Below are 113,144 nucleotides of genomic sequence, written 5' to 3'. Positions count from 1 at the left end.
AATCATGCTGCCGTCGCGCCCGAACATATATGGGTAGCTGTCTTTGAGGGGCGCAAAGTTGGCGGTCAGCTGCTGGGCCACTTGGGGGTAGTGCGTCCGCCCGTAGTACTCCGACCACAGCCGGCCGTACATCTGGAAGGCCCACATGCTGTAGTAGTCGAAGGCCGGGGCGTCGTCGTACCAGCCCTCGCCGCGGTAGTGAGTCAGCTGCTTCTGCAGGTATTCTTCCAGCAGCTTCTCGTTCACTTGGTAGCCGCGGCTTTTGTAAAAGCTCAGAATGAAGATGTTGAAGTAGCGCCAGTTCTGGGGCACGGTAGGCCCGTCGCCGTAGCTGAGCATGGTGGCGGCCAGGGCCTCCTTGGTAGCCTTGGGCAACGGGTCCCACAGGATTTCGGGCGCCGCAAACAGCGCCACCGACAGCCCTCCAAACTCCACCAGGTTTTGGCTAGGCCCCCCGTTGGGGGCGCGGGGCGGAATGTACGTGTCGCTCTGCGGATCAACAAGGCGAGCCAGCTGGTGGCGGTAATAGTCGCCCACCTTTATGCCGTTCAGCGTCAGGCCGGGGTCCTCCTTCAATAGGGGTGCGGCCATAAACAAGGTGCGGCAAAGCCCTTCCAGCTTTTCGGTGGGCACCTGGCCCTCGTTGCGGGGGTAGCTCTTGCCCGGCTGCTTCGGAAACTGCATGGGGTCGGAGAGCTGGTGCACGTAGCTGAAGGCTCCGCTCAGCAGATAGCGGGCAGCATCCTGCCAGTGCTGGCGCGTCATGCCGGTGAACGGGCTGAGCTGTCGGTTGGGCTGCTCTACCACAAACGGGGGAAGCTTGGCAGCAGGCGCTTGTACCGAGGTAGTGAATGCCGGCACGGGTACCGCGCTCTGGGCCGACGCGGCCACCGTGCAGCCCAGCCACAGGCCTAGGCCTAGTAGCAACTGCCGCCCCGCCGGGTGGCACCTGCGCAGCGGCGGCTGGGATAACTGCACTGGCGCTAGGCCAGGTAAAATGGGTGGGTTAGAACAGGACATGTGGGAAAGGTTGGGGCCGTGCTTGGTGGGTGGGAGCACCAGGCGCGGCCAGGGCAGCTAAGGGGTGGGGACAGTTTTGCGCCGCGGCTGGTCAAACACGCTCAGGTCCCAGCGGTCGGCCCATTGCAGGCGGGGCTGGTCGCCTTCGAAGGACAACGGCAGCCAGATATAGCCGCCATCGATGGGGTTCTTGGGCGTCCAGCGGTCGGCCATAAAAATGAAGGCGTCTTTTTTACCTGCCACCGGCAGAATATAGGTACTCTGCGAGTGGTAGGTGGAGTCGGCATCGGGCCCGATGGCGGGGTTTTCGAGCTGCCGCCACGGCCCCCAAATGGAGGAAGCCACAAAGGAGCGAGCGGCGTTGGGGGCCCAGCCGGTGCAGCCCGAGGTAATGAGGTAGTACTTGCCCTGGCGCTTACAGATGGCCGGGGCCTCGTTGTGGCCCGCGGGTGCAATGGTGTTCCAACGGCCTGTAAAGCCCTGATAGTCGTCGGTCAACTCGGCCACATGCAGGGTCAGGTTGTCTTCAGAGGAATGAATATGGTAGGCCTTGCCATTGTCATCCACAAACACGGTCATGTCGCGGGCCATCTGTCCCGGCTGCAAGTCGCGCCGAATAAACAAGCCTTGGGCCACAGCCGTGCGCCATTCCGGCGTCCACCATTTCAGGCTGGCCTCATTGGGTGCGGGCTGTTTCCAGGCTTCCTGAAAGCCGGTAGGCCACTGCCCCGCTCCCGGCCGGTAAGAGCGCACGTAGGTAAAGGGCCCGGTAGGCTTCTTGCTCACGGCCACGGCAGTACGGGCAGCATTGTACCCTTTGCCCTTTAGCTCCAGGTGAAACCACATCACGTACTGGCCGGTCTTAGGGTTGAAAACCACTTTGGGCCGCTCAATGATGGCACCTTTCTCAATTTCTGATCCCGAGCCTTCGGCTGCCACCGCCAGGGCAATGCCTTCATCCTGCCAATTATAGAGGTCGGTGGAAGAGTAGCAATGCACCCCTACCTGGGCGCTGTTACCCTTCGGACCCGCAATTTTGTGCTCCCCAAACAGGTAGTAGCGGCCTTTATCATACAGGATGCCCGCCCCATGAGCGTTCAGGTGAGTACCGTGGTTGTCGGGCCACACGGCGCCGGGCTGAAAGCTGGTGCGCTTCTGCGCCGGCGCCGTGCCGGCCAGGGCTAGTAGAGCGCCAAGGAGCAGGATCTTTTTCATGGGCAATGAGCGGCTGGGATGGGTATAACCAGCCTTATCTTAGGGCTTCAGCTCGTTGAGCAAGGAGTGGTTAAGCGTGGTGAGCGTAGCTTGCTCGGGCTTGAGCAGTTCCAGCACGGTGATGTCGTTGCTACCCTTTTTCAGCCATTCGGCGGGCACGTACAGGGTTTGTTGAGGACCAATGGACCAGTACCGGCCCAGGTTGTGGCCATTCACCCACACGCTGCCCTTGCCCCAGGCACGCATATCGAGGTAGGTATCGGCGGGGGTATTTAGGGTGAAGGAAGCTGAGCGCAGCACTGGGCCACCGGCTGCAACCGGGGCTGCCCCCGTTGCTTTGGCTACCACGGGGGCTTGCTCAAACGGCAGGCCGTACATGCGCCAGTTCTTCACTTCTTTGCCCCCCAAGCGCACACTATGGGTAATACCCTTGGTGTTTTGCAGCAGGTACTCCCCAAAGTTTACGCGGCCCATATTTTCCACCAGAATATCAAGCTGCACCGGCCCCGTGGGCAAGGTCAGGCGCAGGCTGTCCTGCTTAAGGCGTCGGTCTAGCGTACCTACCCGCTGCCCATTCACCATAACCACGGCGTAGTCGCGCAGATCGGTGAGCTTCAGCGTTTGGGTGCTTCCGCCGGGTACCGTAGCACGGTAGAGCACGAAGCCGTAGGCCTGTTTCAGGGCCTCGAAGGTGAGCGGAGTAGCATTGGCCACGGGTGCGGGCAGACGGTCGAGCAGGCGGGCCGTGCGCGTGAGCTGGAGCGGGGGCAGCACTGCCGCCGGGCGCGCGGCGGGCACCGCGGGCAGGGGTTGCCCGGCCGGCCGGTACTTGGCAATTACTTCCCTAAAGGCCATGAACTTAGGCGTGGCATTGCCGGCTTCGTCCAGTGGCGCGTCGTAGTCGTAGCTGCTGACCTGGGGCTCGTAGTGCGAGGTATCGCCCTTGTAGTTGGCCCCGTTCATGAAGCCCCGGGTGCTGCCCCCATGAAACATGTACATGTTGATGGACAGGCCAGCTTTCAGCACCGAGTCGAGGCGGGCCGTGTACTGCGCGGCGGGTACAGTGTGGTGAGGTGCTCCCCACCAATCAAACCAGGCCGGGTACCACTCGGCAATGTAAAAGGGGCCCTGCCCGTTATGGTGGGTGCGCACAATTTGCTTGACCTGCTGGGGATTATCTAGGCCATTGACGGCGGGCAGCAGGCCAGGCAGGTAGCCGGCGGCCACGTCGCGGGCGGGGTCGCAGGTATACAGCAGCCCATCGAACCCGGCCTGCTCAAATAGCTGCTTGTTCAGGGTTAGGTACTGCTTGTCGTTGCCGTATGAGCCGTATTCATTTTCCACCTGCACCATCAGAACCGGTCCGCCGTGGTTTACCTGCAGCGGGGCCAGTTGTTTGCCCACGGCCTGAATGTAACGCTGGTAAGCGGCTACGTACTGAGGTTCCTGGCTGCGCACCTTCAGGCCGGGCACATTCTGGAGCCAGTACGGATACCCCCCAAATTCCCACTCGGCGCACACGTAAGGGCTGGGTCGCAAAATCACCCACAAGCCCTCCTCCTGCGCCATCTTCACGAAGGCGGCCACATCATGGTTGCCGCTGAAATCGTACTTACCGGGCTGAGGCTCGTGCGCGTTCCAAAACACATAGGTGCCGATGGTATTCAGCCCCATGGCCTTGGCCATTTTCAGGCGGGCACGCCAAGCTTCGCGCGGAATGCGCGGGTAGTGCAGTTCCCCCGATATCATCTGAAACGGCTTGCCATCGAGCAGGAATTGGGTAGGCCCCAACGCAAAGGTGTGCGTCGCCGGACGGCCTGGCTCCGTCGCCCGCGCTAGGCCACCGCCCAGGCATAGCAACGTCAGCAGCCACCACTTAGAATACTTACTGTTTATCATACGTGCAGCACTTCTCTGTGAAGTATCGGATAGGAGCGTTTGCGTGATAGGCCTAGGCCAGTGGTGGGTATTCTATCAGGTCAACAGTCGGTACCCAACTGGTTCCTCGGCGCCTGTTGGGCTCCACACCGCGCCGGTAAGGTTTCTATCAGCAGGCAAGGCAAAGCTATCCTTTCGGGGGCTCGGGCACGAGGGTTGTTTTCGCTAAGAAAGCGGGGGAAATCGACCAGGCACCACCGAAAGTGCGTAGCGTCGCTGGGGGCACTAGCTGCTCCACCTTGTGGTTGTCCTTGATATCCAATTGCTTGCCATCCGCACGAACACCTACTACTCCACTCCATCCTGTAGACACGCGTAGCACGGCTAGGCCACTTCGCGCCTAGTGGCCGGGAGAGCTTCGAGTGGACCAGCGAACTTTCCTCTTGAGCGGAACAACTAGGTGTGCCCTCCTTGCGCGGCGCTGAGCAGCGCATACTCTCTGGTTATAGTGACCAAATTCAGCTGATGTTTCTGGTGACGTTATTTGGTGAAAACCTACAACTGCCCGGCTTTATTGGCGAGGTTTCACACAATCGATTATCTTAGATTTTATCAGGTCTGAGTCCTACCTTTTCTAGATCGGGGTAGCCTCATCCGCCTGTTTGCTCCCACCCTTTCATCCTGTCTCGCGTGCCGGCACTCTCCCACCTCTCCCAGGCCCTTTTGCTGCTCGCGCTGTGGTTGCCCCAGCTAGCCTGGGCCCAGCGTACCACGCCCAACGACTTCCGCTTTGAGCACCTGACCGTCGACCAGGGTCTTTCCCACAGTGACGCTATGGCCGTGGCCCAAGACCAAGCGGGCTTCATCTGGGTGGGCACCAACCGGGGCCTCGACCGCTACGATGGGTACGGACTAAAGCAGTACTGGCTGCCCGTAAACTCCCGCAATGGCATTTCCGCCAACCGTATTTCCGTGCTGCACGTGGCTCCCACAGGGCGCTTGTGGGTGGGCACGGAGCGGGCCGGCCTGAGCATCTACGATGCCGCCGAAGACCGGCTGCTGAACTTTGACGAGTACCAGGTGCCCGAGCGGTTTCGGCCGTTGATGCGCAACCTAGCGCAGCTCAGCGTAACGGCGCTTACCTCCGACCGGACCGGTCGGCTGTGGGTGGGTACCTCCCGCCAAGGTGTGTTCGTGCTTAGCTTCAATCAGCAGGGGCAGGTAGCCAGTCTGCGCCAGGTGCTGCCCCCACATAATGCCCAGGCTGCAAGCCTTCGGGTTACCAGCCTGGCAGCCGACCCCGAGGGCAAGGTGTGGGTGGGCACCTACAACCGGGGCCTGTGGGTGGTCAGGCCCGAGAGCCCGGCGCTGGCGCTGGAGCCTACCGCGTTGACCGATATTGTGCGGGTGCTTTCCCTGGACCGCCGTGGCGACCTATGGATTGGGACCGACCAGCAGGTATTTTGGGTGAGTGGAGCCAACCGCCGCACAGTCCGCAACCTTACGGCTCATCCCCAGCCCCAAACCTACCCGCAGCTACAATCCGTGCTGCTGGATTCGTTTGGTCGTTTGTGGGTAGGCACCATTTACGGCTTGTATGTGTGGGAGGCCGGGGCTGTAACGGGCACGAGCACCCCGCTGCGCGAGGGCAAGCCTACCCTGCTGCTGCCACAGGACGGCGAGCGGTCCAGCATCAACTCGGAGCGAATCCATCAGCTGTTCGAAGACCGCAACCAGATTCTGTGGCTGTGCGCCTCGGCTGGCGGCCTCAACAAAGTAGACTTGCGGCAGAAGCCCTTCGGCCGGCTGCGCCAGCAGCTAGCGGGCCAGGCAGCCTTGGCCAACAACTACGTAAACACCGTGTTTAAGGAGGAGAGCCGCAACGTTCTCTGGTATGGCACCCGCAACGGCGTAGCGGCCTACGATCTTACTCACGAAACCTACCGCAACTATCTCAACCATGAAACGAGCAGCACGACCCGCGGAGTAGACGTGGCCACTATTTTCCAGAGCAGCAACGGTACGCTGTGGTTTGGCACCCGCGGGTACGGCCTGAAAAGCCTCTCGCGGCGGGGTGGCCGCGAATCACTGGCGACCTACGATCAGCTGCCGAACAAGCTGCGCCTCAGCGACACCGGCATCGAGAGTATTACCGAGGACCGCTACGGTACGCTCTGGGTGGCAACCTTCACGGCCGGTCTCGTTCACCTAAGCCAGGAGGGAAAGTTTCTGGGTGCCTACCAGGTCGGAGACCAAGGCTTGCCTACTAGCAACTTCACTTATTTGCTCTATGACCCGCGTACCGACGTGCTCTGGGCTAGCACGACCGATGCGGGTCTGCTAAAACTGCGCGTTACTGACAGCTCGCTGCAACTGCTGCGGCAGTTTAAGTACACGCCGGGCAACCAGGGCAGCCTAGCCGTGAACTACGTGTGGCCCTTGCTGCTCGATCGGCAGGGCACGCTCTGGATTGGCACCATTGGGGGCGGTCTGCATAGGCTGACCTCAGATGGCCAGGGCCATGAGCGGGTTGAGCGCTACCGCCAGTGGCTGCCCGAAAGCGACGTGGAAAGCCTGCTAGCCGACGACGAAGGTCACCTCTGGATTGGTGGCACGGGCCTCTACCGCTTCACGCCTGCTACCCGCCAACACCTGCGCTACGATGTGGCCGACGGGCTGCAGAGCAATGCCTTTAAGATTGGGGCGGCGGCCCGCGCCCAGGATGGCACCCTGTACTTCGGCGGCATCAATGGCATTAGCTACTTCCAGCCCCATGCCATTCAGCCCAACCCCTACCCGCCCGTGGTACAGATTACTGGCCTACGCCTGGCCAACCAGCCGGTAGCGGTGGGCAAGGAGCTGAATGGGCGGGTAGTCCTCAAACGCCCCCTGTCTCAGCCCCAAACCGTTACCATTAAGGCATCGGAAAATGATTTCTCGGTGGAGTTTGTGGGCCTCAACTACGCCAACCCCCAGAAAAACCGCTACGCCTACCGCCTGGTGGGCTACAACCAACACTGGGTGTACCCCGCCCCCGGCCAGCGCACCGCTTCCTTTACCAACCTGCCTGCGGGCCAATACACCTTCGAGGTGAAGGCCAGCAACGGGGAAGGCGTGTGGTCGAAGAAGGTGGCGACCATGCAGTTTGATGTGCGGGCACCCTGGTACAAAACCTGGTGGGCCTACCTGCTCTACGGCACCGTGGCGCTCGGGGCCATTGCGCTGTACCGCCGCATGGAAATGGCCCAGCAGGCCCTAAAAAACCGGTTGGTGCTAGAGCAATTCCAGGCTGAAAAGGAAAAGGAGCTGACGGATTTAAAGCTGGGCTTCTTCACCAACGTCTCGCATGAGCTGCGCACTCCCCTCACCCTGATTCTGGGGCCCATGGAAGAAATTCTGAGCAGCCCCGGGCCAGTCACTGAGCTGCGCGCCAAGGTTCAGCGCATGGAAAAACAGGCCCGCAAGCTGCTGAACTTGGTAAACGAGCTTCTCGATTTCCGCAAGGTTGAAACTGGCCACGTGCCGCTGCTGGCAGGCCTGCACGATGCCCGGCGCTTCCTGGCGGAAGTGTACACCACTTTCCAGCTTAAAGCGCAGGAGCGGGCCGTGACGTATGTGCTGGATGTGCCGCAGGAGCCCGTCAACCTGTATTTCGACCAGAGCAAGCTAGAAATCATCCTGACCAACCTGCTCGCCAATGCCTTTAAGTACACCCGCAACAAGGGCCGGGTAGAGCTTTCCGCCACTATCATTGGCAACGCGGAGGCAGAGGCCGTGTACAATGAAGGCCAGTTGGCTGGCAACTACCTGAAAATTACAGTAACGGACACGGGCGTGGGCATCAAGCCCCAGGAGCTAGACCATGTCTTCGATCCATATTACCAGGCCTCGCACACCAACACGCTGCGCATGACGGGCACGGGAATTGGCTTGTCGTTGGCGAAGCAGTTTGCGGAGCGCCACGGTGGTACCCTCAGCGTGGCCAGCGCCGTGGGTCGGGGCACCAGCTTTGAGCTGCGCCTGCCGTTTGGCAGCCGGCACCTACGCCCCGAGGACATTCAGTCTTCCGACGCCCCCGCCCCGCTCCTAGACGAAGAACCCCTATTGCTGCCGCAGCTTGAGGCCGAGGCCTCACTGCCCGACACGCCCCCAGGGCTTACGGGGCCGCCTCGCCTGCTGATTGTGGAAGACAACCAGGAGGTATGCCAGTACTTGCAGCAGTTGTTTGCTCCCGAGTACGACGTGCTAACCGCCGACGATGGGCTTGAAGGCTGGGAGAAAGCCCTGGCCCAACTGCCCGACCTGATTGTGAGCGACGTGATGATGCCGCGCAGCGACGGCCTTGAGCTTTGCCAGAAGCTGAAACAGCACCCCAAAACGGCGCATATTCCGGTGCTGCTGCTCACGGCCCGCACCGCCGAAACCCAGCAGCTAGAGGGCTTGGGCATGGGCGCCGACGACTACATGAGCAAGCCATTTACGCCCGCCTTGCTCCAGGCCAAAGCCGCGGCCCTGCTCCGCAACCGTCGCAAGCTCCATGAGTATTACCAACGCCAGATTTTGCTGGAGCCCACAGAAATAGTAGTGGCCGACGCCGACCGCGAGTTTCTGGAAAATGCCATGAGTGTGGTGGAGAAAAACCTCGATAACCCCGACTTTAGCGTGCAAATGCTGGTGCGCGAAGTGGGAATGAGCCAATCCGTGTTCTACCGTCGCATCAAAGGCATTACTGGCCAGACGGCGGTTGAGTTTATTCGGGATGTGCGCATGAAGCGAGCCGCGCAACTGTTGGCCCAGACCACCATGCGCGTTTCGGAAGTGGCGTTTCAGGTGGGCGTGGAAGATGCCAAATACTTCCGCAAAACCTTCCAGAAAATTTTTGGTGTCGCCCCCTCAGAGTACGCCAAGCAGCACCGGCGAAGCCGGGAAGTAGCCTCTTCCGAGAGCTAGGCCACTCGCAAGCGGCCATTATTTATAGGTAGGGCTGCTTCTGCCCTCTACCCACTGGCCTAGCGTACCGGCCGAATCATGCCCCCTTATTCTGCTAATATAGCCCCGGCCATTCCGGCGGCGGCGTGGTAGTATTGCAGCCTCAGTGGCCCTGGTCGCGCCAGGCGGCTGCCGGGTTATAACACTGAATGGCCTTTTGAGCTACTACGCATGCAACGACGCTCCTTTGTGGCCCGGGCGGCCGCCGCGCTATCTTCCTTGGCCCTGCCCACCTGGGCCGGGAACCCCTCTGCCCCAGCAGTGCCCGCTAAAACCAATGAGCGCGAGTATTGGCTTAGTACACTATTGAAGATTGCGGAGCCCGTGCTACAAGCCGCCGCGCGCGGGCAGCTGAAAGCCACCATGCCCGTGGAGGCCGCCCCTGGTCAGCAAAACGGCCGGCGCGCCGTCACCCACCTTGAGGCCCTAGGGCGCACCCTGGCAGGCCTAGCTCCTTGGCTGGAGCTAACCGAGGTGCCCGCCTCCGAGCAAGCCCGGCAGCAGCGCGTGGCCGAGCTTGCCCGCCAGGCCATAGCTCAGGGAGTCAATCCGCAGTCCGCTGATTTCCTCAATTTCACTCAGGGCGGGCAGCCTGTAGTTGATGCCGCCTTTCTGGCTCACGCCCTGCTGCGGGCCCCTACTCAGCTTTGGGGTAAGCTTCCGCCGGTCACCCAACAGCAGTTGGTAGTGGCCCTGGTGAGTACCCGCGTCATCAAGCCGGTGTATAGCAACTGGCTGCTGTTTAGTGGCATTATTGAAGCGGCCCTGCTCAAGTTTACCGGCAGCGGCGACCTGATGCGCCTAGACTATGCCATTAAGGAGCACCTGACCTGGTACAAAGGAGACGGCACCTACGGTGACGGCCCCGACTTTCACTGGGACTACTACAACAGCTACGTAATTCAGCCTATGCTGCTGGATGTGGTGAGCACGCTGGTGGCGGCGGGCAAGGAAAGCCCCGAGCTGCTGGAGAAGCTGCGGGCCCGAGCCCGGCGCTACGCCATGGTGCAGGAGCGTCTGATTGGGCCCGATGGTTCGTTTGCGGCTTTCGGCCGCTCCCTGGCCTACCGTTGCGGGGCATTTCAGCACCTGGCCCAAGTAGCCCTGCAGCAGCAACTTCCGCCAGAGCTGCCGGCGGGGCAGGCGCGCAGTGCCCTGACGGCCGTAATCCGCCGGACTCTGGAGCCCAAAGGCACTTTCGATGCGCAGGGCTGGCTGCAAATTGGCTTGTGCGGCCACCAGCCAGGCATCGGCGAAACCTACATTTCCACGGGCAGCCTCTACCTCTGCACCACGGCATTTCTTCCGCTAGGCCTGCCCGCCACGGCCGCCTTCTGGGCCAGCCCCTCCCAGGAGTGGACGGCCCGCCGAATTTGGTCGGGCCAAGACGTTAAACCCGACCACGCCCTTTAACTTATGAGCGGCGCTGGCCTTTCAGTGCGCTGCGTTGCCGTATTTTCCTTGTCTGCTATGAGCTTATTTCGATTTCTAGCCCTGGGGGCACCCGTTGCCGGGCTTCTTACGGGAGGTACCCCCACCATGCCCGCCCCCACCAAAACGGGCGCAACCATTACCGTGCGCAATACCCTGAACCTAGCCCGTACCGCCGAAACCGTTAGTCTGCCGGTTAGCCGGGTGCGGCAAGTGGCGGGGGCAGGTGGCCTAGGCCAGGTAGTAGTGCGGGATGGCCAGACGGGCGCTCCGCTGGTAAGCCAGTGGCTGGACAGCAATGCGGATGGGCAGCCCGATGAGCTTCTGTTTCAGACTGACATGCCCGCCCGGGGGCAAAAGCAGTTTACCCTGGAGCCGGGGCAACCCGGCCCGGCGCCCACCGACCGCACAACGTTTGCGCGCTTCGTGCCCGAACGCACCGATGACTTTGCCTGGGAAAATGACCGGGTGGCCTTTCGCACCTACGGCCCCGTGGCCCAACAACTAGCCGAAGCAAAAGACCCCAGCGGTACGCTCACCAGCGGCATGGACTGCTGGCTGAAGCGCGTACCTTACCCCATTATAGACAAGTGGTATGGGCGCCACGTGCACGAGAAACCCTTTGCCTACCACACCGACACGGGAGAAGGCTACGACCCTTACCACGTGGGTGGCAGCCGGGGTACGGGTGGCAGCGGCATCCTCGATAACGGGCAGCTTTACGTCTCTAAAAACTTTACTAGCTACAAGATTCTAGCCACCGGCCCCATCCGCACTTTGTTCGAGCTGACCTACGCTCCCTGGCAAGCTAATGGCCGCACCGTCACGGAGACCAAGCGTATTTCCCTCGACCTGGGCAGTAACCTAACTCGCTTTGAAGAGCACATCCGGGCTACTCCGGCGCTGCCAAACTGCACCATTGGCCTAACCCTGCACGAGCAGCAAGGCGAGGTACGAGCCAACCAGCAGGCGGGATGGTTTCGCTACTGGGAAAAGATAGACGACTCTTACCTGGGCACGGCCGTGGTGGTGGAACCCCGCTATATCCGGGACTATCAAGACCACCGCACAACCCAAAAAGACCAAAGCCAACTCTACGTTGTAACCAAACCCACGCAGGATGTTGTAGTGTTTTACGCAGGCTTTGGCTGGCAGAAAAGCGGGCAGTTCGCCTCAGCCGCTGCCTGGGATACGTACCTCGGTGAGTTTGCCCAGCGCTTGGCCGCCCCCCTGGAAGTCCGCTGGAAATAGCTCCCTTTTCTTAATGCCCCTGATTCCGGCCTGCATACCAACTACCAAGCTCCTAGGCCAGTACTAATTACTGGCCTAGCGGACCCGCCGACAATCAGCCGGCCAGCCATTTTCGCAGCTCGGGCGTTCGATGGCTGCTGCTTATGAGCGGCGTTTCGGGCAGGCCGCGCAGGTAGAGGGCCAGCGTATCGTTGAAATAAGGCTCCAGCCGCTCAATTGCCGATAGTGCCACCAGCTCGCTGCGGTTGAGCCGAAAAAACGCCGCGGGGTCCAGGCTGGCTTCTAGTTGAGCCATGGTTTCGGACAAGGGATAGGCGCGGCCCGCGCGGTCGAGGGCGTAGGCCACCCCATTGCGCAGCTGCAGGTACGCCACATCCGCCACATCAAGCAGGTACAGGCCCTGGCGCGACTTGCTCAGGAGCCGTTGTTTGTAGCGCGGCGCGGGCGCAGCAATGGGCACGGCGGCAGTCAGCTGCTGCAAGGCAGCCCCCTGCAGCGTTTGGCGCAGCCGGTCGTACTTCTGCAGGGCGGCCGCAAACTGCGCGTATTGCACGGGTTTCAGCACGTAGCCAATACCATTTTGCTCAAACGCTTGCACGAGGTATTGGTCGTAGGCCGTCACAAAAATCACGGGGCTGCTTACTGGCACCTGCTCAAACAGACGGAACACGTTGCCATCCAGCAGCTCAATGTCGGACAGAATCAGGTCGGGGGCCGGATGAGTGCGCAGAAAGTCTACGGCTTCGGCCACCAGTTGGCATTCGCCCACAATGGTGGCTGCCGGGTAGTAAGTGAGGGCAAACCGGCGCAGCAGATCAAGCGCGGGTTCTTCATCTTCAAGCAACAATAGGCGCATGAGCTGGGGAGCTAAGGGCTGGGGTAAGCGGCAGCGTTACGGCAAAGTACTCGGGGGTTTCCTCAATGCGCACGGGGGCATCGGCCAGCAGGGCCAGCCGGCTGCGTACCCCTTGTAGCCCACTGCCCTCCCCGGTGGCTGCCGTTGGGCGAGGCCGCCGCCCATTGTGCACAGTTAGTGAGGTGGGCGTCACGAGTATCCGCACGCGCAGGGGGTTGGCACGGCTGGCCAGGTTGTGCTTCACGGCATTGGTCAGTAGCTCCTGCAGCACACCGGGTGGCACCACGCGGGTGCGCAGCTCTTGCTCACTGGCCTGCACATCCTGGATGAATTCGTAGGCCACGCCAAAGCGCCTGATCAGCAGAAACTGGTAGTCTTGAGCAAAGGCTAGCTCCTCTGCCACGGGCACTGCTTCGTGCTGCCGGGTGCGCACCAGGTACCGGTACAGGCTGGCCAGGTGGGCCAGGTAGTCTTGAGCGGGTTGGTTTTCGGGCTCAATTAGTGCCGCCAGAATGTTGAGATTGTTGAACAGAAAATGCGGATCAACGTGCTGTTGCAAGGCCAGCAGCTGGGCACGACTCGCGGCTTTTTCAGCCCGCTCCAGGGCCAGCCGGACCTGACTGGCGTGCTGCTGATACAGGAAGGGCAAGTATACGCTGCCCACCAGCAAGTACAGAAACAGCGCCGATGACAGCCCACGCACCACCCCATACCAGCTGTCGTAGTCGCCGCGGCTGATGTGGGTAAGCACCAGCACTCCTTGCAGCAGTTGCAATAGGCCTACGAAGAGCAGCGCCCCGCGCCACAGCAAGGTGAAGTAGTAACCCGCCCGCCCGCTGGCCTGTCCGCGCCGGGTGGCCCGTAGGTGCAGGTTATCAAGCAAGTATATCACCAGCAACGACTCCAGAAATAACCAGAATGGCGCATCCGGGAACAGGTAGAATTCCTCGGGCCGCACGGCCATGGTCAGGCGAGTGTACACGGCCAGCAACAGGGCGAGGACAAAAACAAACAAGTAAAACCAGGGCTGTTTACGCATTGTTGACCGCAAGATAGGCGACGCCGCTTCGGCAGTCTGGCCTAGAGCCCGCCCTGTTTAATGGGCTGCCCCTTCTCATCGAGGAAGCGGAGCACGGGCTGGTTGTTTTTGTCCACGCCGATGGTCAGGCGGGTGCGGCCCTGGCTGTCTTTGAAATCTAGGGTCGATTGTTCCGTATTGGCTACCAGCATTACCCGGGTTTCGCCCCGTTGGTCGGCCATAATCATGGCCGAGGAGCGCCCTACGGTGGTTCCCACGTACAGCCGGGTTTGCAAGCCCAGCTTACCGGCTTTTTGGGCTTGCTGCTTTTCCTCGGGGGTTGCGGCTTTATACTTCTCCTCAACGGCCGTCATTGATTCATCGGGGGCATCGTTGAACGTAAGGCCCGCCCGGTAGCCGCTGCCCTGCTCCTGGTAATTGAGCGCAATGACTTGGTCTTGCCCAAACCGATCAAGCGAGAAATGTCCGCCGGCCATCACCTTGCCATCTTTGTCACGGTTGCCATCAAAAATCAGCCCGCCGCACTCCTCACCTTTCGCGTTGTAAAAGAGCATGCCTGGGTGCGTACGCTTGAAGTCAATGTGCTTACCATCTACGGTTACACCCTGTGGAAAGCGCTCTTGGTTAGCCATAATCATCTTCACGGTCCCGTCGCGCTCCACCAGGTTCAAGCGCTCCACCGATACCTCTTTAAAGTGCACTGGTTTATCGGGCTGGCCCGCTGAGGCTAGCAGCAAGGCTGCCGGGAGCAAGGTGGCCGCCAAGGCGTAGGCTTTCAACAATTTTACGTCGCGGGTGAGTTTGTCAAGCGGAGTCATGGCCAAGGAGTTAGGTGGATGAATGACTCAAAAGTGCGCCGTTTACCAGCTGGCAACCTCCACTTTCTGCGTGAGTGCCGGAAAAATCAACTGAGTGCCGGAAAAGCGGTGATGAATACTCCCTGTGCAATGTGCCTACAGTACTTTAACCTTGCTCTTGGGCCTGCTCAGCTTCCGGGTTTGCCCATTGGCTACTGCTCCAAACAGCTATTTCAGCGCGACCTTCGTGCGCCGCCTGACAACCTTTTCTCCGGCCTGCTACTCCTTACCGCAGGTATCCATTCTCCCACATTATATGCGTAACGGCTCCTATTTACTACTTCTGCTATGTGTTTTATCGGCTCTCAACCTGCGGGCCCAAACCTTGCTGGTGAGCGGCACCGTGCTCGATGCTAAAACTACTGCACCCGTTCCGTTTGCGTCCGTGGGGGTTCCCAACGCGGCCCTGGGCACCGTGGCCGATGCGCTAGGCCACTTCCGGTTTACCCTTCCCGCGCCGCCGGCCGCGGGGCAGCAGCTTTTGATTTCCTGCGTGGGCTACGAAACCCTGGCCCGCCCGCTGGCCGAGTTTCTAGGCCACTCGCCCACCGTTCAGTTAGCACCGAGTACCGTTAGCCTCGCCGCCGTGACGGTGAGGCCGGGCAAGGTCAAGACCAAAACCTTCGGCCGCACCAGCAGCTCTACGCTCATGGGCGCTAGCCTCTACACCGAGCCTAACCTCACCGATGATGGGCTGGCCAAGGAGCAGGGCACCGTGATTCCGGTTGATGAAGAGTGCCTGCTGCAAGACTTCAACTTTCACGTGGCCTTCAACCGCTTCAAGTCGGTGAAGTTTCGGCTGAACCTCTACAGCGTGAAAGCCGGCCTGCCCGATCAGCCCCTGCTCACCCAGGACATTCGCTTCGATGTGACGCAGCCGCGGGGCTGGGTGAAGGTGGATCTGCGCCCCTACCACATTTTCCTGCAGGGCCACCGCGAAGTGGCCGCCACGCTACAGTGGCTGCAGAGCGAGGCCATCGAAGGCAACTACAAGGCCTTTGGCATTTCGGCGGTACCCCTGCCGGGCCACGGCGTGCTCACCCGTAACAAAAGCCAAGCCCAGTGGCGCGAAATCAAGCCCGGCTACCTCAGCTTCTACCTCACCGCTGACTCCTACCGCGGCGGCAAGCCCACCACTACGCCGGCCGCCGTAGCAGAAAACACCCTGCCCGACAGCCTGCGATACTTGCGCTACCTCTCGGCCACCCCGCCGGAGCTAACCAACCCGCAGCACTACGGCGAGAATGCTGCCGTAGGCCACTACGTAGCGGTGCAAGGAGGCAAGCTATATGTTGAGCGCTACGGAAAAGGCGAGCCCCTGCTCCTGCTGCACGGTAACAGCCAGTCAATAGCCGCCTTCCAGTTGCAGATTGGGCAGCTGGCCAAGCACTACGAGGTAATAGCCGTGGACACCCGCGGCCAAGGCAAAAGCCTGGACTTCACCACCGGCAACCTCACCTACGACCTGTTTGCCACCGATATCCGTCAGCTCCTCGACTCCCTGCACCTGCGCAAGGTACACATCGTGGGCTGGAGCGACGGAGGCAACACGGCCCTGAAGCTGGCCCTGCAGTACCCCACTTACATCAACCGGATAGTGCTGATGGGCGCCAACCTCTTCCCCACTGCCGAGGCCCTTGAGCCCGATTTCCTGCAGTTGTTGCAGCGGCAGTGGCGCGAAGCAGCCAAATCCCCGGAAGCCCAAGCCCGCCAGCCGACGCGCCTTTTACGCCTGCTGCTACAGGAGCCACACATGACGTTTGAGGAGCTGCACTCCATCACCGCACCCGTGCTGGTGATGGCCGGCCAACACGACGTTATTCGGGAGGCGCACACGCGGGCTATTGCCGAGCACCTTCCGAAAGCTCAGTTGATGATTTTAACCGGCGCTTCTCACTACGCCCCGCAGGAAGTGCCGCAGGTGTTCAACGAGGCCGTTCTGCGCTTTCTAGGCCAGCCCGGTTTACCCTTGGCGCACTAGCGTCACTTCGTCGCGGGTGAAGTCGATACGGCTTTTCTCCACGGTGCCCCGGCACACCACCACGCGGGGTGGCGCCAGCTTGCCCTTGCGGCCAGCTTCAATCTCCGCCTCGCCGGTTATGTCCAGCGTGGCCATAGGTTCCCCATTCAGCCGCAGCTCCCACGGGCCGGGCTTCACGGCGCCCGTGAAGTGGCCTACCAGAAAGGTTTCTTTCGGCGACATCTGAATAATGTCAAGGAGTTGAATAGTGGGTGATTCGGCCATGGGAAACGGTTGTGAATGCGGGCAGGTACGGCGTGCCTACTCGGGTTGGGCGGCCTTGATGCGAGCATCAAAGCCAAATTCTTCGCGCGCCACTATCTGGATGCGTTTAAACTCGGGGTGGCGGCTGTTGAGGATAAAGTTAGCCTCCTGCGGAATAATAGACGAGGGTACCCGCAGCACCGCCGACTTCCGTTGCGTGTACCACGCCGCCCCCAGGGGCTGGCACACGGCGTAGCGACTGGCCTTCTCCCACGCCGCCGGCAACTGGCCTAGCGTGATTTCTTCCACCAGCAAGTCGTCGGGCACGTCAATCACTAGCACCCGAAATTGGTCGTTGAGGCCTTCGCCGCTCCGGTGCACCACGTTTTCCAGGCAAGCCAGGGCGCGGGATGAGGCCGTGTAAATCACGAACTGGTTCTGGTAGTTCCACCGCCCCCGGTAGCCAGAGGCAAACAGGTCGTCGGCGTACTTAGCCAGGCAAATGCGGTACACTAACATACCGCTACGACAAGTCGCCGTAAGCAATGCGGGTCAGCTCCTCGGCTACCAGATCAATGCCGCCGCTGGTTTCGAGCAGGCGTAGGGGCACTTCCTGGTCGAGGCCGTGGGCGGGCTTGTCCAGCCAGCGCAGAAAAGCCGCCGCGTCGCCGAACACCTCCAGGCCTAGGTTATAGAGGCTGATGATCTTGAGCGTCTTCTCGCTGCTGGCAGCGCTAAGCGTTTTCTTTTCCTGGGAGTAGGTCCGCAGAGTTTTCGTCGATAACTCGTAGATGGCCTCCAGCTCATTAGCCTGCAGCTGAAATGCCTCGGCTACTTCAAAGGCCGTGGCGGCGGGTACCCCCTTGCGAGCTTCCATCACCAGGGCAAACGCATCCTGCCCCGCTTGCCCCCAGGCCGCCCATTTCTTGCGGAGCGAAGCTGGTACAGTAGCGGTAATTTTGGAGTGATGAGCAGGGGCAGCCATAGGTGTGGTGGTTTGACAGATCGAACTTAGGGAAATTTTTCCATTTAACGTGGAATTTTTTCCTTTGGTTCTTTTCAGGGGCTCAGCCCCAAGCTTCCGCTTGCTTATCTATGCTTACACAAGCCATTTCAGGCAGATAAACCCTACAAACAGGCCTAGTAAAATAAGGCAGCCTATCCGCTTGAACTTATCCTGCTTACCAAGTTTGCGGCTATAGGCATCAGCAACGTCCTCGGGCAGGAAGTAGCCACGCCAGGAGTTTTCCGGCTCTGATAGTACCCACACTTCCTGGCAGCTCTCACATTGATAATACTGTCTCTGCTCGCATGCGGCTTCGCTGCTAGGCCTATGCACCGGACAAAGCGGCTTGCTCAGCAACTCCTCTCTAAAAGCATCAAAGTCCTGCCACGTGCGGAAACGATAAACACCTCCTAGAAAGCAGTTCTCACACATTTATTTTCGACGAGGTTTGAACATCCTCCGCATTAGCCAGACTGCCGCGTACAGGAAAAAGGAATAAAAGCCAAGCCCCAGCAAACCAGAAACTAAGCTATGGTCGTTTGGATATGCAATCCATAAGGCTATCATACCTACTAGGGTAGTCCCTAACCAGTACCACTTTATGTGCGAACTCCAACTCATATTGGTCGACAGTAGAAATACTTCATCAAGCAGAAGCTAAATGAAGTATAATGCTTACGGACGAGTGGTGTAATTTGTAACGGCGTGCTACATTCCCACCACCGCGTGCAGGGGCACGGGGTGCAGAATCAGCCACACCAATTCCCGCAGAATCTCGCCGTCGGTCATGGAGCCGCTGTCGATGCCTTTGCTTTGGGCGTCGGCGCGGCGGATGAGGTGCACGATGTCGCGGGTGCGCGGGAAGTCGAATACTTTCAGACCGCTCTGGTAGTCGCGGCGGGCGTAGGTGCTCACTAGGCCTATGCGCTTCCAGTCGGCCTCGGTGGGGTTAGGCATCTGGTGCAGGGCCAGCAGCCGCGAGAAGTAGTTGAACAGCAGCGTCAGGTTCGGGATGAGCGGGTTGTTCTTGGGGTTGGCCTCGAAGTAGAGCAGAATGCGGTTGGCCTTGAGCACGTCGCGGCGAATGAGGGCGCTCTGCAGCTCAAAGATGTTGTACTCCTTGCTGATGCCCACCATGCGCTGCACTAGGTCCTCATCAATGGCCTGGCCCGGCAGCAGGTTGATGAGCATCTTGTCCACCTCATTGGTCAGGCGGCCCAACTCGGCGCCGATGTACTCGGCCAGCATGTTAGTGGCCTGGGGCGTAATCTGCTGGCCTTTGCTGCGCACGTAGTTCGTGAGCCAGGGCGCCACTTGGTTGTCGTAGAGCTTCTTGCTGGTGAGCAGCACCGTGCCGGCCGGGGCCGGAGTGTTCTTGTCGCCGGTGAGGAGCTTGCCGAGCTTTTTGCGGGCATCTAGCGTCTTGTGCTTGTAGCAAAACACCAGCACTGTGCTCTGCAGCGGGTTCTTCAGGTAAGCCTCCAGAAATGGCCACGACTTCTCCGCCTCCAGATCGGCTACGGCCTGGGCCTCTTTCACAATCACCACCGAGCGCTCCGCCATCATCGGGAAGCGCTTGGCCTGACCTAGGATGCCCGTTACGTCAGTGTCCTTGCCGTAGAGCACCACCTGGTTGAAGCCCTTCTCGTGCTCCTGCAGCACGTTTTTCTCTAGTAGGTCGGCTACCAGATCAATATAGTACGGCTCCTCCCCTTGCAGAAAGTACACGGGCGCAAACTGCCGTTGCTGGAGTTGCTTGAGAATCTCGTCGGCGGTGAGGGTCACGCGGTGAATGAGTGAGTAAGTGAATGAGTGAAGTGGGAGGCTGGGGGCGCTAGGCCTATTCTTCCGATGATTTTCACTCTGGAAAAGCAAAGGTACTGCTACCTTTGCCGAGTTGTTATGGGCTCCAGTCGGTTTCTCTAGTAGTCACGGCGGAGCAGCCCGGCGGCCCGGCTTAATCTGCTGGTCCCACCTTACTCATTTACTCACTCACCCATTCACTCAGTGGATTTAATAGAAGAACTGCGCTGGCGGGGCATGTTTCACGACATGATGCCCGGTACTGATGAGCATTTACGCCAAAACGCCCCCATCATCGGCTACATCGGCTTCGACCCCACGGCACCGTCCCTGCACATCGGCAACCTAGCCACCATTATGCTGCTCGTGCACCTGCAGCGCGCCGGCCACCGCCCTTTGGCGCTGGTAGGCGGCGCCACCGGCATGATTGGTGACCCCTCGGGCAAATCAGCCGAGCGCAACCTGCTGGATGAAGAGGCCCTGCGCCGTAACCAGGCCGGCATTCGGGCTCAGCTAGAGAAATTCCTCGACTTCTCGGAGGGGCCTACGGGCGCCAAAGTGGTTAACAACTATGACTGGTTCAAGGAATTCGGCTTCCTGCAGTTCCTGCGCGAGGTAGGCAAGCACCTCACCGTAAACTACATGATGGCCAAAGACTCGGTAAAGCGCCGCATCAGCGGTAACGAGGAAACCGGCGCAGAGGGCATCAGCTACACTGAGTTCAGCTACCAGCTCCTGCAGGGCTACGACTTCTTCCACCTCTACAAAGAGCTGGGTACCACCCTGCAAATGGGCGCTTCTGACCAGTGGGGCAACATTACCACCGGCACCGAGCTCATCCGCCGCATGAGCGGTGGCGAGGGCAAAGCCTACGCCCTTACCGGCCAACTCATCACCAAGGCCGATGGCACCAAGTACGGCAAGAGCGAAACCGGCACCGTGTGGCTTGACCCCACCATGACCTCGCCCTACCAGTTCTACCAGTTCTTCCTGCGCGCTGAAGACGCCGATGCTCCCCGCCTGATCCGCGTATTCACGCTGCTAGGCCAGGCGGAGATTGAAGCCCTGGAGGCCGAGCACGCCCAGGCGCCCCACTTACGCGTGCTGCAGAAGGCCCTGGCCAAGGACGTAACCATTCGGGTGCACTCGGAGGAGGCCTACGAAACGGCGCTGGCCGCGTCTCAGGTGCTGTTCGGGGGTGGCGACCTAGCTACGCTCGACGAGGCTACCCTGCTGGATGTGTTTGCCGGCGTACCGCACGTAGAAGTGAACCGCACGGAGCTAGCCGACCTCGACGCCCTGACGCTGCTGAGCACGACCACTAACGGCGCCATCTTCGCCAGCAAGGGCGAGGCCCGCAAAATGGTGCAGAACAACGGCGTGAAGATCAACCGCCAGAAAGTCGCCCTCGACCAGTCAGCCACGGCTGTGCCTGCCCTGCTCGATAAGTACCTGGTGGCCCAAAAGGGCAAGAGCTACTTCCTCATTAAGCTGGTATAGCTGTAACCGGCACTAAAATGAAAGCGGCCCTGCTGATACTCAGCAGGGCCGCTTTTGTGTTTACAGCTAGCAGGGAGGCTAGGCAACCCGCGCGGCGCCGTAATTACTTTTTCTTGGCAGGAGCAGCCTTCTTGGCAGCAGCAGGAGCAGCGGCTTTCTTAGCGGGAGCTGCTTTAGCCTCACCAGCACCAGCAGCGCTGTTCTTGGCGTTCTGAACTTCCGTGCGGATAGTCTGCGCCATGTTCTTCAGTTCCTGCATGCCTTTGCGCACGCGGGTGCCAGCAGCCGAGTTATTCTTGTCGTAGAACTTTTCGAAGTCAGCTTCCAGCGACATTACGAGGTCCTTCAGTTGGCTAAAATTGCTCATTTGGGAGGGGTTGTGTGGTGTGGAAAAAATTGATTAACCGGCCCTAATATACTGGGATTTCAAATACAAGCAACTGCGCAAGTTTTTTTCTAAACCGCCCTCACAAGCTTGTATAAGGGTTTTTTGCTTTAGTCCTCCAACGCACAACCCCATCATTACGTTACTCCAACTCCGAAAAGTACCAAAAATAAAAGCCAGACACCCGGGGGCATCTGGCTTTTGCACTTAGCGAAGTGAGAAAGTGGCCTAGAGGCCTGCGGGCACTTCTGCTTTTGAATAGAGACCCTTGTCGAGCTTCTCCGCTACGGCCTCGAAAGCTTTGATGGTAACGGCCACGTCGTCGAGGGAGTGGGCGGCTGTGGGGATCAAACGGAGCATAATCACGCCCTTCGGCACTACCGGATATACCACGATAGAGCAGAAAATACCGTGATTCTCACGTAGATCGAAGGTTATTTGGGTTGCGTCGGGGATTTGACCCTGCAGCAACACCGGCGTTACGGGCGAAGTGGTGGTGCCGATGTTAAAGCCTTTTTCGCGTAGGCCAGTCTGCAGCGCCCGCACCACGGTCCAGAGGTTTTCCTTCAGTTCAGGACGGGTGCGCAGCAGCTCCAAACGCTTCAAAGCACCCACTACAAGCGGCATGGGCAGGCTTTTGGCGAAAATCTGGCTGCGCATGTTGTAGCGCAAATATTCAATTACGTTCTCAGGGCCTGCTACGAAGGCACCAATGCTGGCCATGCTCTTCGCGAAGGTTGAAAAATAAAGGTCAATGCCGTCTTGTATTCCCTGTTCTTCGCCCGTTCCGGCGCCCGTAGTGCCCATTGTGCCGAAGCCGTGGGCGTCGTCAACGAACAAACGGAACTCGTATTTCTCCTTCAGCGCAATCACGCCGCGCAGGTCGCCTTGGTTGCCCGACATCCCGAACACGCCCTCGGTAATCACGAGGATGCCGCCGCCGGTTTCGTCAATGATGCGCTTAGCCCGCTCCAGCTGCTTCTCCAGGCTGGCCATGTCGTTGTGGGTATACACAAAGCGCTTACCCTGGTGCAGGCGCACGCCATCAATGATGCAGGCGTGCGACTCGGCGTCGTACACAATCACATCGTGGCGGCCCACCATGGCATCAATAATTGATACCACGCCTTGGTAACCGAAGTTGAGCAGCATGCAGTCGGGCTTCTGCACAAACTCGGCCAGCTCATTCTCCAGTTGCTCGTGTAAGTTCGAGTTGCCCGACATCATGCGGGCGCCCATGGGCAGGGCCATACCGTACTCAGCGGCTCCATCAGCATCGGCCTTGCGCACCTCGGGGTGGTTGGCCAGGCCTAGGTAGTTATTCAGGCTCCAGGTGAGTACCTCTTTGCCGCGAAAAATCATGCGGGGCTTGATTTCACCTTCAAGCTTGGGGAACGTGAAATAGCCGTGAGCGTAGTGCGAATGGCTGCCCAGGGGGCCGCGGTTCGCGGCAATCTTTTCGAAAAGATCCACGAGGGAACAGATTTAATGTGAATGAAAGCGGGTAGTTACGTAGTGGGAGTAACGCCCGAGGAATGTACAAAGTTATGGCAATCCGCAAAGGTAGCCCCTGGCGGGCAGGCATCCAACCGGCAAAAGGGGCCTGGGAAATCGGTTTTCGGTTTTTTGGAGCCACCAGAATGGCGTTTCTTTGAGCTCCCGAATGAGCAGCTTTTGGCCCTAGGCCAGTCGCTACTCGTTCGCACCTTGCCTTCTCTCCCACCCTCTGCCTTACAATATGAAGAAAATCACCAAGCTGCTCGTCGCCAACCGCGGAGAAATTGCGCTGCGCGTGCTCCGCTCGGCCCGCGAAATGGGCCTGAAAACGGTAGCCATCTACAGCGAAGCCGACCGCAACGCCCTGCATGTGCGCTACGCCGACGAGGCCGTGTGCGTGGGCCCGCCCGCCTCTAAAGACAGCTACCTGCGCGGCGACAAGATCTTGGAAGTGTGCCGCCAGCTGGGCGTTGATGCCATTCACCCCGGCTACGGCTTCCTGAGCGAAAACGCCGAGTTTGCCCGCATGGTGAAAGAGGCCGGTCTGATCTTCGTGGGCCCCTCCCCAGAGGCCATGGAAATCATGGGCGACAAGCTCTCAGCCAAGCAGGCCGTACAGGCCTACAACATTCCCTTAGTACCCGGCACAGCCGAAGCCATTTCTGACGTAGAAGAGGCCAAGCGCATTGCGGCTTCTGTGGGCTTTCCTATCCTGATAAAAGCATCCGCGGGAGGCGGCGGCAAGGGTATGCGCATCGTCAACTCCGAAGCGGAGTTTGAGGAGCAGATGCAGCTGGCCATCAACGAAGCCACCTCAGCCTTCGGCGACGGTTCGGTGTTCATCGAGAAGTTCGTGACGGGGCCGCGCCACATCGAGATTCAAGTATTAGGTGATGAGCACGGCAACATTGTGCACCTATTTGAGCGGGAGTGCTCCATTCAGCGCCGCCACCAGAAAGTAATTGAAGAGGCCCCCTCCTCGGTGCTCACGCCCGAGCTGCGCGCCGAAATGGGTCGTTGCGCCGTAGATGTGGCCCGCGCCTGCAACTACACCGGCGCCGGCACCGTGGAGTTCCTGCTCGATGATCAGCGTAACTTCTACTTCCTGGAGATGAATACCCGCCTGCAGGTTGAGCATCCCGTCACGGAGCAGATTACTGGCCTAGACCTGGTGAAGGAGCAGATCAAAGTAGCCCAGGGCCAGCCCCTCGCCTTCGCCCAGGACGACCTCCAGATTCAGGGCCACGCCCTGGAGCTGCGCGTGTACGCCGAAGATCCGCAGAACAACTTCCTGCCCGACATCGGAACCCTCACCACCTACGTGCGGCCCCAGGGCCCCGGCGTGCGGGTAGATGATGGCTTCGAGCAAGGCATGGAGATTCCGATCTACTACGACCCCATGATTGCCAAGCTCGTAACCTTCGGGGCTACCCGCCAGGAGGCCATCGAGCGGATGCTGCGGGCCATCGACGAGTACCAGATTACCGGCATCGAAACCACCTTGGGCTTCGGTCGCTACGTGCTGCAGCACCCCGCCTTCGTAAGCGGCAACTTCGACACCAACTTTATCCGCGACCATTTCCCTGCCGGTGCCCTGCAACCCGCCGCCCCGGATGAAACCACCGCCAAGCTCGCCGCCGTGCTCACGGCCATGCTCCTGACGGATAAGAAACCCGCTGCTGCCACCACTGCTGAAACTCCGGCTTCTACCAGCTCGGCCTGGAAGCGGAACCGAATAGGCGTAAGGTAAGACGAAAGATTACCTCACAAAAAACAAGGCCGGCTATAATGCCGGCCTTGTTTTTATGGCTAGATGCGGTATGCATTTACTCGACAACCAAACGTTGCTGTTGGCTGTACTCACCTGGGCTGTCTACTGATACCATGTATAGACCTGCTCTACATCCACGTAAGGGAATTGCTACTTCTTTGGCCGAACTGAATACTTGTTGCCATACTAAGCGGCCAGTAGCATCTATCAACTTCACACGCAGTCCGTCCTGTGGAGTTACAGAAGCTAACTTGATGACAGCATATTTACTTGCCGGGTTTGGATATACCATGAATCCTTTGCTAGCAGATGCTTGCGTTGAAGTAACAGTTACGCTACTACCCAATTTTGCAACCCAAAAATCACTAGCGCCTTTACTTGCCTGTGATTTACTGCCGGAAATAGGAGACGTTGAAGTACCACCTAATACAATGCTTCCATCGGCCAGCTGTTGAATGCTGTTTAGCCGGTCTTCGCCACTACCTCCCACAGTACGGTCCCATACTTTACGGCCTTGAGCATCTAGTTTTACTACCCAGTAATCGCCTGCGCCTAAGTTTGCTTCTGTTTTGTCGCCAGAAATACCTGAGGTTGACGGCCCTCCAATTAAGTATCCTCCGTCAAGAGTCAGGCTTAAAGCATAGCCAACCTCACTTCCACTTCCGCCAACAGAACGGTCCCACTGTTTGACCCCATTAGCATCCACCTTGACTACCCAGATATCTTGGCCTCCTTTACTGGGCTCGGTCTTGTCAATTGACACTCCAGAAGTGGACTCACCGCATAGAATATATCCGCCATCGGTGGTTTGTCTAACTCTCCGCAATGGGTTTGAACCAGTTGTTCCGTATGCTTGCTCCCATTGCTTGTGTCCTTGCGCATCCAACTTCACAATCCAAAAGTCACGGGTACCTTTTAATTGCTGGCTCTTATTGCCTGACTCGTTTGATAGCGACTGACCGGCTACAATATATCCGCCATCGGTAGTCTGCAGTACTTCTGACAGCCATTCTGTTCGGTTACCGCCATAGGTACGGTCCCACTGTTTATTTCCCTGCGCATCTAGCTTGAGGACCCAATAGTCAGGATCAGAACTAAAGTACGGATCAGCAAGGGAAGGCTCAGACTTGTCATCAGACACGCCCGAGGCTGAATAGCCACCTACAACGAATCCTCCATCAGCGGTTAACTGCATACTACGGAATGTATCGTGTCCATTTCCACCGTAAGTACGGTCCCATTGCTTATTACCTTGAGCATCAATTTTAATAACCCAGTAATCACTATAGCCCTTATTAGGTTGGCTTTTATCACCAGATTTTCCGGAGTAAGATGTTCCGCCCAATAGGTACCCCCCATCGTTTGTTTGTAGTACGCTCCAGAGCTCATCTTCTAATGAGCCTCCAAAGGCACGTTCCCACTGCTTTGCACCATCGGCCGCTAGCTTAACAACCCAGAAGTCGGAAGAGGTACCTTGGTTAGCTTGGCTACGGTCACCGGATATGCTGGAATGGGATGCTCCGCCTACAATTAAGCCACCATCAATTGTTGATTGGATAGCATTCAGCTCCTCGATTTGCACACCACCCAATGTACGTTCCCATCGTACTTCTGGCGCTTGTGCTATAGCGTCAAAATGACCAATAAAACAGGTTAGTAATAGACTTAGGCCATAAGCCTTGCATGCTTTTGTGGTAAAGTTTTCTGTCATGAATCTGACTTATAAGTAAAACAAAAAATAGAAGCCAAATGCTAAAGTAGCATTTGGCTTAGCACACTTCTTTAAGGAAGCTCAAATCAGCTCTGTTATTTCCCGCACACCCAAGGGCCGTTCGCGGGTGAAGCCTTCCCCGAATTCTACGCCAATTAGGTGACCGAACTCGCGGGCGCGGGCTTCCATAAAGTTGCTGAAGACCGGCGTTGAAAGGTAAGTGGTGGGCTCGGTGCTTTCGGGGTCATGGAACTGGGTGCGGTAGGCCTGGATGCTTTCCCATTTCTTCGGCCAGTGGGCCGTAATGTCCACCACGAAGTCGGCGGGAATCTGGCGGTCCTGGATGTAGTGGAACACTAGGCGTGGGCGCCAGGGCTCTTGGGGCTGCCCATCGTGGCCTAGCGTTTCAATCATGCGGAGGCCGCTGAGAAAGCATGACTCCGAGGCTAGCTGAGCGCCCCGGCCGTGGTCGGGGTGCCGGTCATGGATGGCGTTGCAGAGCACGATGTCGGGCTGGTAGCGGCGCAGGGCGGCAATAAGGGGCAACTGGTGCTCCCGGTCGTTGCGGAAGAAACCATCGGGCAGGCCCAGGTTTTCGCGCACCGACAGGCCTAGAATGCGGCTGGCGGCTTCGGCTTCGGCGGCGCGGGTGGCGGGTGTACCGCGGGTACCCAGTTCCCCCCGGGTAAAATCAACGATGCCTATTTTCTTGCCCGCAGCGGCAGCGGCTAGCAGCGTGCCAGCGCAAGACATTTCTACATCGTCGGGGTGGGCGCCAAAGGCCAGAATATCAAGTTTCATACGTACTAAGCAGATTCCAAGAGTGCTGTTCACTGCCTCAGTCTTAATGGCGGCTAGGCCACTTCCAGACGAAAGCCGAGCGGAACAAGGCGCAAAAGTACACGCTTCGTAGCAAGCCCGCCCACCATGGCGGCGAAACACAAGGCCACGCGAACCAGTTACACGTTCCGTTGCATAGGCTACGGCTTGCTTTACTGGCCTAGCCTATACTTTTCAACGGTTTACACCTGACCTATTTCCCGCATCCTATGGAATACAGACAACTAGGCGCCTCGGGCCTGCGCATCCCGGTATTAAGCTTCGGCACGGCCACCTTTGGCGGAGGCAACGAATTTTTCAAGGCCTGGGGCAGCACCCAGGTAGAGGAAGCACGCCACCTGATTGACATTTGCCTAGAAGCGGGCGTCAACTTCTTCGACACCGCTAATGGCTACTCCCAGGGCATGGCCGAAGAAATTCTGGGCAAAGCCTTAGAAGGCCGCCGGCAAGACGTTCTCATCTCCACCAAAGCCACCTTCCCCACCGGCGATGGACCAAACGACTACGGCTCCTCCCGCCTGCACCTGACCAAAGCCTGCGAAGACAGCCTGCGTCGTCTCGGCACCGACTACATCGACGTGTACCACATGCACGGTTTCGACTCCCACACGCCTGTGGAGGAAACCCTGCGCACCCTCGATAATCTGGTGCAGAGCGGGAAAGTGCGCTACATTGCCTGCTCCAACTTCTCCGGTTGGCACCTGATGAAATCCTTGTCGGTGTCGGAGCGCTACGGGTGGGCGCGCTACGTAGGCCACCAAGCCTATTACTCACTAGCAAACCGGGAATTTGAATGGGAGTTGATGCCCCTGGGCCTCGACCAGGGCGTAGGCACACTGGTCTGGAGTCCTCTATCGGCGGGCCTACTCAGCGGCAAGATTCGCCGGGGCCAGCCCGTGCCCGCTGAAAGCCGCTTGGCTCAGGGTGGCGGCCAAGGCCCCAAAGTGCCAGATGAGCTGCTCTACAACATCATTGATGCTCTAGACGAGGTAGCGGCCGAAACTGAGAAGAGCGTGGCGCAGGTGGCTTTAAACTGGCTGCTGCAGCGCCCCACGGTGGTGAACCTAGTAATCGGGGCCCGCAATGAGGAGCAGCTCCGCCAGAACCTGGCTGCCGTGGGCTGGAATCTCACCCCGGAGCAAGTAGCCAAGCTAGATGCAGCCAGCGCCACTGAGCCCATCTACCCCTACTGGCACCAACGCAACTTCCCTATGCTACAGAAGAACATTCTCTAGCCTTGCACCAGGGTCGCATAGAGTGGCCTAGAAACACGAAAGCCCGCTGCGATTTATATGGCAGCGGGCTTTCGTGTTTCTAGGCCAGGTAAGTGGCTTGCGTTACTTGATCCGGAGAGTACGTCCTACACGGAGAGTGCCCGTGCCCCCATTCAAGCGCCGAAGTTGGGCCTGCGAGACTCCATACTTATCGGCAATTTCTGATAGGGTATCGCCTGAGCGAATTTTGTGCGTAACCACTCGCCGAGCTTGGGTAGGTTTTCCGGCGCTACTCCGGCTGCTCCCGCCCCCACCGCTGCCTGCCCCCGGCACGCTCCCACCGCGGTAGCGTAACGATTTGCTGTAATAGGCAAACAAGGCCGAAGTTATCTGGAAGTTGTCCTTAATCAGCTTATAATCTGGGAAGTCATACATCCGCTCGGGGTCAATAGGATTACCCTCGTAGCGTACCTCAAAGTGCAGGTGCGAGCCGGTACTACGGCCTGTGCTGCCACCCCAGCCAATTAACTGACCCGCTTTCACGAAAGTACCGGGCGTTACTAACGACTTCTGCAGGTGACCATAGAGCGTTTCGATGCCGTTGTAGTGGCGTACCAGGATGTAGTTGCCGTATCCCGAACCGTCCCACTTTACAATGCGCACCACCCCGTCGAAGGCCGCTTTCACCGTGTCGCCGGTTTCCAGGTCCAGGTCTACGCCGTAGTGCCAGCGGTAGCCCCGAAAGCCAAAGTCGGAAGTGAGGGGTGTAGAGGACAGCGGCATTTTAGCATACCGCTGATTAGCCGGGTCTGTTAGCTTCAAATTAAGCGTATCCTTAATCCGACGCCCATCTACCCGGTACGGGTTGATGTTGTGCGTGTCCCAGATGGCGTAATAACCCGCTACCTGAATCCAAGAAGAATCAATCTTAACCTCTTCCTTCACCTCCACAATGTGTTGCTCGCCTTCATTCAAGGAGCTAGTATCCTCACTGACGATGGAGAGCTTTTTGGCAGGATTAAAGAAGATTGACTTAGCCGCATCGGAGTTATCGTCGGGCAGCTCTTCCGTTTCAATAAGGATAGTCGTATCCGGACGGACGTAGCGAATAGTAGGCGACTTGATCCGGAAGAAATCCTTCCGGGTGCCAGCAGAACCCGATTTCGCCTTCGGCTCCGGTACTTTGCGCCGCTGGGCAAGCAGCTGACCGGGCAAGCCTAAAAACAGCCCGATCAGTAGCAGCGGCAGCAGCCAGAGTTTAACAAGTTGAGGCAAGAGCAAGAATTTAATGAGTGAATGAGTAAACAAGTGAATGAGTGAAGTGGAGAGCAGCTTCAACGCAGACCTAGCTTAACTAGTGTCTCCTAGGCCACTTCCCTACTTCACTCATTCACTCATTCACTGTTAATGGTCTCCGAGTGCTGCCAGATAGCGCTCAGCGTCCAAGGCTGCCATGCAGCCTGAACCGGCTGCCGTTACGGCCTGGCGGTAGGTGTAGTCCTGCACGTCGCCACAGGCGAATACACCATCCACGTTTGTTTTGGCAGTACCCGGAATAGTTTTCAGGTAGCCCTGCTCATCGTGGTGTAAGTAAGGCTGGAAGATTTTGGAGTTGGGCTCGTGGCCGATGGCAACGAAGAAGCCTTCAACGGTTAAATCGCGCGTTTCGTGTGTCAGCACGTTTTTAACGCGTACTGCTTCCACGGCGTGCTCACCCAGAATTTCATCCGTAACCGTATTCCAGAGTACCTCAATCTTGGGGTTATCCAACACGCGCTTCTGCATGATTTTAGAAGCCCGCATTTCCCCTTTCCGCACAATCATGTACACTTTGTTGCAGAGGTTAGCCAAGTAGGTAGCCTCCTCAGCTGCCGTGTCGCCGGCGCCTACAATCACTACATCTTTGCCCCGGTAGAAGAATCCGTCGCATACAGCGCAGGCCGATACTCCCGCTCCATTCAGCCGTTGCTCCGATGGCAGGCCTAGCCATTTAGCTGAAGCTCCCGTGGCAATAATTACAGTGTCTGCGGTCAACTCCAGTTTCTCATCAATGGTGATGCGGTGTGGATGACCAGAAAAGTCAACGGAAGTAGCAATACCATAGCGGATATCCGTACCAAAGCGGGCCGCCTGCTTTCGGAGGTCTTCCATCATTTCAGGACCCATAATGCCATCTGGGTAGCCCGGAAAGTTCTCTACATCGTTGGTGATGGTCAGTTGTCCGCCGGGCTGCAGCCCCTGATACATAATGGGCTTCAAGTTGGCACGGGCGGCATAAATAGCTGCAGTATAGCCTGCTGGACCAGATCCGATAATCAAACACTTTACGTGTTCGGGGGAAGTATTCTCCATGAGGTTGAAAGGGCGCACGCGGCTGCCTGCGCCGTGAGAGGTTTACTAGGGGGTGCAAAGGTAATGGTTGCGACGCCAGGTTCTACCGCCGAAGTGGTAACTCCACGCTAGGCCACTACCTACTAACAAAAAACCCCAACGGTAAGGTCGGGGTTTTTTGCGGATAGGGTAAAATTCCTTATCCCAGGTAAGGCTTCAGCGCTTTCGAGCGTGAAGTATGACGCAGACGGCGAATTGCCTTTTCCTTGATCTGGCGCACCCGCTCCCGGGTTAGGTTGAATTTCTCACCAATCTCTTCGAGCGTGAGCGAATGTTCCCCGTTAAGGCCAAAGTACAGTGTGATGACGTCAGCTTCGCGTTTGGTGAGCGTGCTTAGCGCGCGCTGCACTTCCTTACGGAGCGAGTCGTTCATCAGGCCAGTATCAGGCGACTCTTCGTCTTCGTTTTCGAGTACGTCGAGCAGGCGGTTTTCTTCCCCTTGCACGAAGGGAGCATCCACCGACACGTGACGGCCAGAAATCTTAAGAGTATCAACTACTTCGGAAGTAGTTAGCTCCAGTACTTCGGCAATTTCTTCGGGCGAGGGCTCCCGCTCAAACTTCTGCTCCAGTTCGGAGAATGATTTGCTGATTTTGTTAAGCGAGCCTACCCGGTTCAGGGGCAGACGTACAATGCGCGACTGTTCGGCCAGCGCTTGCAGAATGGACTGGCGAATCCACCATACGGCATACGAGATGAACTTAAAGCCGCGGGTTTCATCAAAGCGCTTAGCGGCCTTGATCAGACCAAGGTTACCCTCATTGATCAAGTCACCCAGCGAAAGACCCTGGTTCTGGTACTGCTTAGCCACCGACACCACGAAGCGAAGGTTAGCTTTGGTCAGTTTTTCCAGCGCCTGCTGGTCACCTTCCTTAATGCGTTGCGCCAGCGTTACCTCCTCATCGGGGGTTAGCAGATCTACCTTACCAATCTCCTGGAGATATTTATCCAGCGACTGGCTTTCGCGGTTGGTAATCTGCTTGCTGATTTTTAGCTGTCTCATTGCGGGCGCGAGAGAGTTGAAGTGTTAATGCTTGGAAACGTCCTGTTGATCCGGTATACGAGAGATACCCAAACGCGGGTACCGGGGTCAGTTGTGAGCAACACCCCGGTACCCGCGAAAGTTCGGCAGAGGGTTACTGCGCGGTTCCGTTTGAGTCGGCGGCGCGCTCCGGTTTCGGCAGCAGCACTTTCCGCGACAGACGATATTTACCGGTCTTCTTGTCGATGTCCAATAGTTTCACGTCAATTTCCTGACCTACTTCCAGCACGCCTTCCAGAGCAGCTAAGCGCTCATGCGAGACTTCAGAAATGTGCAACAGGCCATCTTTGCCGGGCATAATTTCTACGAAGGCACCGTAAGGCTGAATGCTGCGTACTTTGCCTTTGTAGGTAGCACCTACTTCTGGTACGGCGGCAATGGCCTGGATGCGGCTGATAGCTGCCTGCATATCTTCCTGGTTGGAAGCGAAGATGCTTACATGGCCTTTCTCGTCCTTCTCCTCGATGATTACCGTAGCGTTGGTATCCTTCTGGATCTGCTGAATCACCTTGCCACCTGGCCCGATTACCGCACCAATAAACTCTTTATCGATGAGCATCTTGTGCGAGCGAGGCGTGTGAGGCTTCAGCTCAGCAGCAGGCGCCGAAATGGTCTTAGCCATTTCACGCAGGATGTGCAGACGGCCTTCGCGAGCCTGGTGCAGCGCTTTGGTCAGGATTTCATTGCTTAGGCCCTGGATTTTGATATCCATCTGGCAAGCCACGATGCCTTTCTCCGTACCGGTAACTTTGAAGTCCATGTCGCCGAGGTGGTCTTCGTCGCCGAGAATATCCGAAAGCACGGCATATTCACCGGTTTCCTTGTCCTGCACCAAGCCCATGGCAATGCCCGAAACGGCCGCCCGAACTTTAATACCGGCATCCATCAGGGCCAGCGAACCAGCGCACACCGTGGCCATTGAAGAAGAACCATTTGACTCCAGAATGTCTGACACAATCCGGATGGTGTAGGGGTTTTCTTCTTCCGGCGGCAACACTTTCTTTAAAGAACGCATAGCCAAATTACCATGGCCTACCTCCCGACGGCCTGGGCCGCGGTTGGGCTTCACCTCACCTGTAGAGAAGGCGGGGAAGTTGTAATGCAGCATGAACTTGTTGTAGCCCGATTGCATAGCCGAGTCAATGATCTGCTCATCGAGCTTGGTACCTAGGGCAACTGTGGTTAACGACTGCGTTTCGCCGCGGGTGAACAGCGAAGAACCATGCGCACCGGGCAGGTAATTAACTTCCGACCAGATGGGACGAATTTCCGTCAGCTGGCGACCATCGAGGCGCGTACGCTCCTTGATCATCATGTCGCGGATGGCTTTCTTCTCCGCCGAAGAGTAGTAGCGGCCAAACATCTTCATGTCCAGTTCGGGCTGCTCTTCTAATACCTGTTCGGTCAGGCTTTTCTTGATGGCACCGAAAGCTTCCTTACGACCAGATTTGCTGGTGTTACCCGACTTCGCAATTTCGTAGGCCTGCTGATACACACCCTCGTGGATGCGCTTCTTCAGGTCTTCATTTTCGTCGTACTTGGGGTACTCCCGCTTTACGGTAGCCTTCTCAACTTCAGCAGCCAATTCGCTCTGCACGCGAACTTGCTCCTTGATAGCTTCGTGAGCATAAGCAATGGCTTCTACCATTTCCTCCTCACTCACTTCGTTCATTTCGCCTTCCACCATGGCCACTGAGTCGGCCGTAGCACCTACGATGAGGTCGATGTCAGCACGCTCAATGTCAGCGGTTTTGGGGTTGATATGCAATTTGCCGTCGATACGGGCAACACGCACTTCCGAAATCGGACCAGCAAATGGAATATCGGATACCGACAGGGCAGCCGAAGCAGCCAGCGCGGCCAGAGCATCGGGTTGCACGTCTTTATCGGCCGAAATCAAAGAAATCATCACCTGTACTTCGTAGTGATAATCCTTCGGGAACATGGGACGCAGGATGCGGTCTACAAGGCGGGAAACCAGCACTTCGTAGTCCGACAGACGGCCTTCCCGGCGCTGGAAAGAGCCAGGAATTTTACCGGCACCACCAAACTTTTCCTGGTAGTCTACCGACAGCGGCAGGAAATCCACGTCGCCGCGGGCACTGGGCTGCGAAACTACCGTAGCAAGCAGCATGGCATCACCGAGGCGAACCACAACGGCGCCATCAGCAAATTTGGCCAGCTTGCCAGTTTCTATAGAAATCTGCCGGCCATCCGGCAGGGTAATGTGTTTGGTAACCGCGGTGTAGTTGGGCATCGTATGGTTTGCTTGAAAAAGCGACAGCGGGCGAGCAGCCAAAAAAACAGGCCTAGAGCGGGCCTATTTTACTCAAAATATCTCTCTGCGGAAAAGATACAATTTCGGGACGTGAACGATTCCGAACAGTCCGGATAAAAAAAGAGCAGGGAACCTTCCGGTTTGGAAGGCTCCCTGCTACTTCGGGGCTGGTTACTTGCGGATACCCAGCTCCTTAATGATAGCGCGGTAGCGGTTGATTTCGCGGTGCTGGAGGTAATCCAACATACGACGACGCTTACCTACTAGCTTCAGCAGACCCAGGCGAGTCGAGAAGTCTTTCTTGTTTACCTTCAGGTGCTCCGTCAGGTGGTTGATGCGGTGCGTAAACAGCGCAATTTGCGATTCAGCGGAACCAGTGTCGTTGGCAGACTTCTGGAGGCTGTTCTTCTCGAAAATAGCCTGTTTTGCTTCGGTAGTGAGTTTCATCGGCAGATAGGTTTTCCCCGTCTTGGATTAAGATAAAAAAGAAAAATGAACACCCCGGACTTCGAGGTGGCCGCAAAGGTAAGGCTTTTTGCTGGTTTCTGCTACGCTACCAAGGATTGTTTATTACTGCCTCCTAGCAAGACGCAGTGGCCTAGCTTCAAACAGCGCGCTTATAGCCCCGTAGCGGCCACCGCAACCACGTGGGCCGAAACCGTTGCCAGTCAATATCTAGAATACCGGAGTCGTGGCGAGCTTGGTAGAGAAAGAATAGGCCTACTGGTAACAAAATAGCCGTGGCCATCCACATGCCCACTCCTACTGGCATAATCACTTCCCGGCCGTACTTCTCGCCCATGATGGAGAAGACGTAGTATACGATGAAGAAAACGATGGAGATGAGAATTGGAACGCCTAGTCCACCTTTCTTAATAATGGCTCCCAACGGGGCTCCAATCACGAACATGAGCAGAATAGCCGCCGATTGCGTGAATTTGCGGTATATCTCAATGCGAAAGTTGGCGGTTTCCTTGGTCATGTTAGCGAGCCGCTCGGCACTGGTTCCGAGGTAAGAATGCACGTTGCGGGCCCGGTTAGCAGCCTGCTGGGCTATCATACTGTTCACTACTCCTAGCCGCTTGGCAGGCACTTGTAGCTTCTCTGCCCGCTGCATTGCAACCTGCCCGGTTGTATCAAGCCGGAGAAAAGAATAGTATGGGTTCAGTTGCCGTACCAACATCTGACGTTCAGTAAACAGACGCGTATGCAGAGAGTCAGTAGTGTGCTCTAACTGCCGCAAATTCAGCATCATCTTGTTATCCTTGAACAGCTCAGTTTTAGTGCGGTTCAGCCCAAACGACTCCAGCGAAAACGTGATGGTATTGCGGTCAAAGTTTTGGCGGATAAAGCTGGCGCCCGAGCGATTATTAGCATCGGGCTGCTCCACGTAGGTACGGCCTCGAAATAGCTCTAGCCCCAAGTACTGCCCCCCAAAGCGCGTAAACATCCGGCCTGAATCGGCCAGGATCACCCGCATAGACCCAGAACTTTGCGTATGGTCGTAAATCATTACGCCCTTTAACAAATCGCCGTTCTTGCCTAATTTCTGGTTCACCTTGATGGTGTAGCCCGGAATGCCATTGTAGAAGACACCTTCCCGAATATCGAGGGCTAACTTTTGCTGCCGTACATCCCACAGCAAGCTGTAGGCCTGCAGGTTGGCCATTGGCACAATGGTATTATTAAACCAGAATGCCCCTCCTGCCAGCAATAAACTCGCCAGCAGTACGGGTTGCAAAATGCGGGTTAATGAAATACCCGATGTTTTGATAGCCGTTAGCTCATGGTGCTCTCCTAGCGTACCAAATGTCATAAGTGACGAGAGTAACACGGCCAGCGGCAGCGAGATGGGCACAATCAGCACGCTGAAGAAGAACAGCAGCTGCAGAATAACGCCCAGGCCCAGGTCTTTACCTACCAGATCGTCCATATACTTCATCATGAACTGCATCAGGAAAATGAACTGCACCACGGCAAACGTGAGCAAGAACGGGCCGACGAAGGCCTTGAGAATAAGCTTATCGAGTTTTTTCATTCAATTGTTGGTCGGCAGGCCGCTGCGAATGCCCTTAATGCAAAAAGGAGCAAACGGGAAACGAAGATAGGGCTCGTTTCGCGTGTGCTCCTTTTCCCAGGCCTGATAACCGCATCAGCCGCCTACCTGTTCCCGCAACTTCTGAATCAAACTATCCCACATTTCCTGCAACTCAATGTCATCAGTCTCTTCAGAGTAATCAATCACCCGCAGGTATACCTCCTGCGTTAACTGGGACTCTTCCAGTGTAAAGTCAAGGTAGTTGGCATCGGGGGTGTGCCGTTTGTTAGCTCCAAGAAACACGTAGCGCACCGAACGATTTGTACGGTGGGAATTCATCTCAGCAAAATGAGGCTGATTATCCCAGATGAAATTGAAGCAATGGTCTTCATCAATGCGTACATCCTGGCAGAACCACTGTGACAGCCCGGAGGCCGAAGCGAGATATGGATACAGGATTTTGGGCGAGGCATTGATGGGGTACTCGACCGTAAAACGGTGCTTGAGGCGAGTAGCAGAAAGGGGCATAAGCGGAACTATGTAAATTTTATTGACCCGGAAGCACAGGAACTTACCGGCTGGAAGCAATATACACGGGTTTTTTTTTCCACAAACACTTGCATCAGCCCAAATCTTGTCTCTACCTTTGCACCACCAAAACAGGGCGGGGTAGCTCAGTTGGTTAGAGCACAGGATTCATAACCCTGAGGTCACGAGTTCAACTCTCGTCCCCGCTACAGCAAGAAGGCCACTTTTCGGAGTGGCCTTTTTCGTTGGTACAACATGGGTACAACAGTTATTTTGCAGCCTCATCGGGCTGCGCATCATATTCAATCTCGCAATTGACAAACAACTATGCTCAAGTTTGACAATACCTGGCGCTTCGCCTCTCCTGGACCGATCTCTAGTGAAGTTTTAGATGAGTTTTTCGAAATCATTGGTAAGATAGCCCGCTACAGACAGGAAGTATTTGAGCATTTCAAGACCGCTTTTGCTTCTACAAATGGCTCTGTTCCATCAAGAAGCTCCAATGCAAGCTGGGCTCATACTGACCTTCTCAGTTACATGAGGCAAGCCTCTGCAAACGCGCCGCTTTTTATTGAGGCATTTTATGAGGCGTGCGAGAGCTTAGATGATCCTACCCCTGATCACAATATAATCAACGGGGTCTTGGCTAAACACCAAGTCAATTACCGGATTGATCCGCCTGAGCTAAAGTTGCTCCATTCGGGTCAGTCAATTGCGCATCCTCAGGCACCACCATCTCTGGAAGAGAGTGCCCAGGAACTCATACACACTTCATTTTCAGAGTCTCAAAAGATGCTAACTGAGGGCCGTTACCGGCCTGCAGTTCAAGAACTTCTGTGGCTATTAGAAACCGTATCAACTGCGTTTCAAGGCTTACCACAGGCAGACGAGTCCTCTATAAAAAGCAAATACTTCAACAAGATAGTTGAGGAACTGCGCAACAAGAACCAAGGTACCACCTTAAATCAGGTCCTTAGCTGGGTCCAGACATTACACGGCTATCTTTCAGCACCAGCTGGTGGCGGGATTAGGCACGGGATGCACTTAAAAGAGGGCTTCACAATTACTGAAAACGAAGCGCGACTGTATTGCAACTTGATTACAAGCTATATAACTTACCTACTCGCAGAACATGCAAGGCTCAAGTCGTAAAAACTGATTTAGCCATTTCTAGGTAAAAGAAAAGCCTACTGACTTCGGTCGTAGGCTTTTCTTTTTTACCTTCCAACATGGGCATCGAGGTCATCGCACTTGAGGATGAGGCATTTTGGAAGCTGGTGAATACCGTCGTCCAACGCGTGATCGCCGAGCAGGGCGAAAAGGTACTCGACCGCTGGATCGACGGCGACGAGGCCATGCGCATGCTGCGGATCTCGTCTAAGACCACGCTGCAGAAGCTGCGCGACACGGGGGCTATCCGCTACAGCCAACCCGAAAAGAAGATCATCCTCTACGACCGGGAAAGCATCCTGGCCTACATCGAAAAGCACGTCAAAAACACCTTTTAGCGATGGAGCAGGAAGCAACTACGGTCGATAAGCAGTACAAGACGGACTTCAACCTGGGCTATGTGCTGGCCCAGACGCCGGAGACAAACGAGGTGCTGAAAAAGATGATCGAGCAGTCCGGCCCGGAGCGCAGCCAGGCGCTGAAGGCTGGCCGGCGTGAGTTTATGCAGGAAGCCATCGCCGATAAGCAGGTGACGGACGACAAACGGCCGGCGCATTGGTCGGACGGGCGGCGACAGGAGGCTGAGCCGAACGACGACCTGTTTGAGGTCAGGCTGCCCGATGCTTCAGCCCAGCAGAAAACGGATGAGTTTCGGCAGGAAACGCGTGAGCTGGCCGATCCGTCCGAGGAACAAGACGCCCGGCGTATTGCGCGCCAGTTGGAGGCGGAGGAAAACGAGCGTAACCCCAAAGAGGGCTTCACGCCGAGCGATCGCGTGGGTCAAGGCCCTGCCCTATCCGAGGCGCAGAAAAAGGAGGTCGAGGATCACGAAACGTCGCTTCGCGCCAAGAACATTCAGCGCGAAGGCCGGGAAGCCAGCAAGCAGTTATCCCTAGAGCAGGAGCAGGAGCAGAAACCGCGCTCGATCTTTGACCGAAGCCCAAGCAAACAGGACGAGCCTGACCGGCAAAGCAATCTGGAACGGATACGCCAGGCGCTGGACAAAGGCGATAGAGAGCGTGATCAGGAACAGGAGTAATCAGGTACAGGCAATTCATCGCTCGGTACCGGATCATATCCGACGCCATTTGCTTTCAGCCGCCAATAGCGCCCAATACAGGCGCTTCGGGTATAGCCACGGCTGTACTCCTGCCCCAGGTACTCGGCGCAGCGCCTGAAGCTGATGTCAAGGCAGTCCCGCATGAACAGCAGCAGGAAATCCATGTCGGCTGTCCAGCGGGTGTTCTGCATTACTTATCCCCTATCAGCAGAATTTTATTTTCCGCGCTGATGGTTTCCAAGAATTCGTCCGCGATCATCGTTTCTTCCCCGCCAACTTGGTCTGCTTTTCAATCTGCTTGAGCAGATAATCGCGGCGTGGCCCCATGCCGATTTCGCTCAATTCCTTGATTTGATCGGGCGTGGCATAGCCATAGCTAGGGTGCTTTACGAGCTTCTTTTCTTCGACCAACTGCGACATAGCAGCAATAATCCTTTCCCGGTTCTTATCGCGTGGCACTGCTTCGCAGCGCAGCCACTTCATAAATGATTTACGCTTGAAATCGTAGTCCTCACAGATGGCGTTGATAGATAGCCCGCACCCATCAACAATATCCCACCAGTCAGATTGAAAATCAATGGATAACGCCTCGGTCATTTCACACCTGCCGCAACTAACAGTAGCACGAAGGCTACCACCGATCCCAGCATACAGATTAAGCCACAAATGTCTTTAAGGGTTTCGCGGATCATGGTTTCCTCCTTAGATCACGTCGTGTTGAAGAAATGCGTCAAGGTCACGGTTAAGCTGTTTGAAGGTGTCTCCGGCCTTCGTGCCCTCTTTGATGTCCCGGCGCGACGCCACACCGCATAGCTGCCGCATGGCGTCAGCGCCGTCTTTGAAGTTGTGGCCACGGTATTTGGCGTTGACAAACTCCATCCACCGCACTCCCTGGCACATGATAGCGGCCTGCTGCGTCAGGGTGTCTGCGGCTTCGGGGGCTTCGTCCTGCGCCTCGGCGATGTCGTCCGGGTCTACCATGACCACCTGAAACACCTTCCCCATCGGCGCCATCAGCAAGCGCGGATCGACATCATCGGGGTGGATGTTCAGGCTGATGGTCACGGATCCGTCCTGCGTCTGCCGGAGCGCGTGCTTCTTGGCCTCAAACTGGATGTGCACCGTCACTGCCGGATAACCAGGAAGGGCTTACCGCGCTCAAGCACGGCATAGTTCAGCTCTTTGCCCGCCTGTAGGTCGCGCTTGATAGCGTCCTTGTCGGCTTTGTATTCGACCTTCCGGTATTCTTCAGGCAGCAGCTCGGCCGGGCAGCTTACCGTCAGGCTCAACACCCCTTCCTGAATACGGGCGCTACCGGCCACAGTCTTGATGGGCTTGCCGGCCATCTGTACCAGGGTGTAGATACCGAGCTTGCGGTATTCCTCCTTGCGCTCAAACACTTTGGCGCGGTCAGCGTAGCGCTGGGCCAGCTCCCTGGCCGCTTTCGCGTTGGCTTTGTCCTCGGCGGCGCGCTCGATCAAGTAGTTCGCCCACCATTCCTGGCTGTTTTCGATGTTGTCGATTTCGACTTCATCATCGTCCATGATCTCGCCCAATTGCTCGTCCAGCTTATCGTCCAGATTGCGCATACGGGCTAATAGTTCTGAATATTTCACGTTGTATCTCCCTAAAACATGCGGTCGATAATCTCGACCAAGTATGCTGCGTTGACCTTTTCAGGATCTTTGTCTTTTAGCTTGCTGACAACTTCGACAAAATAGGCAACATCAACACCTGTCAGTTGATCCTCTAATACTGCATGGTCAGTAAGGTCAAGCTCTGATACTTGCATGATCATTTTCAGTATCTGGCCGGCGTTAATCTGCCAACCCCTGCGAATGAATTTGCGCATCCGAAAAACCGAGCAAAGCGGATACTTGCTGCCTACATAGCGTAGTTCCTTCGCAAGAATTGCCTCTAATGCCTCTTGATGCAGCGTTACTTTATTTTCCCAAGATGTCCAATAATTGGTGCAATGGACGTAGTCATAGTTTTTATGAATTTCTTCGGGTTCACCGAAGAACCTCAATATAATTTGCACCTGATTAGCTAACGTTATTGCATTAGTTGACATGAAAACCGGCCGGTATCTAGGTTTACCGTCATCCCGTGCTTCCAATGCCCTTAATTCAGTTTCTTGATAAGCGTCTTCGATCGCGCCAGGGTCTTGCATCACCTCGCTGATGTAGCCTGCTGCATCTCCACCACCCTCAAAGTATTCATAGTCTTTGGTAGTTCCATCCTCGCTGGCAATACCGGCGCTCTTAATAACTATTTTAACCCGATCATCAGTTTCATCCACATAAATAGGACAGTCGATGCCGCTCTTATTTTTTACACTAAAGCGAGCTACATAATATTTAGCGACTGCTAAAGCTGTTTTCCTGTTTCTAAAATAAAGATCGTAGTCGTTTACATCTTCGTTGAGAAGCATAGAAGTAATGCTACCTCCTGTAATAATGGTGTTTTTCTCCACCATAGACTTAACATCTTCATCCTCGATGGAATTGACAAAGTCATTAAACTTCTTGGACAGAATGGCATTTATAGTTTTGCGTTTCATTTAGATAACTCCGAGACTAACAATAAGTGATACAGGAACGATAAGCGCTGAAACCCAAGCAAAAGGAATTTCGTCGTCAAGATCATCGGCGAAAGCGCTAGGCTGCTGTGCCCGATTTGATGTGTCACGGCGGCGCTGGCCACTGTCTGAAGCCGTATCGTTGTCCTGCCTACTGTCCAGCAAAACGATCTCGCCGGCAAAAGGCTTTAAAACCACCTCGGTACTGTAGCGCTCAGCCCCGTTGTTGTCGGTCCACTTGCGGGTCTGCAACTGGCCTTCGAGATACAGCTTGGAGCCTTTCTTGACGAAGCGTTCGATCACGCCGACCAGCGCCTCATTGGTCACAGAAACGTTGTGCCACTCGGTCTTTTCCTTGCGCTCGCCGGTGGCTTTGTCTTTCCAGCTTTCCGAGGTGGCTACGCTGAAATTGGCGTAGCGGCCACCGCTTTGAAAGCTGCGGATTTCTGGGTCTTTGCCGACCCGCCCGATAAGGGTTACTTTATTGACTGATGACATCGGTTACTCCATTCCGATAGCTGATTTATATAACTCAAGAATTTCTTCCTGCTCCTGCCGCTTCTGGCGATCCATCTTGCGCAACTTGATCACCTGGCGTATTGCCTTGGTATCAAGCCCAGCGCTATTGCACTCAGCATACACGTCGCGGATGTCCTCGGCGATGCCAGACTTTTCCTCTTCAAGACGCTCGATGCGCTCGATGTACTGGCGCAAGCGCTCACCGGCTACGCCGCCGATATTGGTTGCGGTGGACATTATTTGCTCTCTTTCTTGGTTTTTGCCGCTTTGACGGCGTTGATGATCTCTTTGTAGGCTGCTTCGTCACCAAACCTTTGACACTCGGCTTTTGCCTGGTCCTTGATAGCCTTCAATTTTTCGGGCGTATCAGCTTCAAGGAGCATCTTGACGATGAACTCCTTGCGCTCAGCTGTCAGCTTCTCGGGCGGCACCTTCGGAGCGACATCATGTGTTGTCGCGTCGGCATCATTGTCGCCCTCAGTCGGGATGCAAAATGTCTGAAAGGCAGCGTATTTATAGGCGGCGCTCATAGCTTTGTTGGTGGCCTTGTCAGCGCTGTCCATTGCTTCGCCATAGGTCGATACTGTATGCTTCGATCCATCGACGGCGCTGACAAAGTCGAATTCTGCCTTCACGGTGACGTAAAAAATCACCCCTCCATTTTTGCTTTGCCGCTCAACACACTCGCGCTCGGTCATCCGAGGCAGGATAACCAACTTGTGCTTAGACAATACCGGAGACAAGGCATTCAACACCTCGTCAATGCCTCGGAATGAATAGCCCTGCTGCTGATTTTTACGCCCTTTGGCAATGCCCTCCTTGGACATTTCCGCTGTAACATCGGCAATAGCCTTGTAAACGTGATTTTCTCCTGACATCAACGGTCTCCATATACCTGTGTGATAAATTCCTGCTCTTGACGAGCAATGATTGCTTCCTCTTTCATCGCCAGCGTTCTCAAAAAGCCCGTAGCTGTCTGACAATCTTCCTTGCCCTCGATTGCTTTGATGCAGTCGTAAATGGCTTCTAATCGTCCCGACATCACGCGCTCCTGTTCGCTGTTGATGATTGACATTCGCACGAAATGCGACGCGGGTCAACAACTATTTTCGCACGAAACGATAATTATTTGCTTGCAATCCGTGCCTGGTTGTGCCAACCATTAAGGCATGAAATTGAAAGACTGGCTCTCGGATAAAAGCATTGAAGCGTTCGCCAAGGATTGCGGCGTCCACCCGTCAACGGCATACCGCTGGCTGTCGGGCGACTGCGTACCGCATCCGAAGCAGATCAGGAAAATCAAGGAAGTCACCGCCGACGCTGTGACGGTGCTGGATTTCTACCCTGATTAAGCTGGTCCTCCCCTTCCCGCCGAGCATCCTGCGCCCCAATGACCGCAGCCATTGGGCTAAGAAAAACCCACATAAAAACGCTTTGAAGCTGGCCTGCCGCCAGATCGCTGCGGCGCAGCCGGTGAGCTTTCCCGCCGGTTGCATTGCTCTGTGCGTCACATTCTACCCGCCGAACAACCGCTGGGATTTCGATGCTCAGGTGAGCGCCTGCAAGGCACTGTTCGACGGAATAGCCGATGCCTGGGGTGTAAATGACCGCCGCTTCCGGCCCATGATGGTGTTCGAGAATGCGGACAAGCACAATCCGCGGGTCGAGATCACGCTATACCCCGAAAATAATTCTTGACAGCCATCGCCCAGCTGTGCATTGCTGACAACGAGCGGTGGGCCTAAGAGACCCTTTATCAGTTGTTCGCACGGCTGGACGCGTATTTCTCTCTAGTGCGAAGCGAAAGCGCGAGTACAAATGTCAGGTTGGTTGAAGCTACACCGAAAGATGGCTGAAAGCGATTTATGGCTTTCGGAGCCGTTTACCCGTGGGCAGGCATGGGTCGATCTTATTCTCCTCGCAAACTTCAAAGACGGTTTTATCCGGGTGGCCGGACAGCGGATCACAGTGAAGCGTGGTCAGTGTGGCTGGTCCCAAGTCCGGCTCGCTCAGCGCTGGAAGTGGTCGAGAGGCAAGACCGAGCGGTTTATAAATGAGTTGCAGGAAGATGGAAATATCATCGTGGAAACGAGCAACAGAAACAGCACTATAACTATCTGTAAATACGAAGAATATCAGACTGGCGAGACAGCAGACGAGACACCTGATAATACATCAGACGAGCAGCAGACAGGCAGCAGACAGGGCACTAATAAAGAAGGTAATAAGGATAAGAAGGTTAAGAACCTTATAGATATACCCGCGTGGCTGCCGGCCGACGACTGGCGGGACTTCTGCCGGATGCGCGGCGCCAAGTTTACCGCCCGCGCCAAGCAACTCATCATCATCAAGCTGGACACCCTACGGCAGCAAGGCCATCAGCCGGCAGCCGTGCTGCAGCAATCCATCGAGCGCGGCTGGACGGGTGTATTTGAAATCAAAGGAGGCTACAATGGAAACCGTCAAAACCACTATCAACAAGGTGCTGGCCGACCTGGCGGCTCTGCCGGAGAACCGAACGGAAACGGCTATGGTGGCCGCAAGTCACAGACCGATATTGCCCGAGAAATCACCGAAAAAATCAAGCTCGATCGTGCAGCCCGCTGGAAAGCAAACGGCGGCAGGAACCCCGATCAAGAATTGCTTGACCAGCCAAGACCAGTTATCGGACTTGCTCACTCAGACCTACACGATGCTGAGGAAATACGGTGAAGCAGCCGACGTCACGGCTGTGCGTGATGCCGGTTTTCAATGGATGCTAGGCGAGTACAACATCGACCAGGTGCGCAACGCCTTCCGTCAGTACCTGAAAACCGGCAAGGAGATACCGACGCCGGCCGACATCGTCGAGATACTGGATCCTTCGGTTAAGCCGATGTGTGGGCGAGTGTATCAGCGGCTGGTTGAACGATCAAGGGAGGGCCCTTTTGCGCTTACTCTGGCCGAGCAGGATTATATGGACAGGTACGAGCAGCAGCAAATAAAAACAGCCCCTTGACCAGGTCCTGGGGCTGTTTCAGATCAAGTGGGGCTACTGATTTATGTCTACGGCAACGCTCTGCAAGACATCAAGCTTTTCTATGATGCTTTCCTTAAGAGCATTTGCCCTTTTGTAACGTTCAGCAATTTCTTTCTGTCGCTTCAATGAAAAATTACCTTTTTCATCAAGCGGCACCTTTATTTCTACGATACTCCGCATGTTTTCCAAGCTTGATCGAAACACGCGATCAAAACCATACTCCAGCCTGGTAGCTTGCAGGTAGTAGTAAACGTACTCTGCATCTAAGTCGGGAACATTGATTAAAGCTCTTCCACAGTGATCTGTCGTTGCGAAAACGACATTTTCAGGAATTATATTATAAAAAAAGAGTGTGTTATCAATTCCCCAAAGGATTGATGGTCTATCAAAATCAGAGAGGTTGGATTCAGCAATGTAGCTTATTGGCACCTTTACATTGGCGCTATAAGCCGGTACACCCTCGCCCAATCCATCCTTTATCAGCACCCGGTCGCCGATAGAAAGCGTGAAATACTGCGTGTCTCCAAGGTTGATTGTTTTGCTAGGCTCATTGACCTCAATCACAATTTCTGCGTCGTCAAGTTGCTCGACTTGCTTCTTCATCGAGTCTTGAAGAGCGAGTATCTGCTTGATCTTTTCGCCTTTCTCGTGGATGGCGTCGTGGTCTATGTTGTCCTCTTCATTAACCGGCAGAGTGATGATCGAGTTGGCCACAACCTCTGGGCCGACCTTAGTGTACTCGTTCTTTTTACCGTCAACGACCCTACCGACAGCTTGCCCGATCAGAACAGGTTGCAGGAAATATTTGATGTAATCCAGGTTGGGATGATCCTCATTAACCGGAATAAGAATGCCGCGGTCACCGTTGATTGAAAACTTCCCTGATTTGATCTGAATACGGCCACCATAGCCATTGGCAGTCCATGTCAAATAGGTCCCATCGTAATCGTAATGGTCGATGTAGCAAAGTGGCGCCTCTAAGGCTGCAGAATACACGGGGTACTCACCCGGATGCTTATCTGCATAGCCACGGGTGTATTTGCTTTTTCCGCGTGTTGGGGTGAAAAGCTCCTCTACCGCGAAATTTTTAAGAGTTGCCATTGTAAGTCGTCAAAAACTTTTGGATCTCGTCATTTGCTTCTTTAGCCAATGCAAGGAAGCCAGCCTCATCAACCTCGACCCGCTCATCAACAATACCGAGCGCCTTTTTTTCGTCTTTCGTCCAGAGACGGTCGATCAGCCAATTTTTGCTGTTTTTGAAAACATCAAAATCGAAAACTTTGCAACGTGGAGATGATGAAACAAAGGTCTTCCGTGTCGCATTGAACTGTCGGAATAGCATTTCCATTTCCGTCAAATCATTGTCTTTAATTGGCACCCGTCTAGCATCTCGTGATTCGCCAATCTCGGAAACCAAGTATGTAAATACAGGTTCCTCTTGAATGTCGGATTTCGACTCCTTTTTATTTATAACAAGAATATATGTTTTCTTGGGTGTTGAATAGAAAGTACGGCTTGGCAAAGCGACGACCCCTCTAATGAAACAGTTTTCTGTCAGGTAGTTGAGAATAGATGCTTGGTTAAGCAAACCATCAGGAATAATAACCAATGCTTCACCATCTACTTTCAGGTTATTAACGATCCATTGAATAGCCAAGGCTTCCGTACCACGACCTAATGGCAGGAATTTATTTGCACCACCAAACTCGATTGAATTTTTAAGACTTGCTGATCCGCTCGTTACATAGGGAGGATTAGTCAATATCAGATCATATGGCTCATCGTCGTGACGGCCGAATGTTCCCAGATTAGACCTCAGCAATTCAAAAACAGCATTAAATGCTTTTTCAGAAAACTCCTTGAGGTGAGCCTCGCTGTTGTATTGCGCCAGCAGGTCAGAGAAATAAATGAGCATATTGGCCTTGGCCAATATAATTGTACGCTCATCTTCTTTTTCGTCAGAACCTTTGTCGTACCCCTTTAGAATAATTTTAGGCTCAATTTTGCCGTTACTCGGCGTATATTGATTGAAAATATTCTTGTTTTCGACTATTGTTTCCAAAACAAAGCCGCCCACACCGCAAAATGGATCGCAGATCCTGGCGCCGTCCTTGAGTGACGATGCGCTGGACATTTTAACGACTGCCTGCACAACATTTCGCGGGGTAAAATATTGGCCTAGCGATTTTACGCCTGCCTCCTGACGCAAGAACGACTCATACAGACGGGTCTTAAACTCCCGGTTGATATGGCGCATGGAGCCATGCTTGTCATCGAAGTTCTGGAACAGCTGAATGACCTCGGCAAAAAGACTTGCCTGCGAGGTGTTGGGGTCGCCCTGCTCGTTGACGAAGATAGTGCCGTTGATAACGGTGGTATTGTCCGTGCCTGGAGGGAAAAGAGCCTTAATCTTCTTCCTTGAAATATTGGCATAGTGGTTTAGCGCATCGACCGGACCATCCTTGATGATCAGATCAAGAACACGCTGAAAACCATAATTTCCAATCAAAACGCCTGTATCGCTGAGAAATTTAAAGAGAAATATCTCAACGACATTATACAAACATTTTTCAGGCTCTTTACCGGTATTAATCCAAATTTTTTGCCAAACAGTTCGTGCTAATCCGCTCGGATCGATAACATTGAGCGGGGTGATATGATTATTTGTTTCGTTAATACAGAACGCGGCCTGCTCAATTAACGAGGAAATCTTGTTCGCCTTCTCTAGCGAAAGCGTTTTACCTTCGATCGCTTTAGGATCAAATAGTAAGCTTATATCGTGACCTGTCTCATCCTTTATATATTCTTTTGTGTGTGGATTGATCCAGTATGAATTTTTTCCATCCGTAATAATCAACACATTGCAAACAGCTTTGGCAATTTGGCTGTAATGATCAATAACAGATGGCAGTTCTTTTGCCACTAATTCCTTTGGCTGCTTAACCTCAATTACAGCCTTTATCCCACCGCTGGGAAGAAAAACAATACCATCGGGTTTGCGGGCTTCGTCAGCAATATCAAGTTTGCCTTGAATATATTTACTGCGCTTTAATTGACTTAATCGAGTTGAGCCGAGCCGGATATATCCGTAGTGACCAATTTGATGTGTCGCCGATTGAACTAAATCCTCGCTCATGTCGCGTTTTGCAAGCTGCTTTTTGTAAAACAATGGCATTTTATATATGCCATCCTTGGGGCTACATAGCCACAATCGCAAACTTACTAAATAGTTTAGTAGCTAATCCAGCCCCTTTGAAAATAGCTCGTAACTGCATAGCGCACAGCGAATTCCCCCCTTAGAAGGAACGCCCCAACAGCAAAGGCATTACCTATATTCGCTGGGCATCCATCTGGCTTGCCCCTCCGTCGCTGCCAATCAGACCGCCTACGTGGCCTTTGAATAAAACGCGATCTCCCCTCCCTCTTACTCCTAAGCTTGAGGTGGCACCTGATCGCCCCCAAACCTTAGATTGCCCGAAACAATTGGCTTACCAGCAATCTCCGACATGAACCTATCCAGTCGTTGCTCGATAACAATGCCTTTGCCTGGCTCCCCCTCAGTGGCAGGTACGGCTGAGTGTTCAGCTCTCCTGCGCCATGTATCCGGATCACCATCAAACTGCAACGTCTGCTGTACTGGCGCGGGGGCAATGTCGGGCATCTTCACTACGTCGATCTGCCCAGCTGCGAATTTCTTCAGGTCCTTATCGTCGGAGTAGATCTTGCTGACGCGGTTAGTGATTGCCATCGCCACCAGCATGCAGTCATACTTGATCTTTTGCTTGGGGACCTTATGCTCGTTACGGTATTCGATTAGCTCTTGATCGTTAAATGAGTGATACAGCAGCTCGGCGCACTTCTCAGCAGCCAGCTCGTCAAAAGGCCGGACCTGGAACCGCTTATCGAAAAAGCGCTTGATCTCTACCTGCTGATCAGGGGGCACGCAAGACAGCAACTCGGCCATCTGCGGGACTGGCAACAGGAGCTTGCTTTTCTCGTCATCCAGAAACTGTATGAAGCGCTGGGCTGGGCCAATGCGGAACTCTTGCCCCTCAGAAGCCATGCCCTTGATGCCCCATATGAAGATCTGACTGTCGATCATTACAAGCTTACCCATAGCGTCTAGTCGAGATAAAGGCTTTTAGTGTTGGTTGCCTCTAAACTGCCGCCAAACAGTTTGCCGAGCTGATTGAATGTGTCGGTCAAGGGTGCCTGCTCAATGAAAATCAAACGCTCTGGGCGAAAATCAACCACTTTGTAGGTTTTCCGGTGCCAGCGTGCGTTTCCTGTCATGCCGACTTCCTTGTACAGGTTGCTAGCCAACTTGATGGCTATCTCGCGCTGCACGTCAAAGCTGACAGTATAGTCGTCGTCAATCTTGAGCGTTACACGCGGATTGTCACCGCCGGCCTTCAATACCTGACCATAAATCGTGGTATCGCCGCGCAGGAACTCTTGCTCTGAGATGTTGATCTCCGTGTCCTTGTCGAAGCTGGCAACGCGTTCGCCATCCTGGATCCATACCCCATCGCACTCATGGCGCCGAGCGAACTTGGTAATCTTCTTTAGGTCCTCGATCGCGCCCGAAGGCAGACCCGAGTAAGCATTGTTGGAAAACGAGGTTGTGATAGCCAGCAACGCCGGGAACACATATTCCCTCGCCTTATTGGCCAGGCACTTGAGGCTAAGGCTTTGATCCTTGATTTCCTCGAAGCTGATAAACACCTCCGTGTCACTGACACTGGCGTGCTGCTGCTTCATCACCGACATGATGGCCCCTTCAAAGCTCATGATAAGCTCTGCCACTTCGCTGGCTTTCACTTTCGAGGGCTTGATGCCATTGCCCTCGAATTTCAGCTCGATGATGTGTGCCTGGGGTTCCATTGACGCGCAATCTATTAATTAAACCTTATACGGCAATAGTGGATGTAATAGGCGCTAACTGCCTAGAACGCAGACACAATGATGACCATTGTGTTTGTTTTCAGCAAATTATCCCTTGACATATCCCGCCGTTCACTTGCTATGCTGATGCTTTCCGTCCTCACAGAAAGGATCATGCATGTCCATCACCGCCAACTGGCTCAACAACCGTCAGCACCTCACGGGCCTGGACTACTCCCCTATCGCCGATCAGCTCGAACAGGTCGAGGCCGCACGCAATCCGAATGACACGGCCAGCAATCAGCGCTTCCTGCGCAACTTGTTCGCTGTTACCGACCGGCACGAGGCCGGCAAGCAGCTGCCGATCCCATACGGTCGGCTGCGTCGGTAAAATCCCCTTGCACTGCCTGGTGGCTGTGGTATCATCAAAGCGTGCCACGCCGCCCGTCTTGGGGGTCGCGCCTATCGACCCGGCATACCAAGTCCCTATCGACAAGGCCGGTCGTGGCCGCCAATGACACGGAGCAATAGGGACGAATAGGCAGTTTTTTGAGGTGATATGTGCCGGCCAAGAAGAAAAAGCCAGCGAAAAGCAAACTGAAACGCGGTCGGCCAAGCCTGTATCTGCCTGAGTACGCTGAGCAAGCCCGCAAGCTGTGTCTGCTGGGCCTGACCAATGACGAGCTGGCCGAGTTCTTCGGCGTCAACGTCGATACCATCCACGAGTGGAAGAAGCGTCACCAAGATTTTTCCGACGCCATATGTGCGGGCAAGCTCAAAGCTGACGCCGACGTGGCCGCCAAGCTCCACGAACGAGCGATGGGCGCGGAATGGGTCGAGGACCAGGCGTTCAAGATCAAGACCGTCGAATATGCAGGCAACGGTCGCAAAATCAGCGAGAGAGAAGAAATTCAGGTCGTGCCCGTGCGCCGTGCGGCGCCACCCGATACCCCCGCCCTGTCGCTGTGGCTGCGCAACCGTCAGCCGGCCAAGTGGCGCGACAAACCGGAGCCGGCCGATGATGACAACAAGGCCCAACCCGAGCCCGTGACGCTGAAAGAGGTGGACGGAAGGAAGCCGGGTGCCGAACCTCAATAGGCCGCAATTCGAGTTCATCCGCCTGCCGCACAAGTTCAAGGCTTTCGTGGCAGGCTTCGGCTCGGGCAAAACGTGGGTGGGCTGCACCGACCTGTGCAAGCACGCGATGGAGTTCCCCGGCATCAACTCCGGCTATTTCGCGCCGACCTACGGCCAGATCCGGGACATCTTCTACCCGACGATCGAGGAAGTCGCCGCCGAGTGGGGCCTGACCACCAAAATCCACCTCAGCAACAAGGAAGTCGCCCTGTACTCGGGCAAGAAGTACCGCGGCACCATTCTGTGCCGGTCGATGGAAAAGCCCGGCGACATCGTGGGCTTCAAGATCGGCAAGGCGCTGATTGACGAGCTGGACGTGATGAAGATCGACAAGGCGGAAACCGCCTGGCGCAAGATCATCGCCCGGATGCGCTACAATGTGCCAGGGCTGGTCAACGGCATTTCCGTCACCACGACGCCCGAGGGCTTCAAATTCGTCTACAACCAGTTCGTCAAGCAGCTGCGCGAAAAGCCAGCGCTTCGTGACCTGTACGGCATGGTGCAGGCCAGCACCTACGACAACGCCATCAACCTGCCGGACGATTACATTTCCTCGCTGTTCGCCTCCTACCCGCCACAGCTGATCGATGCCTACCTGCGCGGCCAATTCGTCAACCTGGCTTCCGGCTCGGTATATGCCAGCTTCGACCGGCGCCTGAACCATACCAACGACACCATGCGCCCGCGTGAGCCGCTGCACATAGGCATGGACTTCAACGTGCTGAACATGACGGCCATCATCAACGTGATCCGCGACGGCTGGCCTCGCACCGTAGGCGAATTGACCGGCGTGCGCGATACGCCAACAATGGCGCGGATGCTGCGGGAGCGCTACCCGGACCACAGCATGACCGTGTACCCCGACGCCAGCGGCCAGGCGCATAAGTCGGTGAACGCCTCGGAAAGCGACCTGTCCATCCTGCGCCAGAACCGGTTCACCGTCATCGTCAACAGCACCAATCCGGCCGTAAAGGATCGGGTCAACGCTATGAACGCTATGATCCTGAACGGTGAGGGCGAACGCCGCTGGTTGGTCAACACCGATCAGTGCCCGCGCCTGACGGAGGCGTTGGAGCAGCAGGCCTACGACAAGAACGGCGAGCCGGACAAAAGCACCGGCCACGACCACCCGCCTGATGCCCAGGGCTATTTCATCAATCAGCGGTACCCGATCCGTGGGCGTGGCGTCCAAAGAGCCGTCTTGCACGGGGTTTAAAACTGGGGCATACTGGCCGCATAACAGCATGAGGTCCATCTTGGCACGCAGTCGATACTTTCCGTTCGTCCTCTTTCCTGCCAAGGGTAAGGCTGCCTCGTCCGATAATGCCGGATCGTCGGGGTTGTCAGCGGAACAGCTTGCGGCGCTGGACCTCAAGCCGTCCGCCGATTACAATTACCCGACAAATAGCGCTGATTACGCAATCCCGGCTGGGTTTGCGTCTTTTCCGTCGTCCGGCTGGATCGTGCAGCGCTTTGCCATTACGACCATCTCGACGCTGCAGGCGCTGTTTGCCCTGCACAGCGGCAATGGCAACAACGTGTTCGGTGTGCGCTTCTCGAACACCACCAACCGACCCCTGTTCTATGTGCGCGCCAACAACGTGGACATCTCGACCGCGCAGTTTGCCACGCCGAATATTACGCTGCCGATCGTCGCCAATATCGCTCAGGCGTATGGTGTCACCTGGCAGGTCAATGGCTCGGCGCTGACCCTGCGGGTCTACTGGCACGGTCAGGTGTACGAGATCACGACGACGCTGCCGGCCTTCTCGGCCGCGTTCACCTCGCTGCGGATCGGGGCGCGTAACAGCGGCTCTGACCCATTGCAAGGCCGGGTGGCCTCGTTCCAGCTAGGCTCGGGCGCGTTCCTGACGCCTGCGCAGTTGAGCCTGTTATGTACGAGGCCACAGGTAACGACCGTGGCCACGGCAGGGCAATCCAATATCGGCAAGTGGGTCGTGGGCGGCACCGATAATGGCGGCAATCCCGATGGACGTAATGCGTATCTCGCGGCCTGCGCCAATAGCGCAACGCGTATCGTGACCTATCTGGGCGGCGCTATCGGTGGCGCGGCGCTTATGAAATCGACCGTATCGGCGGGCGAAACCAACTACTGGTGGGATGACACCACCCACACGCCCGGCCCGAACGCCCTGGCCTTGTCCGAGATCATTGTCCGTTATGGCCGTCAGGTTGATGAGTTTATCTGGGATCAGGGTGAGGGAGAAGGTCACGCGATCAATAACCCCTCACGTCCGCTGATTACCTCGGCGACCTACAAAGACTGCTTGATGCGGTTGTTCCGCTACCTGTTGTCGCTTAGCCCGACTGCCGAGATCAGCATCGGTAAGTTGGGTATCCGGACGGATGGCACCTACACCAACATCGGAGGTATTCAAGCCATCGTTGACATTCAAAATGAGGTCATCGCCGAAAACGTGTGGTGCCGCATGTCGCATGAGCGCTATGACCTGCCGCTGTTCAGCGATGGCGTTCACTACCCGAAAGCCCAATACGAAATCATGGCCCAACGTGCGGCGCGCCAACGCGACCGGCACATGGGCGCGGCAATTACGGCAACCAGCGGCCCGCGCTTCTCAGCCACACGCTCGGGCGCAACGCTGACGATCAACCTGACCCACGATGGCGCCACAGATTTTACCGGCAACGGCGAGGGGTTCTATTACATGGGCGCCAATGGGCAGCAGGTCGCCTTGAGCGGCTTTACCAAGGTAAACGGCAGCCAGATCACCATGACCCTGGCATCCGCTGTGGCGGGGACGCTGTATTACATCTATGACAACCAGCCCGTGACGTTGGCTAACGTCATCCGGGATAACAGCGCCTACACGCTTCCCATGCGTCGTGGCAAAGTGAGTGTCGCCTAATGGCCCTTGATCCGACCGTCCAGCACCCCGATTACATCGAGTACCAACCCGTCTGGAAGAAATGCCGAGACGCCAAGCAAGGGCAGCGCGCCATTCACAAGGGCGGTCCGCTCTATCTGCCGAAGCTTGCCGGTCAGGAAGATGCCAATTACCTGAAATACGTCAAGCGCGGCAATTTCTTCAACGCCACTGGCCGCACGATCGAGGCCATGATCGGCCTCGTGATGCGCAAGCCAATGACCGTGACGGTGCCGCCAATAATGGAACCGTGGATGAATGACATCACGCTCTCCGATGAGACGCTGACCGATTTCGCCGAAGGCTGCCTGGCCGAAGTGCTGACAGTGGCACGAGGAGGCATCTTTGTGGATATGCCGGAGGCGAGCGATGGGGTAACGGTCGCGCAGGTCGAGGCCCAGAACATTAGGCCCTATCTCGTGCAGTACCAAGCCGAAAGCATCCTCTATTGGAAAATGGGCCGGATCAATAACCGGTATCAACTCATTGAGGTCCGTCTGTCCGAATGGTACGAGCGCCCGGATGGAGAGAAGGCCCAGCAGGTGCGTCAGCTGCTGTTGAGCGATGGGATCTATTCGCAGGCCATCTGGCAACGTCCGACGGATGGCGCAGAATGGGCGGTTGTTCAGTCGATCACGCCTCTGAAGGCTGGCACACCCTTCTCGGAAATCCCATTTTATGCGCTTTCGGCCCGCAAACCGACGATGGATGTCGTCACCCCGCCGATCGAAGCGCTGGTTGATGTCAACATCGCGCATTACCAAAACAGCGCCGACCTGGAAAACGGCGCGCACATCGCCGGGCAGCCGACGCCGTGGGTCGCCGGCCTGCAGGCCGAGTTTGATCAAAGCGGCAACGCAGTGGAAAAGGCGATTTACATTGGCAGTTCCACGTTCCTGACGTTCGCCGACCCCAATACCAAAGTAGGCTTCCTGCAGTGCGGCTCCGAGGGCTTTGCGACGCTGGAAAAGCTCATGGATCGCAAGCAGGAGCAGATGGCGGCGCTGGGCGCACGCATGTTGGCGCCGGAGAAGAAAGACGCAGAGGCCGCACAAACACACGAGATCAAGCGCGGCGGGGAAAGCAGCATCTTGTCGGCCACCTGTGGGGTGGTCGAGCGTCAGTTGGAAAAGGCGCTGCAGTTCGCCGCGGAGTGGATGGGCATTGCCGGGGAAATTTCCGTAGAGCTGAACCGGGACTTCTTCCCACCCAATTTCACGGGCGCGGATTTGACGGCCTGGGTCGCGGCGCGGCAAGCGGGCGAAATCTCCAAGGAGACACTGTTTGGGGTGTTAAAAGCGGCCGAGTGGTTGCCAGACGATCGCACGTTTGAGCAAGAGCAAGACGCTATCAAGGAAGATGGGCCACCGCTGGGGACGCTGACCGATAAACCTCCTGCCGAGTGAGGGCTTGATGTCAGAAGCGCCCATCTGCACGAAAATCAGCTATGAAACCCGTCAGCAGGCGCAAAAGCGGGCCAATGGCATCATGCGTCGCAGCCATAAAATCGCGGTCGTGTATCTGTGTCCGAATTGCGACTATTTCCATCTGACCTCACAGCGTCATGACGCGCCGGACCGCAAAGGCAAAAGGCGCAGGAAATGACCACCATCAATGAACGCATCCTGGAAGCCCAGATCAAGCATTCCGTGTTCTTGGAGCGCTACAAGGGCGGCGTACTGCGCAAGATCATCGGCCTGCTCAATGACAGCGAAGCTGATCTGATCGAGCTGATTGCTGGTCGGCTGGCGGGGATTGAGCAACGCGGCTTTGATCTTGGACCCGCCTCTACCAAGCGCCTGCAGAAACTGCTGGATGAGATCGTCGCCAAGCGCGGCGAGGTGTATTCGGTGCTGGAAAGCCGTATGACCGATGAGCTGACAGAGTTCAGCCAGTACGAGGCTGATTTTCAGGTTCGCTTGGCCGCCAACGCGGGCGTGACGCACACGCTGGCCCTGCCGAGCAATGCGCAGCTTAAGGCCATCGTGACGAGCCAACCGTTCCAGGGCCGTTTGCTGCGCGACTTCGCCCAGAGCCTTGGACAGGACGAAGTGAAGCGCATCCACTCAGCCATCCGGCTGGGCATCACGCAGAACGAAACCACCGACCAGATTGTGCGCCGCATCCGGGGCACCAGAGCGCGGCAGTACCAGGACGGCATCTTGGAGATCAGCCGACGCGATGCCGAGGCTGTGACCCGTACCGCCGTGGCGCATGTGCAAAACCGCGCCCGAATGGAAGTGTACCAGGCCAACGCCGACATCGTTGATCAGGTGCAGTACGTGGCGACGCTGGACAGCCGCACGACGCTTATTTGTGCCAGCCGCGACGGCAAGGTGTACGTGCTGGGCAAGGCCCCCGTGCTGCCGGCGCATTTCCGCTGCCGGTCGATCCTGGTGGCATATTTCGAGGATGATGAGCGCGGCGACCGGGCTTCAATTATAGGCCCCGTTCCGTCGCAGACCACCTTTGCCGACTTCTTGAAAAAGCAGTCCATCGCGTTTCAGGAGGATGTGCTGGGTGTCGAGCGCGCCCGCCTGTTCCGCGCTGGGACGCCGCTGGACAAGTTCGTTGACAAATCCGGCCGCACCTATACACTGGCAGAACTGCGGAAACGCGAAACCTAACCCGAGAGGTGATGAATGAAATTGAAATCTGTAATCGACACGCTCGATGGCGTCGATGAAGCCCTGAAAGCCGCCTACACCGAAAAGGACGGCAAGTTTTACCTGAACGTCGAGGGCATCGACAGTCACCCTGAGGTGGTCGGGTTGAAGAAGTCGCTTACCACAGTGCGCGACGAGAAAAAGGCGGCTGATGCCCGTGCGGCAGCGGCAGAAGATCGCCTGGCTGGTCTGCCGGATGATTTCACGGTTGAGGAATATAACCGCCTCAAAGACGGTGGCAGTGGGAATGTTGATCAGCGACTTGCCGACCAGCGCGCCCGTCTAGAAGATGCTCACAAAAAATCGCTGGATAAAGTAACCGGCGAACGGGACGGATTGAAGGCCAAGCTGGACCGTCAGTACAGTGACGCTGCTCTCAATGCCGCTATCGCCGACGCTGGCATTGCTGCCCCGTTTGCACCTGCCGTGCGCGCCATGCTCAAGGAAAAGGTAAAGGTTGATTACGAAGGCGACGAGGCCATTGTCACCATCGAAAACATGCCGGTCACCGATCATTTGAAAGCTTGGGCTGGCACTGAAATGGGCAAGCACTACGTGGCGGCGCCGGGCAATGGCGGCGGTGGATCAGGTGGTCCGGGCGGTGCGCCCCACAGCAACAAGGACAATCCGTGGTCGAAAGAAGGGTTTAACCTGACCAAGCAAACCGAGATCGAGATAAGCGACCCGGGCAAAGCGGCGCAGCTTAAAGCGGCTGCCGGAAAATAGATTAAGCCCCTTCACCGGGGCTTTTTTAATGCTTGCACGTCATTGGCTTTCATGTCATCATAGCCGCATGTTGCGCCTGATCGGGATGATCACAGCGCCTTTTCGGACAGCGGGATGCTGCTGAATGACACGGTTTCATGGCCGTTGCGGCATTGGATAGCGGGATGCGACGCCAATAAGGAAGCGGCTCACATTACACTTCCCTCTATTGGAGTTTTCCATGGCTATCACCCAACTGTCCGACATTGGCGTTTTTCCGACCAATGTTTCCAATTACATCACCCAACAGTCGATCGAGACGAATGCCTTTTATCAGTCCGGCATTATTCGCCGCAACACTGACCCCGCCGTGCAAGCTATGCTGGATGCAGGCGGTTTTGAGGTCATTTTCCCGTTCTTCAATGACCTGACTGGCTCTGGTCAGATTATGCAGGAAGGCACTAACCTGACCGTCGGTAAAGTCACTACCGGCTCGGGTAAGGCGCCAGTGCTTGAGCGCGCCGAAAGCTGGGGTTCGACGGATTTGGTCGCCGACTTCCTGGGTAACGACCCGATGCGCCTGATTGCCGACCGCGTGGCCGCCTTCTGGGACCGTCATTATTCGTCTGCCTTGCTCTCGGTTATGGCGGGTGCTGTTGGCGCAGTTACGGCCAACGTGTTGGACATTTCCAGCCTCTCGGGTGCCGCTGCCGTCATTGATGCCGACAGCTTCATTGACGCCGAAACACTGCTGGGCGACCGTCGCAAGAAACTGACGGCTGTCGGTATGCACAGCAAAACGGTTGCCGCCCTCCGCAAGCAGGGCTTGATCAGCACAATCCCGCCTCAAGACGGTGTAGCCTTTGCCGGCGACTACTACGGCAGCCTGCGCATCATCGAAGACGATACCATGACCTACGATGCCGGCACGGGCATCTACACGTCCTACCTGTTTGCGGAAGGCTCGGTTCTGTTCGGTGAGGGCGGTGTTAAAACCCCGCAGGAAGTTGAGCGCAACGCGTTGATCAATGGCGGTCAGGAATACCTGGTATCGCGCAAGCGCTTCATGTTCGTGCCAACCGGCGTTTCCTTCACGGGTTCGGTTGCTACGACCAGCCCGCCGAACGCGACCAACGCCGAACTGGCCACCATCAACAAGTGGACCCCAAAGACGAACCAGAAAAACATCGGTATCGTCAAGTTCATCCACAAAATCGCTTAATGGGAAGCCGGTGCGCCCGGCTTCCTTTTCCTCTTTCATTATGGAGTAAGTACCATGACCACCAATCAAGTCGATGTGCGTGCTGAACGCGCAAAGTTCCTGAACCAACGACAAGCCAAACTGGACGCGGCTGAAAATCAAGGCGGCGCAGATGGCAGCGAACGCGGCACCTTGAAATCACAATACGCTAATCCGCCTGCCGTTCGTGCCACCGATGGCGGCGAACCTGGCACGAAAGAGCGCAACCCGCTGGCAGTCGCGGCTGAGCTGGAAGGTGACGACCAGGGCGCAGACGGAGAAGCTGCTGATGGCGTTCCGACCAATGAAAGCACCATTCCGCAGATCAAAGCTTACTTGGACGAGAAAGGCATTGGTTACGATGGCGTGACCAAGAAAGCCGATTTTCTTGCTCTGGTCCCACAGGAATAATATCCATGTTCATTGCCGCGACGGGTCTGAATGGGGATGAGGCGAACGCGCTGATCAGCGTGGACTACGCCGACGACTATCATTCCTTGCGCGGCAACGGCTCCTGGACGGGCGATGATGTGGTAAAGCAAGCCGCCATCGTCCGCGCCACGGATTATATCGAGCAGGTGTATGGGCCGCGCTTCGTTGGCAAAACCATCCCCTCTACCCTGCTCTCGTGGCCGCGCTATTCGCTGGCCTACGACAGCACAACCATTCCCGATGCCCTGAAGCGCGCCGTCGCCGAGCTGGCCCTTGATGCGCTATCAGGCAACCTCAATCCGAACATAGGCAGCACCCCGCAAGTCAAGCGTAAGAAGGTTGACGTGCTGGAAACCGAGTTTTTCGAGGCCCGACAGCGCCCGACGATCCGCCCCGCCGTGTCCGGCTACCTGGCCCCGCTGCTGGCCTCCAACGGCCTGAATGTGCCCGTGGTGCGGGTATGAGCGAGTTTTACAACGATTTTGTCACCGACGCCCAGGAAATGATTGCCGAGTTTGGCCGCGACATCACGCTGCTAAACCGTCAGCTGGGGGCTTACGATCCTCGGACGCACACGATGGCCGATGCCGTGGACACATCGCGCACAGTCAAGGCCGTGTTTACCGATTACAAGGACAGCGAGATTGACGGTGAGATCATCCGACGCGGCGACAAGCGCTGCCTGGTGGCCGGCGCGGTCAGTCCCAAGGAAATCATTGTTGATGGCGACGACCAATATGCTATCGTCACCATTGAGGTCGTCCAGCCGGGCGACACGCTGATTTTGAGCAAGGTGCAGGTGCGGCGATGACGGGATGCAGGATCGGCAAGATCACGATGAAAAATGGCGGAGCGCCGGTCTACCTGTTTTCATCTCGTCAGGAAAAATACTCTGACGAAACTGCCATGCTTTCCAGCGGGCTTAACCGAGCCAAAAGCGGTGAATTTGTCGCTATTGGGATCATCGCAATCAGGTCAGATGGCTTTCTTGAGACTGCCTTTAGTGAGGGAATGAGCCATGATACATTCACTGGGATGGTTGGCTGCGACTTGCTTAAGCGTCGGCTGATGGATACACTGAAATGACCTCCGTCGAGCAACAGATCGCCGCCGCCATGAAGCACAAGGTCTATGACGTGCAGGCCTATTTGATGCGTCAAACCGCTATTCGTGCCGCCGACAACATCGCCACCGCCACGCCGGTCGCTGAAGGGACGGCGCGCGCCAACTGGAACTTGAGTGCCGATACGCCAGACCTGACCACGACCGAAAGCACTACGCGGCAGGATTACAAGGACAGCCCCGTCACCGGCAAGGAAAAGGTGCTGTATGTCTCTAACGGCCTACCATACATCGAGCGCCTGAATGAAGGCAGCTCCCAGCAAGCCCCGGTCAACTTCGTGGAAATCGGCGTCATGCTTGCGAAACGACAAGCTGAAGCTGCCGCGAAACGAGGGACGAAGTGAGCTACGAAGCCGCCGCCGCCGCGATCAATGCCCATTTTGCCAATGAGTGGAACGAGCGCACGCCGGTCGCCTATGACGATGTGGAATTTACCACGCCAAACGATGTGCCCTGGGTTCGCCTGACTGTGCAACACAGCATGGGCTATCAGGCCAGCGTCGGCAGCCCCGGCAGCAATCAGTTTCGCCGGGAAGGGCTGGTCACCGTCCAGATACTCACCCCTTTCGGCAATGGCAAGATCAAGTCCATGCAGCTGGCCGATCAGGTAACAGCGATTTTCCAGCGTCTCGGCCGTGTCGAGGGCATTTCCTTCCGCGACGTGCGCCTAAATGAGGTTGGCAACGCCTCGACGGGCTGGTATCATGTCAACGTCAAGGCTGAATTTGAATACGACACCATTGCATAGGAGCAAGCGATGACCGACAGTTCCCAAACCCAGACCGCCTACGTCAAGGAAGCGAGCTACGGCGTCACGCCTGCCACTCCGGGCTTCAAGAAAGTACGTACCACGGGTGTCCCGACCCTGACGCCGGAAAAGCAATTCCTCATCAGCGACGAGATGCGCCCCGACCGTAACGTGCCGGCAGCCGTTTCCTCGGGCCAGAACGCCAGCTTTGACCTGCCCATCGAGTTTTCCTATGGCAGCTTTGATGATCTGCTGGAAGGCTTCATGTGCAGCACCTGGGCCAGCGACGTGCTGAAAAACGGTACGGCCCTGCAGTCCTTCACCTTCGAGAACAAGTTTATCACCAGCGCTGGGCTTCGCTACCACCGCATCACCGGTGCGGTCGTCAACACCTTCAGCCTGAACCTGACGGCCAACGGCAAGGCCGAAGGCAGCTTTGGCTTCATGGGCAAGCAGGGCACGTCGGCTAACGCCGCCGTTGCGGGCGCTACCTATGCCGACCCAGACAACGGCGATTTCTTCCGCGCCACGGATGATGTTACGATCCAGCTGGGCGGCGGCATCGGCGCGGTATCGGTGATGAGCGTGTCCCTCAGCGGCACCAACAATAACCGCCTGCGTCCCGTCGTCGGCTCCGGCTTCACGGACGGTATCGGCCTGGGCCGCTTCGAGGTCACCGGCGAATTGAACGCTTATTTCAACAATAGCGCCCTGTACGACAAGTTCCTGGCCGATGAATACACCAGCCTGACGCTGACCTTCAACGATCCTGAAACCGGTAGCTACACCATCTACTTCCCGCGCATCAAGTTCACGGCGGGCCAGGTGGTCGCGGGCGGCAACAACAGCGACGTGATGGCCAACATGAGCTGGACGGCTACAGTGGACACCACGGAAGACTGCGCCATGAAGATCACGCGCGACCCCGCCTAAACCGAATGGCGACCCGACGCCACTTCTATGGCGCTTCCTGATCGGGTCGGGAAGCGCCACCCTTTACCCGAGAGGCACACCATGACCACCAAGAAAAACAAAGCCAGTCCCCAAGCCGCGCAAGATCTGCTCGGCTCGTTTATTTCCGGCCTGCGCGACAAGTTTGAAACCGATCCCGTGCTGGAAACCGAAAAGGGCGTGGACATTGAGGTTGAGGGTTACGGCACCTTCACCATTCTGCGCGGCCACAGCCGGAACCAGAAATTCATCAAGGCATTCCGCGAAACCGTTGTGCCATACATGGAAAGCAAGGAAGCCAAGGAAAAGCCGAAGGACCAGCCCGATCCGGAGCTTATCGCCCGCAACCGGCAGGTGTTCGCGGAAGCCATCATTGTCGGCCTGAAAACCCAAGACGGCCAGGCTATCCCCTACGACGATGCCGCGAAACAGGAAGTCAAGCAGCTGTTGATCGACGCGCCTGACCTGTACGAGCTGCTTGACACCGAGGCAGCCAATGCCGCCAATTTCCGCAAGCGCTACGAGGCTGAGGAAAAAAACTAACCGAGGCCCTAGCGTGGAACCTGCGCTGGGGGCCGCACCTCGAACATCTACTGGCTGTCAGGGCCAAGGGCCAGACGGTAAAGGCGCTGGACGATCAGCCGCGCCTCATGCCGCATCTCGGCTTTTATCTGGACGCCTTCAACTCGCTGCGCTATGATAGGCCGATAGGGATGGTCGCCGGCCCGATACCGTGGTCCTCCCTCGATCGGTACGCCCAGCGCTACGATGTCGGCGACTTCGACGTGTTCGAGAGCCACATCCGCGCCCTGGAAAACGTGCTGCTGCAACATGAAGCGAAGGATGCGCCGAAGTGACCACCGATGTCGGGATTGTAGTTGGGATCAAGGCCGATGACAGCGGCGCACGGGTCATCAAGCGGTCACTGGATGATGTCAGCAAAGCCAATAAGGATGTCGAGGCATCGACCAGAGCTGCTGAAACAGCGGCCATCAAGAAAGCTAATGCCGATAAGGCCCTGGCCGCTGAAACGCAAAAAGTCAATGCTGCTACGACGGCGGCAGCGGCGGCACAGAACAAAGCCGATAATGCCATGCGGGGCGCTACGCTGGGGGCGGCAAAACTGGCTGAAGCAGAAAAACGGCTTGGCCTTGAGGCACAAAAGACAGCAACCGCTACAGCAGCAGCAGCGGCAGCGCAGCAACGGGCAGACAACGCCATGCGGGCAGCAGAGATGCAAGCGAAGCGTTTGGCTGATCAGCAGGAGAAGCTTAACGAAAACCTAGGCCGAATTACTAAAACGATTGATGCGGCCAGAACTGCTTATCAATATCTGGTGGCTGGATTTGCGGCACGGTACGTCATAAAGGCGGCTGATGAATACACCGTTATGGAAGCCCGTATTCGCAGCATCGCCAAGAGTGGGCAGGAAACCACCCGCGTCATGGGTGAGCTGCGGAAGATTTCGGCCGCCACAGGCAGCGAGATGGAAACCAGCCTTTCCATTCTGCAGCGCTTGTCCTTCGTGCGGGAGGAAATCAAGGCCACCAATAACGACATGCTGGCCTTCACCGAAACGGTGACCAAGCTGGGCGTGACCTCCGGCGCGCTGCCCGAGGCCATGAAAGCCGGTTTGACGCAGCTGGGTCAGGCCTTGTCCAGCCAGTACACCCGCGCCGAAGAATTCAACTCCATTATGGAGAACATCCCGGCCGTGGGCAAAGCCATTGCCGATGAGCTGGGCGTGACCACCGGGCAAATGCGCCTGCTTGTGGTTGAAGGCAAGCTGCTGTCGAGCGACGTATTCGCGGCCATCCTGAACCAGACCGAGAAGGTCCGCGCCGAATTTGAGCAATTCCCACGCACGGCGACGCAGGGCTTCAAGCAGATGACGGCCAGCCTGGATACGGTCATCGCACAGGCTAACGCTGCCAGCGGCGCCACCAATGGCATCGGCATGGCGCTGCGCGGGATTGGTGAGGGCGCCAAGATGGTCTATGACGGCCTCGGCACCACCTTTGACTACCTAGTGGCGGGTATTCAGGAAGGCGTCAACCTGATTGACATTGCCATCAATAAGGTCAAGCAGTCGATCAACGAAGTATCTCGCTTCATTCCAGGCTATGACGGCACCAATTTCAGCCTCTCGCCTACTGTTGAGGTCGGCAGCGTGTTCAGCGCGGCCAATGCCGCCCGCAAGCAGCGGGAGCGCGCCCTGTTCGGCGACGACTTCGCCCAGGCCATCACGCCCGATCGGCGCGCTATCTCGCAGGATTACGCCAAGATCGCGGCCGGGCTGAACGTCGATAAAGAAGCCAAGAAAGCCGCGGATAAGGCAGCCCGTGAAGCCCTGAAAGAGCAAAAGAAGCTGCAGGGCGAGCTGGATGATGCGGTTAAGTCGTCGCGCAATGAGTATGAGCGGCTATACGACACCATTGCCGAGATGGAGCGCCTGCGCCCGTTCGCCAAAACCGCTGAGGAAACGGAAGCCATCGGCAAGAACATCGCCAACGCCCGCGACGAGCTGGACAAGCTGCGGGTGCAGGCCGAATTGGACAGCCCGGCCGGCAAGACCTTCCAGCGCTTCGCCAAGAGCATTGACGACAGTTTCGCCGATACGTGGCGCAATGCCTTCAGCCTCGACAAGAACGGCAGCGTGTTCAGCCGGATGCTGGACGGCCTCAAATCCATGTTTGTCAACTTCCTCGCTGACCTGACCTATCAGGCCGCTATCCGCCCTATCGTCGTGTCGCTGATCGGCGGCGGCGCGGGCGCGGCGGGCTTTTCGCAGGGAGCGATTGCCCAGACGCTCGGCAGCTCGGGCGGCAGTGGCGGCGGGTTCAGCCTGCTCGGCACCGGTTCCTCACTGCTGAGCGCGGGCAAAGCCTTTCTGGCAGGCAAAAGCCTGACGGCGGGCCTTGGTGCGCATAGCCTGGGCCTGTCTGCTTCTCTCGGCTTCGGCGCGGAGGCGAGTGGCAACATCGCCAACTTCATTACCCGTGCCGGCACCTTCGGCAGCATCGCGGGCGGTCTGGCGGGTGGCATCGGGGCGAACCTGTTGGGCCTCGGCAACCGCAACGGCTACGTCAACGCGGCCACCGGCACGATCGGCGGCATCATCGGTGGCGGCTTGGGTGGCCCGCTGGGCGCGGCGGCTGGCTCGTTCCTCGGCACGGCCGTCGGCGGGCTGTTCGGTGGCGCTCCCCCATCCGATAAGGCCGAATGGGGCGGCATCGACCTGAGCAACGGCAAGCAGTTCGGGCGCGGCAATCTCAAGGGCGGCAATGCCGAAAACGAGAAGATCCTCGCCAACCTGTTTACGCAGGTCACGGCTTATCAGCAGCTCATCAAGAGCGTCGGCGGTAAAACCAGAGGCAGCCTGTTTGCCACCGTGGGCAGCCGCGACGGCCTGCGCCTCGGCACCGGCGCCACTGAGCAGAATTTCGGCAACGACCTCGCGGCGTTCATGTCGGCGGCGCTCAAGAAAGCAGAAGCCGGCACGACGGGCCTCAGTGAGACATTCCGCACCATCCTCAAGAAGGTCGGGACCGGCAACCTGAAAGACCTATCCAGCGCTTTCGGCTTCGGCCAGTGGTACGACAGCCTCGGCAAGGTGGTCGATCCGCTGGAAGCGCCCATGAAAGCGCTCAACGACCAGTTTGACAGCATGTTCAAGTGGGCGAACAAGCTGGGCTTCCCGCTGGAAAAGATCAACGCCGAGTACGCCAAGCAGAAAACCGCCCTGGAAGGCAACATCAAGGCCCAGCAGGCGGGCTTTTCCTCGTTCGAGCAGCTGACGGCCGCGTTCGACAATTTCTTCAACAGCCAGGCGCTGGGCAGCAATTCCAGCCTGAACCCACTGCAAAAGCTGGACGTGGCGCAATCCAGTTTCGGCGGCCTGCTCAAGAAGGCGCAGGGCGGCGACCTATCCGTGACGCAAGACCTGCTGGCCTCGGCCAATACCCTGCTCGGCGTCGGCCGCGACGTGTATGCCTCGGGCGTGAACTTCACGGGGCTGGAAAGCTTCGTCAAGTCCTCGGTGCAGTCCGTGGCCCAGCAATCGGGCTACAGCGGCCAGAACGTAGCGTCGAGCATCATCAGCACTAATCAGGCGGTGGTGACCGAGCTGAAAGCCCTGCGCGCGGCCTACGAGAAGCAGAGCACTGAACTCTATCGCCTCGCCAATAAAGCGGCGGTCGGCGCATGACGTGGCTGTTTCCCGGCGTCTACGCCCTTGGTGACTTCGACAAGCGGCTCTATATCGGCACGCACGACCCGTTTGCGGCGTTGGCGGCAATGGCCGATGTGCAGCTGCAGTACCTGGTCGAGCTGTACCCCTTCACCGAAACCGTGCGCGGCGTGCTGCAGTCGATCGGCGTATTTCCCGGCGTGACGGCGCTGGGCGATACGCTGGTCCGGTATGCGGGCGGTGAGGTGAAAGAACGCCTCTCCGATCAGGGCTTCATCAGCGCGCCGGATGCCAGCGACCCGAACCGCACTTGGCGCGGCCGGGTGATCAATCCACTGCAGTTCGACAGCAACATCCTCTCCGGCGACGGTTTCAGCGGCGGCAGCCAGTCTTTCGGCGGCATCGACATCATCAATGCCGATGGCGAGCTGGACCGCTTCTATGCCTATTTCTGGTCGGGGCGGCGGGTCGTGGTCAAGGCGGGCGCGCCCGGCTTTGGCTATGATGACTTCGCCACCATCTTTGAAGGCGCCATTGAGAACATCGAGGGCGACGACAGCCGCATCATCTTGACGCTGCGCGACAACCGCGCCAAAACCGACAAGCCGGTGAGCGCCGGGGTGTATGGCGGCACTGGCAATCTGGACGGCGACGCCACACTGGCCGGCATGCAAAAACCGCTCTGCTACGGGGTGGTGAAGAATGTGGCCCCGGTTCTGGTCAATTACGCCATGCAGGTCTACCAGGTGCATGACGGCTCCATTGCCGCCGTGGATCAGGTACGCGATCGGGGCATTGTGCTGGATTACGCGGGCGACTTCGCCGACATCACCACGGCCAGCCCCGGCTCCAGCGAATACGCCACCCAGCTATCGGCCGGTCTGATCCGGCTTGGCTCCACTCCTGCCGGTCAGGTGACGGCCGACGTGCAGGGCGACAACCTGAACGGCTTCGCCACGTCCTGCACCGATATTGCCCTGCGGGTGCTGAAAACCCGCCTCGGGGTGTATTCCCTATCCAGCGGTGATATTGACGAGGGTTCCTTTGGCCGTCTGGCGGAAGTGCTGACCGGCAGCGCGGGGCTGTATATTGATGCTGACATTACCGGCTCGGACGTGTTGGATGCCCTGCTGAACCCGGCTGGCGCGTATTGGAGCTTCACCCGGCAAGGCCTGTTGTTCGCGGGTGCCGTAACCCCACCGGCCGAGGCAACCGGCGCCGTGCGCCACATCGACGCGGCTGGTCTGCGCCTGCAGCAAACCATCCCGCCCGCCTGGCGCATCAAGGTCGGTTACGCGCCCGCCGTGGTCGTGCAGAGCGAAAACGATCTGGCGGGCGGCGTGGACGGAAACGTGCAGGCGTTCGTCACCGAGCCATACCGCTACGTGACCTATGCCAACGAAACGGTACGGCAGAAAAACAACCTGGCCTCCGAGCGGGTGTTTGAAACCAATCTGGCGACCAAGGCCGATGCAGAGGCGCTGTTGCACCGGCTCGTGGACATCTACAGTACCAAGCGCATGGTCTTTCAAGTGCCGGTGTATAAAACCCTGTATCGCTATTTCCTCGGCGACGTGGTACGCTTGCGGTACGACCGCTATGGCTTGGACGAGGGCAAGGATTTCCTCGTTGTCGGCGTGTCGGATAACGCGGCCACGGGGCAAACCGTGCTGACTTTGTGGGGGTAACATGGAACGGATGCTGCTGGCTACGGGCGCGCTGTCCGATCAGGCGACAATTACGGGGCCGACTGGCGCCGGGGATCTGGTGCTGGGCAACCTGAAGCGTCAGTCGCTTCAGGAAGTGTACCGGGTCCTGGGCGATGCAGCCGAGCTGAATATTGACCTGGGCGCGGCGCAGCTGGTCAACGTGGTGGCAATCATGGGCCACAGCGGCCTGAGCGGATCGACGGCGCGCGTTACGGCCTCGAACACGCCGGGCGGCGCGGACTACGACAGCGGTGCCGTGCCGTTCATTACGGGCACAAAACACTTCGACAAAAGCCTGTTCTTCCTGTTTTTCCAGCCGGTCAGCTATCGGTACTGGCGCATCGAGATCAGCAATCCGGGCGCGGCCTACCTCGACCTGGGACGGCTCTATATCGCCAAGGCCTTTCAGCCCAGCTTTAATATGGTGTACGGCTTCCAGCATGGCTTCACCGATGGCAGCCAGGAATTTGAAACGAGCAGCGGCGACAGCATCAGCCTGAAGCGCAAAAAGCGCCGCTTTGCTGACCTGATGCTGGAAGATCTGAGCGAGGACGAGGTATTTGCCGAGCTGTACCCGCTGGATCAGCTCGTCGGGGCGACGGGTGACGTGCTGCTGGTGCCCAAGCCCGATGATACCCACTTACAATTCAGCGCGATCTATGGCAAGATCGAGGCCATGCAGCCGAACGTGAACACCAGCTTCAACCGCTTTACCCGCCAGTTTCGGGTCAGGGAGTTGCTGCCGTGATTGATAAGCTGGACAAGAAAGTCTTCGTGACCCCTGCCGCCCGCGCGGCACAAAACGGCAACGCCTCCAACCGGATCATGATGATCGTCAACAAGGTCGATGAGGTCATTGATGCGCTCGGTACTGTGGCGACGGCGGCGACCGTTGCCGCAATCAACACGCAATTGACGGCGATTGTGAGTGCTCAAAACACCTTTTTCAACCAATTGAACACCTTGACCGGCCGCGTCACGGCACTGGAAATTGCGCCGGCTGACGCTATTACCAATGTCAATGAAGCCCTTTCACTCAGCTTGGGTGGCGTCCTCAACATGCAGGCGCTGACGGGCGGCATGACCAGTCAAGCACAAACCATCAATAAAATTCTCGCCGTGATGCGTACCCGCAAGGAGATCAAACCATGACCCTGAAAATCCTCGATCGGGCCTTCGAGACGACACAATCCACCGGCCCCGGGCCGATCATCCTGCAGGGCGCGCAGGCGGGCTTTCAGTCCTTTGCCTTAGCTGGCAACGGCGGCAAGGTGTTGTACCAGATCAACGACGGGGACGCCTCCGGCCTGGTCCAGAATTGGGAAGTCGGCATTGGGACAGTTGCAGTCGCTGGCTCCAACACGTTGAGCCGTGACGCGGTGCTGGCGTCGAGCAACGGCAACGCAGCGGTCAACTTCGGAAGCGGGGTGAAAAACGTCATCGGGTCCATTCCGGCCAGCGCCCTGGTCACGCGCGACGAGAAGCTGAATTTCATGGAGGGCTTCGGCGTGGGTGCCGGCACGGTCAACGTGCATACCGTCACGCTGCCGACTGCTCCGCTGGGCTACTCGGATGGCATGACCATCTACTATTTCGCGCCCTATACCACCACGGGCAATATGTCGATCAACGTGAACGGCCTCGGGGCCAAGAGCGCCCGCATGAACGGCGTGCAGGTGCCGCCTGGCGCCGTAGCGGTGGGGTCCATCGTCCGGGCGGTCTACAAGGAAAGCACGGGACAGTTTGAGATTACCAGCTCGTCGTACACCGCGGCTAATTTGGCGCTGGCGGCGACGGCGGTTCAGCCGGGCCAGGCCAACTCTGCCCCGTTGCTGCACATGCAGGATCAAAAGACTTCCGGCACCAACGGCGGCACATTCTCATCGGGCAGTGATCAGACGCGCACACTCAATACCATCATCACGAACTCAATTTCGGGCGCATCGTTGGCCGGTAACCAGATTACATTGCCAGCCGGCACCTATGATGTTAGAGGGTTGGTTCCCGCCTTCCGTGTCGATGCTCACCGGGCCAAGCTGTATAACGTAACCGATGGGGCCGATGTGCTGGTAGGTCAGGCCGCTTATTCCGGGGCAGCTTCGGGCTATGCCACCTCTAACAGCAACGTAAATGGCCGTTTCACGATCAACGCACAGAAGGTGTTTGAAATCAGACACCGCTGCTCAGGCGGTCAGATCAATATTGGATACGGCATTGCGGGAGCTTTCGGGACCGAAGTATACACCGATGTTGAAATCAGAAAGGTCGCATAATGGCGTATGTTTTACTGGACAAGGACGGCGTGATCGTACAAAAGCAGCCGAACAAGCAAAAGGGGTTCATCAAGGCTCCCGATGATGTCGTGTGCGGCATGGTCCAGCAGGGAAAAGAGTTCGTGGCGCCGCCTGCTGAAGCCCAGCCACAGTCTTGACAAACGCCGCTACTTACTCAAAACTTATAGAGCAGCCCGCAATACCCCAAGGATAGATTACAGCCGATGACCGATAATCAGAGCATGAAAATCAAGTTTAAAAATGCTCTTGTTTTCGGCTGGAAAGAGGTCATCGGCATTGTTGCCGTCTTAATGACCTGCGCCATCGTTTACGCGGGGATGCAGCACAGCATCGAAGAAAGCGCCGAGCGCATTGAGGAAATCAGCGATCGGCAGGTCGCGCGCTCCGCCTACGTCGATCAGAAATTCTCTGACGTCAACGAGAACATCAACAAGCTGCGGATGGACATGGCTGTTTCGCAAAGCAACCAGGGCGCGATTTTCAAGAAGCTCGACAAGATTGAGGATCTGTTACTGTCCGAGCGTGCCCGCCCCGCTGTGTATCAGACTGGCGGTAGCAACTGACCCGGCGCGTCAACTCCCTTGGGCTGTCGGTCCTGAAGCAATGGGAAGGTATTAGCGGCGGTAAACCCGTTCTGAAAGCCTACCTCGACAGCGTTGGCGTGTGGACCATCGGCTGGGGCCATACCAAGGGCGTCTGCGCCGGATTGACCTGCACGATCGAGCAGGCCGAGGCGTGGTTGCAGCAGGACCTGGCCGACGCCATTCATACCGTGGAAACCGGCGTCAAGGTGCGGCTGACCGATAACCAGTTTGCCGCGCTGGTGATCTTCGCCTTCAACGTTGGCGTGGGTTCTTTCAAGTCCAGCACCTTGCTGCGGATGCTCAATCAGGGCCATTACAATCAGGTGCCGCGCCAATTATTGCGCTGGAACAAAGGCCGCGTCGGTGGTAAACTGGTGGTCATACCTGGCCTGACAAACCGACGAAACGCGGAGATTGACTTGTGGCAAACGGTGTAAGCGGCGAATACGACTTCCCCACCGTCCGCACTGGCTCCAAGGCTTTGCTCATCATGGCAACGGTCGTCGTATGCCGCATTCTGATAACGGGCGCGACTACCAACACCGTCGAAACCCTGAAAGCCATCCTGACAGCCATTGGCGCAACGCACGGCCTCTTGGTGCTGGGCGGCGGTTTCATCAATTCAACCTTTGCCCGCCCGCGTGAACCAGTCGAAGAAACCGTGACCACGACGCGCACGGTTGCGCCCGCTGCCAAGGTCGATACTGTCAACGTCGCTGCGGAGAACGTGAATGTTTCTTAAGGGGCTGTCATGGAAATTCTGGTTATCCGCTGTTTTCGCCGCCGCAGTGGCCGCGTTTTTATTTGGCTGCAATATCGGCTCGGAGCGAGCGGCTACCCGGTGCGAAACCGAAAAGAAAGCCCTTACCGCCCAGCTTACCGGCCAATCCCTCGCAGCCCAACTGACAACCGAAAGGACTGACAATGCTTACCAAGCTGGCCTTGCTGCCCGTGACCGCGATCTTGCTGACGCAATGCGCGAACAATCCTGCCTGCTCATCACCGATCATCCCGCGAGCCTCGGCCAGCCTGATGCAGCCCACCAGCCAAAACAGCCGCGTCAAGGAAATGCAGTCAATTCTGCAACCCTCACCCGCTTCGCTGGGCAATGCGAAACCGACCGCCTCAAAGTAATTGGGCTGCAGCAGTCTATCCGCGACATCTATAAGGCTCTCGGCCAGTGATCCGCCGCCTGCGCCTGTGGTGGAAAGCCTATTTCCGGCGATATGAGCTGCGCCACGTCACCGCGTTGGTGGATCAGTACCGCGAACCCTCGGGCCGCGTCACCGCCGAGTTTTACCGCTCGTGGGAATGGCACGAGGTGCGCTATGACTTCCTGCGCTCCTGTAAGAATCGGCTGCGGTGCTGGCTGTGCCGGCGCCAACGCGGCGACCGTAACGAGGCCGGGGATGCGGTGAGGCTGGTGGTCGATCACATCTACCCCGTCAGCCGTTACCCGCATCTGGCCCTCGATACCGATAACCTCCAACTGCTCTGCAACGACTGCAACCGGGGCAAGTCGAACCGGCATACCCACGATTACCGCTAATCAGGTTCCTGGCCCTGATCGCGCTCCCGGTCCCGCTTCTCCTGATCTTCCAGTATCCGGCGCAGGTTGCTTTCCTTGTCAGCTGGATCAGGCACGTTGTCAGAAAATAGCCTGGCTACCCGGTCAACCCGCTCCTGCCGGGTCGTTTCCCGCTTGCTGATGTCCGGGCTGTTCTCGGCAAACCGGTCAGCCACCTCCCGCTTGGCCATGCGGCCTTGAGCCTCTAACTCGGCCTCGATGCGTTTGGCTATGGCATAGTGCTGCCGGTCATAGTCCTTCGTGCGCTTGTGGCCGAACTCCAGCTCCATCTGGATTTTGGCCTGCACCAGCCTGTGCCGCATATGGCTATCCGAGATCAGCTTGCCATCCTCACGGCTGTAGCGCTCCCAGCCGACGTGAATGTGGGTACGCGGCTCGCCGTCCTTGCCCTTCTTCTCGTGCAGCACGACAAAGCGCCGCTGGCCTTCCAGCCCCAACCACTTTTCAGCAATGTCGGCGCTGCGTAGCCACTGCTCATAGGTCATGGTCCGGTCCTCTCCCGGCGACGGATTGATCGACACCGACATAAAGGGTTTGGTGCTGCCCGCCTGCGCGCCGGTTAAGGACATTTCCAAGATGGACTGCGCGAGGCTGTCAGGAAAACTGGTGCCGCGAATGTCCAGCACCTGGGCGCGGTCGTTCGTGTTCTTGAACAGGTACTCGGCCCAACTCCCTGCCCCACGGGTGTTACCTTTTAGCAGCATGGCTTAGCAGTTCCATTCCATACTTCGCCAGCTTCTGCAGGTCGAGCGCTACCTCGGTTTTCAGCAGGCTGCCGATGTCTGCTTTATCCAGCGATTGCCGAGCCAGCGCCAACTCGTTTATCAGACACACCAGCTCCGCGCCGTAGGGGTCATCAATCCGGCTGCGAACCAGCGCCGAGCGGTTGCCGCCCGTAAGCCGGTCTGCCTGCCGCTGCAGCTTGCGACACGCAGCTTCCGTCATCGGCGTGCGCTCGATGTGCGAAAATTTTTCGGAAATCTTTTTCGGAGGGCGGGCCATACCACAAGTTATAGTATGTCACCTGATAATCATAGACATAAAAACGTTTCTATGGTCATGAAAACACACTTTGCCACCTGCGGAAACGCGCCGCGTGGCTTAGCGTCTGGGCGAACTCGACAGGGCGTCGCGGGCGCACCGGCAGGCTCTCCCGACGCCACTTGAGGCGGGGATGCCCCATGCGTGTGAATTTGGTGATCTCAAGAAATAATTGTAATTGAGACGGGCTTCAATTTACTGTTCACCTTAAACCCATTGCAGCATGAAGCCCCTCAACATTACCGAGCAAGACGTGCGAACGCTGCTCACCAATCAACCTAATCCAAGTTTACTCCCGAAGGTGATTTTGTTCATCGTCGGGCTGATCCTCACTCCGCTTACTATGGCGGGCGCCCTGTGGGGCTACATCCGTGGCTACATGCGCTTCTTGGCGCCTCAAGGCAAGTACCCAGACCTGGCCGAGTTCCCCAATATCGTCAAGCTGGGGATGGTGATTTTTGCAGCCCTGGCATGGGTGCTAGTCGTTGGCATCGGCTGGACTGCCTTCCATGTGTTCGAGTTCTTTTTTGAAGATTTCGTAGAAAAGACCCTGGCCATTCAGTTCTTCGTTTTCAACGCTATCTTCTCGGTTATTGTGTTTGCCGCGTTCACCATCTGGCAAAAACGCTTCATCCGCACAATCACCGAAATGACCCGCCACGGCTCGGGGCGGCTGGGTGGCGTCGATGACTTGGCCGATTTCATCAACACGCACGGCGTCTACATCGGGGGTATCATGTCCTATCCCCGGATGGGCCACATTTTGACTGTTGGCTCGACCCGCTCGGGCAAAGGAACCAGCCTAATTATACCGGCGCTGCTCGATGCCACTCCTTACGAGGGTTCCTGGGTTGTCATCGACCCTAAGGGTGAGAATGCGGCCATCACGGCACGCCACCAGCGGAAAAAGGGCCAGAAGGTGCTGATGCTCGACCCGTGGGGCGTACAGACGAACATGCCCGCCACGCTGAACCCAATGGATCTGCTCAAGCCCGGCGATCACCTGATTGACGACGTGATGATGCTGGCCGAAATGATTGTGCCGGAGAGTGCCAGCAAAAGCGAACCCTATTGGGATAACCGGGCGCGGTCCATAATTGCAGGTCTGCTGCTGCACATTTACCACGAAAAAGGAGCGATCACCTACCTATGGCAAGCGCTACGCCTTAACTCGAAGGAATTTGCCAGCCTGATTAATGAAATGCAGTACAGCCAAGACGAGGTTGTGAGAGCCACGGGACGTGAGCTTGAGAGCCTGGCGAAATCAGAAAAGACTTTCACCAGCATCATGTCGCACGCTCTCGATCACACGGACTTTTTGAAGTCGCCGGCGATGCAGCGCTCCTTATCGAAATCATCTTTCAATATGGATGATTTGACCGACGGGAAAACGACATTGTATGTCATCCTCCCGGCTGACAAGCTCAAGTCGCACTCGCAATGGCTGCGTCTTGTGGTAACAACATGCATGCGGACCAGCGTCCGGAACCATAAGGAACGGGTCACGTTCCTGCTCGATGAGTTTGCCTCGCTTGGTACGCTGAAGGAGGTGTCGGAATTTGGCCTGGCCGCCGCTGCCGGCTACAACATCAGCCTGTGGATGATCCTGCAGTCTCTGCCGCAGCTGCAAAACCTGTACGAAGACAACTGGCAGAACTTCATCGCCAACACGTCGGTCCGGCAGTACGTCGGCGTATCGGACAACTTCACGGCGGAATATGTGTCGAAGTCGATGGGGCAGGCGACTATCATGACCACCGACGAAAAAGACCGGCAAACCAGCTACCAGACATCGGCGCGGTCGGTTCGGACGCCGGATGAGGTGCGTTATATCACCGACCACAATGTAATCCTGCAGATCGACCGTCGCCCGACGACAATCATGCCCAAGTACCCCTACTTCGTTAACCCAGCGCTGGAAGGGCGGCATGATCCCAACCCTTACCACAAGGCCGAGAAAAAGGAACCGGCCAAGCAGCCCAGCGCTCCTACGGGGCCAACCTATAAGCGGCGCGCAGTGTGAAGCTGGCCGCTTGGGTTTGGTCAGCTTGTGGCCCCGCTGGGGCAAATGACTTGGCGACACTGGACGGACTGGTCATAAAGGCATCACTCAATCCCTCATACTCATGCACCAGTACCGGGAACGCCTGTTGATCCATCTGGGCAAGAAACGCGTGTTCCGAGCCATCACCATTGCCAAAGAAGATTACCTTCTCGATCCGCGGATCAGCGATCGTTACGGCTGCCGCTTCTTCCGTCTGACCCAGGGTGACAATGTGCATCTGTTCGGGTTCGGGCTTGACCCGCAGGTGACGGTAGGTGAGATAGTCGAAGGGACTGACGAAAATTAACGCCGTGATGCGTTCAGCTTTCGGGCTGGCGGGTATCGTTCGGATGCCTGTCGGCCCGATTGTTTTTTCATGCTCCTGGTACTTCTCGGCGTTGCGGTAATAGCACCAATGCCCGCCCTTGTCGTTGGCGAAGGCGAACGCATTGACCTTGTTGATTGCCGCCTGCAGCAGCCAGGCTTCGCAGCCCGCCCGGGTCAGCCCGCGCCTCCCGATTTCGGCGAGCAGCGCGCGGTCGGTGATTTTAGGCTTGAGGCTTCTGATATGGGACAATGCGGTATGCTCCTGCAAGTCGGCGGCGGGCTGCCCGGAAGATGTTAGTCATTGTCCGGCCTCGTATTCGGCTAGGGCTTCTTTAAATGCCGCATAGCTTTTCTTGCTACGCACCTCACCAATCTCAACGCGGCGTACAAATTCCCTAGCAGCCTCCAACAGCTTGCTGTCGTCGCGCTTGGCCTCGCTCGGACGGAATAAGGCGGCGCGGATTGTATCGAGATGACCGCGCCATTTGGATGCCACCATTTGCATCGGCTTGCGGCTTATTGCTTCCAAAGCATCTAAAGCCGCCGCCGTTTCCTGATCGGTGACTTGCGGTTGCTTGGTTTCTGACATGTGCTTTCTAAAAATATCGGCTACACGAGTGCTGACAGGCTTTGCGGTACCGTTTGGCACAATGTCGCAAATTGCCTTTTGTATTTCGTTCTCAAGTGGCGTGTAGCCGTTCAGTTCGCATTTTTCTTGCATAAGTCTTTCCTTTCTTCGTTCATAGGCTCGTTTTGCTGATGGGTGCATGTCGTCCATTGTCACAGTCTGCGACGGTTTCTCGGGCGATGATAGATACCCATTGGCGGCGAGGTGGTCGATGCAGGCGTTCCAGCCTTGTTTGTGGCAGTCGCGATAAATACTGTCCTGCTTATCACTTGGTTTTTTCAACACCTCAACATCAACCGGCGCTGGATCGGGCAATTCGGGCGCGGCGGACAGCATGGCTTTGTAGATTGCTCGATAGGTACTGTCTCCTACATAGACAGGCTTTTTGCCAGCAACAATCATTTTATCCGTCGGCTCTTTCGGCGGTGGCGGGTAGTGCGTCGTCGTGTCGTATGTGATCGTTTTATGCATTGGTTGTTTCCTTGTATAGAGCTTGGGCGTAATAGACAGCAGGATAGTCAACGGATACCGATATGCCTCCATGAAGTTTCCAGCCATTATTTAGTTGGCGAGTCACTTCGGCTTTCAATCTTTCGAGGTCAGTCCCACTTACAACTTCATATTTTTTCATTCCCCGCCTCCCTGCTGCTCATTGGCGGCGGCTTCGAGGGCGGCTTTCGCTTTCAGTAAGGTGGATTGAGCATCTTTTAGCAAGGCGTGTTTACCCTCGGCTGTAAAAGAACATAGCCCGCCTGAAACCTGAATTAATGCTCTATCTATTTCCTCAAGCGCCTGTTGCTTGACCGGATCGTTTGCGGTGACCAACCTCAACAAACGGTCATATGCGCCTTCAGAAATCAGTATAAAGCCCTGCGGCACTTCACTCACAGGCTCGGCGCGTTCGGGCGATGGCACAAGGTCTGAGCGGATGTATTTTGTTGCCTTGTTGGGAATATCGACTGTTGAAACGTGTATGCCATCAAAGTAAACGGCGAATAGCTCATTAGGTAAAAATTCGGTCGTCTGGGTCATTTCGTCAATCTCTCCAATAGGCGTTCAATAAAGCCGGGATTGGCCTTGTTGTCGTTCGCGGGCAGCTGGATCTGGGTCATTGCAGCTTCGCTTGCTGCTGGCCACCCACGGCGCGGCCGATAGCGTTCAGTATCTCACCCTTGCTCTGCTGCAGCTCCATCCAGTGGAACGCCTTGCTGGCTTCGCTGGCGGCTTTCAGGAACGCGGCAGGGTCTTGCTTGCCCATCTCCATCCAGTTGGCCAGGTAATCGGCATGGTGCGGCTGCGGGCCGTCTGCGATACCCATCTCGGCGCAGAAAAACGCGCTGCCGATCTCGGCGACCAGTTCCTCGAACGCATAAGCATGATCGCCGAAGCGCTTGCCGAATTGCCGGTCGCAACGGCTCTTGTGACCGGTCGAGTGCGTCAGTTCGTGCGCCTCGGTGGAATAAAACGCCTCCGTCGCGGTCTGGTGTTCGGTCTGCAGGAAGTCACAGGCGGGCGGCATCTGGATATAGTCGCCCGTCAGGCTGTAGAACGCGCGGCCACCGCCGTAGCGAATATCGGCGCCGGTGTTGCCGATGAAGCGCTCGACGTGATCCAGCCGCTCGACCAAGCTGGGGCGCTCGATGATCTGCGGCCCCTCGAAGCCTTCCAGCTGGTATTCGTTGAACACCGCCGACGTTTTCAGGAACGGGATCTTCTTTTCGTCCTCGCCGTCAACCTTAATCAGCGTGTTGTAATAGCCGATGGTCGTGCCTTTCTCGCCGCGGCGCACTTGCTTGCCAGCTTCCTGCCACTGTTTGTAGCTGGCCCAGTTGTGGGTCTGGTAGCCGAGCTTGTCGGCGGCATCCCACAGGATCGGGATGTTGAAGCCGTTGTAGCGGTTGCCAGTCGTCGCGTTGTGCGGGATGGTGAAGGGAAACTCGCTGCCTCCCTCCCACGGCTTACGCCACGGCGGGCGACCTTCCATCACCATGTGCAAAAGGCTGTCGGCTAGTTTTTGTTGGGCTTCATTCTGGGGCAATCATTACTCTCCTGTTAAAATGGTGGCTCTTGGCCGGCAAAGCCTTGCGGCTTCGGTGGCGTGGGTTCGGTCGGCAGTCGCGCATCGCGGGTGATGCCCCGGCCATGCCAGATGTAGACCACAATCGACCGCTGGAAGGCGTCCAGCTCCCGTGGGTCGTTCAGCGCCTGGACGCCCCAATCAGTCATTCTGGGCGTTGGCACACGCGGCGCAAGTACAACGGCGTCGTCGCGGGCAATGTCCAGCGGGTTTGCAGCTGCCTGCTTGACGATCTCCATCATGGCTTCCGATGACTGGAAGCCGTCCCGCACGGCGATGTTATCGACGTTGTTGACGTAGCGCAGGGCGACTTCCAGCTCTGCGGCGGTCAAGGATTTTCTCCCGTGGCTTTTGCGATGGCTGCATCTACATCATCATAAGGACAATCGGCGTTCGGATTATCCTCGTTCCAAAAGGTCGAAACCTTTTTCAACGCTTCCAGCAAGTCAGGCGCGGCCGCGATTAGGCGGGCGTTGGCACGAGTTTCATCGGCTTCGCGCTGTGTCGATCCGTCGTAAACCGGCGTAATGACATTGGCGATTTTATAGCGGCTGCCCAGGCGTCCGCCGCGAACCCGGATATACGGCTTGTCGCATTCTTCTGCGAGCGTTTTCCAAGGCCCAGGCGTGTGATTCACTTCCCCGGCCATTATACCTCCTCCGACCAGTTGATAACGATGTACTTGCGCCATGTGTCCAGATCGGCATTAATCGCGTCAACGATGTCTTCGTAGGAAGGACGATCAGCCAGCATATCAATCGGCACTTCGATATAGGTTTCCTCGTGATCCGGCAGCCATACTTGCAGGTTGTTCCGCACCAAGGCCTCTACCAGCGTGTCGCTCTCGCTGTCGGCGTACTCGTCATGCCATACCTGAAGAACCATGTGGCCTTCCAGCTCATAGTTGCCGACCTTCAAGCTATCGACCGTCAGGTGGGCGGCATAAAGGCGGGCGCGAGCGTCGTTGAAGTCCTGACCGCTGTAGTCTGGAATTTTAGCTGCGATTTCTGCAAAGTTGGTGTAGCCGATCACGTCATAAGTCTCCGTTGTTGTTTTGTCTTGATATGATTACTATAGGCCGATTTGGCCGCTAGTGTCAACAAGTTTTTTCAGCTTTTTGCGATTTTTTTTGATCGTCTTTTCCGGCAGCAACCCATATTCTAGCATGTAGTCAATGCACAGCGTTTGCGGGCCGGAAAGCTTGTGTTCGCCTGCCTCCTGCTTTCGGATAGCCCGCCCGCCGTTGAGCCTGACGGCCTCGGCCATCTCGTCCTGTGACAGGCCGAGCTTCTCGCGCAGGGCTTTGGCTTCGGCTGGGGTGATGGTGGTATCGGTCAAGTCTATTTCTCCTAAAACAAGGTTAGCTGTGCGCCGACCTTGAACGGCTGCACTGGCTTTGGTTCAATAGCGATGACGGGCGGCTGCTCTGTCACTTCCTGGATAGCCTCTTGCGCCGTCGTTACCAGGGCGCAATCACCGCGCTGCCGCTTCAGCTTGTAATTCCAGCCGCCCATAATGTGCGCGGGCGTGTACCAGTGGCCGAATTCTTCCAGCGTCAACGTATTGCCATGCACCACCACGGCGGGGATGTGAAGCAACGACAACTGCAGATAGGCCATGTGGACGCAGCGGATGTCAAGATCGACGGCGGTAACGTGCAGTGCCTGCTGGTAATTCAGGCCGCGCGCCTTCATCTCGTCGGCTAGGCCGATGTTCATTGCCCCGGCTCCGCAAGCTGGCTCGCTGGCCTGGATAAAGCCACGCTGCTGTATGATGTCCTTAGCGCTCTCGTCAAACGTCAGGCCCGCCATCATGCGGCACAAGTGGTAAGGCGTGAAAAATTGCCCCTTATGCTCGTTATGGATTTCCAGCTCGTGAAAGGTCGCGCCTAGGATGTCGTCCGGCCCTTCCTCAAGGCCCATTACCAGCGCGCCCATCATCTGCGGAAACTGCTGCACTTCCTCCGGCTTGTACTTGCCGACAATCTCCATGTAGCGAGCCTCGCGCTTGTCGTACTGCGCCAGATCAACCGAGTTACTGACAGCGAGCGCGGCCATCTCTACGAAGTCAGCAAACACCTCATAGGTGGAATGGCGATGCGCTAAAGAGCGCACCACCTTGGCTATTTCCTGCGGGGCGCGGATCACTCCGCACCACCCAAACCTAACAGCTTGTTGATTTCGTCAATTTGAACAGCAGGGACACCACCTTTTGACTTGGCGCTAGCCTCGTCATACATCGCATAAAAATCAGCGCCTTCTGGCCAAACCGTTTTTAGCTGCTTGATCGTGTTGACGCTATAAAGAACAGAACCTATTGCCCGTAGTGCTTTCGCCTGATCAGCTTCAACATCTTTTTTTTTGTTGGCGAATTCTTGAGCCTTGATCGCTAAGTCACCACTGATATTACCTAGGATGCTACAGTGACGGCTGTAAGGGACGGGTACACCTTCTTTAATGCAAAGCATCAAATTATATCCACCGCAATTAAAGCGCAGACATTTGTCTTGGTGAAACCACTTTGTATCAAGCTTGGTCACAAGCTTTAATTCCTCAGGCGTAAACAAAGAGTGATAAAGCTCCAATGCCAGGTCGTTTTCCTCTTGCTTTATAGCATCATTCTCTTTAGTAAATTTCTGTTTAGTAGCATTGCGCGCAATGTTATCACGGATTTCATTGGTCAATCTGGACACGTCATACTCTCCTGCTTATTACGATCATGATTGACCGTAAAAACAGAATAGGCCATTACGGCCTATAGTGTCAACACCTATTTTATATAGTCGGCATATTTTTTTGTCGCCTCCGAGATCGTCGCCTCGGACGTAACGCCGTGGTGCGCCGCCATTGCCCTGACCGTCATCGCCCAGTAATCCTCGCCGCAGCGCGTCCGGTTGGTCGGCTGCTTGTCGGTCACCCCCAGCGCGTGCCGCGCCTTGGCCATGATGCAGGGTTTCAACTGAACGCCGTTGAGCGTGAACCGTGATGATGTTGCCATGAGTGTTGCTTCTTCCCGAAAACCAAAATGTGCGGGCGCAGCCCGTCACGCCAAGCAAGTTAAAAAAGAAAGCGCCCGAAGGCGCTTCCCTATTTAGGTGGTTCTTCTTAATTCCTCAAAAAGTATTGAGAGAACGCCTCGGTCAAGTGCCTCTCAACAACGTTGTCGGTTTTTGACTCCTCCACAATATCTATGAAGGCTTGACGCTCAGGGGTTGAGAACAAATCTCGGTCAAGGTCTTTAATAATCTGGTTGAGGTCCCAATATGGTACCCCATACCTTTCGGCCCAAGCTAATGCACCGTGAACTTCTTTGATGTGGGCTTTTTTCACCACGCTGTACTCCTCTACGGTCTTGTACAGCTGCTCTACTTGTTGCTTCGTCATAATGTGTTGTTGATTTTAATATTATAGGGTTAGCTACACCTGTTAGTTTTAAAGTCTAGCCAATTATTTTTTCCATGGCTCAGGTTCCCAGCACCGCATCCAGCGCCGCGTCGGCATCCTTGTGCATGAAGTGGCTCTGATATCCGATGGTCGTGGTCACGTTGCTATGGCGGTAAAGCTTCTGCAGCATCTGGATGCTGACCTTATCCCCTGCCAGCTGCGCGAAGGTGTGCCGTGCCATGTGCATGGTTAGCGCGCCGCTGATGCCTGCCCGCTGCTTGATGTATTTCCGCAGCACCTTATCGACGCGGCCCGTGGTGAACGAGATACGCCGCTGGCTGGCGTATTTGTCGCTCATGTCCGTCTCGCGCAAATCCGGGAAGATCAGCTCGTGGTCGCGGTCGTACTCGCCCAGCAGCCGCAACGCCTTCTCCGGCACCTTCAGCGACCCGACCTTGTCGTTCTTGCCCATCTGGTAGTGTAGCCGACCGTCGCGGATGTCCGACCACTTCAGGCGTAACAGGTCACTGACCCGCATGCCGGCGAAATAGAACGAGATCAGCCACAGGTTACGGGCGTGGTGATAGAACGGCTCCACCAGTTCCACCTGCTCAAGCGCGGTCACCTCGTCCTGTGACAGGCCTATCTTGACGCTCTCCGGGTATTTGATCTTGGTCTTGTCCTTGCCGAACGGGTAATGCTTGCGGTCCACCAGCTCCGCTTTCATGGCCTGGCTGTACACTGAGCGGATCACCACCAGGTGGTTGATGATGGTGCGCTCCTTTACCTCGAACGTGGCCTTCAGGTAAACGCGGAATTTAGCCAGCAGGGCGGGCGTAATGTCGCTGAAGGCGGTATCACCATCCACGAACGCTTTGAAGCGCTCCACGCGCGGTTTATCGGCCACATACTGGTTATAGCGCCCCGTGGTGCGCAGGTTCTCCAGGTATATGGCAGCCTGCGGCGCGAACGTGGCGCCGCCCTTCGGCTTGATCTTCTGCTTGACCGCCCGGCTGCTCACATCCTCCTTGACCGTTTCCAACTCGATGGACTTGTCGGTCGCCTCCGACAGCTTTTTGATCAGCAGGTTGTTTAGGCGCGTGGAATTGGGATGTGACTTAAGGACGCGCTGGCCCTTGGCGTCCCAGTCTTTTTCCAGCACATGATGGCCCAGGTAAACGTATGACGATTTGCGATCGCGCGTAATTCTGATGCAGAGCGGCATCGAGCCGTCGGCTTTCGGCTTTTTGCGGAGAACGACCTTAACTGACATTGGTACAACAGTGGTACAACAAAGCGCGGTTTGACCTGCCCTGATGTGGTTTGAACACACCTATAAGGTCGTGAAAAACCGCGTTTTAAGCAAGCCTGACCACATATTAAACCACATAAAACCAGCAACTTAAGGATTCATAACCCTGAGGTCACGAGTTCAACTCTCGTCCCCGCTACAAGAAAAGGCCTTCCTTTCGCAGGGAGGCCTTTTTATTTTTATTTCGCTAAACGGCGTGTTCAAATGCAGGTGAGTACAATCAAGCAGCTCAGCTTACTCTTTTGCTACTCTCCATGCATGCAGAAGCAGTGGAGATAGAATGAGGCTAGTTAGGCCGCCAGACATCAGAATGATTGTAAGGTGGTAAAGGTTTTCGAGGCGGATACTTTGCTGGAGTAACAACCGAAGCAGTATGATGCCCAGCGTCACGGCACCGAATATCAACCAGAAAGCTGCGGTATCGCGTTTGGGTATACTTAGCTTCTGCCGCCGCAATTGCAGACTATACACAACCAAAGCTAGCGCCCCTAACACGGACCCAACCTTTTGGAGAAAGGAGTAAAACTTCATCTTGAAGGCGCCTCCAAAGGCTTGCTGCAGCAAAAAAGGAAAATACCTGACCCCTCTCCCTTCAGGGTGGGTAAAGCTGTCCCACACTAAGTGTGAAACGGTTCCAATTAATAGCGAGAGTAAAACTACTCCGTAGTGCTGCTGGAAATACAGTTTCCAATCAAAGTGCAGGAATCTGGAAAACCGTTCGCGCAAGAATTGGGGCAGGTGTATAATCAATGCATTTCTGACAATTATGTGAAATGCAAAAGACAACACCAGGCCTAGGGGTAGATTAAAGTAAAAGATGCTACGCCACGTATGACTACATGGGTCAAACTCACTCATCCGGATAAATTTCTCAAAGTCGGGGGTCATACTACCGATTATTAAGCCAGTGGCAGAGCGCCATTTTTTGGGCAATGCCAACAATGGAATGACCACCGCTGGATGAGAAAATGTAAAGGGCATATTAATAGAAGTGGTGTAGAGGCTATAATCCAGTGCCAGAGTCTTAGCTCTAACATGCGCTGGTATATCCCATCTTCGCGACTGAAATATAGAGTACACTATATTTATTAAACTATTACTATATTTAAATCACGATTGTTGAGGTGGAGTTGTACCCTTGTTAGGCAAGCAAATAAGGGCTAATTGTGGAAAGCAAGCATGTATCTAGCCAATTACTAAAAGCCGATAGTGCACGCGCAGTCATTAGAGCGCCTCATCGAGATACCTGCTTAATAGACCCTATGTTCTTTGTATTTGTATGACTAGGGAATTACGCAACAGTTTTGGCGATGTATATCTTATTCTGGAATACAGCACCGCTACCCACTGGGTTTACTGTAATTGGCTAGGAACGCAGACCTACCAACAGGTAACTGCTGGAGCTGATGCTTGTTTAGCAGCTCTTCAAGAGCACAAGTGCGCCTACTTACTCAACGACAATCGTCATGTAATCGGCTCCTGGGACTTTGCCGTTGATTGGGTGGTAGCTAGCTGGGCCCCAAGAGCAATTGAGCAGGGGTTGACTCATATTGCGCACGTATTTAGCCCCGAGGGGCTTGCTACCATCTCAGCAGAGTACATGTACGATGGTATCGGGCCAGATCTGCATATGCACCTGTTCAACAACATGGAGGAGGCTCAAGCATGGTTATACCGTGCACAAGGCCGAAAAGAAACTGGCAGCAACTAGTGCAACAAGCGCATCTGCTCATACCAACAGCTTTATTGGCTGGTATACAGGCATCTTATACTATGCGCAATCAATACAAACAGTGTACTGGATTAGAGTACAAGTATTAGGGTTCCTATAATAATAAGCCCTGCTCCTACTCCGGCCTGCCACGTCAGTTTCTCGCCCAGAAAAAGTACGGAGAGCAAGATGGCCAGTGCCACGCTGAGCTTATCAACGGGTGCTACTTGTGACACCTTCCCGAGTTGTAGGGCTTTGAAGTAGAAGATCCACGACAACCCGGTAGCTACTCCTGATAGGCCTAGAAAAAGCAAATTCATCCGTGAAAGTGTATGCACTTCGGCTAGGCCACCTTTGAAGTACACAATGCCCCAGGCTAGGATTACAATGAACACGGTGCGAACCGCAGTTGCTAAGTTGGAGTCAACTCCTCTAATGCCAATCTTTGCCAAAATGGCGGTGAGTGCGGCAAACAAGGCCGAGAGCAATGCATATATCCACCACATAGCAAGGCGGGCAAGTAGTTATAGCCTAATACAGTGGCTGATCAGAAGTCGTTGTTAGTTGGGTCGCCATGTAATCTGAAGCCCAGGGGCACCGCTGAATCCGGCGGCGGACCGGAAGCCATAGCCCCCCTGCCACGTCGGTGAAAAGCTCATACCCTTCGGAATGATTGGTTTGCGGCCCCACCGGTTGCGGTGGGTGAGGTATCCGATGTGTGCCGATAGAATACCAATGCCTGCGCCAGCTACTACATCACTCTGCCAATGTTTGGTGTTGATCATTCGCAGGGCCGCCACGCTGGTTGCAATAGTGTAGGCCCCGATACCATACCACTGACTTTTATGTCGAAACTCGGTGTGCACAATACTTGCCGCCAAAAATGCCTGTGCTGTGTGCCCCGATGGGAACGATAAGTTGTCTGAACCATCAGGTCGAGTTTCTCGCGTCAGGTTTTTAATGGCGAATACGGATGTGAGCATGATCAACTCACTTTTCAAAATTACTAGGCCAGTGTTAATCCGATCATCCCTCGACTCTACGCCAGCCAGCGCTACGGCACCCAACTCGAGGTAAGGCGCAAAGATGAGAAAGTCGTCTAACCGGGTGCGGTACGTTGGGAACAGCTTATGAATGTCGCGGTTGGCTTGCTGGTTTGTATAAAAACCTCCCCCGTCGAAGGTGTACACCCCATACCCGATGAGCACTGCCGGTACAATACTAGCTTTCACCAGTTTGCCCTTATACCAAGGCATTTTAACGCTAGCTGGAACTCCCGCAGGATTCTCGAATTTATGCGTGGTATCGGTTGGTGTGACCGGCGAAGTTGGAACCTGGGCTACGGCAGGTAACAAGGAGGCAACCCACAGCAAGCTCCCCATGGAGCAGCCTGTAAGAAATGACTTCATATAAGAGGATGAGAGGGCCGCACGATGACTCGTGTACGGGAGACACAATCGCAATTGCTTAACATTTACGTAACACCTAACATTAGTTGCCTGCTCTAGGCCACTATTTCAGTGTGTTGTTGAGTTCACACGTGCACGAATTGTTCACATTGCACTTGATTAACTGCTCCTGCAGCCAGTTATGTACTTCTACAATTCTTTGTGTAGAAGCGTACTTTGATAAAGTCGGAATACATTGCCAGTAGTAAAAGAAAAAGAGCCTGACCATTAAGGTCAGGCTCTTTCAACAAGTGGCCTAGCGGGTAGGATTACTTGATTTTCTCGATGATGCCTTTGAAGGCCTCGGGGTGGTTGAGAGCGAGGTCGGCCAGAACTTTACGGTTCAGGTCGATACCAGCCTTCTTCAAACCGCCCATAAACTGCGAGTACGACAGGCCGTGCTCACGAGCGCCAGCGTTAATACGCTGAATCCAGAGGGCGCGGAACTCACGCTTCTTGGCTTTACGGTCGCGGTACGCGTAGAGAAGGCCTTTCTCAACGGCGTTCTTAGCAACGGTCCATACGTTCTTGCGACGGCCGAAATAGCCTTTCGCCAGACGCATTACTTTTTTCCGACGGTGGCGCGAAGCCACGTGGTTTACACTTCTTGGCATAACCTGTTTTTTTTGGCGGCCGGCGGCGGAGTTAGTGCCGCGGCTTTTGTTTCAGCCGGACGCCTGGTGAAAATTTGTTAACTGGATAAGAGCAGTAAGAAGGTTATCCGCTAGTTGCGGCGGCCTCACTCCTACTACCAAAAGCCAATTAGATGTTAAGCATGTCCTTTACGCGGTTCATATCGGCCGAGCTAACCAGAGTAGCATGCGTGAGGTTACGCTTCTGCTTGGTGGTTTTCTTGGTCAAGATGTGGCTTTTGAAGGCGTGCTTGCGCTTCACTTTGCCCGTGCCGGTTAGCGAGAAACGCTTCTTGGCGCCGGACTTGGTTTTTACTTTCGGCATTGTAGTGGTGGTAAGAAGTAAAACAACTGCGGCGGTCGGCTGCCTAGGGCCGGTGCGCCAGCGTAAAATGCGGCTAGGCCGCGGGTAAGCTATTCGGTATCCTTGTTGGCGGGCTGAGCAGCGGGCTTGGCTTCCTTAGGAGCATCCTTGCCACCTTCCTTCGGAGCAGCGGGCTTAGAAGGCTTTACAGGAGCCGCCGCTTTCGGGGCCAAATACAGGAACATCCGCTTGCCTTCCAGCTTAGGCAACTGCTCAACTTTAGCCAGATCCTCGAGGGCCTGAGCAAATTTGAGCAGCAGAATTTCGCCCCGCTCTTTGAAGACAATGCTGCGGCCTACGAAATGCACGTAAGCTTTGATTTTGGCTCCCTCACGCAGGAATTCCTGCGCGTGCTTCAGCTTGAAGGCGAAATCGTGGTCGTCGGTATTAGGGCCGAAACGGATTTCTTTGATGATAACCTTCGTTTGCTTGGCTTTAAGTTCGCGCGTCTTCTTTTTCTGCTCGTATTTAAATTTCGAGTAGTCGATAACGCGACAAACGGGCGGTACGGCAGTGGGCGAAATCTCAACCAGGTCGAGGTTTTGCTCTTGAGCCATCCGGCGGGCCTGCTCAATGGAATAGATGCCCTGCTCGATGTTTTCACCGACCAGGCGCACCTCACGGGCCGTAATCTTCTGATTGATTTTAAACGGCTCCTCGACTTGAGCGCGAGGGATGTAGCGGCGGTTAGGGGTTGCTATGGCTGTTCTCCTTAAAGGTGAGCTAAAAATTCAGTTTACTAGGATTGTTCCTGACAAGGGCCAGACACAATCCGTTCATTCAGGGGGCAAATATCCGGCATTTTTTCCAACACGCAAAAAGCCTATATTAAAATAGGCTCATAAGCTGCAGGAAATTCGACCTTATCAGCCTTTGACGACCTTGCCCCGCTAAGATGAGAACCGTTTAACGGCGTTTAGCGCAACAAGGTCGTCGTTATAAGCCAGATAATGCGAATATGTTAGGCGGTTTTACCGTCCATCATATCGTTTACTTGCTTCTGGAAGCTTTGGATAAATGACTCAATGGGCATCGAACCTACGTCGCCCTCGCCGTGCTTGCGCACCGACACGATGCCATTTTCCTGTTCCTTTTCTCCTACAATCAGCATGTACGGTACCTTTGATACCTCTGCATCCCGAATCTTCCGGCCGATTTTCTCATCGCGATGATCCACGGTGCCACGCAGCTCTGCCTGCACCAAACGGTCGTACACCTGCTGCGCGTAATCCTGATATTTTTCGGAAATGGGCAGTACGGCAAACTGCTCAGGGGAGAGCCACAGCGGGAAGTTGCCGCCGCAGTGCTCAATAAGTACTGCTACAAACCGCTCTAGCGAACCAAACGGTGCCCGGTGAATCATTACGGGGCGCTGACGTGAGTTATCGGAAGCAACATATTCCAACTCGAAACGCTCAGGTAAGTTATAGTCGACTTGAATGGTACCTAGCTGCCACTTACGGCCGAGGGCATCCCGCACCATAAAGTCGAGCTTGGGACCATAGAAGGCCGCTTCGCCCAACTCGGTAACCGTGTTTAGCCCTTTCTCGGCTGCTGCTTCCTGAATAGCTGCTTCAGCACGGGCCCAGTTCTCATCAGATCCAATGTACTTGGTCTTGTTTTCAGGGTCGCGCAGTGAAATTTGAGCGGTGAAATCAGGGAAATCGAGGGCTTTGAGCACGTAAAGTACGATGTCAATAACCTTCAAGAACTCCTCCTTCACTTGGTCGGGGCGGCAGAAGATGTGCGCGTCATCCTGGGTAAAGCCTCGTACGCGCGTCAGGCCATGCAACTCACCCGACTGTTCGTAACGGTATACCGTGCCGAACTCGGCCAAGCGCAACGGCAAGTCGCGGTAAGAGCGCGGCTTAGTTTTATAAATCTCGCAGTGGTGAGGGCAGTTCATGGGCTTAAGCATAAACTCCTCCCCTGGGTTTGGCGTCTTGATGGGCTGGAACGAGTCGGCACCGTACTTCTCGTAGTGGCCCGACGTCACGTACAACTCCTTCGAGCCAATGTTAGGCGTTACTACTGGCTGGTAACCCGCCTTCATCTGTGCGCGGCGTAAGAACTGCTCGAGGCGTTCACGCAAGGCAGTGCCTTTCGGGAGCCAAAGGGGCAGCCCTGCTCCTACCTTCTCAGAGAAGGCAAACAGCTCCAACTCCTTACCCAATTTGCGGTGGTCACGGCGCTTTGCTTCCTCTAGCTTCTCTAGGTATTCTGTGAGCTCCTTAGCTTTAGGGAAGGTAATACCATAGATACGGGTGAGTTGCTTGTTCTTCTCATCACCGCGCCAGTAGGCCCCGGCCACGTTCAACAGCTTGACGGCTTTGATAGGCGAAGTATCTGGAATGTGCGGACCACGGCACAAGTCGGTGAATTCACCCTGCGTGTAGAAGGTGATGGTACCATCTTCGAGGCGGTCAAGCAAGTCGAGCTTATACTCGTCGCCCTTCTCCGTGAAATACGCAATTGCATCAGCTTTCGAAACGTCCTGCCGGCGGTACTGGCTTTTCTTCTTGGCCAGTTCCAGCATTTTCGCCTCAATCTTCGGAAACTCCTCCGTCGAAATCGAGCGACCTTCTCCCAGATCAATATCATAGTAGAAGCCGTTTTCAATGCTGGGGCCAATGCCCAGCTTAACGCCGGGGTACAGGTCTTCCAGCGCTTCAGCCATCAGGTGAGCAGAGGAATGCCAAAACGTTGACTTTCCATCTTGGTCATTCCAGGTCAGAATTTCCACGGCGGCATTCTGGTCAATTGGGCGGTGCAAGTCGCGCACTTCGCCATTCACGCGGACGCCAAGTGCATTGCGGGCAAGACCCTCGCTGATGCTGGCGGCAACGTCGTAACCCGTAATGCCATCTACAAACTGGCGCACGGAGCCGTCGGGGAGCGTTATGTCAATCATGTGATAAAAGTGGGGTTTAGCTATACAAACAGCGTTAGCCCGCAAGTTAGAGGATTAGTTTTGGCTTTTCTGACTGCTAGGCGAGACAAGCACACGTTTGAGCGCGCTTATCCGACACGGAAAGCCTGAATACTTACCAACTGTAGGGCTTACAATACCGTTCCCGCGCTATATAAATATGGCCTACAGACCGGTGCCAGAGGGCTGTACAGTAATGGGCTCAACGGCCTCTACGGTTTGTCGCGGCCTCTCGTCCACCACAATGCCTTTGGCCCGGTTACCTACCTTCCAAGCTTTATACGTCCAGTGCCGGTTACCAGGATTCTCGGCAACTAATAGGCGATATTGGTCGGCTGCTTCGACGTAACGGGCCAAGCTTTCATAGCTTTCCGCCAGCATCTGCCGAGCTCCTGCTAACCTAGGAGCCCGACGCAGGGCGCGCTGCAAATGCGGAATAGCATTGGCATACTTGCGGTTTTTGAAGGCGACCAGAGCAATGCGGTAATCAGCGCGGTAGAAGGTAGTATCCAGCTGAACGGTGCGGGTGTATATGCGCAAGGCACTGTCTGGCTGGTTTTGAAGTTCAAATTGCCTTCCGTAATCGTACCAGAGCGGACCGTAGGTAGGCGCTAATTTGAGCCCCCGAGCCGCGTATTTGGCGGCAATGGCGGGCTGCCGAAAAGCATTTGAAAGAAATGCTAGCTGGTGCAGTGTTTCCGGCTGGCGCGGGTCGCGACTGAGGCTAGCGCGCAGATAGTCCAACGCCTGCACGGTGTCTTGGAGGCCTACGTACGCAATACCTTTATAGAAGAGCGCCGCTGCATGGTCGGGTTCCTGCTGCAAGGCCCGGTCTAACTGGTCGAGGGCGTCCTGGAATTGGCGCTCGGCCAAATAGGTCTCTCCTACTAGCAAGTTCAAGTCGGCGGAGGAATAGCCACGGCGGGAAGCCTCTTCCGCGGCTGTCAGGGCCAGCTTTAACTTTCCCTGAGCCCGAAGAGCACGAGCTTTTATGAAGTAGAACTCGGCTGGGCTATCATCTAACGCCAGCGCACGGTTGATGTCCTCAAGGGCTGCCGGGACCAATCCGGCTTCTAGGCGAAACCCTGCGCGGCGGGCGTACAACGACGCGTTACGGGGCTGGCGCGCAATGGCTCCTTCCAACTCCGCCGCCTGAATTTTAGGCCCGCTCTGCACGGTGGCCAAATTCACCATAACCTCCGGTCGCTCATCCGGGGCGCTATCCCCGCACCCCACCAATGTCCCCGCCAAAGGAACGACCCACAGGCAGGTTCGGAACAGGGAGCGAAACAGGGTAGTTGCAGAAGCCATCAGGGGGCAAAGATACATAGCCTTACTGGCCTAGCCACTCCCAGGCTGCTCCATAGGGTATTACTTGTGGCCTAGCGGCAGAAGCTCAGGCTTTATGCCGGATATGGCGCTGCAGTTGGCGGTGCAGTTGGCGGTTGAGCTGCTCAAGCAGACGGCGGCAGCGGCGACTTATTTCCAACTCCTCAGCCGTAACGGGGGTAAGTTCCATAGCCTCTTGCAGCACCGCAATGGCCCTGCTCCGCTGCCCCTGGTTTAAGTGCACCCGGGCTAGGTCGTAACAAAACTCAATGCGTTTAGGGCTAAGCTCATGGGCCCGGACTAAGGCATCAATAGCCTTGCGGGTACCGGCGCCGCTGGGCATGCCTCCTAGCAGTAAACGGCTGAAAACGCGCTCCAGCAAGTTGTAGTGGTCAACCCGATAATGCCAGCGTCCCAGCATCTGCCAAGCCTCTGCCCAATCGGGGCGGCGGGCTACGGCCTTGAACACGTGGCTTTTCATTTCTCGGTAGGCCAGTAGTCTTCCGCGCGCTCCTAACAAAGTAGCTTGGTTAGCGAGGGCCAAGGCCTCGGCGTAATGCCCCTCGGCTCCGTCTGCTCGCACCACCAGGGCCCGGTTGGCATATAACCTAGCGGCGGAGAAGTAGGCCGACTTCCGGGTCTCGTCCGTATAGCGTGCGCCAATCCGGACGCTCAGAATAGCGGCCTGCCAAAGTGCATTATAAGCGGCGGGGGCCTTAGCCAATACCTGCTCGTATTTCGCCAGTGCTTCTGAGTCGTGGTACTGCTCCTGCTGCGTTTTGGCTTGCTCCATGAGCAATTGCAACCCAGCCGGCAGACTATCCGCAGCAACTTGGCTGGCTGTCGTTGTGCCCTGACCTTGAGCAGCGGGCAATGCGCCCAGGGCGCCCCACAGGCCTAGAACTCCGAACGTAAAACGTAGAACACGACGCATAACCCCCATTGGCTTTGCAAAGCTGGGCGTTTTTACTGAAAGCTCCACTACTCTTAATTCTATGGTCTTGCCTACTTGCTAGGCCAGTATGAGTTGCTAGCAACAAAAAACCCCGCCGGGTGGCGGGGCTTTTGTATCCATTTAAAACAGTTTGAGCTGCGACTTAGGCGTTTTTAAAACGGCCTGGGCTTGGGCTACATCCGCTGCCGATATGTCCACGGGCCCCGTGTGCTCGGGCATGGTAGCAGCTTCGTTAGCAGCAGCTGCGCGCGGAATGGTAGCCGGTCCGCGCTTCTTAGCCACCTCCCGGCGCTGGGGCTCGGGGCCTTCATCGGTTAGCAAGGTCACGGCGTGAATCTTGAAGAAATTGAGCTTGTTGCCCATAGCCTTCCATCCTTTCACATCGATGAACTCGTGTAACAGGAATTTCTCGGTTTCCTTGTCGGCCTTCTTATCGCGCTGGAGCTTTACTTCTACTTGAGGCTCGTTGTGACACGTAGCACATATCAGCTTCGAGCCTTTGGTTTCCGAAATAAAGGTAAAGGGCTTATCTAACGTACTGGTTTCGATCTTGAAACGCTTCACATAGTGCGTTTTAGAATCACCTTCAATGTACACGCTGCTGATAACCGTATCCGGCTCAAGCTTACGCAGTAGTACAATGTTGGGCACATCGAAATGGTGAGCGGGATCCGGCGACTTTAGCTCATAGGTACCATTCTTATTCACCACCAAAATGGTGTTGTCCGTATCGAAGGTACCCAGGTAACGGCCGTGACCAGCGGTGTTGAGGCGACCTACCACGCTGTCAAAGAATACCTCCCGGCCGCCCAGCGTAGAGTCGCCGAGGCTTTTCTGGGTGATTTTCTTGATAGGCTGCTTAGTTACGATGTTGCCCATTGAGCCCTTGCCTTTGATGGCCAATTCCGCAAAGTCAAAATCGAACTGCTTTACTCGGGCCTGAGCTTTGTCAGAAAGTTGCACGCTTACAATCTCCGACTCAGAGTTGGGATTAGCCGTGAGGTAAAGCGTTTTCGTACCCTTGGTGCCTTTGGTGAGGTCGTAGGTTTTGTCGCGGGTGATGCCGGTCACCAGGAAGCGCTTGGCGAAGCTGATGCCCGAAGCGCCATCCTGATAAATCATGTTGTACACAAGTCGGTCGTCGTTCTTATTGTACACGCCAGCGTGCAAGATGTCTTTCCCAACGAAAGTCTTCTCGGCAATTTTGGATACCATGAAAGTGCCATCCCGCTTGATAGCGATGATGTCGTCGAGGTCAGAGCAGTCACAGATGTATTCTACCTGCTCGTCCTTTTTTAGGCCATAGCCCACAAATCCGTCGCGGCGGTTTACGTAGAGCTTCTGGTTGGCCACGGCTACTTTCTGAGCCGTTACTACATCGAAAGTGCGCAGTTGCGTTTTACGCTCCCGAGTGGTGCCGTATTTCTTCAGCAGCCCTTCAAAGTAGTGAATGGCGTAGCGGGTGATGTTAGCCAGGTGGTCGGCTACCTCTTCCAGCTCGGTTTCAAGCTTCTGGATGTACTCTTCAGCCTTAAAGCCATCGTACTTCGAAATGCGCTTGATGCGAATTTCTGTCAGGCGCGTGAGGTCTTCTTGGGTAATAGCCCGGCGCAAGACGATACGGGTGTCATTGGCTTTGGGCTTTTCGCCTTCAATGCGCACGAACTTCCGTAGGCCACTATCAATGGTCTGGAGAATGTCTTCCCAAGTTTCGCACTCCTCAATTTTGCGGTAGATGCGGTTCTCGATAAAGATCTTCTCTAACGAAGCTGAATGCCACTTCTCCTGCAGTTCTTCCTGCCTGATTTCCAGCTCCCGCTCCAGCAGGCGCACCGTTTTTTGGGTGCTGAGGCGCAGCATGTCCTCCACCGCTACAAAACGAGGTTTCTCCTCAATAATGACGCAGGTATTGGGCGAGATGCTGATTTCGCAATCCGTGAAGGCGTAAAGAGCATCCATGGTGAGGTCGGGGCTCACGCCCGTGGGCAGGTGCACCTGAATCTCTACCTCAGCGGCCGTATTATCGACTACCTTCTTGATCTTGATTTTATTCGCTTCCGAGGCCTTCACGATGCTTTCCATCAGCGCCGTAGTGGTGGTGCCGTACGGAATGTCGCGAATGATGAGCATGGTCTTGTCGGCCTTCTCAATGGTGGCGCGCAAGCGAATCTTTGAGCCGCGTAGGCCACCATTATAGTTCGATACGTCGCAGAGGCCACCCGTGGGGAAGTCGGGGAAGAGCTGAATGTCGCGGCCCCGGAGTACGTCGATGCTGGCCTTGCACAACTCGCGGAAGTTGTGGGGCATAATCTTCGTGGACAGACCTACGGCAATACCTTCTACGCCCTGCGCCAGCAACAGCGGAAACTTCACGGGCAGCGTGGTAGGCTCGCGCTTGCGGCCGTCGTAGCTCATCTGCCACTCCGTGATGTCGGGGTTGAACACCACATCCAGAGCAAACTTGCTCAGGCGGGCTTCAATGTAACGCGGAGCAGCCGCTCCGTCACCAGTCCGGATGTCGCCCCAGTTTCCTTGTGTTTCAATGAGCAGGTCCTTCTGGCCCAGGTTCACCATGGCATCCCCAATAGAGGCGTCGCCGTGGGGATGGTACTGCATGGTCTGCCCAATGACGTTGGCTACCTTGTTGAAGCGGCCATCGTCCATTTCCTTCATGGCGTGCAGAATGCGGCGCTGAACGGGTTTGAGGCCGTCCTCAATGGCGGGCACGGCACGCTCCAAAATTACGTAGGAGGCGTAGTCCAGAAACCAGTTCTGGTACATGCCGTTCACGGTGGCCACGTCATGAATGGTCTCACCGGGCGCAAACTTGGGCTCCTCCTCCGTTTCTTCTGTCACCGGCTCTGGCTCGGTCACGGCGTGCACGTCGGCGCCCGACTCCGCGAGGAGTAGTTCACCTGATTCGCTCACCACTGATTGCGCGGGCTCGTCCGCGGGAGTTTCAGCATCCGCCGACTGATCCGGCGCGGACCCAAACTCAAAGGAGTCGCCGGAGCCAAACATGTTTGGCTGCTCTTCTTGGTTTGGGTCTTGGGGGTTCGTCTCTTCTGACATTACGGGGTGTGGCCTAGGACCACGGTTATTGTTCTTGTACCTCTCTCCCGCTCTCACACCACGAAGTGATGAAAGCAGAAGGTTATAAACTATTGACTGTCCAGCTTTCGCTGACTAGTCGCCGGTGAGGGAGCTTTAGCCTGTTTGCTAGGCCACTCCTCACCGACGGTAGGCCAGTATGGCGTTATGCCAGATCTTCCTCGGCCACTTCCTCCACGGGGAGAACATCAGAAGTCACTAAATCCTTCTCTAAGCGAAGATTTTCGATGATAAATTCCTGACGAGCTGGCGTGTTTTTGCCCATGTAGTAGTTCAGCACTTGCTGAATGGAGCGGTCGGACTGCAGAATCACGGGCTCCAGCTTGATGTTATCGCCGATAAACTTACCAAACTCGTCGGGAGAAATCTCCCCGAGGCCTTTGAAGCGCGTTACTTCGGGGTTGCGGCCCAGCTTGCGCATGGCAGCTTGCTTCTCCTGCTCGTTGTAGCAGTAGATGGTCGTTTTCTTGTTGCGCACTCGGAACAGGGGCGTTTCGAGGATGTAAACGTGGCCATTACGGACCAGATCAGGGAAGAACTGCAGGAAGAAAGTTAGCAGCAACAGCCGGATGTGCATGCCATCCACGTCGGCGTCGGTGGCAATTACTACGCGGTTGTAGCGCAAGCCTTCAATGCCTTCCTCAATGTTGAGGGCATGCTGGAGCAGGTTGAGCTCTTCGTTTTCGTATACAATCTTCTTCTTCAGCCCGAAGCAGTTTAAAGGCTTACCGCGCAGCGAAAACACGGCTTCCGTCTCCACGTTGCGGCTCTTAGTGATGGAGCCCGAAGCAGAGTCACCTTCCGTGATAAAGAGCGTAGTCAGCGCCTCGGCTTCCTGCTTGCCTTCCCCAAGGTGGAAGCGGCAGTCGCGAAGCTTACGGTTGTGCAGGTTGGCTTTCTTGGCGCGCTGGTTGGCCAGCTTCTTTACGCCTGCCATATCCTTCCGCTCCCGCTCGCTTTGCTCAATTCGCTTACGCAGGGCATCAGCAACGGTGGGGTTCTTGTGCAGGTAGTTGTCGAGATGCTCCTTTACAAAGTCGAGCACGAAACCCCGCACGGTGGGGCCGTCGGGGCCCATATTAATAGAGCCCAGCTTGGTTTTGGTCTGGGACTCAAACACGGGCTCCTGTACTCGCACCGAAATAGCCGCCACAATGGAGGCCCGTACGTCGGCAGCGTCGTATTCTTTCTTGTAGAACTCGCGCACGGTTTTCACAACAGCCTCGCGGAAGGCCGCCAGGTGAGTACCGCCCTGGGTAGTGTACTGGCCATTCACGAAGGAATAGTACTCCTCGCCGTAGTCGTTGCCGTGAGTAAGAGCCAGCTCAATATCAGCCCCTTTCAGGTGAATGATGGGGTATTTGATGGTTTCCGGATCGGCCTTGCGAGCCAGCAAATCCAGTAGGCCATTCTCAGAGTAGTACTTCTGCCCATTGAAATTGATGGTGAGCCCGGCATTCAGGTACACGTAATTCCAGATCTGGTTTTCCAGGTACTCCGGAATGAAGCGGTAGTTGCGGAAAATGCTGTCGTCGGGCTGAAACACCATCAGCGTACCGTTGCGCTGGCTGGTTTTCTGGGGCTTGGGGTCACTCGTCAGTACGCCCTGGGAGAACTCCGCCGACTTCATCAGGCCCTCGCGCACACTCTGCACCAAAAAGTAATTGCTGAGTGCGTTAACCGCCTTGGTGCCGACGCCGTTTAAGCCTACAGACTTCTGAAAGACTTTCGAGTCGTATTTACCACCCGTATTGATCTTACTGACCACTTCCACCACTTTACCCAGCGGAATACCCCGGCCATAGTCGCGCACTTGCACCCGGCTGTCCGAGATTTTGATGTCAATGGTGCGCCCGTGGCCCATTACGTGCTCGTCAATCGAGTTGTCGATGACTTCTTTCACCAGCACATAAATGCCATCGTCGTAGCTGGAGCCGTCCCCGAGTTTGCCAATGTACATGCCTGGGCGCAGGCGAATGTGCTCACGCCAGTCCAGCGAGCGAATGCTGTCCTCGGTGTAGCCATGATCGGGGGTTGCGGCGGGTACTTGTTCTTCAGCCATCAGGAAAACTGGAATTCGAATTTGGGGTAAAATAACACAGAAAATTGACCTTTTCCGCGTCTTACTTTCGCTAGCCAAGTTAGCAATTACTAGGCTTCCAACCTAGATAAATAGCAGTTTGTTCCCGCATCAATGCCTCAACAGCCGCAATTTCTTCTTTTTCACCACCTCTCATTTCCAATAATATTAGCAAAATGTTTCCTCCTGCCAGTCAACACCACCTGCCCCCTGCCGGCCATACGCCCAACCCGGTAGTTAAGCAGACGCCCATAATCCAGTTTGCCTTCTTTATGGTTGGGTCAGTGCTGCTGATCTACACCCTCAACAAGCTCGATGATATTCTGCTGCCGCTGCTGTTTTCTGCCTTGTTCACGCTGCTGCTGCTGCCCATTTGCCGGTGGTTTGAGCTTCGGGGCATCCCGCGGGTGCTGAGCATTATTTTGTGCTTGCTCATGCTTGTGCTGTTTCTGGCCGGTATTATCCTAGGGTTTGGGTCGCAGCTTACGCAGTTCCAGTCCGAGATTCCGAAGCTGCAAGACAAACTCATGCAGTTCTTCACCGATGCGCAAACCTGGGCCCACGACAAGTTTGGGTACGAGCCTATGAGCATTGATGAAGTGAAAGAATCAACCGTAAAGGCGCTGAAAAAATCGGGGACGACTTACTTGGGCACCACCCTAAACACTACTACCGCTGTGCTAAGCAACTTGGCGCAGGTGCTTATTTACATTTTCTGCTTGCTGCTGTACCGCGACCATCTGCGGCAGTTTATGTTCAGGTTTGTTTCGCCCGACAAGCGCACCTTCGTGCTCCATACCGTCGATAACATTCAGACGGTGGTGCAGGCCTACATCTCGGGCCTGTTTAAAGTGATTGTAATTGTGGCCGTGCTCAACGGCATAGGCCTAGTGGCATTGGGGGTGAAGTTTGCCATCTTCTTCGCCATTTTTGCCTCCGTACTGGCCGTCATCCCTTACATCGGGATTATGATTGGAGCCACTATCCCGGCCATTATTACGCTGGTTGAAACTGGTTCAGTAGTGCAGGCCGCGCTGGTTATCGGGGTATTTGTGTTCGTGCAGTTTTTGGAAGGCAACTTCATTACCCCCATGATTACAGGCTCTCAGGTTAGCATCAACCCGTTGGCGGCCATTCTAGCCCTGATTTTAGGTAACGCGCTGTGGGGCACACCCGGCATGATTCTGAGTATTCCGATGATAGCCGTAATCAAAGTGGTGCTCGACGCCAATAAAACTACTGAGCCCTGGGGCTTCCTGCTCGGCGATACAGCCGAGGGAGACGACTCAACCAAACCAGAAACCAAACAACCAGGAGGCCTTAAAAAGCTCTGGAACCGAGCTCTGGGGAAAGCAGCCTAGGCCACTCCTGCCCCTTAACAAGACCACTATTCTGGCTCTAGCCCAGGGTAGTGGTCTTTTGCATTTAGACAAGCCGTAATAAGAATATCCCAAATTTTGTACCTCAACGCGAGTAACCTACCGTTGGGCATTAGGGTATAAAGCTCAGGTAGCCGCTTACGGTGGTACTACTACTAACACATATACAACCCTGAAACTCTCTTCATCATGGCAACTATCTCCGGCGAAGCCGCCCGCGCTTACAACGACCTCGTAGAAATCAATAAAACGGCCGCTAAGGGCTACCAAGAAGCCGCTGAAGGCGTATCTAGCCCCGACCTGAAGTCGCAGCTGAGCCAGTTCAGCCAGCAGCGCGCCCAGTTTGCCTCCGAGCTTTCGCAGCATGCGCAGCAGTACGGCATTTCGGTAGAAAACGACAATACGATTGAAGGCGTAGTAGCCGATGCCGCTGCCGCCGTACACCGTGGCTGGATCAATATTAAGTCGGCCATTACGGGCCAGGACGACTCGGCCATCCTGGGCGAGTGCGAAACTGGTGATGCTACGGCGCTGTCGTCGTACGAAACGGCACTGAAATCAAATGAACTGCCCGCCGAGGCTCGCAACGTAATCCAGAAGCAGCACAGCGAAATTCTGTCGGCTAAGAACTGGGTAACTCAGCACAAAGGCACCCGCTAGGCCTGCCTACTTAGTTTTTTCAAAAAGGCTCACCCTTGGGTGGGCCTTTTTTGTTATACCCAAACGCCACCATACGCAGCTACTGGCCTACGCACAAAATGCAACCTTTGGAAAGCGTATCTTTGTTACCAATTTAATTAGCACGTTTCTTACCTGATTTCGAGCCGCTTTTGTACGCCATCATTGACTTAGAAACCACCGGCGGGCAGCCTACGCAAGACCGCATCACGGAAATTGCCATCTACATTCACGACGGTGAGAAGGTGGTGGATGAGTACAGCACGTTGCTCAACCCTGGTAGGCCTATCCCCTTCTTTATCACCCAACTCACGGGCATTTCTGACGAGATGGTGCGTGATGCGCCCAAGTTTCATGAGGTAGCCCGCAAAGTAGTGGAGATGACAGAAGGCTGCGTATTTGTGGCCCACAACGTGCGGTTTGATTACAGCTTTCTGAAGAAGGAGTTTGCCGACCTCGGCTACAACTACTCGCGCAAAACGCTGTGCACTGTGCGGCTCAGCCGCTCCCTAATGCCGGGGCAGCCCAGCTATAGCCTGGGCAAGCTGTGCCAAAACATTGGCATTCCGCTGCATGACCGGCACCGTGCTTCCGGCGACGCAGCCGCCACAGCTATCTTGTTTGGTCGCCTACTAAAAATATCTCAGCAGGAAGAAGCGCTAACCGCCCCAGGACTGAGCCCCGCCGATACGTTAGCCGCTGTAGATGCCACGGCTCCGTCGGGCCGCCAAGCCAAAGCGGTAGTGACCAAGCAGCCTTCCACCCGCAAAATTAAGGCGGTGCAGGAAGCCATCCGGACGGCTTTGCTCCCGCCTAATATCACGCCCGAGAAGGTAGCCTCCCTGCCTCAGGAAGCGGGCGTGTATTACTTCTACAACCAGGAGGGCGAGGTGATTTACGTTGGCAAAAGCATCAACATCTACAAGCGAATTCAGCAGCACTTCGCCGTTGATTACAAGTCGCGCAAGAGCATAGAATTTAAAAACTCCATTGCCGACATTACCTGGGAACTGACGGGGTCGGAGTTAGTAGCGCTGTTGTATGAGTCGCATGAGATTAAGCGCATGAAACCGCTGTATAATCGGGCCCAGCGCCGCTCAGTGTTTCCGGCGGGTATCTTTCTGCGCACCGATGAAAACGGTTATAAGCGCCTGTATTACGGCCGCGCCGATGACCACGCCGAGTCGCACCCGCTCATTGCGTTGGGCAACCAGTTTAAAGCCAAGGGCTTCTTATTCCACAAGGTTTCCAAGTTCAACCTGTGTCAGAAGCTCTGCGACTTATACAAGACCAACGGCTCCTGCTTCGACTACCAAGTGCACCGCTGCAAAGGCGCCTGCATAGGCCTAGAGCCACCCGAAGAGTACAACCAACGAGTAGAAGAAGCCATTGAATCGTTTACGTACGAGCACGGCACCTTCGTGATAATTGGGGCGGGCCGGCATGCTACGGAAAAAAGCCTAGTAGTGGTAGAAAATGGCCGTTATCTGGGTTTTGGCTACGTGGATGAAAGCTTCTCGGCGCGGCGCTTTGTTGACTTCAAAGATGCCATAACCCGTTACCATGACAACAAGGATGTGCAGCAAATCATCCGGCAATACCTGCGCACTAAGCACAAAGACAAGGTGAAGGTATTTGGCTAGGCCACCTGGGTTAACCTGCAGTTGTTGTGCCTTCGCGCTGCTGAGCTTCCTGCAGCCACTGCACGGCGTTGGTTTCATCGTTGAAGCGCCGCATCTGATAAGTTCGGGTTGGGTCGGTGTCGGCCCTCTCGAAGGCCTCAATGGTATGGGTGAGCTGCTGGTAGAAGGGCGACAACAGCTGACTCATGTACACGGTACTACCGAGCTTATCACGTAGCGAAGGAAAAAACTCATTGAGTCCCCAGGCGGTAGTTTCGGGGTCGGCGGGAGTGCGCCGTCGGCCATCCAGGAGCCAATATGGGCAGTCGCACTGCTGGGCCGCATGTAAAATCAGGTGGTACCCCTCCCGTGTTTCGGTGTTGGTTACGGGCCGCTGCCACCGGGCCACCAGAAATTTTAGGTCTGACCGATAGGTAAGCGTTATATAATCGGGCGCAGTAAACGTTTGCATTATCTTAGTACTAGACGACAAACTTACGGTATCGTTGCCACGATTGATTCAGTCAAGCATTTCGGGTACCGTACTGCCTTTTATCTAACCAAGCGAGTTATACTGGCCTAGCGCTAATACAAACGGTGGCGAAGCAGCCAGCCGGCGGCGTCAAACTCATCGGCGCGGGGCTGATATTTTTCGAGCTTGATGGACTTTGCTAAGGTCAGTGTATTGCCGTCTCCGCTGTCATATACGGTGATGTTCGTTTTAGCCGTAGCGGGCACGTTGCTAGCTTCAATCAAATCTTGCCCAGCCCCATCGTAAATACTAATGGCAATGCGGGCATCGGGAGTGCTCCGTATTTCAAACGCATCGTTGCCGCCTAAGCCAAACAGCCGGATTGCTTTAGTTTGCTGAGCCGAAAAGGTGCGCTGGGCAAATAGCTTGTCCCCCGTGGGCAGCAATTGAAACACTTGCACCCGCACTTGCCCCGGGCCGGCGGGCTCCACCACAAAGCGCTCTGCTTCATCGGTGCCCGGCAGTTCCACCTCCTCGGCCAGCAGCTCATAAAACTTCCCCGCTACGGCGGGCAGCTCGTCGCGGCGCGAGCGGAGCTTGCGGGTGAATTCGTCGGCAGACAATGCCTGCACTTCCGGGGGCCAAACGCGCAGAGCGTTAGCAATTACGGGGTCGGGCAACGAGTTGCGCAATGAGTCGGCTATCTGCTGAAAATCCTCTCGGCTTAGATAGGCCAGCAACGATTTATCCATTGGCCGGGCGGCGCGGTTCAGGCCCTCAACGTCGCGCAAACGGATTTTCTCGTGGAAGCTCTGGTAGTTCGACTTCACCCAGGCTATAATGTGAGTAAACAGTCCGTCATCAAACTTAAAGAAGGCATGGTCTCGGTCGCGCGGAATAGCCCGGTAAACGGTAGCCCCATCTTTGCCCGCAAAGCTGGCCCAGCGCCACTGGTCCTCCCGCCGGCTCCAGTCGCCGAGCCACATATCAAATAGCCGGTTGCGCAGATACTGCCGGGCATCGACTTGGTAGCGGGAGCTCATGAGCAGATTGGTAAACACCTTGCGGGAGCTTTCTACTTTAGCGGAACGCCCAAAACTGCTCACGGTACTCTGGTCGCCCTCAGGGCGCTCCTCAAACAGGTAGAGTTGGTTGGCAAAGGCCTTGCGGAACTCACCCAGGCCCGGGTCGTCGGCCACGAATACCAGCCGGGGGTTGGTATGGTACAGGCCCGCCGCCTGCGCCAGTGACGGTACAATGTAAGCGCCGTACGGATGAATAACGCTGGTCTGGTCCTTCATCAGGTTGGCAATGGGTCCCCGCTGCAGGCGCTCGGGTAATGCCTTAGTAGCATCCTTGTCTACGGAGCGCAGCACGTATTGTACGCCATTGCGGTCTACCAGGCGCAGATTACGGGTTTGAAAGCTCCCGCCTTCCCGCACCGGCGTGAGGCCACCGGGCACGGCCGTTTGCATGTTGAATACTGGAGCCGTGACGGGCTCGGCCCACACGTTGCGGTAATGGCGCCCCCAGAAGAACCTGTGCACTGCTCCACGCTTGTACTGGGGCCCCGCTGCTACCTGCACTGTCGAGTCGAGACGGATAGGCACCGCGGGCTGAACTGCTGGTGGGGCCGCCGGCGATGAGCAGGAGTATAACAGGAGCGCGCCCAGCAGGCCAAAAAACGCTTGTGAAGTAGAGCAGGACACCAGGAGCAGGTTGCGAAGAAGAAAACGTAATACGACGTAAAGCCGCCTTTATAGCGCAAATGCAGTCCGTACGGTTGTTGAGCTCGGCGCCTACTTTTCAGGAAAACTTGCGTTGAAGGATACAGACGTGCTCTACTCCCGCTGAATGACCAAACATTTCCCCCCCGTTATGCTGCTGTTTCTGCTGACAGCAGGTTGTGCCCGAGACTCGTATTTCCAGCCAGATGCCCGCGTGAGCTACCCGGCTCCCCTCCCGGCGGGGGCGGATAGTGCAAAGGTGACGGCCGGCCGACATTACCGGCGGGGGCCGTTAGGCCGCTTACTGCTGGGCGCGCACTATCGGCGCGCCTGGGCGCAGCCGGTTACGCTGCCGGTTTTTGCCCCGCAGAAGGTAGTGCCGGGTGGCCTACGTTTCAGTAAATTGGGTGGGGGCTTTCAGACAACCAGCGCCACTCTACTAACCGACAACGGCCGCGCCTACGCCCTGCGTACCATCGACAAGGACCCCTACAAAACCCTTCCCAAAGTTCTTCGTCAGGGCTTTATACTTACTGCCGTGCGCGATGCCACCTCGGCGGGCATGCCTTATGGAGCTACCGTAGTGCCACCACTGGCCCAGGCCGTGGGAGTGCCGCACGCCACCCCGCGCACTTTCTACGTCCGGACCGATGAGAGTGGCCTAGGAGAAGCCTCAGAGCGGTTTAGGGGCAAGGTGGTTATTCTGGAAGAAAAGCTGGAGGGAAAAACCAATCTGCTGCCTTCCTTGCGGGGCGCTTCGGAGCTGGAAGAAAGCGACGAAATGCTGGAGGAGCGTTACCGCAGCCAAGAACACCACATTGATGAGGCAGCGTTTCTGCGGGCACGCCTGCTGGACCTGTGGCTAGGCGACTGGGACCGGCACGAGGGGCAGTGGAGCTGGGCGGCCTTCTCTCAGGAAAACGGCCAAACCCTGTGGCGCCCCGTGCCCCAAGACCGGGACCAAGTATTCTTCCGGTTTAATGATGGAATGCTGACTTGGCTGGCGAGCCGAATTGTGCCGAAGTTCCGGTCGTTTGAGCCCAAGTACGAAAGCATAGAGGGCTACACTCGCAATGCCCAATTCATAGATAGCCGGGCGCTGAGTGAACTGTCTCGGCAGAGGTACGTGCGCACGGCCCAAGACCTGCAGCAGCGCCTGACCGACGACGTAATCCATCGGGCCGTGCTGCAGGGGCTACCCCGTGAAGTGTATGCCCTGGAAGGAGCGCGTATGGAAGCAACCCTCCGCAGCCGGCGCGACGGACTCCTTAAAGCCGCCGAAGAGTACTATCGCCTCCGAACCAAGGAAGTGCTGGTGGCTGGCTCCGACCAAGCCGAGCGGTTTGTAGTAGAGCGCCTTTCCGATACTGCCACGGTGGTATCGGTATACCGTTTGGGCGGGGGCAAGCCAGCGGCCGATTCGCTGCTGTACCGTCGGCAGTTCAAACCCGCTGAAACGCACCGAGTAGTGCTTCATGGGCTGCGAGGCAAGGATGAGTTTACCGTTTCGGGCTCGGTGGCCCGCTCCCCCTTCATTGATATTTATGGCGGACCCGAGGAGGATACCGTGCATGACACGTCCCAGGTAAGTGGCCTACGGAAGAAAACCCGCTACTATGACACCAAGCGCAATAATGTGCTGGAGGGCGGCAAAGAAACCAAAGACCACCGCAGCCACGGCGTAGCCTCCCACGCCTTCGACCGCGACGGTTCCGGTCGGTAGTTAATTTCTTCTGCCTAGCCAGTAAGCAGAGTGGCCTACCCGAATGCGACTTTCCCAGGTCACGCATTCAGGTAGGCCACCTTCCTTTTCAGCACCTAAGGCTTACTTCACTGAGCTTAGCTTGTCGCCGTCCAGCTCTTGCAGCATTTCCAGCACCATGTGTTCGGTGGGGGTTAGCAGGTCATTTTCGCTGGGGTCGGCATCGTGGCGCCGTAGGTAGTTGATGAGCTTATCGGAATTGAAGAGCTCCACCACTTGCGGGTGAATGTAGTACTTAGAGCAGACCGTGGGGGTATTGCCCAGGTTTTGCGCTACGTCTTTTATAGCCCGCTTCAGGGTTTTAGGCTTCGGAAAATCAGGTTCTTCATCAATGATGCTTTCCAGGCATTCCACCATTTTCACGGTGCCACCCCAGGTCCGGAAGTCCTTGGCCGATAACTTTAGTCCGGTTACTTCTTGTAGGTACTCGTTCACGTCGCCCGATTCCAGTTCGGCGCGGTGTCCATCGGGCAGGTAGTACTGAAACAGGTGCTGGCCAGGAATCTCCTTGCACTTCTGCACCAGGCGGGCCAGTTTCCGGTCATGAATGGTCAGGTCGTGCGCGACGCCCTTTTTGCCCACGAAAGCAAAACGGACATCGGCGCCACTTACCTGCACGTGCTTATCGCGCAGCGTGGTGAGGCCGTAGGTTTTGTTTTTCTTGGCGTACTCCTTGTTGCCCACTCGAATGAATGATTGGTCCATAAGCGTGAGCACTAAGGCAATTACCTTTTGCTTATCCAGCTGTGGGCGGCCCAGGTCTTTATGAATTCGCTCCCGCAGCTCGGCCAGCTTTTCGCCGAAAGCGCGCAACCGGCTGAACTTGGTGAGGCTTCGGGCCTGGTCCCAGGCCGTGTGGTACAGGTACTGCTTGCGCCCTTTAGCGTCGCGGCCGGTTACCTGCAGGTGAGAGTTGGGCGAGGGCGAAATCCAGACGTCCGTCCAGGCCGGCGGAATCACAAACCCCTGAATGCGGGCCAGCGTCTTGTCATCTGAAATCGGCTCTCCTTTCGCGGTGAGATACTGAAACGTGCCATCGGGGCTGGCTTGGCGCGTCAGGCCCGGTTTGGCATCGGTTAAATAGCGGAGCCCGGCCAGTTCAGCCTGACGGGCGGGGTCTTTATACAGCAAATGCGCTTCCTCCAATGGGTCGAGGCGCTTTTTACGAGTTTTGGGGCGGGCAGCAGAAACGGTCATACGGGGGAAAGAGCAAACGCCCAGGGCCGGAAGTGGCCTAGGGGCACTTGCTGTACGCAGAAACCTAGGAAGTGATGCTTGCCGGAAGCGGCTAAGCCACCTGGGGTAAGCTGAACCGGTAAACTTGCTCTTCGGAGTGGCCTAGCAGCATACGTAGCCAGCACATTTCTTCGTTCCTGCTTCGGCCAGAGGCAACAAGCTGCACAGCCGTCAACAGCAAAATTTTTGGGCTGATATTCCGGCACATAGGCCTAGAAATCGTGAAACAGCAACTTCTGAGCCAGCACCTCGTAGGGAAGCGCCGGTATTTTGGCACTGTTTTTTGTCGTATGCCTCCCCTATCCGCTCCTTTTTCACTTACTCGTTCCGTTGCTCATGCGTCGTTATTTGCTTAAACCCTGGCTGTTTTTTGGCCTCGCTCTTTCCCTTGGTACCATGGCGTCCTGCTCGAAGGATGGAGACGGCGTAGTGCTTTTCTCCGTGGAGGACGATAAAGCACTTGGCCAGAAGGTTGCTCAAGAAACCGATTCTACTTACCGCGCCAAAGGCCAGCTGCTGGAGAAAAGCAGCAATGCTCGCGCCTACACCCTCCTTAACCAGATTGTAACGCGCGTGCTCAACTCGGGCCAGCTCCAGTACCGCAACGAGTTTCCGTGGGATGTGCAGATCATCAAGGATGACCAAACGCAGAACGCCTTCGCCACGCCCGGGGGCCACATTTACGTGTACTCGGGCCTGATTAAGTTTCTCGATAATGAGGAGCAGCTAGCTGGCGTGCTGGGCCACGAAATTGCCCACGCCGACCGCCGCCATACCTCGCGGCAGCTGCAGCAGCAATACGGCATAAGCTTGCTGCTGAGCGTGCTGTTGGGCGAAAACCCCGGGCAGCTGGCCCAAATTGCTACTGGCCTAGGCCAGCTCAAATTCAGCCGCGACTTTGAGCGCGAAGCAGATGAATACTCGGTGGTGTATCTCAACGGCACCAACTACTACGCTTGCGACGGGGCGGCTGGCTTCTTTATCAAAGCTGAAGCGCAGGGCCAGAGCGCTACGCCCGAGTTTTTGAGCACCCACCCCAACCCCGGCTCCCGCATTCAGGACATTCAAACCAAAGCCGACCAACTGGGATGCCGGTCCCGCACTTCCAGCAGTTCGACGTTTAATGAGCTGAAGAGCTTGCTCTAGGCCACTCACTTTGTTGTTAAAACGGCTTCCTGGCACACAGGAGGCCGTTTTTTATTTGCCTACTGCCGTAGTACGTAACGTCGAGCCTACCTATTCACGTAGGCTTCTATCGGCGACCTACTTTCTTTGCACCCTATGCCTCCTTTTTTAGACAAGTTCAGTGATTGGGCTGAGCGCGCTGATGACACCCTGACCCGGATGCGGGCCCGCCTGGGGCTGCTGAATCCGCTGCAACTAGTGCCCTACCGCAGCTACGGCACCACCACGCGCCTTTACGTAAAGGGCCGCTTACTAACCGACAAGGGCATTAAGGAGCCTGACCCCAACGACTCGCGCTGGCACAACCTCCTGAACATGTACCGGCGCTTCGATAGCAACGAAATTAGCGGGGCCATGCTCTCGGTGCAGCCGGCAGATGGCAGCACCCACCCCGTAGTGACGGATGAAGAAGGGTATTTCACCCTGAATCTGCAGCCAGAGGTGCTTCCCGAACCCATTGACTACTTGTGGTACCCGGTTGATGTGTTGCTGAAACAGTCACCGCCCCCCTTCCCTACGCCGCCTGGGCTCAACACCCAGGCCATGGTGCTCATTCCGCCCACCGATGCGGAATACGGTATCATCTCCGACCTCGATGACACGGTTATTCAGACCTCGGCCACGGATTTGATTCGGATGGCGCGCACGGTGCTGCTGCGTAATGCCCGCTCCCGCTTGCCGTTTAAGGGCGTAGCCGAGTTTTACCGGGCTCTGCAACTGGGCCGCAATGGCAAGCGCAATAACCCCTTCTTTTACGTAAGCAGCTCGCCCTGGAACCTCTACGATCTGCTGGAAGACTTCCTGGATCTGAACAACATCCCGCCCGGCCCGCTGCTGCTGCGCGATATGGCGGTGAAGCGCAAGAGCTCCGCCGATGCCTCAGCCCACCATGGCCACAAGCTCAAGGAAATCGACAACCTGCTGCTTACTTACCCGCAGCTTCCCTTTGTGCTCATCGGCGACTCGGGTCAGGAAGACGCCAACATCTACCGCGAGGTGGTGCGCCGCTACCCTGGCCGCATTCTGGCCGTGTACATCCGGGATGTAAACCTGCCGGAACGAGCCGCCATGGTAGATCGGGTGTCGGAGGAGTTGCGCCAGGATAAAGTAGAGATGCTGCTGGTGCAGGACACAGTGCAGGCGGCCGAGCACGCCGCCCAGCGGGGTCTAATTCATCAGGAAGCTATTCCGGCTGTTGAGCAGGAGAAACGCAAGGATGAAAGTGCCGAGGATGGGCCCGAAGAAGACACCTCCGGCAAGCCCATCATGAAGTAAATTGTAAACGACACTTAGAGCGTTTAATAGTCAAAAAACAGCCATTCCACGCTACGCTTGGAATGGCTGTTTTTCTTTACCGCTCACGCAGCCTAGGCCAGTAGGCCACTACCGTGTTCTCAACGCTAGCTAGAATGATCGGCCACGACTACCCACTGCCCATTGATGCGGCGGAACACCAGCAGGAAATGCCCTTGTAAGTCACCGGCGGTGGGGCGGGCCAGGTGCCAGCGCCCTATCACATGAGCTGCGTCGGGGCTGAGGGGGTGAATTTTCAAGTTGCTGAAGTCAAGCTGGCCCATGGCCGCGGCCGTGGGGTAGCTGCGGCGGTAATTATCGAGGGTGGACTGCCAGCCGTAGGTGAGGCCACTTTTGCCAATAAACACCAGGGAGTCGTTTTTCCAGTACCCCTCCATAAAGCCGGGCACATCACCCCGGTTCCAGGCGGCCGTTTGCGTGGCCAGAACCTGCGCTATGGCTTTTCGGGTAGCTGTGGGTTTGTTGCGCTGCTGAGTGGTGGCACAGGCAGCACATAACAAGGGCAGGGCAAGGAATACGCAGGTTTTCATAGCGACAATATACAGCGTCCTCAAACAGCTCCAACTCCATACTTGGCCTAGAGAGGTAACCTGTTAACCTAAATAACAGAGGGCGACAGGGAGGTTAGATAGGCATTGTTTACCCAATAGCAGGGTTCTAAATGGGTTGGACACTTATCACGGATTAGTCTTTAAATCTTGCTATTCCAGCATTGTGCCGTACCTTTTTGCAGCTTGTCCTCTGCTTCGGAGTTGTTACTGGAGAAGGGCAAGCGTTACTACTTCCGTTTACTTCCTTTCTACTCTTTTGCTCACCTAGCCTTCCCCCTATGAGAAGCCTTTACGTCTCGGCGACGACGGCGGCCGTACTGCTCAGTGTGCCCGCTTTCGCGCAAAACTCCCTCAAAACGCTGCCCTACCCGCAGACCAAAAAGGTGGACACCATCACCACCTACTTCGGCACCAAGGTAGCCGACCCTTACCGCTGGCTGGAAAACGACCAGGCCGCCGACACCAAAGCCTGGGTGCAGGAAGAAAACAAAGTCACGCAGAACTACCTTTCTCAGATTCCCTTCCGCGAAACCATTCGTAAGCGCCTCGAAACTCTCTGGAACTACGAGAAGTACGGTGCGCCATATAAGGAAGGTAAGTACACCTATTTCAGCAAGAACACTGGCCTACAGAGCCAGTCAGTGCTGTACCGGCAGTTGGGTAACGGCGCGCCGGAGGTGTTCCTCGACCCTAACAGCTTCTCCAAAGACGGCACTACTTCGCTAGCGGGCATCAGCTTCACGAAAGACGGCAGCCTGGCTGCCTACCAGATTTCGGAAGGCGGCTCCGACTGGCGCAAGGTGATTGTGATGCGCACCGCCGACAAAACCCTGGTAGGCGATACGCTGAAGGACGTGAAGTTCTCGGGCCTGGCCTGGAAGGGTAATGATGGCTTTTACTACAGCAGCTACGACAAGCCTCTGGCCGGCAGCCAGCTAGCGGGCAAAACTCAGATTCATAAGCTGTTCTACCATAAGCTAGGCACTCCGCAGCGCACCGATAAGCTGGTATTTGGCGGCGACAAAACACCCCGCCGCTACATTGGTGCCCATCTTACCGAGGACGAGCGTTTCCTGGTCATCAGTGGCGCTAACACTACTACCGGCAACGAGCTCTACATCCAGGACCTGAGCAAGCCCAACAGCCCCATTGTGCAGGTAGTAGATAATGAGAAGAGCACCGTGGGTGTGCTTGATAACGTGGGCAGCAAGCTCTATATCGAAACCAACCTGAACGCGCCCAACGGCCGGGTGGTGACCGTGGATGCGGCTAACCCCAAACCCGCTAGTTGGAAAGACCTGATTCCGGAGAGCAAGAACGTATTGAACGCCACTACGGGCGGCGGCAAAATCTTCGCCAACTACCTCAAGGATGCCACGTCGTATATTGAACAGTACGACATGAACGGCAAGAAAGAGCGTAGCATTACGTTGCCCTCAGTAGGCTCGGCGGGCGGCTTTGGTACTAAGAAGGAAGAAAAGGAAACGTACTACACGTTCACCTCTTACATCTACCCGCCCACCATCTTCAAGTACGATATTGCCAGCGGCAAATCAACGGTCTACAAGAAAGCTGGCGTGCAGTTCGACCCCGCTAAGTACGAGTCGAAGCAGGTGTTCTATACCTCCAAGGATGGCACCCGCATTCCCATGATCATCACCCACAAGAAAGGCTTGGTGATGAACGGCAAGAATCCCACGCTGCTGTACGCTTACGGCGGCTTCAACTCCAGCGTAACGCCAGGCTTCGGTACTTCCACCATTGTGCTGCTCGAAAACGGCGGCATCTACGCCGTGCCTAACATTCGGGGTGGCGGCGAGTACGGCGAGAAGTGGCACCTGGCTGGTACCAAGCTGCAGAAGCAAAACGTGTTCGACGACTACATTGCGGCCGCCGAGTACCTGATGAAGAACAATTACACCTCTAAAGACTACCTCGCTATTTCGGGTGCTTCTAATGGTGGCCTACTGGTAGGCGCTACCATGGCCCAGCGCCCCGAGCTGTTCAAAGTAGCCTTCCCGGCGGTGGGTGTGATGGACATGCTGCGCTACAACCAGTTCACGGCCGGTGCAGGCTGGGCCTACGACTACGGCACTGCTCAAGACAGCAAGGAGATGTTTGAGTACCTCTACAAGTACTCGCCCTACCATGCCCTGAAGCCCGCTGCGTACCCCGCCACTATGGTTACCACCGCCGACCACGACGACCGCGTGGTACCGGCTCACTCGTTTAAGTTTGCCTCCAAGCTCCAGGAGTCGCAAAAAGGCGACGCTCCCGTCCTGATTCGGGTAGAAACTAAGGCGGGCCACGGCGCCGGCCGCTCTACGGCCCAAGTTATCAGCGAACAGGCTGATAAGTGGTCGTTTATGTTCCAAAACATGGGCCTGACGCCATATCAGAATAATTAATCTAAAGACGTCTGAAGCCAAGAAAAAGCCTGACCGCTCATTCAGAGTAGTCAGGCTTTTTCTTGGCTTCATTATTAGGTATAGAAGCTGGTAATACAGAAATACACACTGCTTAAGTGACTATTATGCAAGTGCTTTCCTGAGCTTGTAGAGGTTCTTTCTTACTCGGTGCATTTAGTTCTTCATAGGTCAAGCACGCAGACTAAGTACTAGAGTCCAGTGACACCTGATAATCGGCCCGCCATCATTTATCAGAAAACAGAGAGTTGTGAGCTCAAACAGGGATTTTTGATGCGCACCGTTATAGTCTTATTAAATGAGGTTTACGCAAGCAGGGACTAGCTTCGAAAGCTGAACAATTGTGATTTGCGCAACAACCGGGCGAGAACGGGGACACTGTTTAGCATTGAGCTATTTATCGTAGTAGGGGGGTGTCAGGAGAACAGGTACAGACACCAGCGCACAGCGCTTGGCTTAGCAACTGTAGCTGCCCTCTATATTTATTACCAGAGAAACCGTCTGGTATTTGAGCGCCCAAAGATGCGCGTTAGCCTACGAAGGATGGTGGCAACTAGTGGTGTCAGGGTTCCCTCCCAGTATACTCAGCAAACGATGTCTGAGGCGAAAAGTACGTAGTAAAAAATACATATATATATCAACGCAAATCAGTAGTAATCTTAGGTTTAATAATTTGATATGCGCGTAAACCTTGATTTTGTACACAAATTTCTTCGATGGTTCCACTCTCAAAACTGCGTCTATGTTAGCAATGAACTTTCGGGGGCCCTTTCAGATAAGGGCAGACCGTAACCGGCCCGAGCCGGAAATAAAGCATCCCAATGATGCCATTGTGAGAGTCACTCGATCCTTGATTTGTGGCTCAGATCTGCACCTGTACCACGGGCTGGTGCCCGATACACGGGTAGGCATGACGTTTGGCCATGAGTTTACCGGCGTCGTAGAAGAAGTAGGTTCAGGTGTGCAAAAACTGAAGGTGGGCGACCATGTACTAGTGCCGTTTAACATTGCCTGTGGCAGCTGCCCTCATTGCAAGCAGGAACTCTACGGCAACTGTCACGAGTCTAATCCGGAAGCTACCGCCGTAGGTGGCTTTTTTGGCTATGCTCACACGGGCGGGGGCTACGACGGAGGACAGGCTGAATATGTCCGA

At 56.0% G+C, this 113,144-nt stretch carries 115 protein-coding genes, 1 tRNA gene and 2 pseudogenes (2 of these 118 cut by a window edge); 52 read left to right on the top strand and 66 right to left on the bottom strand.

What is annotated here, in order from left to right; genetic code table 11:
- The 4 genes from EU556_RS21070 to EU556_RS21055 form a co-directional block, all read right to left on the bottom strand.
- Positions 1-1,020, bottom strand: partial view of a DUF2264 domain-containing protein gene (locus EU556_RS21070; RefSeq protein WP_135436130.1) — the beginning only. The gene continues 1,110 nt to the left of window position 1, outside the view; the window shows 1,020 of its 2,130 coding nt (coding positions 1-1,020); it begins with the start codon at positions 1,018-1,020; its stop codon lies beyond the left edge, outside the window.
- Positions 1,021-1,077: 57 nt separating this feature from the next.
- The gene (locus tag EU556_RS21065; RefSeq protein ID WP_135436129.1) at positions 1,078-2,235 is read right to left on the bottom strand and encodes a glycoside hydrolase family 43 protein; all 1,158 of its coding nucleotides are present in this window, start codon (positions 2,233-2,235) and stop codon (positions 1,078-1,080) included.
- A gap of 39 nt (positions 2,236-2,274) precedes the next feature.
- The gene (locus tag EU556_RS21060; RefSeq protein WP_135436128.1) at positions 2,275-4,134 is read right to left on the bottom strand and encodes a glycoside hydrolase family 35 protein; all 1,860 of its coding nucleotides are present in this window, start codon (positions 4,132-4,134) and stop codon (positions 2,275-2,277) included.
- Positions 4,135-4,300: 166 nt separating this feature from the next.
- Positions 4,301-4,486 (bottom strand): hypothetical protein, encoded by a 186-nt coding sequence (locus EU556_RS21055; protein ID WP_135436127.1) that lies wholly within the window; start codon positions 4,484-4,486, stop codon positions 4,301-4,303.
- A gap of 317 nt (positions 4,487-4,803) precedes the next feature.
- On the opposite strand from EU556_RS21055, the gene EU556_RS21050 reads away from it, so the two are divergent.
- The 3 genes from EU556_RS21050 (at position 4,804) to EU556_RS21040 (ending at position 11,784) form a co-directional block, all read left to right on the top strand.
- Complete coding sequence (locus EU556_RS21050; RefSeq protein ID WP_135436126.1) at positions 4,804-9,063, top strand: hybrid sensor histidine kinase/response regulator transcription factor; 4,260 nt, start codon at positions 4,804-4,806, stop codon at positions 9,061-9,063.
- 210 nt (positions 9,064-9,273) lie between these two features.
- Complete coding sequence (locus EU556_RS21045; RefSeq protein ID WP_135436125.1) at positions 9,274-10,515, top strand: DUF2264 domain-containing protein; 1,242 nt, start codon at positions 9,274-9,276, stop codon at positions 10,513-10,515.
- 57 nt (positions 10,516-10,572) lie between these two features.
- On the top strand, positions 10,573-11,784 hold the full coding sequence (locus tag EU556_RS21040) for a DUF4861 domain-containing protein (RefSeq protein WP_167855666.1): 1,212 nt from the start codon (positions 10,573-10,575) through the stop codon (positions 11,782-11,784).
- 94 nt (positions 11,785-11,878) lie between these two features.
- On the opposite strand, the gene EU556_RS21035 is transcribed toward EU556_RS21040, so the two are convergent.
- From EU556_RS21035 to EU556_RS21025, 3 genes are read right to left on the bottom strand one after another with little or no spacing between them, the layout of a single operon-like run.
- A complete protein-coding gene (locus EU556_RS21035; protein WP_135436123.1) occupies positions 11,879-12,640 on the bottom strand; it encodes a LytR/AlgR family response regulator transcription factor in 762 nt (253 codons plus the stop codon).
- Positions 12,621-13,679, bottom strand: a complete 1,059-nt coding sequence (locus EU556_RS21030; RefSeq protein ID WP_135436122.1) for a sensor histidine kinase — start codon at positions 13,677-13,679, stop codon at positions 12,621-12,623. Before EU556_RS21030 ends, EU556_RS21035 begins: the two co-directional genes overlap by 20 nt.
- Before the next feature lie 41 nt (positions 13,680-13,720).
- Positions 13,721-14,497: a hypothetical protein gene (locus tag EU556_RS21025; protein WP_135436121.1), complete on the bottom strand. Its 777-nt coding sequence runs from the start codon at positions 14,495-14,497 to the stop codon at positions 13,721-13,723.
- Between the two features lie 295 nt (positions 14,498-14,792).
- Here EU556_RS21025 and EU556_RS21020 point away from each other — a divergent pair, with 295 nt between their 5' ends.
- Entirely contained in the window at positions 14,793-16,517 is a 1,725-nt protein-coding gene (locus tag EU556_RS21020) for an alpha/beta fold hydrolase (RefSeq protein ID WP_135436120.1), read from the top strand.
- Here the strand turns inward: EU556_RS21020 and EU556_RS21015 are convergent.
- From EU556_RS21015 to holA, 4 genes are all read right to left on the bottom strand, one after another.
- A complete protein-coding gene (locus EU556_RS21015) occupies positions 16,500-16,781 on the bottom strand; it encodes a hypothetical protein (protein WP_135436119.1) in 282 nt (93 codons plus the stop codon). The two genes, EU556_RS21020 and EU556_RS21015, sit on opposite strands and share 18 nt — an antisense overlap.
- Before the next feature lie 36 nt (positions 16,782-16,817).
- A complete protein-coding gene (locus EU556_RS21010; RefSeq protein ID WP_135436118.1) occupies positions 16,818-17,279 on the bottom strand; it encodes an RES family NAD+ phosphorylase in 462 nt (153 codons plus the stop codon).
- A 4-nt stretch (positions 17,280-17,283) separates the two neighbouring features.
- Positions 17,284-17,745 carry a type II RES/Xre toxin-antitoxin system antitoxin gene (gene parS, locus EU556_RS21005; RefSeq protein WP_135436117.1) on the bottom strand — a complete coding sequence of 154 codons (462 nt, stop codon included), beginning with the start codon at positions 17,743-17,745 and terminating at the stop codon, positions 17,284-17,286.
- Positions 17,746-18,474: 729 nt separating this feature from the next.
- Entirely contained in the window at positions 18,475-19,551 is a 1,077-nt protein-coding gene (holA, locus tag EU556_RS21000) for a DNA polymerase III subunit delta (protein ID WP_135436116.1), read from the bottom strand.
- Positions 19,552-19,773: 222 nt separating this feature from the next.
- Between holA and tyrS the strand changes: the two genes are divergently transcribed.
- Positions 19,774-21,069 (top strand): tyrosine--tRNA ligase, encoded by a 1,296-nt coding sequence (gene tyrS, locus EU556_RS20995; RefSeq protein ID WP_135436115.1) that lies wholly within the window; start codon positions 19,774-19,776, stop codon positions 21,067-21,069.
- Between the two features lie 196 nt (positions 21,070-21,265).
- Here the strand turns inward: tyrS and EU556_RS26775 are convergent.
- Together EU556_RS26775 and EU556_RS20985 are read right to left on the bottom strand one after the other, a co-directional pair.
- Positions 21,266-21,436 (bottom strand): annotated as a pseudogene (locus EU556_RS26775) (histone H1); the annotation flags it as partial.
- A gap of 246 nt (positions 21,437-21,682) precedes the next feature.
- Positions 21,683-22,927: an aminotransferase class I/II-fold pyridoxal phosphate-dependent enzyme gene (locus EU556_RS20985; RefSeq protein ID WP_135436113.1), complete on the bottom strand. Its 1,245-nt coding sequence runs from the start codon at positions 22,925-22,927 to the stop codon at positions 21,683-21,685.
- Between the two features lie 265 nt (positions 22,928-23,192).
- Here EU556_RS20985 and accC point away from each other — a divergent pair, with 265 nt between their 5' ends.
- Positions 23,193-24,701 (top strand): acetyl-CoA carboxylase biotin carboxylase subunit, encoded by a 1,509-nt coding sequence (gene accC, locus EU556_RS20980; RefSeq protein WP_135436112.1) that lies wholly within the window; start codon positions 23,193-23,195, stop codon positions 24,699-24,701.
- Between the two features lie 76 nt (positions 24,702-24,777).
- Here the strand turns inward: accC and EU556_RS20975 are convergent, their stop codons facing one another.
- Both EU556_RS20975 and bshB1 read right to left on the bottom strand, forming a co-directional pair.
- The gene (locus tag EU556_RS20975) at positions 24,778-26,433 is read right to left on the bottom strand and encodes a T9SS type A sorting domain-containing protein (protein WP_135436111.1); all 1,656 of its coding nucleotides are present in this window, start codon (positions 26,431-26,433) and stop codon (positions 24,778-24,780) included.
- Between the two features lie 81 nt (positions 26,434-26,514).
- Positions 26,515-27,234 (bottom strand): bacillithiol biosynthesis deacetylase BshB1, encoded by a 720-nt coding sequence (gene bshB1 / locus EU556_RS20970; RefSeq protein WP_135436110.1) that lies wholly within the window; start codon positions 27,232-27,234, stop codon positions 26,515-26,517.
- Positions 27,235-27,482: 248 nt separating this feature from the next.
- On the opposite strand from bshB1, the gene EU556_RS20965 reads away from it, so the two are divergent.
- Positions 27,483-28,508 (top strand): aldo/keto reductase, encoded by a 1,026-nt coding sequence (locus EU556_RS20965; RefSeq protein ID WP_135436109.1) that lies wholly within the window; start codon positions 27,483-27,485, stop codon positions 28,506-28,508.
- Between the two features lie 102 nt (positions 28,509-28,610).
- Here EU556_RS20965 and EU556_RS20960 read toward each other — a convergent pair whose 3' ends face one another.
- The 7 genes from EU556_RS20960 to EU556_RS20930 form a co-directional block, all read right to left on the bottom strand.
- A complete protein-coding gene (locus EU556_RS20960) occupies positions 28,611-29,762 on the bottom strand; it encodes a M23 family metallopeptidase (protein WP_245327819.1) in 1,152 nt (383 codons plus the stop codon).
- Between the two features lie 129 nt (positions 29,763-29,891).
- A complete protein-coding gene (gene trxB / locus EU556_RS20955; protein ID WP_135436108.1) occupies positions 29,892-30,839 on the bottom strand; it encodes a thioredoxin-disulfide reductase in 948 nt (315 codons plus the stop codon).
- Positions 30,840-31,017: 178 nt separating this feature from the next.
- Positions 31,018-31,881 (bottom strand): sigma-70 family RNA polymerase sigma factor, encoded by an 864-nt coding sequence (locus tag EU556_RS20950; protein WP_022823752.1) that lies wholly within the window; start codon positions 31,879-31,881, stop codon positions 31,018-31,020.
- Positions 31,882-32,014: 133 nt separating this feature from the next.
- Positions 32,015-34,177, bottom strand: a complete 2,163-nt coding sequence (gene pnp / locus EU556_RS20945; RefSeq protein ID WP_135436107.1) for a polyribonucleotide nucleotidyltransferase — start codon at positions 34,175-34,177, stop codon at positions 32,015-32,017.
- A gap of 192 nt (positions 34,178-34,369) precedes the next feature.
- Positions 34,370-34,645, bottom strand: coding sequence for a 30S ribosomal protein S15 (gene rpsO / locus EU556_RS20940; protein WP_135436106.1), 276 nt, complete (start codon positions 34,643-34,645; stop codon positions 34,370-34,372).
- A gap of 157 nt (positions 34,646-34,802) precedes the next feature.
- Positions 34,803-36,236: an LptF/LptG family permease gene (locus EU556_RS20935; protein ID WP_135436105.1), complete on the bottom strand. Its 1,434-nt coding sequence runs from the start codon at positions 36,234-36,236 to the stop codon at positions 34,803-34,805.
- A gap of 114 nt (positions 36,237-36,350) precedes the next feature.
- On the bottom strand, positions 36,351-36,764 hold the full coding sequence (locus tag EU556_RS20930) for an START-like domain-containing protein (RefSeq protein WP_135436104.1): 414 nt from the start codon (positions 36,762-36,764) through the stop codon (positions 36,351-36,353).
- A gap of 135 nt (positions 36,765-36,899) precedes the next feature.
- Between EU556_RS20930 and EU556_RS20925 the strand changes: the two genes are divergently transcribed.
- From EU556_RS20925 to EU556_RS20910, 4 genes are all read left to right on the top strand, one after another.
- Positions 36,900-36,973 (top strand) — tRNA-Met (locus EU556_RS20925).
- 118 nt (positions 36,974-37,091) lie between these two features.
- Positions 37,092-37,916, top strand: coding sequence for a hypothetical protein (locus tag EU556_RS20920; RefSeq protein WP_135436103.1), 825 nt, complete (start codon positions 37,092-37,094; stop codon positions 37,914-37,916).
- Positions 37,917-37,993: 77 nt separating this feature from the next.
- Positions 37,994-38,272 carry a helix-turn-helix domain-containing protein gene (locus tag EU556_RS20915; protein ID WP_245327818.1) on the top strand — a complete coding sequence of 93 codons (279 nt, stop codon included), beginning with the start codon at positions 37,994-37,996 and terminating at the stop codon, positions 38,270-38,272.
- A 2-nt stretch (positions 38,273-38,274) separates the two neighbouring features.
- Positions 38,275-38,973, top strand: a complete 699-nt coding sequence (locus EU556_RS20910) for a hypothetical protein (RefSeq protein WP_135436102.1) — start codon at positions 38,275-38,277, stop codon at positions 38,971-38,973.
- On the opposite strand, the gene EU556_RS26165 is transcribed toward EU556_RS20910, so the two are convergent.
- From EU556_RS26165 to EU556_RS20870, 9 genes are all read right to left on the bottom strand, one after another.
- Complete coding sequence (locus EU556_RS26165) at positions 38,958-39,185, bottom strand: hypothetical protein (protein ID WP_167855665.1); 228 nt, start codon at positions 39,183-39,185, stop codon at positions 38,958-38,960. The two genes, EU556_RS20910 and EU556_RS26165, sit on opposite strands and share 16 nt — an antisense overlap.
- A 64-nt stretch (positions 39,186-39,249) precedes the next feature.
- Entirely contained in the window at positions 39,250-39,591 is a 342-nt protein-coding gene (locus tag EU556_RS20905) for a hypothetical protein (protein ID WP_135436101.1), read from the bottom strand.
- Positions 39,592-39,696: 105 nt separating this feature from the next.
- Positions 39,697-40,122, bottom strand: a complete 426-nt coding sequence (locus EU556_RS20900; RefSeq protein WP_135436100.1) for a hypothetical protein — start codon at positions 40,120-40,122, stop codon at positions 39,697-39,699.
- Positions 40,119-40,610: a siphovirus Gp157 family protein gene (locus EU556_RS20895; RefSeq protein WP_262709670.1), complete on the bottom strand. Its 492-nt coding sequence runs from the start codon at positions 40,608-40,610 to the stop codon at positions 40,119-40,121. Before EU556_RS20895 ends, EU556_RS20900 begins: the two co-directional genes overlap by 4 nt.
- 11 nt (positions 40,611-40,621) lie before the next feature.
- Entirely contained in the window at positions 40,622-41,557 is a 936-nt protein-coding gene (locus tag EU556_RS20890; RefSeq protein WP_135436098.1) for a hypothetical protein, read from the bottom strand.
- Positions 41,558-42,073, bottom strand: a complete 516-nt coding sequence (gene ssb / locus EU556_RS20885; protein ID WP_135436097.1) for a single-stranded DNA-binding protein — start codon at positions 42,071-42,073, stop codon at positions 41,558-41,560.
- 3 nt (positions 42,074-42,076) lie between these two features.
- The gene (locus tag EU556_RS20880; RefSeq protein WP_135436096.1) at positions 42,077-42,331 is read right to left on the bottom strand and encodes a DUF2312 domain-containing protein; all 255 of its coding nucleotides are present in this window, start codon (positions 42,329-42,331) and stop codon (positions 42,077-42,079) included.
- The gene (locus EU556_RS20875) at positions 42,331-42,972 is read right to left on the bottom strand and encodes an ERF family protein (protein WP_135436095.1); all 642 of its coding nucleotides are present in this window, start codon (positions 42,970-42,972) and stop codon (positions 42,331-42,333) included. Before EU556_RS20875 ends, EU556_RS20880 begins: the two co-directional genes overlap by 1 nt.
- Positions 42,972-43,169 carry a hypothetical protein gene (locus EU556_RS20870; RefSeq protein ID WP_135436094.1) on the bottom strand — a complete coding sequence of 66 codons (198 nt, stop codon included), beginning with the start codon at positions 43,167-43,169 and terminating at the stop codon, positions 42,972-42,974. The genes EU556_RS20875 and EU556_RS20870 overlap by 1 nt, the downstream gene beginning before the upstream one ends.
- Positions 43,170-43,263: 94 nt before the next feature.
- On the opposite strand from EU556_RS20870, the gene EU556_RS20865 reads away from it, so the two are divergent.
- The 4 genes from EU556_RS20865 to EU556_RS20850 all read left to right on the top strand — a co-directional run bounded on the left by EU556_RS20865 (position 43,264) and on the right by EU556_RS20850 (position 45,092).
- Positions 43,264-43,446: a helix-turn-helix domain-containing protein gene (locus EU556_RS20865; RefSeq protein ID WP_135436093.1), complete on the top strand. Its 183-nt coding sequence runs from the start codon at positions 43,264-43,266 to the stop codon at positions 43,444-43,446.
- Positions 43,447-43,528: 82 nt separating this feature from the next.
- The gene (locus EU556_RS20860) at positions 43,529-43,792 is read left to right on the top strand and encodes a RusA family crossover junction endodeoxyribonuclease (protein ID WP_135436092.1); all 264 of its coding nucleotides are present in this window, start codon (positions 43,529-43,531) and stop codon (positions 43,790-43,792) included.
- Between the two features lie 150 nt (positions 43,793-43,942).
- Positions 43,943-44,806: a hypothetical protein gene (locus EU556_RS20855; protein WP_135436091.1), complete on the top strand. Its 864-nt coding sequence runs from the start codon at positions 43,943-43,945 to the stop codon at positions 44,804-44,806.
- Positions 44,787-45,092: a hypothetical protein gene (locus EU556_RS20850; RefSeq protein ID WP_135436090.1), complete on the top strand. Its 306-nt coding sequence runs from the start codon at positions 44,787-44,789 to the stop codon at positions 45,090-45,092. Before EU556_RS20855 ends, EU556_RS20850 begins: the two co-directional genes overlap by 20 nt.
- A gap of 33 nt (positions 45,093-45,125) precedes the next feature.
- On the opposite strand, the gene EU556_RS20845 is transcribed toward EU556_RS20850, so the two are convergent.
- The 4 genes from EU556_RS20845 to EU556_RS20830 form a co-directional block, all read right to left on the bottom strand.
- Positions 45,126-46,214, bottom strand: coding sequence for a restriction endonuclease subunit S (locus EU556_RS20845; protein ID WP_135436089.1), 1,089 nt, complete (start codon positions 46,212-46,214; stop codon positions 45,126-45,128).
- Positions 46,201-48,249 (bottom strand): HsdM family class I SAM-dependent methyltransferase, encoded by a 2,049-nt coding sequence (locus EU556_RS20840; protein ID WP_135436088.1) that lies wholly within the window; start codon positions 48,247-48,249, stop codon positions 46,201-46,203. The genes EU556_RS20845 and EU556_RS20840 overlap by 14 nt, the downstream gene beginning before the upstream one ends.
- A gap of 294 nt (positions 48,250-48,543) precedes the next feature.
- Positions 48,544-49,230, bottom strand: coding sequence for a type II toxin-antitoxin system VapC family toxin (locus tag EU556_RS20835; RefSeq protein WP_135436087.1), 687 nt, complete (start codon positions 49,228-49,230; stop codon positions 48,544-48,546).
- Positions 49,231-49,235: 5 nt separating this feature from the next.
- The gene (locus tag EU556_RS20830; protein ID WP_135436086.1) at positions 49,236-49,997 is read right to left on the bottom strand and encodes a hypothetical protein; all 762 of its coding nucleotides are present in this window, start codon (positions 49,995-49,997) and stop codon (positions 49,236-49,238) included.
- A gap of 178 nt (positions 49,998-50,175) precedes the next feature.
- On the opposite strand from EU556_RS20830, the gene EU556_RS20825 reads away from it, so the two are divergent.
- The 27 genes from EU556_RS20825 to EU556_RS20700 all read left to right on the top strand — a co-directional run bounded on the left by EU556_RS20825 (position 50,176) and on the right by EU556_RS20700 (position 72,229).
- The gene (locus tag EU556_RS20825) at positions 50,176-50,388 is read left to right on the top strand and encodes a hypothetical protein (RefSeq protein ID WP_135436085.1); all 213 of its coding nucleotides are present in this window, start codon (positions 50,176-50,178) and stop codon (positions 50,386-50,388) included.
- 170 nt (positions 50,389-50,558) lie between these two features.
- Positions 50,559-51,095 carry a hypothetical protein gene (locus tag EU556_RS20820; protein ID WP_135436084.1) on the top strand — a complete coding sequence of 179 codons (537 nt, stop codon included), beginning with the start codon at positions 50,559-50,561 and terminating at the stop codon, positions 51,093-51,095.
- Complete coding sequence (locus EU556_RS20815) at positions 51,079-52,350, top strand: terminase large subunit domain-containing protein (protein WP_135436083.1); 1,272 nt, start codon at positions 51,079-51,081, stop codon at positions 52,348-52,350. Before EU556_RS20820 ends, EU556_RS20815 begins: the two co-directional genes overlap by 17 nt.
- 40 nt (positions 52,351-52,390) lie before the next feature.
- Entirely contained in the window at positions 52,391-54,022 is a 1,632-nt protein-coding gene (locus tag EU556_RS20810; RefSeq protein ID WP_167855664.1) for a LamG domain-containing protein, read from the top strand.
- A complete protein-coding gene (locus tag EU556_RS20805) occupies positions 54,022-55,446 on the top strand; it encodes a DUF4055 domain-containing protein (RefSeq protein WP_135436081.1) in 1,425 nt (474 codons plus the stop codon). The genes EU556_RS20810 and EU556_RS20805 overlap by 1 nt, the downstream gene beginning before the upstream one ends.
- Positions 55,447-55,641: 195 nt before the next feature.
- On the top strand, positions 55,642-56,667 hold the full coding sequence (locus EU556_RS20800; RefSeq protein WP_135436080.1) for a minor capsid protein: 1,026 nt from the start codon (positions 55,642-55,644) through the stop codon (positions 56,665-56,667).
- Positions 56,668-56,682: 15 nt separating this feature from the next.
- Positions 56,683-57,432, top strand: coding sequence for a hypothetical protein (locus tag EU556_RS20795; RefSeq protein WP_135436079.1), 750 nt, complete (start codon positions 56,683-56,685; stop codon positions 57,430-57,432).
- Positions 57,433-57,652: 220 nt separating this feature from the next.
- Positions 57,653-58,633 carry a major capsid protein gene (locus tag EU556_RS20790; protein ID WP_135436078.1) on the top strand — a complete coding sequence of 327 codons (981 nt, stop codon included), beginning with the start codon at positions 57,653-57,655 and terminating at the stop codon, positions 58,631-58,633.
- Positions 58,634-58,687: 54 nt separating this feature from the next.
- Positions 58,688-59,062, top strand: a complete 375-nt coding sequence (locus tag EU556_RS20785) for a hypothetical protein (protein WP_135436077.1) — start codon at positions 58,688-58,690, stop codon at positions 59,060-59,062.
- A gap of 5 nt (positions 59,063-59,067) precedes the next feature.
- Positions 59,068-59,547: a DnaT-like ssDNA-binding protein gene (locus EU556_RS20780; RefSeq protein ID WP_135436076.1), complete on the top strand. Its 480-nt coding sequence runs from the start codon at positions 59,068-59,070 to the stop codon at positions 59,545-59,547.
- Positions 59,544-59,894, top strand: coding sequence for a hypothetical protein (locus EU556_RS20775; RefSeq protein ID WP_135436075.1), 351 nt, complete (start codon positions 59,544-59,546; stop codon positions 59,892-59,894). The genes EU556_RS20780 and EU556_RS20775 overlap by 4 nt, the downstream gene beginning before the upstream one ends.
- A 271-nt stretch (positions 59,895-60,165) precedes the next feature.
- Positions 60,166-60,549, top strand: coding sequence for a hypothetical protein (locus EU556_RS20770; protein ID WP_135436074.1), 384 nt, complete (start codon positions 60,166-60,168; stop codon positions 60,547-60,549).
- Entirely contained in the window at positions 60,546-60,953 is a 408-nt protein-coding gene (locus tag EU556_RS20765) for a phage tail terminator-like protein (protein ID WP_135436073.1), read from the top strand. The genes EU556_RS20770 and EU556_RS20765 overlap by 4 nt, the downstream gene beginning before the upstream one ends.
- 9 nt (positions 60,954-60,962) lie before the next feature.
- Complete coding sequence (locus EU556_RS20760; protein WP_135436072.1) at positions 60,963-61,886, top strand: phage tail tube protein; 924 nt, start codon at positions 60,963-60,965, stop codon at positions 61,884-61,886.
- An 81-nt stretch (positions 61,887-61,967) separates the two neighbouring features.
- On the top strand, positions 61,968-62,447 hold the full coding sequence (locus EU556_RS20755) for a hypothetical protein (protein WP_135436071.1): 480 nt from the start codon (positions 61,968-61,970) through the stop codon (positions 62,445-62,447).
- Between the two features lie 20 nt (positions 62,448-62,467).
- A complete protein-coding gene (locus EU556_RS20750; protein WP_449404976.1) occupies positions 62,468-62,761 on the top strand; it encodes a phage tail assembly chaperone in 294 nt (97 codons plus the stop codon).
- Entirely contained in the window at positions 62,758-66,111 is a 3,354-nt protein-coding gene (locus tag EU556_RS20745; RefSeq protein WP_135436069.1) for a tape measure protein, read from the top strand. The genes EU556_RS20750 and EU556_RS20745 overlap by 4 nt, the downstream gene beginning before the upstream one ends.
- The gene (locus EU556_RS20740) at positions 66,108-67,781 is read left to right on the top strand and encodes a hypothetical protein (RefSeq protein ID WP_135436068.1); all 1,674 of its coding nucleotides are present in this window, start codon (positions 66,108-66,110) and stop codon (positions 67,779-67,781) included. Before EU556_RS20745 ends, EU556_RS20740 begins: the two co-directional genes overlap by 4 nt.
- Before the next feature lies 1 nt (position 67,782).
- Complete coding sequence (locus EU556_RS20735) at positions 67,783-68,550, top strand: hypothetical protein (protein WP_135436067.1); 768 nt, start codon at positions 67,783-67,785, stop codon at positions 68,548-68,550.
- Positions 68,547-68,954 carry a hypothetical protein gene (locus tag EU556_RS20730; RefSeq protein WP_135436066.1) on the top strand — a complete coding sequence of 136 codons (408 nt, stop codon included), beginning with the start codon at positions 68,547-68,549 and terminating at the stop codon, positions 68,952-68,954. The genes EU556_RS20735 and EU556_RS20730 overlap by 4 nt, the downstream gene beginning before the upstream one ends.
- Positions 68,951-70,075, top strand: a complete 1,125-nt coding sequence (locus tag EU556_RS20725) for a hypothetical protein (RefSeq protein ID WP_135436065.1) — start codon at positions 68,951-68,953, stop codon at positions 70,073-70,075. The genes EU556_RS20730 and EU556_RS20725 overlap by 4 nt, the downstream gene beginning before the upstream one ends.
- Positions 70,075-70,233 (top strand): hypothetical protein, encoded by a 159-nt coding sequence (locus EU556_RS26365; RefSeq protein ID WP_210116338.1) that lies wholly within the window; start codon positions 70,075-70,077, stop codon positions 70,231-70,233. Before EU556_RS20725 ends, EU556_RS26365 begins: the two co-directional genes overlap by 1 nt.
- 66 nt (positions 70,234-70,299) lie before the next feature.
- A complete protein-coding gene (locus tag EU556_RS20720) occupies positions 70,300-70,659 on the top strand; it encodes a hypothetical protein (RefSeq protein WP_135436064.1) in 360 nt (119 codons plus the stop codon).
- Positions 70,656-71,117, top strand: a complete 462-nt coding sequence (locus EU556_RS20715) for a lysozyme (RefSeq protein ID WP_135436063.1) — start codon at positions 70,656-70,658, stop codon at positions 71,115-71,117. Before EU556_RS20720 ends, EU556_RS20715 begins: the two co-directional genes overlap by 4 nt.
- Positions 71,118-71,170: 53 nt before the next feature.
- Positions 71,171-71,422, top strand: a complete 252-nt coding sequence (locus EU556_RS20710) for a hypothetical protein (RefSeq protein WP_135436062.1) — start codon at positions 71,171-71,173, stop codon at positions 71,420-71,422.
- Positions 71,412-71,864 (top strand): hypothetical protein, encoded by a 453-nt coding sequence (locus EU556_RS20705; RefSeq protein ID WP_135436061.1) that lies wholly within the window; start codon positions 71,412-71,414, stop codon positions 71,862-71,864. Before EU556_RS20710 ends, EU556_RS20705 begins: the two co-directional genes overlap by 11 nt.
- A complete protein-coding gene (locus EU556_RS20700; protein ID WP_135436060.1) occupies positions 71,861-72,229 on the top strand; it encodes an HNH endonuclease in 369 nt (122 codons plus the stop codon). The genes EU556_RS20705 and EU556_RS20700 overlap by 4 nt, the downstream gene beginning before the upstream one ends.
- On the opposite strand, the gene EU556_RS20695 is transcribed toward EU556_RS20700, so the two are convergent.
- The gene (locus EU556_RS20695; RefSeq protein ID WP_135436059.1) at positions 72,226-72,972 is read right to left on the bottom strand and encodes a relaxase/mobilization nuclease domain-containing protein; all 747 of its coding nucleotides are present in this window, start codon (positions 72,970-72,972) and stop codon (positions 72,226-72,228) included. The genes EU556_RS20700 and EU556_RS20695 overlap by 4 nt on opposite strands.
- Positions 72,956-73,270: a hypothetical protein gene (locus EU556_RS20690; RefSeq protein WP_135436058.1), complete on the bottom strand. Its 315-nt coding sequence runs from the start codon at positions 73,268-73,270 to the stop codon at positions 72,956-72,958. Before EU556_RS20690 ends, EU556_RS20695 begins: the two co-directional genes overlap by 17 nt.
- Before the next feature lie 262 nt (positions 73,271-73,532).
- On the opposite strand from EU556_RS20690, the gene EU556_RS20685 reads away from it, so the two are divergent.
- Positions 73,533-75,332 carry a type IV secretory system conjugative DNA transfer family protein gene (locus EU556_RS20685; RefSeq protein ID WP_135436057.1) on the top strand — a complete coding sequence of 600 codons (1,800 nt, stop codon included), beginning with the start codon at positions 73,533-73,535 and terminating at the stop codon, positions 75,330-75,332.
- On the opposite strand, the gene EU556_RS20680 is transcribed toward EU556_RS20685, so the two are convergent.
- From EU556_RS20680 to EU556_RS20610, 15 genes are all read right to left on the bottom strand, one after another.
- On the bottom strand, positions 75,298-75,948 hold the full coding sequence (locus EU556_RS20680; RefSeq protein WP_135436056.1) for a hypothetical protein: 651 nt from the start codon (positions 75,946-75,948) through the stop codon (positions 75,298-75,300). The two genes, EU556_RS20685 and EU556_RS20680, sit on opposite strands and share 35 nt — an antisense overlap.
- Before the next feature lie 30 nt (positions 75,949-75,978).
- Positions 75,979-76,779: a hypothetical protein gene (locus EU556_RS20675; protein ID WP_135436055.1), complete on the bottom strand. Its 801-nt coding sequence runs from the start codon at positions 76,777-76,779 to the stop codon at positions 75,979-75,981.
- The gene (locus EU556_RS26860) at positions 76,772-76,939 is read right to left on the bottom strand and encodes a DUF1737 domain-containing protein (protein ID WP_135436054.1); all 168 of its coding nucleotides are present in this window, start codon (positions 76,937-76,939) and stop codon (positions 76,772-76,774) included. The genes EU556_RS20675 and EU556_RS26860 overlap by 8 nt, the downstream gene beginning before the upstream one ends.
- Positions 76,936-77,340: a hypothetical protein gene (locus EU556_RS20665; protein WP_135436053.1), complete on the bottom strand. Its 405-nt coding sequence runs from the start codon at positions 77,338-77,340 to the stop codon at positions 76,936-76,938. Before EU556_RS20665 ends, EU556_RS26860 begins: the two co-directional genes overlap by 4 nt.
- A gap of 76 nt (positions 77,341-77,416) precedes the next feature.
- A complete protein-coding gene (locus tag EU556_RS20660) occupies positions 77,417-78,346 on the bottom strand; it encodes an ArdC family protein (RefSeq protein ID WP_135436052.1) in 930 nt (309 codons plus the stop codon).
- A gap of 14 nt (positions 78,347-78,360) precedes the next feature.
- The gene (locus EU556_RS20655; RefSeq protein ID WP_135436051.1) at positions 78,361-78,717 is read right to left on the bottom strand and encodes a hypothetical protein; all 357 of its coding nucleotides are present in this window, start codon (positions 78,715-78,717) and stop codon (positions 78,361-78,363) included.
- Positions 78,714-79,022, bottom strand: a complete 309-nt coding sequence (locus EU556_RS20650) for a hypothetical protein (protein ID WP_135436050.1) — start codon at positions 79,020-79,022, stop codon at positions 78,714-78,716. Before EU556_RS20650 ends, EU556_RS20655 begins: the two co-directional genes overlap by 4 nt.
- 11 nt (positions 79,023-79,033) lie before the next feature.
- Positions 79,034-79,417, bottom strand: a complete 384-nt coding sequence (locus EU556_RS20645) for a PASTA domain-containing protein (protein ID WP_135436049.1) — start codon at positions 79,415-79,417, stop codon at positions 79,034-79,036.
- A gap of 39 nt (positions 79,418-79,456) precedes the next feature.
- Positions 79,457-79,723, bottom strand: a complete 267-nt coding sequence (locus tag EU556_RS20640) for a helix-turn-helix domain-containing protein (RefSeq protein ID WP_135436048.1) — start codon at positions 79,721-79,723, stop codon at positions 79,457-79,459.
- A gap of 11 nt (positions 79,724-79,734) precedes the next feature.
- Entirely contained in the window at positions 79,735-80,532 is a 798-nt protein-coding gene (locus EU556_RS20635) for an N-6 DNA methylase (protein ID WP_135436047.1), read from the bottom strand.
- Complete coding sequence (locus tag EU556_RS20630) at positions 80,529-81,068, bottom strand: Nmad5 family putative nucleotide modification protein (protein WP_210116337.1); 540 nt, start codon at positions 81,066-81,068, stop codon at positions 80,529-80,531. The genes EU556_RS20635 and EU556_RS20630 overlap by 4 nt, the downstream gene beginning before the upstream one ends.
- An 86-nt stretch (positions 81,069-81,154) precedes the next feature.
- A complete protein-coding gene (locus EU556_RS20625; RefSeq protein WP_135436045.1) occupies positions 81,155-81,382 on the bottom strand; it encodes a hypothetical protein in 228 nt (75 codons plus the stop codon).
- A gap of 107 nt (positions 81,383-81,489) precedes the next feature.
- Positions 81,490-81,768, bottom strand: coding sequence for a hypothetical protein (locus tag EU556_RS20620; RefSeq protein ID WP_135436044.1), 279 nt, complete (start codon positions 81,766-81,768; stop codon positions 81,490-81,492).
- A 79-nt stretch (positions 81,769-81,847) separates the two neighbouring features.
- Positions 81,848-83,041, bottom strand: a complete 1,194-nt coding sequence (locus tag EU556_RS20615; protein WP_135436043.1) for a site-specific integrase — start codon at positions 83,039-83,041, stop codon at positions 81,848-81,850.
- 273 nt (positions 83,042-83,314) lie between these two features.
- Positions 83,315-84,061 carry a DUF4184 family protein gene (locus EU556_RS20610; RefSeq protein WP_135436042.1) on the bottom strand — a complete coding sequence of 249 codons (747 nt, stop codon included), beginning with the start codon at positions 84,059-84,061 and terminating at the stop codon, positions 83,315-83,317.
- A gap of 298 nt (positions 84,062-84,359) precedes the next feature.
- Here EU556_RS20610 and EU556_RS20605 point away from each other — a divergent pair, with 298 nt between their 5' ends.
- Positions 84,360-84,791 (top strand): hypothetical protein, encoded by a 432-nt coding sequence (locus EU556_RS20605; protein ID WP_135436041.1) that lies wholly within the window; start codon positions 84,360-84,362, stop codon positions 84,789-84,791.
- Positions 84,792-84,883: 92 nt separating this feature from the next.
- Here EU556_RS20605 and EU556_RS20600 read toward each other — a convergent pair whose 3' ends face one another.
- From EU556_RS20600 to EU556_RS20555, 10 genes and pseudogenes are all read right to left on the bottom strand, one after another.
- On the bottom strand, positions 84,884-85,297 hold the full coding sequence (locus tag EU556_RS20600) for an EamA family transporter (RefSeq protein WP_135436040.1): 414 nt from the start codon (positions 85,295-85,297) through the stop codon (positions 84,884-84,886).
- A 54-nt stretch (positions 85,298-85,351) separates the two neighbouring features.
- Positions 85,352-86,047 (bottom strand): phosphatase PAP2 family protein, encoded by a 696-nt coding sequence (locus EU556_RS20595; RefSeq protein ID WP_167855661.1) that lies wholly within the window; start codon positions 86,045-86,047, stop codon positions 85,352-85,354.
- A 461-nt stretch (positions 86,048-86,508) separates the two neighbouring features.
- Positions 86,509-86,853, bottom strand: coding sequence for a 50S ribosomal protein L20 (gene rplT / locus EU556_RS20590; protein WP_135436038.1), 345 nt, complete (start codon positions 86,851-86,853; stop codon positions 86,509-86,511).
- 148 nt (positions 86,854-87,001) lie between these two features.
- The gene (rpmI, locus tag EU556_RS20585; protein WP_135436037.1) at positions 87,002-87,196 is read right to left on the bottom strand and encodes a 50S ribosomal protein L35; all 195 of its coding nucleotides are present in this window, start codon (positions 87,194-87,196) and stop codon (positions 87,002-87,004) included.
- 182 nt (positions 87,197-87,378) lie between these two features.
- Positions 87,379-87,936, bottom strand: a pseudogene (gene infC / locus EU556_RS20580) (translation initiation factor IF-3); the annotation flags it as partial.
- 260 nt (positions 87,937-88,196) lie between these two features.
- Positions 88,197-90,146 carry a threonine--tRNA ligase gene (gene thrS, locus EU556_RS20575; protein ID WP_135436035.1) on the bottom strand — a complete coding sequence of 650 codons (1,950 nt, stop codon included), beginning with the start codon at positions 90,144-90,146 and terminating at the stop codon, positions 88,197-88,199.
- A 183-nt stretch (positions 90,147-90,329) separates the two neighbouring features.
- Positions 90,330-91,475, bottom strand: coding sequence for a tetratricopeptide repeat protein (locus tag EU556_RS20570; RefSeq protein ID WP_167855660.1), 1,146 nt, complete (start codon positions 91,473-91,475; stop codon positions 90,330-90,332).
- Positions 91,476-91,560: 85 nt separating this feature from the next.
- Positions 91,561-92,427, bottom strand: a complete 867-nt coding sequence (locus EU556_RS20565) for a tetratricopeptide repeat protein (protein ID WP_167855659.1) — start codon at positions 92,425-92,427, stop codon at positions 91,561-91,563.
- Between the two features lie 141 nt (positions 92,428-92,568).
- Positions 92,569-95,520: a DNA gyrase/topoisomerase IV subunit A gene (locus EU556_RS20560; protein WP_245327816.1), complete on the bottom strand. Its 2,952-nt coding sequence runs from the start codon at positions 95,518-95,520 to the stop codon at positions 92,569-92,571.
- Positions 95,521-95,704: 184 nt separating this feature from the next.
- The gene (locus tag EU556_RS20555; RefSeq protein WP_135436032.1) at positions 95,705-97,621 is read right to left on the bottom strand and encodes a DNA topoisomerase IV subunit B; all 1,917 of its coding nucleotides are present in this window, start codon (positions 97,619-97,621) and stop codon (positions 95,705-95,707) included.
- 194 nt (positions 97,622-97,815) lie between these two features.
- Here EU556_RS20555 and EU556_RS20550 point away from each other — a divergent pair, with 194 nt between their 5' ends.
- The 3 genes from EU556_RS20550 to EU556_RS20540 all read left to right on the top strand — a co-directional run bounded on the left by EU556_RS20550 (position 97,816) and on the right by EU556_RS20540 (position 101,339).
- Positions 97,816-99,000, top strand: coding sequence for an AI-2E family transporter (locus tag EU556_RS20550; protein ID WP_135436031.1), 1,185 nt, complete (start codon positions 97,816-97,818; stop codon positions 98,998-99,000).
- Positions 99,001-99,207: 207 nt separating this feature from the next.
- A complete protein-coding gene (locus EU556_RS20545; RefSeq protein WP_135436030.1) occupies positions 99,208-99,678 on the top strand; it encodes a ferritin-like domain-containing protein in 471 nt (156 codons plus the stop codon).
- A 170-nt stretch (positions 99,679-99,848) separates the two neighbouring features.
- On the top strand, positions 99,849-101,339 hold the full coding sequence (locus EU556_RS20540; RefSeq protein WP_135436029.1) for an exonuclease domain-containing protein: 1,491 nt from the start codon (positions 99,849-99,851) through the stop codon (positions 101,337-101,339).
- Between the two features lie 10 nt (positions 101,340-101,349).
- On the opposite strand, the gene EU556_RS20535 is transcribed toward EU556_RS20540, so the two are convergent.
- On the bottom strand, positions 101,350-101,790 hold the full coding sequence (locus tag EU556_RS20535) for a hypothetical protein (RefSeq protein WP_135436028.1): 441 nt from the start codon (positions 101,788-101,790) through the stop codon (positions 101,350-101,352).
- Between the two features lie 113 nt (positions 101,791-101,903).
- The gene (locus tag EU556_RS20530) at positions 101,904-103,499 is read right to left on the bottom strand and encodes a hypothetical protein (RefSeq protein ID WP_135436027.1); all 1,596 of its coding nucleotides are present in this window, start codon (positions 103,497-103,499) and stop codon (positions 101,904-101,906) included.
- A gap of 145 nt (positions 103,500-103,644) precedes the next feature.
- Here EU556_RS20530 and EU556_RS20525 point away from each other — a divergent pair, with 145 nt between their 5' ends.
- Entirely contained in the window at positions 103,645-105,240 is a 1,596-nt protein-coding gene (locus EU556_RS20525) for a hypothetical protein (RefSeq protein ID WP_135436026.1), read from the top strand.
- A 102-nt stretch (positions 105,241-105,342) separates the two neighbouring features.
- Here the strand turns inward: EU556_RS20525 and EU556_RS20520 are convergent, their stop codons facing one another.
- Positions 105,343-106,476 carry a DNA topoisomerase IB gene (locus EU556_RS20520; RefSeq protein WP_135436025.1) on the bottom strand — a complete coding sequence of 378 codons (1,134 nt, stop codon included), beginning with the start codon at positions 106,474-106,476 and terminating at the stop codon, positions 105,343-105,345.
- A 375-nt stretch (positions 106,477-106,851) separates the two neighbouring features.
- On the opposite strand from EU556_RS20520, the gene EU556_RS20515 reads away from it, so the two are divergent.
- Together EU556_RS20515 and EU556_RS20510 are read left to right on the top strand one after the other, a co-directional pair.
- Positions 106,852-107,661 (top strand): M48 family metalloprotease, encoded by an 810-nt coding sequence (locus tag EU556_RS20515; protein WP_135436024.1) that lies wholly within the window; start codon positions 106,852-106,854, stop codon positions 107,659-107,661.
- 135 nt (positions 107,662-107,796) lie between these two features.
- Positions 107,797-108,975 (top strand): App1 family protein, encoded by a 1,179-nt coding sequence (locus EU556_RS20510; protein WP_135436023.1) that lies wholly within the window; start codon positions 107,797-107,799, stop codon positions 108,973-108,975.
- A 125-nt stretch (positions 108,976-109,100) separates the two neighbouring features.
- Here EU556_RS20510 and EU556_RS20505 read toward each other — a convergent pair whose 3' ends face one another.
- The gene (locus tag EU556_RS20505) at positions 109,101-109,544 is read right to left on the bottom strand and encodes a YybH family protein (protein WP_135436022.1); all 444 of its coding nucleotides are present in this window, start codon (positions 109,542-109,544) and stop codon (positions 109,101-109,103) included.
- 299 nt (positions 109,545-109,843) lie between these two features.
- On the opposite strand from EU556_RS20505, the gene EU556_RS20500 reads away from it, so the two are divergent.
- Together EU556_RS20500 and EU556_RS20495 are read left to right on the top strand one after the other, a co-directional pair.
- The gene (locus tag EU556_RS20500) at positions 109,844-111,973 is read left to right on the top strand and encodes a prolyl oligopeptidase family serine peptidase (RefSeq protein WP_135436021.1); all 2,130 of its coding nucleotides are present in this window, start codon (positions 109,844-109,846) and stop codon (positions 111,971-111,973) included.
- Between the two features lie 760 nt (positions 111,974-112,733).
- On the top strand, positions 112,734-113,144 hold the beginning of the coding sequence (locus EU556_RS20495) for a zinc-dependent alcohol dehydrogenase (protein ID WP_135436020.1). The gene runs 756 nt beyond the window's last position; the window shows 411 of its 1,167 coding nt (coding positions 1-411); its start codon is at positions 112,734-112,736; its stop codon lies off the right edge, out of view.

It is taken from the genome of Hymenobacter fodinae (assembly GCF_004745825.1).
Taxonomy (GTDB): Bacteria; Bacteroidota; Bacteroidia; order Cytophagales; family Hymenobacteraceae; genus Hymenobacter; species Hymenobacter fodinae.
The sequence above is the reverse complement of the archived record's forward strand: the minus strand, read 5'-3'. Positions and strand labels throughout refer to the sequence as shown.

Excerpts from the sequence above, each read along its gene's own strand:
- EU556_RS21065 (WP_135436129.1), bottom strand. The coding sequence starts at position 2,235 with ATGAAAAAGATCCTGCTCCTTGGCGCTCTACTAGCCCTGGCCGGCACG.
- EU556_RS21060 (WP_135436128.1), bottom strand. The coding sequence starts at position 4,134 with ATGATAAACAGTAAGTATTCTAAGTGGTGGCTGCTGACGTTGCTATGC.
- EU556_RS21045 (WP_135436125.1), top strand. The coding sequence starts at position 9,274 with ATGCAACGACGCTCCTTTGTGGCCCGGGCGGCCGCCGCGCTATCTTCC.
- EU556_RS21040 (WP_167855666.1), top strand. The coding sequence starts at position 10,573 with ATGAGCTTATTTCGATTTCTAGCCCTGGGGGCACCCGTTGCCGGGCTT.
- EU556_RS21035 (WP_135436123.1), bottom strand. The coding sequence starts at position 12,640 with ATGCGCCTATTGTTGCTTGAAGATGAAGAACCCGCGCTTGATCTGCTG.
- EU556_RS21030 (WP_135436122.1), bottom strand. The coding sequence starts at position 13,679 with ATGCGTAAACAGCCCTGGTTTTACTTGTTTGTTTTTGTCCTCGCCCTG.
- EU556_RS21025 (WP_135436121.1), bottom strand. The coding sequence starts at position 14,497 with ATGACTCCGCTTGACAAACTCACCCGCGACGTAAAATTGTTGAAAGCC.
- EU556_RS21020 (WP_135436120.1), top strand. The coding sequence starts at position 14,793 with ATGCGTAACGGCTCCTATTTACTACTTCTGCTATGTGTTTTATCGGCT.
- EU556_RS21015 (WP_135436119.1), bottom strand. The coding sequence starts at position 16,781 with ATGGCCGAATCACCCACTATTCAACTCCTTGACATTATTCAGATGTCG.
- EU556_RS21010 (WP_135436118.1), bottom strand. The coding sequence starts at position 17,279 with ATGTTAGTGTACCGCATTTGCCTGGCTAAGTACGCCGACGACCTGTTT.
- parS (WP_135436117.1), bottom strand. The coding sequence starts at position 17,745 with ATGGCTGCCCCTGCTCATCACTCCAAAATTACCGCTACTGTACCAGCT.
- accC (WP_135436112.1), top strand. The coding sequence starts at position 23,193 with ATGAAGAAAATCACCAAGCTGCTCGTCGCCAACCGCGGAGAAATTGCG.
- EU556_RS20975 (WP_135436111.1), bottom strand. The coding sequence starts at position 26,433 with ATGACAGAAAACTTTACCACAAAAGCATGCAAGGCTTATGGCCTAAGT.
- bshB1 (WP_135436110.1), bottom strand. The coding sequence starts at position 27,234 with ATGAAACTTGATATTCTGGCCTTTGGCGCCCACCCCGACGATGTAGAA.
- EU556_RS20965 (WP_135436109.1), top strand. The coding sequence starts at position 27,483 with ATGGAATACAGACAACTAGGCGCCTCGGGCCTGCGCATCCCGGTATTA.
- trxB (WP_135436108.1), bottom strand. The coding sequence starts at position 30,839 with ATGGAGAATACTTCCCCCGAACACGTAAAGTGTTTGATTATCGGATCT.
- EU556_RS20950 (WP_022823752.1), bottom strand. The coding sequence starts at position 31,881 with ATGAGACAGCTAAAAATCAGCAAGCAGATTACCAACCGCGAAAGCCAG.
- pnp (WP_135436107.1), bottom strand. The coding sequence starts at position 34,177 with ATGCCCAACTACACCGCGGTTACCAAACACATTACCCTGCCGGATGGC.
- rpsO (WP_135436106.1), bottom strand. The coding sequence starts at position 34,645 with ATGAAACTCACTACCGAAGCAAAACAGGCTATTTTCGAGAAGAACAGC.
- EU556_RS20935 (WP_135436105.1), bottom strand. The coding sequence starts at position 36,236 with ATGAAAAAACTCGATAAGCTTATTCTCAAGGCCTTCGTCGGCCCGTTC.
- EU556_RS20930 (WP_135436104.1), bottom strand. The coding sequence starts at position 36,764 with ATGCCCCTTTCTGCTACTCGCCTCAAGCACCGTTTTACGGTCGAGTAC.
- EU556_RS20920 (WP_135436103.1), top strand. The coding sequence starts at position 37,092 with ATGCTCAAGTTTGACAATACCTGGCGCTTCGCCTCTCCTGGACCGATC.
- EU556_RS20915 (WP_245327818.1), top strand. The coding sequence starts at position 37,994 with ATGGGCATCGAGGTCATCGCACTTGAGGATGAGGCATTTTGGAAGCTG.
- EU556_RS20910 (WP_135436102.1), top strand. The coding sequence starts at position 38,275 with ATGGAGCAGGAAGCAACTACGGTCGATAAGCAGTACAAGACGGACTTC.
- EU556_RS26165 (WP_167855665.1), bottom strand. The coding sequence starts at position 39,185 with ATGCAGAACACCCGCTGGACAGCCGACATGGATTTCCTGCTGCTGTTC.
- EU556_RS20905 (WP_135436101.1), bottom strand. The coding sequence starts at position 39,591 with ATGACCGAGGCGTTATCCATTGATTTTCAATCTGACTGGTGGGATATT.
- EU556_RS20890 (WP_135436098.1), bottom strand. The coding sequence starts at position 41,557 with ATGAAACGCAAAACTATAAATGCCATTCTGTCCAAGAAGTTTAATGAC.
- ssb (WP_135436097.1), bottom strand. The coding sequence starts at position 42,073 with ATGTCATCAGTCAATAAAGTAACCCTTATCGGGCGGGTCGGCAAAGAC.
- EU556_RS20880 (WP_135436096.1), bottom strand. The coding sequence starts at position 42,331 with ATGTCCACCGCAACCAATATCGGCGGCGTAGCCGGTGAGCGCTTGCGC.
- EU556_RS20875 (WP_135436095.1), bottom strand. The coding sequence starts at position 42,972 with ATGTCAGGAGAAAATCACGTTTACAAGGCTATTGCCGATGTTACAGCG.
- EU556_RS20870 (WP_135436094.1), bottom strand. The coding sequence starts at position 43,169 with ATGTCAATCATCAACAGCGAACAGGAGCGCGTGATGTCGGGACGATTA.
- EU556_RS20865 (WP_135436093.1), top strand. The coding sequence starts at position 43,264 with ATGAAATTGAAAGACTGGCTCTCGGATAAAAGCATTGAAGCGTTCGCC.
- EU556_RS20855 (WP_135436091.1), top strand. The coding sequence starts at position 43,943 with ATGGCTGAAAGCGATTTATGGCTTTCGGAGCCGTTTACCCGTGGGCAG.
- EU556_RS20850 (WP_135436090.1), top strand. The coding sequence starts at position 44,787 with ATGCTGAGGAAATACGGTGAAGCAGCCGACGTCACGGCTGTGCGTGAT.
- EU556_RS20845 (WP_135436089.1), bottom strand. The coding sequence starts at position 46,214 with ATGGCAACTCTTAAAAATTTCGCGGTAGAGGAGCTTTTCACCCCAACA.
- EU556_RS20840 (WP_135436088.1), bottom strand. The coding sequence starts at position 48,249 with ATGAGCGAGGATTTAGTTCAATCGGCGACACATCAAATTGGTCACTAC.
- EU556_RS20835 (WP_135436087.1), bottom strand. The coding sequence starts at position 49,230 with ATGGGTAAGCTTGTAATGATCGACAGTCAGATCTTCATATGGGGCATC.
- EU556_RS20830 (WP_135436086.1), bottom strand. The coding sequence starts at position 49,997 with ATGGAACCCCAGGCACACATCATCGAGCTGAAATTCGAGGGCAATGGC.
- EU556_RS20825 (WP_135436085.1), top strand. The coding sequence starts at position 50,176 with ATGTCCATCACCGCCAACTGGCTCAACAACCGTCAGCACCTCACGGGC.
- EU556_RS20805 (WP_135436081.1), top strand. The coding sequence starts at position 54,022 with ATGGCCCTTGATCCGACCGTCCAGCACCCCGATTACATCGAGTACCAA.
- EU556_RS20800 (WP_135436080.1), top strand. The coding sequence starts at position 55,642 with ATGACCACCATCAATGAACGCATCCTGGAAGCCCAGATCAAGCATTCC.
- EU556_RS20795 (WP_135436079.1), top strand. The coding sequence starts at position 56,683 with ATGAAATTGAAATCTGTAATCGACACGCTCGATGGCGTCGATGAAGCC.
- EU556_RS20790 (WP_135436078.1), top strand. The coding sequence starts at position 57,653 with ATGGCTATCACCCAACTGTCCGACATTGGCGTTTTTCCGACCAATGTT.
- EU556_RS20785 (WP_135436077.1), top strand. The coding sequence starts at position 58,688 with ATGACCACCAATCAAGTCGATGTGCGTGCTGAACGCGCAAAGTTCCTG.
- EU556_RS20780 (WP_135436076.1), top strand. The coding sequence starts at position 59,068 with ATGTTCATTGCCGCGACGGGTCTGAATGGGGATGAGGCGAACGCGCTG.
- EU556_RS20775 (WP_135436075.1), top strand. The coding sequence starts at position 59,544 with ATGAGCGAGTTTTACAACGATTTTGTCACCGACGCCCAGGAAATGATT.
- EU556_RS20770 (WP_135436074.1), top strand. The coding sequence starts at position 60,166 with ATGACCTCCGTCGAGCAACAGATCGCCGCCGCCATGAAGCACAAGGTC.
- EU556_RS20760 (WP_135436072.1), top strand. The coding sequence starts at position 60,963 with ATGACCGACAGTTCCCAAACCCAGACCGCCTACGTCAAGGAAGCGAGC.
- EU556_RS20755 (WP_135436071.1), top strand. The coding sequence starts at position 61,968 with ATGACCACCAAGAAAAACAAAGCCAGTCCCCAAGCCGCGCAAGATCTG.
- EU556_RS20740 (WP_135436068.1), top strand. The coding sequence starts at position 66,108 with ATGACGTGGCTGTTTCCCGGCGTCTACGCCCTTGGTGACTTCGACAAG.
- EU556_RS20735 (WP_135436067.1), top strand. The coding sequence starts at position 67,783 with ATGGAACGGATGCTGCTGGCTACGGGCGCGCTGTCCGATCAGGCGACA.
- EU556_RS20725 (WP_135436065.1), top strand. The coding sequence starts at position 68,951 with ATGACCCTGAAAATCCTCGATCGGGCCTTCGAGACGACACAATCCACC.
- EU556_RS26365 (WP_210116338.1), top strand. The coding sequence starts at position 70,075 with ATGGCGTATGTTTTACTGGACAAGGACGGCGTGATCGTACAAAAGCAG.
- EU556_RS20720 (WP_135436064.1), top strand. The coding sequence starts at position 70,300 with ATGACCGATAATCAGAGCATGAAAATCAAGTTTAAAAATGCTCTTGTT.
- EU556_RS20710 (WP_135436062.1), top strand. The coding sequence starts at position 71,171 with ATGGCAACGGTCGTCGTATGCCGCATTCTGATAACGGGCGCGACTACC.
- EU556_RS20705 (WP_135436061.1), top strand. The coding sequence starts at position 71,412 with ATGTTTCTTAAGGGGCTGTCATGGAAATTCTGGTTATCCGCTGTTTTC.
- EU556_RS20695 (WP_135436059.1), bottom strand. The coding sequence starts at position 72,972 with ATGCTGCTAAAAGGTAACACCCGTGGGGCAGGGAGTTGGGCCGAGTAC.
- EU556_RS20690 (WP_135436058.1), bottom strand. The coding sequence starts at position 73,270 with ATGGCCCGCCCTCCGAAAAAGATTTCCGAAAAATTTTCGCACATCGAG.
- EU556_RS20685 (WP_135436057.1), top strand. The coding sequence starts at position 73,533 with ATGAAGCCCCTCAACATTACCGAGCAAGACGTGCGAACGCTGCTCACC.
- EU556_RS20675 (WP_135436055.1), bottom strand. The coding sequence starts at position 76,779 with ATGCATAAAACGATCACATACGACACGACGACGCACTACCCGCCACCG.
- EU556_RS26860 (WP_135436054.1), bottom strand. The coding sequence starts at position 76,939 with ATGAAAAAATATGAAGTTGTAAGTGGGACTGACCTCGAAAGATTGAAA.
- EU556_RS20665 (WP_135436053.1), bottom strand. The coding sequence starts at position 77,340 with ATGACCCAGACGACCGAATTTTTACCTAATGAGCTATTCGCCGTTTAC.
- EU556_RS20625 (WP_135436045.1), bottom strand. The coding sequence starts at position 81,382 with ATGGCAACATCATCACGGTTCACGCTCAACGGCGTTCAGTTGAAACCC.
- EU556_RS20620 (WP_135436044.1), bottom strand. The coding sequence starts at position 81,768 with ATGACGAAGCAACAAGTAGAGCAGCTGTACAAGACCGTAGAGGAGTAC.
- EU556_RS20615 (WP_135436043.1), bottom strand. The coding sequence starts at position 83,041 with ATGTCAGTTAAGGTCGTTCTCCGCAAAAAGCCGAAAGCCGACGGCTCG.
- EU556_RS20610 (WP_135436042.1), bottom strand. The coding sequence starts at position 84,061 with ATGCCCTTTACATTTTCTCATCCAGCGGTGGTCATTCCATTGTTGGCA.
- EU556_RS20605 (WP_135436041.1), top strand. The coding sequence starts at position 84,360 with ATGACTAGGGAATTACGCAACAGTTTTGGCGATGTATATCTTATTCTG.
- EU556_RS20600 (WP_135436040.1), bottom strand. The coding sequence starts at position 85,297 with ATGTGGTGGATATATGCATTGCTCTCGGCCTTGTTTGCCGCACTCACC.
- EU556_RS20595 (WP_167855661.1), bottom strand. The coding sequence starts at position 86,047 with ATGCCTTGGTATAAGGGCAAACTGGTGAAAGCTAGTATTGTACCGGCA.
- rplT (WP_135436038.1), bottom strand. The coding sequence starts at position 86,853 with ATGCCAAGAAGTGTAAACCACGTGGCTTCGCGCCACCGTCGGAAAAAA.
- rpmI (WP_135436037.1), bottom strand. The coding sequence starts at position 87,196 with ATGCCGAAAGTAAAAACCAAGTCCGGCGCCAAGAAGCGTTTCTCGCTA.
- thrS (WP_135436035.1), bottom strand. The coding sequence starts at position 90,146 with ATGATTGACATAACGCTCCCCGACGGCTCCGTGCGCCAGTTTGTAGAT.
- EU556_RS20570 (WP_167855660.1), bottom strand. The coding sequence starts at position 91,475 with ATGGCTTCTGCAACTACCCTGTTTCGCTCCCTGTTCCGAACCTGCCTG.
- EU556_RS20565 (WP_167855659.1), bottom strand. The coding sequence starts at position 92,427 with ATGCGTCGTGTTCTACGTTTTACGTTCGGAGTTCTAGGCCTGTGGGGC.
- EU556_RS20560 (WP_245327816.1), bottom strand. The coding sequence starts at position 95,520 with ATGTCAGAAGAGACGAACCCCCAAGACCCAAACCAAGAAGAGCAGCCA.
- EU556_RS20555 (WP_135436032.1), bottom strand. The coding sequence starts at position 97,621 with ATGGCTGAAGAACAAGTACCCGCCGCAACCCCCGATCATGGCTACACC.
- EU556_RS20550 (WP_135436031.1), top strand. The coding sequence starts at position 97,816 with ATGTTTCCTCCTGCCAGTCAACACCACCTGCCCCCTGCCGGCCATACG.
- EU556_RS20545 (WP_135436030.1), top strand. The coding sequence starts at position 99,208 with ATGGCAACTATCTCCGGCGAAGCCGCCCGCGCTTACAACGACCTCGTA.
- EU556_RS20535 (WP_135436028.1), bottom strand. The coding sequence starts at position 101,790 with ATGCAAACGTTTACTGCGCCCGATTATATAACGCTTACCTATCGGTCA.
- EU556_RS20525 (WP_135436026.1), top strand. The coding sequence starts at position 103,645 with ATGACCAAACATTTCCCCCCCGTTATGCTGCTGTTTCTGCTGACAGCA.
- EU556_RS20520 (WP_135436025.1), bottom strand. The coding sequence starts at position 106,476 with ATGACCGTTTCTGCTGCCCGCCCCAAAACTCGTAAAAAGCGCCTCGAC.
- EU556_RS20515 (WP_135436024.1), top strand. The coding sequence starts at position 106,852 with ATGCGTCGTTATTTGCTTAAACCCTGGCTGTTTTTTGGCCTCGCTCTT.
- EU556_RS20510 (WP_135436023.1), top strand. The coding sequence starts at position 107,797 with ATGCCTCCTTTTTTAGACAAGTTCAGTGATTGGGCTGAGCGCGCTGAT.
- EU556_RS20505 (WP_135436022.1), bottom strand. The coding sequence starts at position 109,544 with ATGAAAACCTGCGTATTCCTTGCCCTGCCCTTGTTATGTGCTGCCTGT.
- EU556_RS20500 (WP_135436021.1), top strand. The coding sequence starts at position 109,844 with ATGAGAAGCCTTTACGTCTCGGCGACGACGGCGGCCGTACTGCTCAGT.